The 115,343-nt window shown below is 66.5% G+C and carries 99 protein-coding genes, 3 tRNA genes and 1 pseudogene (1 of these 103 running past the window's edge); 51 read left to right on the top strand and 52 right to left on the bottom strand.

Annotated elements, in window-relative coordinates; genetic code table 11:
• The 5 genes in view from GUY23_RS00515 to eat are tightly spaced (at most 47 nt apart) and all read right to left on the bottom strand, a layout consistent with a single transcriptional unit that may run on beyond the window.
• On the bottom strand, positions 1 to 371 hold the beginning of the coding sequence (locus GUY23_RS00515) for a 3-oxoacyl-ACP reductase (RefSeq protein WP_166968723.1). 406 nt of this gene lie to the left of the window's left edge; 371 of the gene's 777 nt are visible here — the first part of the coding sequence; the start codon lies at positions 369 to 371; the stop codon falls past the left edge of the window.
• Positions 372 to 415: 44 nt separating this feature from the next.
• Positions 416 to 1,783, bottom strand: a complete 1,368-nt coding sequence (locus tag GUY23_RS00510) for an aldehyde dehydrogenase family protein (RefSeq protein WP_166968721.1) — start codon at positions 1,781 to 1,783, stop codon at positions 416 to 418.
• Complete coding sequence (locus GUY23_RS00505; protein WP_166968719.1) at positions 1,780 to 2,571, bottom strand: gamma-glutamyl-gamma-aminobutyrate hydrolase family protein; 792 nt, start codon at positions 2,569 to 2,571, stop codon at positions 1,780 to 1,782. The genes GUY23_RS00510 and GUY23_RS00505 overlap by 4 nt, the downstream gene beginning before the upstream one ends.
• A complete protein-coding gene (locus GUY23_RS00500; RefSeq protein ID WP_166968717.1) occupies positions 2,552 to 3,970 on the bottom strand; it encodes a glutamine synthetase family protein in 1,419 nt (472 codons plus the stop codon). The genes GUY23_RS00505 and GUY23_RS00500 overlap by 20 nt, the downstream gene beginning before the upstream one ends.
• Before the next feature lie 47 nt (positions 3,971 to 4,017).
• Complete coding sequence (gene eat, locus GUY23_RS00495) at positions 4,018 to 5,454, bottom strand: ethanolamine permease (protein ID WP_166968715.1); 1,437 nt, start codon at positions 5,452 to 5,454, stop codon at positions 4,018 to 4,020.
• 172 nt (positions 5,455 to 5,626) lie between these two features.
• Between eat and GUY23_RS00490 the strand changes: the two genes are divergently transcribed.
• A complete protein-coding gene (locus tag GUY23_RS00490) occupies positions 5,627 to 6,424 on the top strand; it encodes a FadR/GntR family transcriptional regulator (protein ID WP_228282613.1) in 798 nt (265 codons plus the stop codon).
• A gap of 52 nt (positions 6,425 to 6,476) precedes the next feature.
• A complete protein-coding gene (locus GUY23_RS00485) occupies positions 6,477 to 7,298 on the top strand; it encodes a MerR family transcriptional regulator (protein ID WP_166968713.1) in 822 nt (273 codons plus the stop codon).
• Between the two features lie 22 nt (positions 7,299 to 7,320).
• On the opposite strand, the gene GUY23_RS00480 is transcribed toward GUY23_RS00485, so the two are convergent.
• On the bottom strand, positions 7,321 to 7,788 hold the full coding sequence (locus tag GUY23_RS00480) for a DUF2871 domain-containing protein (protein ID WP_166968711.1): 468 nt from the start codon (positions 7,786 to 7,788) through the stop codon (positions 7,321 to 7,323).
• Positions 7,789 to 7,933: 145 nt separating this feature from the next.
• On the opposite strand from GUY23_RS00480, the gene GUY23_RS00475 reads away from it, so the two are divergent.
• Positions 7,934 to 8,419 carry a hypothetical protein gene (locus GUY23_RS00475; protein ID WP_166968709.1) on the top strand — a complete coding sequence of 162 codons (486 nt, stop codon included), beginning with the start codon at positions 7,934 to 7,936 and terminating at the stop codon, positions 8,417 to 8,419.
• Positions 8,420 to 8,460: 41 nt separating this feature from the next.
• Here GUY23_RS00475 and GUY23_RS00470 read toward each other — a convergent pair whose 3' ends face one another.
• Positions 8,461 to 9,882, bottom strand: a complete 1,422-nt coding sequence (locus GUY23_RS00470; protein WP_166968707.1) for an 8-oxoguanine deaminase — start codon at positions 9,880 to 9,882, stop codon at positions 8,461 to 8,463.
• 364 nt (positions 9,883 to 10,246) lie between these two features.
• On the opposite strand from GUY23_RS00470, the gene GUY23_RS00465 reads away from it, so the two are divergent.
• The gene (locus GUY23_RS00465; RefSeq protein WP_166968705.1) at positions 10,247 to 11,857 is read left to right on the top strand and encodes a nucleobase:cation symporter-2 family protein; all 1,611 of its coding nucleotides are present in this window, start codon (positions 10,247 to 10,249) and stop codon (positions 11,855 to 11,857) included.
• A gap of 67 nt (positions 11,858 to 11,924) precedes the next feature.
• Here GUY23_RS00465 and GUY23_RS00460 read toward each other — a convergent pair whose 3' ends face one another.
• From GUY23_RS00460 to GUY23_RS00445, 4 genes are all read right to left on the bottom strand, one after another.
• Positions 11,925 to 13,991 carry an HNH endonuclease signature motif containing protein gene (locus GUY23_RS00460; RefSeq protein ID WP_228282611.1) on the bottom strand — a complete coding sequence of 689 codons (2,067 nt, stop codon included), beginning with the start codon at positions 13,989 to 13,991 and terminating at the stop codon, positions 11,925 to 11,927.
• Positions 13,992 to 14,278: 287 nt separating this feature from the next.
• On the bottom strand, positions 14,279 to 14,956 hold the full coding sequence (locus tag GUY23_RS00455) for an HAD family hydrolase (RefSeq protein ID WP_166968703.1): 678 nt from the start codon (positions 14,954 to 14,956) through the stop codon (positions 14,279 to 14,281).
• Between the two features lie 62 nt (positions 14,957 to 15,018).
• Positions 15,019 to 15,768, bottom strand: a complete 750-nt coding sequence (locus tag GUY23_RS00450; RefSeq protein ID WP_166968702.1) for a M50 family metallopeptidase — start codon at positions 15,766 to 15,768, stop codon at positions 15,019 to 15,021.
• Between the two features lie 102 nt (positions 15,769 to 15,870).
• Positions 15,871 to 16,980 carry an ABC transporter ATP-binding protein gene (locus tag GUY23_RS00445; RefSeq protein ID WP_166968700.1) on the bottom strand — a complete coding sequence of 370 codons (1,110 nt, stop codon included), beginning with the start codon at positions 16,978 to 16,980 and terminating at the stop codon, positions 15,871 to 15,873.
• Between the two features lie 338 nt (positions 16,981 to 17,318).
• Between GUY23_RS00445 and GUY23_RS00440 the strand changes: the two genes are divergently transcribed.
• From GUY23_RS00440 to GUY23_RS00430, 3 genes are read left to right on the top strand one after another with little or no spacing between them, the layout of a single operon-like run.
• Positions 17,319 to 18,560, top strand: coding sequence for an extracellular solute-binding protein (locus GUY23_RS00440; RefSeq protein ID WP_166968698.1), 1,242 nt, complete (start codon positions 17,319 to 17,321; stop codon positions 18,558 to 18,560).
• Complete coding sequence (locus GUY23_RS00435) at positions 18,557 to 19,471, top strand: carbohydrate ABC transporter permease (protein WP_228282609.1); 915 nt, start codon at positions 18,557 to 18,559, stop codon at positions 19,469 to 19,471. Before GUY23_RS00440 ends, GUY23_RS00435 begins: the two co-directional genes overlap by 4 nt.
• A complete protein-coding gene (locus tag GUY23_RS00430; protein WP_208085420.1) occupies positions 19,471 to 20,394 on the top strand; it encodes a carbohydrate ABC transporter permease in 924 nt (307 codons plus the stop codon). The genes GUY23_RS00435 and GUY23_RS00430 overlap by 1 nt, the downstream gene beginning before the upstream one ends.
• Positions 20,395 to 20,433: 39 nt before the next feature.
• On the opposite strand, the gene GUY23_RS00425 is transcribed toward GUY23_RS00430, so the two are convergent.
• On the bottom strand, positions 20,434 to 21,534 hold the full coding sequence (locus tag GUY23_RS00425; protein ID WP_166968696.1) for a Gfo/Idh/MocA family protein: 1,101 nt from the start codon (positions 21,532 to 21,534) through the stop codon (positions 20,434 to 20,436).
• A 146-nt stretch (positions 21,535 to 21,680) separates the two neighbouring features.
• Here GUY23_RS00425 and GUY23_RS00420 point away from each other — a divergent pair, with 146 nt between their 5' ends.
• Genes GUY23_RS00420 through GUY23_RS00410 form a run of 3 tightly spaced genes read left to right on the top strand, consistent with a single transcriptional unit; the run spans position 21,681 to position 24,031 of the window.
• A complete protein-coding gene (locus GUY23_RS00420; RefSeq protein ID WP_208085419.1) occupies positions 21,681 to 22,589 on the top strand; it encodes a PhzF family phenazine biosynthesis protein in 909 nt (302 codons plus the stop codon).
• A complete protein-coding gene (locus GUY23_RS00415; RefSeq protein WP_166968692.1) occupies positions 22,586 to 23,554 on the top strand; it encodes a methyltransferase family protein in 969 nt (322 codons plus the stop codon). The genes GUY23_RS00420 and GUY23_RS00415 overlap by 4 nt, the downstream gene beginning before the upstream one ends.
• Positions 23,555 to 23,599: 45 nt before the next feature.
• Positions 23,600 to 24,031: a YdeI/OmpD-associated family protein gene (locus GUY23_RS00410; protein ID WP_166968690.1), complete on the top strand. Its 432-nt coding sequence runs from the start codon at positions 23,600 to 23,602 to the stop codon at positions 24,029 to 24,031.
• Positions 24,032 to 24,050: 19 nt separating this feature from the next.
• Here GUY23_RS00410 and GUY23_RS00405 read toward each other — a convergent pair.
• Positions 24,051 to 24,433, bottom strand: a pseudogene (locus GUY23_RS00405) (VOC family protein).
• 63 nt (positions 24,434 to 24,496) lie between these two features.
• Between GUY23_RS00405 and GUY23_RS00400 the strand changes: the two are divergent.
• Complete coding sequence (locus GUY23_RS00400; RefSeq protein WP_166968688.1) at positions 24,497 to 24,991, top strand: MarR family winged helix-turn-helix transcriptional regulator; 495 nt, start codon at positions 24,497 to 24,499, stop codon at positions 24,989 to 24,991.
• A 47-nt stretch (positions 24,992 to 25,038) separates the two neighbouring features.
• Here the strand turns inward: GUY23_RS00400 and GUY23_RS00395 are convergent, their stop codons facing one another.
• The 4 genes from GUY23_RS00395 to GUY23_RS00380 form a co-directional block, all read right to left on the bottom strand.
• Positions 25,039 to 25,512, bottom strand: coding sequence for a VanZ family protein (locus tag GUY23_RS00395; RefSeq protein ID WP_228282607.1), 474 nt, complete (start codon positions 25,510 to 25,512; stop codon positions 25,039 to 25,041).
• Positions 25,513 to 25,605: 93 nt separating this feature from the next.
• Positions 25,606 to 26,043 carry a VanZ family protein gene (locus GUY23_RS00390; RefSeq protein ID WP_228282605.1) on the bottom strand — a complete coding sequence of 146 codons (438 nt, stop codon included), beginning with the start codon at positions 26,041 to 26,043 and terminating at the stop codon, positions 25,606 to 25,608.
• 63 nt (positions 26,044 to 26,106) lie between these two features.
• Positions 26,107 to 27,183, bottom strand: coding sequence for an NAD(P)-dependent alcohol dehydrogenase (locus GUY23_RS00385; RefSeq protein ID WP_166968686.1), 1,077 nt, complete (start codon positions 27,181 to 27,183; stop codon positions 26,107 to 26,109).
• A 176-nt stretch (positions 27,184 to 27,359) separates the two neighbouring features.
• Positions 27,360 to 29,144: a bifunctional 3'-5' exonuclease/DNA polymerase gene (locus GUY23_RS00380; RefSeq protein WP_166968684.1), complete on the bottom strand. Its 1,785-nt coding sequence runs from the start codon at positions 29,142 to 29,144 to the stop codon at positions 27,360 to 27,362.
• 114 nt (positions 29,145 to 29,258) lie between these two features.
• On the opposite strand from GUY23_RS00380, the gene GUY23_RS00375 reads away from it, so the two are divergent.
• Positions 29,259 to 30,632: an FAD-binding oxidoreductase gene (locus GUY23_RS00375; protein WP_166968682.1), complete on the top strand. Its 1,374-nt coding sequence runs from the start codon at positions 29,259 to 29,261 to the stop codon at positions 30,630 to 30,632.
• Here GUY23_RS00375 and GUY23_RS00370 read toward each other — a convergent pair.
• The gene (locus GUY23_RS00370) at positions 30,614 to 31,924 is read right to left on the bottom strand and encodes an MFS transporter (protein ID WP_228282603.1); all 1,311 of its coding nucleotides are present in this window, start codon (positions 31,922 to 31,924) and stop codon (positions 30,614 to 30,616) included. The genes GUY23_RS00375 and GUY23_RS00370 overlap by 19 nt on opposite strands.
• Before the next feature lie 138 nt (positions 31,925 to 32,062).
• On the opposite strand from GUY23_RS00370, the gene GUY23_RS00365 reads away from it, so the two are divergent.
• The 12 genes from GUY23_RS00365 to GUY23_RS00310 all read left to right on the top strand — a co-directional run bounded on the left by GUY23_RS00365 (position 32,063) and on the right by GUY23_RS00310 (position 46,539).
• A complete protein-coding gene (locus GUY23_RS00365; RefSeq protein ID WP_166968680.1) occupies positions 32,063 to 32,653 on the top strand; it encodes a TetR/AcrR family transcriptional regulator in 591 nt (196 codons plus the stop codon).
• Positions 32,654 to 32,744: 91 nt separating this feature from the next.
• Complete coding sequence (locus tag GUY23_RS00360; protein ID WP_166968678.1) at positions 32,745 to 33,128, top strand: YciI family protein; 384 nt, start codon at positions 32,745 to 32,747, stop codon at positions 33,126 to 33,128.
• 14 nt (positions 33,129 to 33,142) lie between these two features.
• Positions 33,143 to 34,408 (top strand): RNA polymerase sigma factor, encoded by a 1,266-nt coding sequence (locus GUY23_RS00355; protein WP_166968676.1) that lies wholly within the window; start codon positions 33,143 to 33,145, stop codon positions 34,406 to 34,408.
• A gap of 123 nt (positions 34,409 to 34,531) precedes the next feature.
• Positions 34,532 to 35,266 (top strand): TetR/AcrR family transcriptional regulator, encoded by a 735-nt coding sequence (locus tag GUY23_RS00350; RefSeq protein WP_166968674.1) that lies wholly within the window; start codon positions 34,532 to 34,534, stop codon positions 35,264 to 35,266.
• Positions 35,266 to 37,905, top strand: coding sequence for an ABC transporter ATP-binding protein/permease (locus GUY23_RS00345; RefSeq protein ID WP_166968672.1), 2,640 nt, complete (start codon positions 35,266 to 35,268; stop codon positions 37,903 to 37,905). The genes GUY23_RS00350 and GUY23_RS00345 overlap by 1 nt, the downstream gene beginning before the upstream one ends.
• Positions 37,902 to 39,665 (top strand): ABC transporter ATP-binding protein, encoded by a 1,764-nt coding sequence (locus GUY23_RS00340; protein ID WP_166968670.1) that lies wholly within the window; start codon positions 37,902 to 37,904, stop codon positions 39,663 to 39,665. The genes GUY23_RS00345 and GUY23_RS00340 overlap by 4 nt, the downstream gene beginning before the upstream one ends.
• Positions 39,666 to 39,909: 244 nt before the next feature.
• Positions 39,910 to 40,926 (top strand): mevalonate kinase, encoded by a 1,017-nt coding sequence (gene mvk, locus GUY23_RS00335; RefSeq protein WP_166968668.1) that lies wholly within the window; start codon positions 39,910 to 39,912, stop codon positions 40,924 to 40,926.
• Positions 40,923 to 41,936 carry a diphosphomevalonate decarboxylase gene (mvaD, locus tag GUY23_RS00330; protein ID WP_166968666.1) on the top strand — a complete coding sequence of 338 codons (1,014 nt, stop codon included), beginning with the start codon at positions 40,923 to 40,925 and terminating at the stop codon, positions 41,934 to 41,936. Before mvk ends, mvaD begins: the two co-directional genes overlap by 4 nt.
• The gene (locus GUY23_RS00325) at positions 41,933 to 43,024 is read left to right on the top strand and encodes a phosphomevalonate kinase (RefSeq protein WP_166968663.1); all 1,092 of its coding nucleotides are present in this window, start codon (positions 41,933 to 41,935) and stop codon (positions 43,022 to 43,024) included. The genes mvaD and GUY23_RS00325 overlap by 4 nt, the downstream gene beginning before the upstream one ends.
• Complete coding sequence (fni, locus tag GUY23_RS00320; protein WP_166968661.1) at positions 43,014 to 44,237, top strand: type 2 isopentenyl-diphosphate Delta-isomerase; 1,224 nt, start codon at positions 43,014 to 43,016, stop codon at positions 44,235 to 44,237. Before GUY23_RS00325 ends, fni begins: the two co-directional genes overlap by 11 nt.
• Entirely contained in the window at positions 44,234 to 45,322 is a 1,089-nt protein-coding gene (locus tag GUY23_RS00315) for a hydroxymethylglutaryl-CoA reductase (RefSeq protein ID WP_166968659.1), read from the top strand. Before fni ends, GUY23_RS00315 begins: the two co-directional genes overlap by 4 nt.
• Complete coding sequence (locus tag GUY23_RS00310) at positions 45,319 to 46,539, top strand: hydroxymethylglutaryl-CoA synthase (protein ID WP_166968657.1); 1,221 nt, start codon at positions 45,319 to 45,321, stop codon at positions 46,537 to 46,539. The genes GUY23_RS00315 and GUY23_RS00310 overlap by 4 nt, the downstream gene beginning before the upstream one ends.
• A gap of 184 nt (positions 46,540 to 46,723) precedes the next feature.
• Here GUY23_RS00310 and GUY23_RS00305 read toward each other — a convergent pair whose 3' ends face one another.
• On the bottom strand, positions 46,724 to 47,665 hold the full coding sequence (locus GUY23_RS00305; protein ID WP_166968654.1) for an SDR family oxidoreductase: 942 nt from the start codon (positions 47,663 to 47,665) through the stop codon (positions 46,724 to 46,726).
• Positions 47,666 to 47,840: 175 nt separating this feature from the next.
• Here GUY23_RS00305 and GUY23_RS00300 point away from each other — a divergent pair, with 175 nt between their 5' ends.
• Positions 47,841 to 48,680, top strand: a complete 840-nt coding sequence (locus GUY23_RS00300; RefSeq protein WP_166968652.1) for a helix-turn-helix transcriptional regulator — start codon at positions 47,841 to 47,843, stop codon at positions 48,678 to 48,680.
• Between the two features lie 64 nt (positions 48,681 to 48,744).
• Here GUY23_RS00300 and GUY23_RS00295 read toward each other — a convergent pair.
• Positions 48,745 to 48,828, bottom strand: a tRNA-Leu gene (locus GUY23_RS00295).
• Between the two features lie 317 nt (positions 48,829 to 49,145).
• Between GUY23_RS00295 and GUY23_RS00290 the strand changes: the two genes are divergently transcribed.
• The 7 genes from GUY23_RS00290 to pknB all read left to right on the top strand — a co-directional run bounded on the left by GUY23_RS00290 (position 49,146) and on the right by pknB (position 58,870).
• Entirely contained in the window at positions 49,146 to 50,015 is an 870-nt protein-coding gene (locus GUY23_RS00290) for an FhaA domain-containing protein (protein WP_166968650.1), read from the top strand.
• Positions 50,012 to 50,530, top strand: coding sequence for an FHA domain-containing protein FhaB/FipA (locus GUY23_RS00285; RefSeq protein WP_166968648.1), 519 nt, complete (start codon positions 50,012 to 50,014; stop codon positions 50,528 to 50,530). The genes GUY23_RS00290 and GUY23_RS00285 overlap by 4 nt, the downstream gene beginning before the upstream one ends.
• On the top strand, positions 50,527 to 51,960 hold the full coding sequence (locus GUY23_RS00280; RefSeq protein WP_166968646.1) for a protein phosphatase 2C domain-containing protein: 1,434 nt from the start codon (positions 50,527 to 50,529) through the stop codon (positions 51,958 to 51,960). Before GUY23_RS00285 ends, GUY23_RS00280 begins: the two co-directional genes overlap by 4 nt.
• The gene (locus GUY23_RS00275; protein WP_166968644.1) at positions 51,960 to 53,546 is read left to right on the top strand and encodes an FtsW/RodA/SpoVE family cell cycle protein; all 1,587 of its coding nucleotides are present in this window, start codon (positions 51,960 to 51,962) and stop codon (positions 53,544 to 53,546) included. The genes GUY23_RS00280 and GUY23_RS00275 overlap by 1 nt, the downstream gene beginning before the upstream one ends.
• Positions 53,543 to 55,012, top strand: coding sequence for a peptidoglycan D,D-transpeptidase FtsI family protein (locus GUY23_RS00270; protein ID WP_166968642.1), 1,470 nt, complete (start codon positions 53,543 to 53,545; stop codon positions 55,010 to 55,012). Before GUY23_RS00275 ends, GUY23_RS00270 begins: the two co-directional genes overlap by 4 nt.
• On the top strand, positions 55,009 to 56,850 hold the full coding sequence (locus GUY23_RS00265) for a protein kinase domain-containing protein (RefSeq protein ID WP_166968640.1): 1,842 nt from the start codon (positions 55,009 to 55,011) through the stop codon (positions 56,848 to 56,850). The genes GUY23_RS00270 and GUY23_RS00265 overlap by 4 nt, the downstream gene beginning before the upstream one ends.
• A 121-nt stretch (positions 56,851 to 56,971) precedes the next feature.
• Positions 56,972 to 58,870, top strand: a complete 1,899-nt coding sequence (gene pknB, locus GUY23_RS00260; RefSeq protein ID WP_166968638.1) for a Stk1 family PASTA domain-containing Ser/Thr kinase — start codon at positions 56,972 to 56,974, stop codon at positions 58,868 to 58,870.
• A gap of 11 nt (positions 58,871 to 58,881) precedes the next feature.
• On the opposite strand, the gene GUY23_RS00255 is transcribed toward pknB, so the two are convergent.
• The 4 genes from GUY23_RS00255 to GUY23_RS00240 form a co-directional block, all read right to left on the bottom strand.
• A complete protein-coding gene (locus GUY23_RS00255) occupies positions 58,882 to 59,394 on the bottom strand; it encodes a GyrI-like domain-containing protein (RefSeq protein WP_166968636.1) in 513 nt (170 codons plus the stop codon).
• Positions 59,395 to 59,513: 119 nt separating this feature from the next.
• On the bottom strand, positions 59,514 to 60,158 hold the full coding sequence (locus GUY23_RS00250; protein ID WP_166968634.1) for an anthranilate synthase component II: 645 nt from the start codon (positions 60,156 to 60,158) through the stop codon (positions 59,514 to 59,516).
• A complete protein-coding gene (locus GUY23_RS00245; protein ID WP_166968632.1) occupies positions 60,155 to 60,322 on the bottom strand; it encodes a hypothetical protein in 168 nt (55 codons plus the stop codon). Before GUY23_RS00245 ends, GUY23_RS00250 begins: the two co-directional genes overlap by 4 nt.
• Before the next feature lies 1 nt (position 60,323).
• Positions 60,324 to 61,553, bottom strand: a complete 1,230-nt coding sequence (locus GUY23_RS00240; protein ID WP_228282601.1) for a class E sortase — start codon at positions 61,551 to 61,553, stop codon at positions 60,324 to 60,326.
• Between the two features lie 226 nt (positions 61,554 to 61,779).
• Here GUY23_RS00240 and GUY23_RS00235 point away from each other — a divergent pair, with 226 nt between their 5' ends.
• A complete protein-coding gene (locus GUY23_RS00235) occupies positions 61,780 to 62,541 on the top strand; it encodes a cell division protein CrgA (RefSeq protein ID WP_166968630.1) in 762 nt (253 codons plus the stop codon).
• A 365-nt stretch (positions 62,542 to 62,906) separates the two neighbouring features.
• Here GUY23_RS00235 and GUY23_RS00230 read toward each other — a convergent pair whose 3' ends face one another.
• Together GUY23_RS00230 and GUY23_RS00225 are read right to left on the bottom strand one after the other, a co-directional pair.
• Positions 62,907 to 63,602 (bottom strand): rhomboid family intramembrane serine protease, encoded by a 696-nt coding sequence (locus GUY23_RS00230; protein WP_166968628.1) that lies wholly within the window; start codon positions 63,600 to 63,602, stop codon positions 62,907 to 62,909.
• Positions 63,603 to 63,660: 58 nt separating this feature from the next.
• On the bottom strand, positions 63,661 to 64,203 hold the full coding sequence (locus tag GUY23_RS00225) for a peptidylprolyl isomerase (protein WP_166968626.1): 543 nt from the start codon (positions 64,201 to 64,203) through the stop codon (positions 63,661 to 63,663).
• A gap of 172 nt (positions 64,204 to 64,375) precedes the next feature.
• On the opposite strand from GUY23_RS00225, the gene GUY23_RS00220 reads away from it, so the two are divergent.
• On the top strand, positions 64,376 to 65,152 hold the full coding sequence (locus GUY23_RS00220) for a hypothetical protein (RefSeq protein ID WP_166968624.1): 777 nt from the start codon (positions 64,376 to 64,378) through the stop codon (positions 65,150 to 65,152).
• Positions 65,153 to 65,243: 91 nt separating this feature from the next.
• Here GUY23_RS00220 and GUY23_RS00215 read toward each other — a convergent pair whose 3' ends face one another.
• Entirely contained in the window at positions 65,244 to 66,527 is a 1,284-nt protein-coding gene (locus GUY23_RS00215; protein ID WP_323127142.1) for an MFS transporter, read from the bottom strand.
• Positions 66,524 to 68,263: an arginine--tRNA ligase gene (argS, locus tag GUY23_RS00210; RefSeq protein WP_166968622.1), complete on the bottom strand. Its 1,740-nt coding sequence runs from the start codon at positions 68,261 to 68,263 to the stop codon at positions 66,524 to 66,526. The genes GUY23_RS00215 and argS overlap by 4 nt, the downstream gene beginning before the upstream one ends.
• An 87-nt stretch (positions 68,264 to 68,350) precedes the next feature.
• On the opposite strand from argS, the gene GUY23_RS00205 reads away from it, so the two are divergent.
• On the top strand, positions 68,351 to 71,677 hold the full coding sequence (locus GUY23_RS00205; RefSeq protein ID WP_228282599.1) for a S41 family peptidase: 3,327 nt from the start codon (positions 68,351 to 68,353) through the stop codon (positions 71,675 to 71,677).
• Positions 71,678 to 71,836: 159 nt separating this feature from the next.
• Here GUY23_RS00205 and GUY23_RS00200 read toward each other — a convergent pair whose 3' ends face one another.
• Complete coding sequence (locus GUY23_RS00200; protein ID WP_228282597.1) at positions 71,837 to 72,517, bottom strand: hypothetical protein; 681 nt, start codon at positions 72,515 to 72,517, stop codon at positions 71,837 to 71,839.
• Positions 72,518 to 72,681: 164 nt separating this feature from the next.
• Between GUY23_RS00200 and GUY23_RS00195 the strand changes: the two genes are divergently transcribed.
• Genes GUY23_RS00195 through GUY23_RS00175 form a run of 5 tightly spaced genes read left to right on the top strand, consistent with a single transcriptional unit; the run spans position 72,682 to position 77,835 of the window.
• Complete coding sequence (locus GUY23_RS00195; protein WP_166968618.1) at positions 72,682 to 73,515, top strand: enoyl-CoA hydratase-related protein; 834 nt, start codon at positions 72,682 to 72,684, stop codon at positions 73,513 to 73,515.
• A 34-nt stretch (positions 73,516 to 73,549) separates the two neighbouring features.
• Positions 73,550 to 74,695 (top strand): acyl-CoA dehydrogenase family protein, encoded by a 1,146-nt coding sequence (locus GUY23_RS00190; protein ID WP_166968616.1) that lies wholly within the window; start codon positions 73,550 to 73,552, stop codon positions 74,693 to 74,695.
• A gap of 52 nt (positions 74,696 to 74,747) precedes the next feature.
• Entirely contained in the window at positions 74,748 to 75,515 is a 768-nt protein-coding gene (locus GUY23_RS00185; RefSeq protein WP_166968614.1) for an SDR family NAD(P)-dependent oxidoreductase, read from the top strand.
• Positions 75,516 to 75,542: 27 nt separating this feature from the next.
• Positions 75,543 to 77,207, top strand: a complete 1,665-nt coding sequence (locus GUY23_RS00180) for an AMP-binding protein (protein ID WP_166968612.1) — start codon at positions 75,543 to 75,545, stop codon at positions 77,205 to 77,207.
• Positions 77,197 to 77,835 (top strand): TetR/AcrR family transcriptional regulator, encoded by a 639-nt coding sequence (locus GUY23_RS00175; protein WP_166968610.1) that lies wholly within the window; start codon positions 77,197 to 77,199, stop codon positions 77,833 to 77,835. The genes GUY23_RS00180 and GUY23_RS00175 overlap by 11 nt, the downstream gene beginning before the upstream one ends.
• Before the next feature lie 229 nt (positions 77,836 to 78,064).
• Here GUY23_RS00175 and GUY23_RS00170 read toward each other — a convergent pair whose 3' ends face one another.
• The 3 genes from GUY23_RS00170 to GUY23_RS00160 all read right to left on the bottom strand — a co-directional run bounded on the left by GUY23_RS00170 (position 78,065) and on the right by GUY23_RS00160 (position 81,213).
• Positions 78,065 to 78,994: a hypothetical protein gene (locus GUY23_RS00170; protein ID WP_228282595.1), complete on the bottom strand. Its 930-nt coding sequence runs from the start codon at positions 78,992 to 78,994 to the stop codon at positions 78,065 to 78,067.
• Positions 78,995 to 79,192: 198 nt separating this feature from the next.
• Positions 79,193 to 79,993: a family 1 encapsulin nanocompartment shell protein gene (locus tag GUY23_RS00165; RefSeq protein WP_166968607.1), complete on the bottom strand. Its 801-nt coding sequence runs from the start codon at positions 79,991 to 79,993 to the stop codon at positions 79,193 to 79,195.
• Positions 79,990 to 81,213 (bottom strand): Dyp-type peroxidase, encoded by a 1,224-nt coding sequence (locus GUY23_RS00160; RefSeq protein WP_166968605.1) that lies wholly within the window; start codon positions 81,211 to 81,213, stop codon positions 79,990 to 79,992. Before GUY23_RS00160 ends, GUY23_RS00165 begins: the two co-directional genes overlap by 4 nt.
• 161 nt (positions 81,214 to 81,374) lie before the next feature.
• Here GUY23_RS00160 and GUY23_RS00155 point away from each other — a divergent pair, with 161 nt between their 5' ends.
• Entirely contained in the window at positions 81,375 to 81,755 is a 381-nt protein-coding gene (locus GUY23_RS00155; RefSeq protein WP_166968603.1) for a DUF488 domain-containing protein, read from the top strand.
• A 107-nt stretch (positions 81,756 to 81,862) separates the two neighbouring features.
• Here GUY23_RS00155 and GUY23_RS00150 read toward each other — a convergent pair whose 3' ends face one another.
• On the bottom strand, positions 81,863 to 82,576 hold the full coding sequence (locus GUY23_RS00150; protein WP_166968601.1) for a TetR/AcrR family transcriptional regulator: 714 nt from the start codon (positions 82,574 to 82,576) through the stop codon (positions 81,863 to 81,865).
• 63 nt (positions 82,577 to 82,639) lie between these two features.
• Here GUY23_RS00150 and GUY23_RS00145 point away from each other — a divergent pair, with 63 nt between their 5' ends.
• The 5 genes from GUY23_RS00145 to GUY23_RS00125 all read left to right on the top strand — a co-directional run bounded on the left by GUY23_RS00145 (position 82,640) and on the right by GUY23_RS00125 (position 86,207).
• Positions 82,640 to 83,395: an SDR family oxidoreductase gene (locus tag GUY23_RS00145; protein WP_166968600.1), complete on the top strand. Its 756-nt coding sequence runs from the start codon at positions 82,640 to 82,642 to the stop codon at positions 83,393 to 83,395.
• Between the two features lie 95 nt (positions 83,396 to 83,490).
• Positions 83,491 to 83,820: a nuclear transport factor 2 family protein gene (locus GUY23_RS00140; RefSeq protein WP_166968598.1), complete on the top strand. Its 330-nt coding sequence runs from the start codon at positions 83,491 to 83,493 to the stop codon at positions 83,818 to 83,820.
• Between the two features lie 29 nt (positions 83,821 to 83,849).
• Positions 83,850 to 84,194 (top strand): VOC family protein, encoded by a 345-nt coding sequence (locus GUY23_RS00135; RefSeq protein WP_166968596.1) that lies wholly within the window; start codon positions 83,850 to 83,852, stop codon positions 84,192 to 84,194.
• 97 nt (positions 84,195 to 84,291) lie between these two features.
• Positions 84,292 to 84,936, top strand: a complete 645-nt coding sequence (locus GUY23_RS00130; RefSeq protein ID WP_166968594.1) for a TetR/AcrR family transcriptional regulator — start codon at positions 84,292 to 84,294, stop codon at positions 84,934 to 84,936.
• Positions 84,933 to 86,207: a Cmx/CmrA family chloramphenicol efflux MFS transporter gene (locus GUY23_RS00125; protein WP_166968592.1), complete on the top strand. Its 1,275-nt coding sequence runs from the start codon at positions 84,933 to 84,935 to the stop codon at positions 86,205 to 86,207. Before GUY23_RS00130 ends, GUY23_RS00125 begins: the two co-directional genes overlap by 4 nt.
• On the opposite strand, the gene GUY23_RS00120 is transcribed toward GUY23_RS00125, so the two are convergent.
• Complete coding sequence (locus GUY23_RS00120; RefSeq protein WP_166968590.1) at positions 86,178 to 86,690, bottom strand: GbsR/MarR family transcriptional regulator; 513 nt, start codon at positions 86,688 to 86,690, stop codon at positions 86,178 to 86,180. The genes GUY23_RS00125 and GUY23_RS00120 overlap by 30 nt on opposite strands.
• Before the next feature lie 123 nt (positions 86,691 to 86,813).
• On the opposite strand from GUY23_RS00120, the gene GUY23_RS00115 reads away from it, so the two are divergent.
• Positions 86,814 to 88,376, top strand: coding sequence for a GMC family oxidoreductase (locus tag GUY23_RS00115; protein ID WP_166968588.1), 1,563 nt, complete (start codon positions 86,814 to 86,816; stop codon positions 88,374 to 88,376).
• An 8-nt stretch (positions 88,377 to 88,384) separates the two neighbouring features.
• Entirely contained in the window at positions 88,385 to 89,806 is a 1,422-nt protein-coding gene (locus GUY23_RS00110; RefSeq protein ID WP_166968586.1) for an aldehyde dehydrogenase family protein, read from the top strand.
• On the opposite strand, the gene GUY23_RS00105 is transcribed toward GUY23_RS00110, so the two are convergent.
• Positions 89,782 to 90,288, bottom strand: coding sequence for a winged helix-turn-helix transcriptional regulator (locus tag GUY23_RS00105; protein WP_166968584.1), 507 nt, complete (start codon positions 90,286 to 90,288; stop codon positions 89,782 to 89,784). The two genes, GUY23_RS00110 and GUY23_RS00105, sit on opposite strands and share 25 nt — an antisense overlap.
• Positions 90,289 to 90,364: 76 nt before the next feature.
• Here GUY23_RS00105 and GUY23_RS00100 point away from each other — a divergent pair, with 76 nt between their 5' ends.
• Complete coding sequence (locus tag GUY23_RS00100; protein WP_166968582.1) at positions 90,365 to 91,705, top strand: MFS transporter; 1,341 nt, start codon at positions 90,365 to 90,367, stop codon at positions 91,703 to 91,705.
• Positions 91,706 to 91,819: 114 nt separating this feature from the next.
• Positions 91,820 to 93,193: an aldehyde dehydrogenase family protein gene (locus tag GUY23_RS00095; protein WP_166968580.1), complete on the top strand. Its 1,374-nt coding sequence runs from the start codon at positions 91,820 to 91,822 to the stop codon at positions 93,191 to 93,193.
• Positions 93,194 to 93,260: 67 nt separating this feature from the next.
• On the opposite strand, the gene GUY23_RS00090 is transcribed toward GUY23_RS00095, so the two are convergent.
• From GUY23_RS00090 to GUY23_RS00055, 8 genes are all read right to left on the bottom strand, one after another.
• Complete coding sequence (locus GUY23_RS00090) at positions 93,261 to 93,998, bottom strand: DUF4097 family beta strand repeat-containing protein (protein ID WP_166968578.1); 738 nt, start codon at positions 93,996 to 93,998, stop codon at positions 93,261 to 93,263.
• Between the two features lie 55 nt (positions 93,999 to 94,053).
• Positions 94,054 to 94,689: a TetR/AcrR family transcriptional regulator gene (locus tag GUY23_RS00085; RefSeq protein WP_166968576.1), complete on the bottom strand. Its 636-nt coding sequence runs from the start codon at positions 94,687 to 94,689 to the stop codon at positions 94,054 to 94,056.
• A 177-nt stretch (positions 94,690 to 94,866) separates the two neighbouring features.
• Positions 94,867 to 95,538, bottom strand: coding sequence for a metal-dependent transcriptional regulator (locus GUY23_RS00080; RefSeq protein ID WP_166968574.1), 672 nt, complete (start codon positions 95,536 to 95,538; stop codon positions 94,867 to 94,869).
• Between the two features lie 10 nt (positions 95,539 to 95,548).
• Entirely contained in the window at positions 95,549 to 96,853 is a 1,305-nt protein-coding gene (locus GUY23_RS00075) for a sodium:proton exchanger (RefSeq protein ID WP_166968572.1), read from the bottom strand.
• Between the two features lie 140 nt (positions 96,854 to 96,993).
• Positions 96,994 to 99,621 (bottom strand): excinuclease ABC subunit UvrA, encoded by a 2,628-nt coding sequence (locus tag GUY23_RS00070; protein WP_166968570.1) that lies wholly within the window; start codon positions 99,619 to 99,621, stop codon positions 96,994 to 96,996.
• A gap of 114 nt (positions 99,622 to 99,735) precedes the next feature.
• Complete coding sequence (locus GUY23_RS00065; RefSeq protein WP_166968568.1) at positions 99,736 to 101,184, bottom strand: MDR family MFS transporter; 1,449 nt, start codon at positions 101,182 to 101,184, stop codon at positions 99,736 to 99,738.
• Positions 101,185 to 101,415: 231 nt separating this feature from the next.
• Entirely contained in the window at positions 101,416 to 102,384 is a 969-nt protein-coding gene (locus GUY23_RS00060) for an endo alpha-1,4 polygalactosaminidase (protein WP_228282591.1), read from the bottom strand.
• Entirely contained in the window at positions 102,366 to 102,854 is a 489-nt protein-coding gene (locus tag GUY23_RS00055; RefSeq protein ID WP_166968566.1) for a MarR family winged helix-turn-helix transcriptional regulator, read from the bottom strand. The genes GUY23_RS00060 and GUY23_RS00055 overlap by 19 nt, the downstream gene beginning before the upstream one ends.
• Before the next feature lie 96 nt (positions 102,855 to 102,950).
• On the opposite strand from GUY23_RS00055, the gene GUY23_RS00050 reads away from it, so the two are divergent.
• Positions 102,951 to 103,748, top strand: a complete 798-nt coding sequence (locus GUY23_RS00050; protein WP_228282589.1) for an SDR family NAD(P)-dependent oxidoreductase — start codon at positions 102,951 to 102,953, stop codon at positions 103,746 to 103,748.
• A gap of 98 nt (positions 103,749 to 103,846) precedes the next feature.
• Here GUY23_RS00050 and GUY23_RS00045 read toward each other — a convergent pair.
• The 9 genes from GUY23_RS00045 to dnaA all read right to left on the bottom strand — a co-directional run bounded on the left by GUY23_RS00045 (position 103,847) and on the right by dnaA (position 115,243).
• A tRNA-Ala gene (locus GUY23_RS00045) sits at positions 103,847 to 103,919 on the bottom strand.
• Positions 103,920 to 104,090: 171 nt separating this feature from the next.
• A tRNA-Ile gene (locus GUY23_RS00040) sits at positions 104,091 to 104,164 on the bottom strand.
• Positions 104,165 to 104,317: 153 nt separating this feature from the next.
• Positions 104,318 to 105,178 (bottom strand): DUF3566 domain-containing protein, encoded by an 861-nt coding sequence (locus tag GUY23_RS18510; RefSeq protein WP_228282587.1) that lies wholly within the window; start codon positions 105,176 to 105,178, stop codon positions 104,318 to 104,320.
• Entirely contained in the window at positions 105,175 to 107,781 is a 2,607-nt protein-coding gene (gene gyrA / locus GUY23_RS00030) for a DNA gyrase subunit A (RefSeq protein WP_166968564.1), read from the bottom strand. Before gyrA ends, GUY23_RS18510 begins: the two co-directional genes overlap by 4 nt.
• 138 nt (positions 107,782 to 107,919) lie before the next feature.
• On the bottom strand, positions 107,920 to 109,917 hold the full coding sequence (gene gyrB, locus GUY23_RS00025; protein WP_166968562.1) for a DNA topoisomerase (ATP-hydrolyzing) subunit B: 1,998 nt from the start codon (positions 109,915 to 109,917) through the stop codon (positions 107,920 to 107,922).
• A gap of 209 nt (positions 109,918 to 110,126) precedes the next feature.
• Positions 110,127 to 110,639, bottom strand: a complete 513-nt coding sequence (locus tag GUY23_RS00020; RefSeq protein ID WP_166968560.1) for a DUF721 domain-containing protein — start codon at positions 110,637 to 110,639, stop codon at positions 110,127 to 110,129.
• Complete coding sequence (gene recF, locus GUY23_RS00015; RefSeq protein ID WP_166968558.1) at positions 110,636 to 111,838, bottom strand: DNA replication/repair protein RecF; 1,203 nt, start codon at positions 111,836 to 111,838, stop codon at positions 110,636 to 110,638. The genes GUY23_RS00020 and recF overlap by 4 nt, the downstream gene beginning before the upstream one ends.
• A complete protein-coding gene (gene dnaN / locus GUY23_RS00010; RefSeq protein WP_208085418.1) occupies positions 111,839 to 112,978 on the bottom strand; it encodes a DNA polymerase III subunit beta in 1,140 nt (379 codons plus the stop codon).
• A 582-nt stretch (positions 112,979 to 113,560) separates the two neighbouring features.
• Positions 113,561 to 115,243 carry a chromosomal replication initiator protein DnaA gene (gene dnaA / locus GUY23_RS00005; RefSeq protein ID WP_166968556.1) on the bottom strand — a complete coding sequence of 561 codons (1,683 nt, stop codon included), beginning with the start codon at positions 115,241 to 115,243 and terminating at the stop codon, positions 113,561 to 113,563.
• Between the last annotated feature and the right edge of the window lie 100 nt (positions 115,244 to 115,343).

Genomic DNA, 115,343 nt, shown 5'->3' with positions numbered 1-115,343 from the left:
TTGCTGCACAGGTACACGGACGTGAGGTTGACAGTCTGCACCTTCGACCACGCGGCGATGTCGGTGGTGAGGATCGAATTGTCGTCGGTGGGATTGATGCCGGCGTTGTTGAAGGCGACGTCGACGCGGCCGTAGTGCTCGACGGTGCGTGCGAAGAGGTTCTTCACGTCCTCTTCGTCGGCGACGTTGACGCGCACGAAGAGGCCGCCGAGTTCATCGGCGACCTCGGGGCCGCGGACCTCGTCGAGGTCGGCGATGACGACCTTCGCACCTTCCTCGGTCAGCCGGCGGGCGCTGGCCAGCCCGATGCCGGAGGCTCCGCCGGTGATGACGCAGATCTTGTCTGTCAGTCGCGTTGCTGCAGTGGTCATGATTCTCCTGATGTTCGTGGTGGGACTGCTGGTCAGCGTGCCAGTCAGTGCGCTGGTCTGGTGGCGAAGAAGACGTTCTTGACCTCGGTGAATGCGGACACGGCATCGGGGCCGAGTTCACGGCCGAGGCCGGACTGCTTGAACCCGCCGAACGGCGTTGAGTAGCGGACCGAGGAGTGCGAGTTCACCGACAGGTTGCCGGCATCGACTCCGCGGGAGACCCGCAACGCCCGGTCGAGATCGTTCGTCCAGATCGATCCGGACAGCCCGTATTCGGTGTCGTTGGCGATGCGCAGGGCATCGGCCTCGGTGTCGAAGGGGACGACCGAGAGCACGGGGCCGAAGATCTCCTCGCGGAAGTCGGCGGCCCGGACATCCGGCGGGGTGATCACGGTCGGCGGGAACCAGAATCCTGGGCCCTCCGGCGCGGATCCGGTGAAGGCCACCTCGGCGTCGGCGACGTAGCCGGCGACCTTCTCCCGGTGTGCTGCGGTGACGAGCGGTCCCATGTCCGTGTCCTCCAGGCTCGGATCAGCACAGGCGAACGAGCCCACCGACGACTCGAGGGCGGCCATGAAGTCTTCGTAGATCCCACGTTGGACGAGCAGCCGGGACCGGGAGCAGCAGTCCTGGCCCGAGTTGTCGAAGACGCCTCCCGGGGCGGCGGCCGCGGCGGCTGCGACATCGGCGTCGTCGAAGACGATGTTCGCATTCTTCCCGCCGAGTTCGAGGGTGAGGTTCTTCACCTGCGCCGCGCAGCCGCTCATGATCGACTTGCCGACCTCGGTGGATCCGGTGAAGACGATCTTGCGCACGTCGGGGTGGGTGACGAAGCGCTCCCCGACGACGGATCCCTTGCCGGGGATGATCTGCAGCACGCCCTCGGGCAGGCCTGCTTCGAGGGCGAGTTCGCCGAGGCGGATCGCGGTCAGCGGGGTGATCTCTGCGGGTTTGAGGACGACGGTGTTCCCAGCGGCCAGTGCCGGGGCGAATCCCCAGCCGGCGATCGGCATCGGGAAGTTCCAGGGGACGATGACGCCGACGACGCCGAGCGGTTCCGCGAAGGTGATGTTGACGCCGCCGTCGACGGGGATCTGCCGGCCGAAGAGCCTCTCGGGCACCGCCGCAGAGTATTCGAGGACATCGCGGACATTGCCGGCCTCCCACCTGGCGTTGCCGATGGTGTGGCCGGCGTTGGCGACTTCGAGCTGTGCGAGCTCCTCGTTCGCCGCATCGACCCGATCGGCGAAGCGTCGCAGGATCCGGGCCCGATCGGCCGGTGCCACGGTCCGCCAGGACTCGTAGGCCCGCGCCGCCTTCGCAATCGCCCGGTCCGTCTCCTCGAGATCGGCGAGTTCGACGTCGGTGATCGGTTCTTCCGTCGCCGGGTTGATGACCGTGTAGATGCTCACTTCGATGCTCTCCTCGTTGCTCTGTCTGCCATGTGCCGTCGGGCCGCCTCGACGAGGGCGCGCACGACTCGATCGTCACCGGGGTCATGTTCGGGATGCCATTGGACGGCGAAGAGCCAACCCGCGTCGGGGGCCGCCTCGTCGGGGTCGGTATCCGGGGCTCGCTCGATGATTTCGATGAGACCTTCGGGACTGCGTCCCGTCACCCGCAGACCGGCGCCGAGGCGGTCGATCCCCTGATGGTGATAGCAGGGTGCCGTCGTCGCTTCGCCGAGGATCTCGCGGGCGAGCGACCCGGGCTCGGTGGTCACCGAGACCTCCCCGTAGACTCCGGGTGCGGGCTGGAAGTCCGAATGCCCGAGCGATTCCGGCAGGTGCTGGTCGAGCGTGCCGCCTGCCGCGACATTGATGACCTGGAGTCCCCGGCAGATGCCGAGCACGGGCAGGCCGCGCTCGTGCGCAGCGGCCAGCAGCATGGTCTCGCTCGCGTCGCGGAACGGGTGGGAGACGGTCGTCTCATGTGGAGTCTGACCGTACGCGGCGGCATCGACGTCGGCTCCGCCCGCGAGCAGGATTCCGTCGACGCGGTCGAGCACGGCCGAGGTCTGACCATGCGGCGGCAGCAGCACGGGGATCGCCCCGCAGGCGGCGACCATGCGCACATAGTCGGCCGGGATGAGGGCCGCCTCGGTGTCCCAGACTCCCCACTGCGCCCGCTGCAGATAGCAGCTGACGGCAATGACGGGTGTCCTCGGTTCGGCAGCAGGTTCAGAGTCGTTCGAAGCCACGGAGCCTCTCCCAGTCGGTCACGGTCGAATTGTAGGCGTCGAGTTCGATGTCGGCGGCGTGCACGTAGTGGCGGACGACGTAGTCGCCGAAGGCGTCCTCGGCGATCTGTGAGCCCTCCAATCGGTCGCGCGCTCCCTGGAGTGTGGTGGGCAGGCGGTCGGCACCGGCGGTGTAGGCGTTGCCTTCGGTGATCGCGGGCAGTTCGAGGCCGTTCTCGATCCCGTGGAGTCCCGCCGCGATGAGCGCCGAGGTGGCGAGGTACGGGTTGAGATCGGCCCCGCCGACCCGGCATTCCACGCGCAGCGAGGGTCCCGAACCGACGACGCGGAAGGCGCAGGTTCGATTGTCGAAGCCCCAGGCGACGGCGGTCGGGGCGAACGAGCCTTCGACGAAGCGTTTGTACGAGTTGATGTTCGGGGCGAAGAAGTACGTGAAATCCTCGATGCAGGCCAGCTGACCGGCGATGAACTGCTCCATGAGAGTGGAGAAACCGTGCTCGCGGTCTCCGACCATGACCATGTCGCCCTCATCCGAGCGGAAGCTCAGATGGATGTGGCACGAGGAGCCCTCTTTCTGGTCGTACTTGGCCATGAAGGTGATCGACTTGCCGTGCTGGGCGGCGATCTCCTTCGCGCCGTTCTTGTACACCGCGTGATCGTCACACGCCTTGAGTGCGGGCTGGTAGCGGAACGTGATCTCATGCTGACCGAAGTTGCATTCGCCCTTCGCTCCTTCGACGAAGAGTCCGGCCCCGGCCATCGAATTGCGGATGTCGCGCAGCAGCGGTTCGACGCGGGCGGTGCCGAGCAGGGAATAGTCGACGTTGTACTGGTTCGAGGGCGTGACCTCGGTGTATTTCGAGGCGAAGGCCTCTTCGTAGCTCGAATCGAAGGTGATGAATTCGAGTTCGGTGCCGACATGCGCGCTCAGTCCGTGCTCGGCGAGGCGGGCGAGCTGGCGCTTGAGGATCTGCCGCGGGGAGGGCGCCACCTCGGTGCCGGTGGTCGTCAGGAGGTCGCAGTTGACCATCGCACTGCCTGGCTGCCAGGGGAGGAGACGCAGGGTCGTAAGGTCGGGTTTCATGACCATGTCGCCGTAGCCGGTCTCCCACGACGAGACCTCGTAGCCGTCCACGGTGTCCATGTCGACATCGACGGCGAGCAGATAGTTGCAGCATTCGGAACCGTGGTCCATGACGTCTTCGAGGAAGAACTGGACGCCGAGTCTTTTGCCCTGCAGGCGGCCCATGTGATCAGTGATGGCGACGACCACGGTGTCGATCGTGCCCTCATCGGCGAGGCGGCGGAGCTCGTCGACGGTGAGCGGATCGGCTTGGATCGACCCTCGGGACGTCCTCTGCGGTGAGGTGGGCGAGGTGGGTATCGGAATCTCGGTCATACGTCGTTCCTTTGCTGTGCGGGGTGGTTGAAGGTGGGTCGTGCGGGCTATTTGAGGTCCTTCTCCGCGGCTTCGATCTGCGCGAACTCCTCTTCGGGTGCGCTCGCGACGAGGTGGTGGCGGGAGTAGAACCAGAAGTAGGCGAGCGCGATGAGGAAGACGCCCGCGGCGATGCCTGCGGCGAGGATGTCGACGAAGAAGGTGGCGATCACCGCCACCGAGGCGAGCACGAGCGCGATGGAGGTGGTCACGACGCCGCCGGGAGTGCGGTAGCCGCGGGGCAGATCGGGCTCCTTGAAACGCAGCCGGATGTGGGAGAGGTTGAGCAGGACGTAGGAGACCGTGGCACCGAAGACGGCGACGTTGAGGAGGACCCCGCCGTTGCCGTCGACGGCGATCGCGAGGATGAAGCCGATCGTGCCGGGAACGATGAGCGCGAGCACCGGGGTCTTGCGCTTGCCTGTCAGGGACAGCCACTTGGGCAGATAGCCGGCACGGGAGAGTGCGAAGAGCTGCCGGGAGTACGCGAAGATGATCGAGAAGAAGCTCGCGATGAGCCCGGCCAGGCCCGCCCAGTTGACGAAGGTCGCCAGGGCCGAGTTCTCACCGTAGATCGTGCGCAGCGCCTCGGGCAGCGGATTGTCGGAGACTCCCATCGCCGAGGCTCCAGCCAGACCGGGGACGAGAGTGAGCATGAGCGCGCCGAAGACGACGAGGATCGCCATGGCCGTGATGATGCCGCGCGGCATGTCCTTCTTCGGGTTCGCCGATTCCTCCGCAGCCAGCGGCACGCCTTCGACGGCGAGGAAGAACCAGATTCCGAAGACGAGGGAGGCGAGCAGACCGGAGACGCCCATCGGCATGAACGCGGATGAGCCGAACGAGCCGGTGGGTTCGATGTCGAAGAGGCTGCTCGCATCGAAGTGGCCGACGGCGGCGATGACGAAGACGATGAGGGCGATGACCGCGACTGCGGTGATGACGAACATCAGTCGCAGGGCTTCGCCGACGCCCCAGAGGTGGATGCCGATGAAGATCGCATAGGCGACGAGGTAGATCGTCCACGTCGGCACCGATTCGGGGAGGATGCCGAGCGCCTGGACGTAGCCGGCGATGAAGGTCGAGATCGCGGCCGGCGCCATCGTGTACTCGATGAGGATGGCCATGCCGGTGGCGAACCCGCCGAGCGGGCCGAGTGCGCGCCGGGCGAATCCGTAGCCGGCGCCGGCGGTCGGCAGTGTGGAGGAGAGTTCGGCGAGGCCGAAGACCATGCACACGTACATCAGCCCCATGAGGAGGAAGGCGATGAGCAGTCCGCCCCAGCCGCCTTCGGCCAGGCCGAGGTTCCAGCCGGAGAAGTCTCCGGAGATGACGTAGGCGACGCCGAGTCCCGCGAGGAGGATCCAGCCGGCGGCGCCCTTCTTCAGCTGCCGCTTCTCGAGGTAGTGCTCATCGACATTGCCGTATTCGATGTTCTTGCTCATGGCTGCCCCTCGGGGTTCTCGATGATCGGTGAGACGGTGGATGAGACGCTCAATGGATCAGGTTCATACCATTGACTGGGATCGAATGTAATCTGGACCACAATCGGCTGTCAAGGATTTTCTGCTTGGATGGCAGGAGACGAGCGGCAGAAAGCCAGCGAAGGAGGAGGCCGTGGATCACGCTGACAGCGGCGGTGACGAGGCGCCAGCGGCGAATGCCGAGGGGACGAGCCCTGCGGCTGAGCCCACTTCAGGGCTGGCTCCCGCCCACTCGCGCGGCGGCAACGTCTTCGAACACACGATCGCGGCACTCCTCCGCGCTATCCGCCTCGGCCAGTACCTCGTCGGCGACAAGCTTCCTGCGGAGCGCGATCTCGCCGCCCGGATCAAGGTCTCGCGGGCCACGCTCCGGCAGGCGCTGAGCGAACTCCAGACCGCCGGCATCGTCACGGTCCGGCGGGGCCGCTACGGCGGAACGTTCGTCACGAGGCTGCCCTCGGCAGGCGACGATGCGTCCGAAGGGAGCATCGATCCCGTCGAACTCGACGATGCTGTGCGGTTTCGACACGTGCTCGAAACAGCCGCCGCCCGGATCGTCGCCTCGAGGACTCTCGAGCACGCCGAGGTGGAGGCTCTCACCACGGCGGAGAGCGAGTGTCGGGAAGTGTTCGGGGCACCGGGCGAGAGCGCCGAGAAGTTCCGTGCCCTCGATGCTCGCTTCCATCTCAGCATCGCCGAACTCACGCGGATCCCCTCACTCGTGGCCGCCTCGGCGAGCACCCGTGACCGGATCAACGCCCTGCTCGATCGGATTCCGTTCATCGAGACCAATGTCGAGCACTCATGCGCCCAGCACCGTGAGATCCTCGATGCCGTCCTCGCCGGCGATCCCGACCTGGCCGCGGAACTCGCCGCTCAGCACGCGGAGGGAACCGAACAGCTCCTGCGCGGATTCCTCGAACAGCAGTGACGGCCGCGCTTACGCTGGAATGCGCTCTTGCACCTGACACTGTGGCAGGTGGGTGGATGGTATCGACGACGAAGGGATGGGGACGTTGAAGATCGGTGACTTCTCGCGGCTCGGGCAGGTGTCCGTGCGGATGCTGCGCCATTACGAGTCGCTCGGACTCCTCACCCCCGAGGCGGTCGATGAGTTCACCGGGCATCGACACTATGGTGCGGGTCAGCTGACACGGCTCAACCGCATCATGGCGCTCAACGCCCTCGGCATTCCGCTGCGATCGATCACCGGACTGCTCGACTCGGAGCTGAGTTCGGAGGCACTGGTCGAGATGCTCCACCGTCGTCGTCATCAGCTGCTGGCCGAACAATCGGCGGCAGTCGCTGCGTTGGCCGAAGTCGATTTTCGGCTGGCCCTCATCGAAAGGACGACCATGGACCACCCAGACAGCATCATCAAGGACCTGCCCCCGGAGAGGATCCTCGGACGCACAGTCCTCCTCGGCGAACCGCCGTTCGACACCTCCGAGATCGGTCCGCTGTTCGACTCTGCGGCAGACGCGATCACCGAGGCGGGAGGGGCGCCGACCATGGCAATCGGCATCTACAGTGAAACGGAGTCGGGAACCGAGGTCACCTGCGGATTCCGCACGAGCACTCCGACCGCGGACACCGGACCCGAGCTCGAGATCACCGAGCTGCCGTCGTGCACCGCGGCGACGCTCGTCCACAAAGGTCCGATGGCCCGGATCGGCGCCAGCTGGCAGCACCTGGCCGAATGGGCCCTCGCTCAGGGGTGGGAGCTCGTCGGCCCATGCCGCGAGGTCTACCTCGAGACCGGTCCTGACTGGGTCGTCGAGCTGCAACAGCCGGTCACCCGGTAGCGGAGGCTCTCCGCTCGCTCATTCAAGGCGAAGCGCACCCGTCGACCGGAGCACGGTTCGACAGAGGCGCTTCGCCTTGAGCGGCGTCGACGACCTTCTTGCGCAGGGCGAGGAAGAACAGGACGAGGCTGACGGACAGTGCGATGTGTCCGAGTCCGGCGATGCCGGCGATCATGGCGTCGGACTCTTCGCCGATGACGGTGAGCGAACCGTGCCAGACCATCATTCCCACTGTCAGGACGAGGCCTGCGTTGTAGAGCCAGAAGAACCACGAGAAGAGCTTCGACCCCGAGAGTCCGAACACCTTGTCGAGCACGAGGACGATGAGCATGACGATGAAGCCGAGCGTGAGCAGATGGGTGTGCACCACACCGAGCTGCGTGAACTCGCCTTCCGGGAAGTCGTTGGCCTTGGTGAACTCGCGGTAGAACAGGCCGGCGAGGACACCGATGATCATGTAGGCGAATGCTGCGTTGAATATCTTCTTCATGCTTCCACTTCAACAGGATCCGCACCCGCATTCCTGACCCGCAGGATTGAAGTCGGCCCCCAACTTTCGATTGATGTTCGGCCTCACACCCTCAGAAGCCCCGCTTTCGCGCGGTTCGACAGCGCTGCAGGGTTAGCCTGAAGACATGTCCATGGAGAAGCTGTTCTCGACAATCGACCGCATCGCCGGCGGCAGCAAGGCCGACATCATGGTCCCGGCCCAGAGCCTGTCGGATCCGAAGACGAAGCGGGCATTCGCCTGGATCACCTGGCTGCTCGTGTTCGAACTCGTCCTCGGCCTCGGGGCCGTGGTCTACGCGATCATCATCGCCGAGGCGGGTGAGCCCGTCCCGTTCGCCATGTGGATGCGCACGATCGTCGTCCTCGGCATGACGGCGAGCCTGTTCTACTTCTTCTGGCGCGCGACGAAGGGCCTCTACTGGGGCTACCAGCGTCTGCGCCTGTTCACGCAGATCTTCCCCGTCATCACACTCGTCATGGCCGCGATCCCTGGCCTCTACCCGGTGTGGATGATCACCGAGCAGATCGTGTTCAGCCTCGTGATGATCGGCGTCGGTGACTTCCTCACCAGCGATCACCTGCGCGAGGTGTTCAAGAAGCCCGAAAGCTGAGCGGCCGCCGGCCCTCCCCTCAACTGGCGCCGGCCCTCCCCTCACCCCGCAACGAGGCGGCGTGCCTCCTCCTGATGCGCCGCAATGAGCGCTTCCTTGTCGAGTTCGGCCCCATCCGCGCCGATCGCGCGGCCGTCGCGGACCCGCCACTGTCCGCCGACCATCACCCGGTCGGCCCTCTCCGCCCCGCAGAGCACGAGCGCGGGGATCGGATCGTGCGCACCGGAGAACTCCAGCCCGTCGAGGCGGAACATCGCCAGATCGGCCTGCTTGCCGACGTCGATCGTCCCGATATCGTCCCGACCGAGCGCCGCTGCCGATCCCTTCGTCGCCCAATCGAGGACGCGATCGCACGTGACCGCCTCGGCGCCGTAGCGCAGGCGTTGGATGTAGAGGGCCTGGCGGACCTCGCGGATGAGGTTCGAGGCATCGTTCGACGCCGAACCGTCGACGCCGAGGCCGACGCTCACTCCCGCGTCTTCGAGTTCGACGGCGCGGGCAATGCCCGAGGCCAGGCGCATATTCGAGGTCGGGCAGTGCGCGACGGAGGCACCAGCGGCACCGAGACGGCGGATCTCCTCGTCGTCGAAGTGGACACCGTGCGCTAGCCACGCGCGATCGCCCAACCAGCCGACGGATTCGAGGTAGTCGACGGTGCGCATGCCGAATCGCTCCCGGCAGAAGTCCTCTTCGTCGATGGTCTCGGCAAGATGCGTGTGGAGGCGGACGTCGAGTTCATCGGCGAGCACCGCGCTCTGCCGCATCAGCTCAGTGGTCACGGAGAACGGCGAGCACGGGGCGAAGGCGATCTGGATCTGCGCCCCGGGTCCACGTTCATGATGGGTTTCGACGAGGCGGCGGGAGTCGGTGAGGATCACCTCGGCGTTTTGCACGGTCTGCTGCGGAGGCAGGCCTCCGTCCTTCTCGCCCAGCGACATCGATCCGCGGGTGAGCATCGCCCGCATGCCGAGCGCGCGGACGACCTCGACCTCGATGTCGATGGCCTCGTCCATCCCTGTCGGGAACAGGTAGTGGTGGTCGGCTGCGGTCGTGCACCCGGATTCGAGGAGCTCCGCCATCGCCACGGTCGTCGCGAGCTCGAGAGCGCGTGGAGTCAGCCTCGCCCACACCGGATAGAGGTTCTGCAGCCACCCGAACAGCGGCAGGTCCGCGACCGGGGCCCAGGCGCGGGTGAGGGTCTGGTAGAAGTGATGGTGAGTGTTGATCAGGCCCGGTGTGATGACGTGCTCGGAGGCATCGACGATCTCGGAGACCGACTCCGCCCCACCTCGGGGTTCGCCTCCCGCCGGGATGAGTTCGACGATGGTCCCGCTGGTGCGATCGATGACGATCCCACGGGCGGCGATATCCGGATCGGCACCCGCGCCGAGGTGGACGGCCAGGGGATCTCGCAGCCACAGTCGCGCAACCGCCTCGTTGGATGGAATACCATTCTGGGTCATGTCATCGCTGGTCATTGTGTCGCCTTCCCGTTCTCGAACCGCACGTATCCGGTGAGTGGCGACAGGACTGGGGCCGACCGCCACCAGCTCAGGTTTTCCGGCGTCTGCTGCTCCGCCGTTCGATGACTCGAAGACCCGTCTCGGGCTCGATTGGCTACCCCAGGGTACGAGTCGCATCGACAGACGTGTACTCTAGCATGTGCGCCAGGTCACGAAAATGCCTTGCGGCGAGAATGGTATTCCTTTAGAGTTCTGCGATAAGGAAAATGCTTTTCACATATTGGAAACTTGAAATCAATTCCTCGGTCACCGCGATGCACCAGAGCACAACCATCACCCGAGGATGAGCTCATCGGAGAGATAGATGTCGGTATCCCAGCAGTCACCACAGGACGGGCGGGCGTCGTCGGCCGCGAAGAAGTCGCGCCGACCCGAGGACGAGCGGCTGCCCGTGGGCAGCTCGTTTGCCTACGGACTGCAGCACGTGCTCACGATGTACGGCGGCATCATCGCTGTGCCGCTCATCATCGGCAAGGCCGCCGACCTCGATGGCAACGGCATCAGCGTGCTCATTGCGTCGTGCCTGTTCATGGGTGGTCTGGCGACCATCCTGCAGTCGGTGGGAGTCCCGTTCTTCGGCTCGCAGCTGCCGCTCGTTCAGGGTGTCTCGTTCGCCGGAGTCGCCACGATGACGTCGATCCTGGCCGGCGGTGACGGTCTGCCAGCGGTCTTCGGTTCGGTGTTGGTCGCCTCGGTGATCGGGTTGATAGTGGCGCCGGCCTTTGCTCTCATCGTGAAGTTCTTTCCACCGGTGGTGACCGGCACGGTCATCACGACGATCGGCCTGTCACTCATGCCCGTCGCCGCAGGTTGGGCGATGGGCGGGGATGCGGAGGCCGCCGACTACGGAAGCATGCGCAATATCCTCATCGCTGTCGGCACGCTGGCCGTCGTGCTCATCCTCAGCCGGATCCCGGTCGCGATGGTCTCACGCCTGTCGATTCTGCTGGCCATCGTCATCGGCACGATCGGCTGCCTGGTGTTCGGTTGGGCCGATTTCTCGCATGTGCTCGATCGCGGTGTCTTCGCCTTCCCGCAGCCGTTCGCCTTCGGCATGCCGACGTTCTCGGCTGCGGCGATCATCTCGATGTTCATCGTCATCATCGTCACCTTCGCCGAGACGACTGCGGACATCATCGCCGTCGGCGAGATCGTGAAGACCAAGGTCGATTCGAAGCGCATCGCCTCGGGTCTGCGAGCCGACATGCTCTCATCGGCGGTCTCCCCCGTCTTCAACTCGTTCACGCAGTCGGCGTTCGCTCAGAACGTCGGTCTGGTCGCGATCACCGGTGTGAAGTCGCGCTTCGTCGTCACGGCCGGCGGTGCGATCCTCGTGATCCTCGGTCTGCTGCCGGTGATGGGCGGGGTCGTCGCAGCGGTGCCGTCCCCGGTGCTCGGCGGTGCGGGCATCGTCCTCTTCGGCACCGTCGCGGCCTCGGGCATCCGCACTCTCTCGAAGGTCGAATACGAGGGCAACCTCAACATGATCATCGTCGCGGTCTCGCTGGCATTCGGCATCATTCCGGTCGTCGAGCCCGACTTCTACAATTCGTTCCCGTCGTGGGTCGGCATCATCCTCCACTCGGGCATCTCCTCGGCCACTTTGATGGCCGTGCTGCTCAACCTGGTCTTCAACCACATCGGTGTGAAGGCCAAGGACCGTTCGGACCGTTCGGTCTTCGTCGCCGGCACCGGTCGAGTCATCCGCAAGGAAGAGCTGCAGAGGCTGATCGACAACGAAGCCATCCTCACCGAGGGCGACACCGTCAAGGACGGCAGGATCATCGACGGCAACGGCGAAGAGGTGCCGGTCGTCACCGACGAACAGCACGAGAAGGTCATCGAGGCGGCAAAGAAGGGCGAGGTCCGGAACCAAGACGACGTCCGCCGCCTGATCGAAGAAGACGAAGGGTAGCTGTCGGCCGGGCTGAGCGGTGCCGCGTAGGCAGGCCGGTGCCGGGCAGACAGACCGGTGCCACCACTCAGAATGGCGGTGGTTCGCCCCGATCCCATCGGGGGTCCCGATTCTCGTCGTCCGTTTCCCGCGGCCGCCGGGCCTGTCGCCCCTCGGGGGCCCCGACCGCGGTGCCCCCTTCTGCCGTAGGACCTACATCTGCCGCCGGGCCCACGTCGGCAACGGCATCATTGTCAGACCGCATTTCGGGTCCGCTCTCGTCGTCCGTCTCAAGCAGATTCGGCAGTTGGGCATAGTTCTCCACCTGTCGTGCATGCTCGGCGTTGATCGGGTTGTCCGGCGGGTACATCTTCGTCACGACACCATGGCGGAAGGCATACTCCACCGCTCCGTCGTCGGTCGACCTGACCGAGAACCTGCGGTCGGTCTTCCTCTGGTGGTCGGCTTTGCACAGCGGGTGCGTGTTGGTGAACGTCGTCTGCCCGCCCCGTGCCGGATCGTCGTGGTCGAAGGGGATGATGTGGTCGATTTCCGAGGTCTCGGCACGACGGGTGCACCCGGGAGCCGAGCACGACTGCCATTTCGCGGTCAGGGGCGCGCGCACGTCGGCCGGGATGTAGTAGCTCTTCGAGCGGGCGTCGATCGGAGTCCCCGTCGCCGGGTCCGTGAGGATCCGGTGCCAGGTCGGGCTCTGCGCGGCCAGTACTCGCACCGCTTCAGGCGGCACCGGGGCGCCGTCCGAGAACGTGCCCGGCAGCTCCGAGCGACCGATCGCCGTGAGATAGGGCACCGACACCATCATCTTCGCCTGCTCCCTCACCCACTGTCCGTGAGTGGGCATGACGAGCTTGATGATCGTCTTGACATCGTCGCCGGCGGCTGCCGCCGCCTCGGCTTCGCGCTGAGCTGTCCGTGCCGTGGAGTCGACCGCGTCCGCCGTGATGGGGTCGGTGGAGTCGGTCGTGTCGAAGGCGAACTCCTTGGTGGTGGTCTCGCCGGTGGTCGTATCGTGCGCGGTCACCGCGATGGCCATCTGCGGGGTCGCACGTGTGGCGATGTCGAACATCAGGGCAGCGATGCTGTCCTGGTCGTCCATCTCGAGGCCGCTGAGGTCCACGTCGGTGAATGCGGAGATCTGGCCGTTGCGGATCGCGCGGGCGAAGGCTTCGATGCGCAGGTAGAACGCTTTGAGCTCCACGGCCGGACCCATGAGGGTCACCGAGGCGGTGCCGTCAGGGTATGTGGTGATGTCGACGTGGCGACGCTTCGAGGCGAGCTCGGTGCGATCATCGACGGGCACGATCGCCGCGATCTTCAGGTTGAGCGACTTCCTGAAGGTTTCGAGCGTGATGTCCGCGCGACGCTCGGCCAGGTAGGCATCGAGGCGGGGAATGTATTCGAAGCTGACATCCTTGACGGCGCGAGTCGCAGAGAGCACGTGCTCGATGGTGAATTCGCCCTTGAGGCAGCGGTCGAGGAACTTCGGCAGCCCGAACACGAGCGTGATCGCGTTCGTGATCTCGTTGTAGGCGCCGTCGCTCGTTGCTCCGAGGACGGCGGCCAGCTCGGTGACTTCCTCTCGAGCGGTCAGCTCGTGGGCCCAGCTGTTGAAGGACTTGTGGAGCTGGAACTTCGGGAAGTTCGGAAGCGGCTTCGCCAGTGCTCCCTTCGTGGGCTCGATCCCAGCCGGATCGGTCGTTCCGTCCGTGCTTGCCTCACGCGATTCCGAATCGACGGAGTCGCTGTCGGTTGCGGCCCAGGGGTCGTCTTCGTCGAGCTTGTCCGTCCGGCCTCCGTCACGGACCGAAAGGAACCGCTCGGCAGTCTGGGTGAAGGTTGCGTGGTAGTAGATCTCGTTGGCGGGAGCGTAGCGCAAGCGGTCGATGACTTCGGCCAGGAACAGGCTCGCGACGGCCTGGTACTCGGCGATCTTGGCGCCTGAACTCAGGCGGGCGATGCTCGCGACCACCGCCATAGGCGAATCCGGATCGACATCGAGGCGGCGCGGCGAATCGGAGCCGACGATGGGCCGAGCGGAGGGCGAGACCGTAGTCTCGTCGGCCTCTCCGTCGTGGTCGGAGGCGGGGTTGAGATCGTCGTCATCCAGATTATGGGGGTCCTGCGAATCCTTCATCGGTCTCACCGCCTTTCACGTCGATGTGAATGTCTGAGATCAATTCTACCTCAGAACTGAAGAAATGAATGTCACAATTCGATTACCAATCGAACAGCTCATGTGTTCATTGCTGTGTACTGATTTTTGATGAAGCAGAACGATGAACGGATGCGAATCAGCAAACAATGCGAAGCATCAATCGATTCATATTTTGAGAGGTTTCGAAGTCGAATCAACACCCGTCGCCACCCCCAGCACCCGTCGCCGTTGCCAGCACCGGTCGGCAGCGCCATCACCGACGAGAACTAGTCGACCAACAGCCCTGGCAGCAGCTCCATCGATGGGAAGACTGCGTCGGCACCGGCCGCCAGCAGAGTTTCGGGGGTCTGATGAACGGGTGAGTCCGGGCAGAACCCGAGCACATGGGATCCTGCAGCGGCACCGGCGATGACGCCGGTCGGGGAATCCTCGATCACGGCCGCCTCGGCGGGATCGATGCCCAACGCCTCGGCCGCGGCCAGGTAGACGTCGGGGGCAGGTTTCGAACGTGGGAGCTCCATTCCGGAGAAGATCCGCCCGTCGAAGGCGTCGAAGAGGCCGACCTTCCGCAGCTGGAGTTCGATCTTCGGTCGGTCCGCGCTCGAGGCACAGGCGATCACGCCCGGATAGTCCTCCGCGATCCGCTGGACCGCGCCGACGACACCCGGAATGGCCTGGAGCGATGTGGCAAGCTCGGCGTTGCGTCGGCCGCGGAACTCATTCATCCAGGCGTCGTCGATGCGATAGCCCGTGTGCTCTTCGATGACGTCGACCTCATCGCGGAGCATCTTGCCGACGAAGCGTGCAATGCACTCCTCCGGCGTCAGCTGCCACCCGAGTTCGACGAGCATTCCGTGCAGGACTCCGTTGGTGATGCTCTCGGAATCGACGAGCACGCCGTCGCAGTCGAACAGAACGGCGGAGTATTTCGGGTAAGCGGCCATGCTCCGATTGTGCCATCCGCCTCTGACACAGGATCACGGCCGGCTGCGCAGGCCGCCCGCTCCTACACCCCGCCGACCGTGATCGCCTCGTACAGCACCCGCGCGGAGACAAGGGCGCAGACGACGATGACCAGCGCGAACAGCGACAACCAGCCGCCTGCCGGCAGGCTCGACCCCTGCGCGAGGATGAAGGCGTCCGACTGCTGCACATGGCGCCGGCGGGTGTGGACGCGGATGACCTTGACGAGATCCTTGAGCGAGCCGATCGCCAGTCCCGTGCCCAACGCCGCGACGAAGACCGAGATCCATTCGAGCGGCAGGAAGACGACGACGAGCTGGGCTGCCACCGCCGTGATCACCGCGATCACCGCGCCCGCGAGGTTGCGGATGAAGATGAGCGCCACGAGCAGGATGAGCGCTCCCACCGACAGCGCCAAAGGCGCCCAGCCGTAGACCGCCGAGGTGATGAGCACGAGCCCGAGCACGCCCGGTGCCGGATACCCCCAGAACCCCGCCCACGTGGCCGAGAACCCGACCTTTCCGAACGAGTTCATCTGCCCGGAATGGTCGAAGTTGAGCGAGATCCCCTTGACCACACGGCCCGTCATCAGCGCCGCGAAGGCGTGGCCGAGTTCGTGGACGAAGGTGACGAAGAGGCCGAAGAACCGCCAGATCCCCGGGGTCAGCGTCACGATCAGGGGGACGCCGATGACGATCACGAGCCGGAGAACATCGAGCTCGAGCCCGTCCTGCCGCCCGAAACCGGAGGTGATCGCATCCCACCACGTCGTCACTGCCTGGTTGAAGTCCATAGCGGTTCAGTGTACGAAGACACCCTGAACGACGTCCTCAGGCGATCGCCAGAATCACCTCAGGAGCGATCGCCTCACCTGCCCTGCTGCTGGCCGGCCGTATTACCTGACCAGCTGTTCGGTCTGGGCGTCGAAGACGTGGACGAGCCGGGGATCGACGCGGAAGGTCATCCGCTCCCCGCGCCGAGGTGCCCCGCCCTTGGTCAGGCGCGCGACGACCGGCTTCTCCCCGATCCGCAGGGGGTCCTGGTCAGGCGTGGTCCCGTACACGAAGGTGTCCGAGCCGAGCTCTTCGACCAGCGAGATCTCGATCTCGAGCAGGTTCTCCCCCGCCGAGGCGGCAGAGACATCATCGGCCACGACGAGATCCTCGGGACGGATTCCGAGGACGATGTCCTCTCCCGAGTCCGGGAGATCATCCGGCAGGGCCACCGAGATCCCGGCGCCGACGGCGGTCCCGTCGGGCCGCCTCGTCGCGGGGATGAGATTCATCGTCGGCGAGCCGATGAACGCGGCGACGAACAGCGTCGCCGGGGAATTGTAGAGCTCGCGCGGGGTGCCGACCTGTTCGACGCGTCCCTCGTTCATCACCACGACGCGATCGCCCATCGTCATCGCCTCGGTCTGGTCGTGAGTGACGTAGACGGTCGTCACGCCGAGCTTGCGCTGCAGCGCGGAGATCTGTGCGCGCGTCTGCACACGCAGCTTCGCATCGAGGTTCGACAGCGGTTCGTCCATGAGGAAGACCTGCGGGCGCCGGACGATCGCACGACCCATCGCCACCCGCTGCCGCTGCCCGCCGGACAGCGCCTTGGGTTTGCGATCGAGGAGGTCGTCGAGTTCGAGCATGGCGGCCGCCTCGGCGACGAGTTCACGGCGGCGGTCCTTGGCCACGCCCGTGTTCTTCAACGAGAACTCCATGTTCTCGGACACCGTCATATGCGGGTAGAGGGCATAGGACTGGAAGACCATCGCGACGTCGCGGACCTTCGCCGAGACGTCGGTGACGTCCTGACCGTCGAAGAGGATGCTGCCCTCGGTCGGGAACTCGAGTCCGGCGAGCATCCGCAGGGTCGTCGACTTCCCGCAGCCCGAGGGTCCGACGAGGACGAGGAACTCACCATCAGCGATCTCGAGGTCGACATCAGAGACAGCAGGGCGATCCGTGCCCGGATAGTTCAGCGCCACGTCCCGCAGAGACACATCAACCATGTTCGCCCTCGATCCTCTTCGTCATCCTCGACACCACTCACTCCTCGACACTGCGCCCTCCTCGACACCTGCAGACTACCGCAATTGAGCACAAGAATGATCGTGTAACCGATAAATACGGCAGTGTGATGATCGATTTTCGATCAATTACTGCATAAACACGATCTTACACTTGACCTTGTGACTGCCCTCACACCATACTTTCATTCATCACACAGTTCTGGTCAACGCGGACCTGCGAGACCGGCGGAACCCGGAACCCCGACATACCGAGCCGACACAGCCACCGATGACGGACGCAGAGCGATCCCAGAGAAGACGGGAACAGAGATCAGACCATGAGAAGAACACGCACCCTCGCTGCCATCGCCGCCACGGCAGCACTGACACTGACCGTCTCCGGCTGCGGATTCGGCGGATCCGGCTCCGACTCCGATTCCGGCAAGACCACCCTCGACTTCCTCGTCCCCACGTATTCGGATGCCACGAAGGGCCTGTGGCAGGACGTCATCGACGGCTTCGAGAAGGAGAACGAGGACATCTCGGTCAACCTCGAGGTCCAGTCCTGGGACAACCTCGAGAAGGTCGTGTCCACGAAGATCCAGGCCGGTGAGGCCCCCGACATCTACAACGGCGGCCCCTTCGCCGGCTTCGCCTCCGACGAACTGCTCTACAAGGCCGAGGACGTCACGAGTCCCGAGACCTACAAGAACTTCGACGAAGGCTTCCTCGACAACGAGACCCTCGACGGCACCGCCTATGCCCTGCCGCTCATCGCCTCGACGCGGGCCCTGTTCGTCAACAACGAACTCCTCGACAAGGCAGGAGTGAAAGAGGCCCCGAAGGACTGGGACGAACTCCTCGACGCCTCGAAGAAGGTCTCCGAACTCGGCGGCGGCGTCGCCGGCTACGGCATGCCCCTGGGCTCCGAAGAGGCACAGGCCGAAGCCGCGATCTGGCTGTGGGGCGCCGGAGGCAGCTTCGGCGACGAGAAGACGATCACGATCGACACTCCTGAGAACCTCGAGGGTGCGAAGCAGATCAAGAAGATGATCGACGAAGGCGCCACCCAGGACGATCCGGGCTCCTCCCAGCGCACCCCGCTGCTCGACATCTTCGTCCAGGGCAAGATCGGCATGCAGGTCGGCCTGCCCCCGACGGTCGGTCAGATCAAGGACTCGAACCCCGACCTCGACTACTCGGTCGTTCCGATCCCGACGAAGGACGGCGAACCGATGACCCTCGGCGTCGGTGACCAGCTCATGGCGTTCCAGAACGACGGCGACAAGGCCGAGGCGATCACGAAGTTCTTCGACTACTACTACGCCGACGACAACTACCTGCCCTGGGTCGAAGCCGAAGGCTTCCTGCCGGTGACGAAGTCCGGTGCGAAGGAACTCGCCGACAACGAAGATCTCAAGCCGTTCCTCGACACCATGCCCGACGCGCAGTTCTACCCGTCGACGAACTCGAAGTGGTCGGCCACCGACGGCGCGTTCAAGTCGACGTTCGGTCAGCTCGAGTCGAAGTCCGCCGAGGATGTGCTCAAGTCGATCCAGGACCAGGTCGACCAAGGGTGAGCCGACGAGGAAGCCGCGACCGCACCACGACCACGTGGCGCGACACGCTCAAGGCCCTGCCGTGGCTGGCCCCGGCACTCATCCTCATCGTCGGCGTCGTGTTCTTCCCCGCCGGGCTGATGATCTTCAACTCGACCCGGGACATCGCGATCTCCGGGCTCGACAAGGGCTCGGTCGGCTTCGCCAACTACGCCGAGCTCTTCGCCTTCGACCAGTTCTGGCCGATCATCGTGCGCACGATCGTCTGGGTCGTCGCCGTCGTCGGCCTCGCCGTCGTCATCTCCTTGGGACTCGCGCAGATACTCGACAAGGCCTTCCCCGGCCGGCAGCTCGTCCGGCTGGCCGTGATCATCCCGTGGGCCGCCTCGGTGGTGATGACGACGATGGTCTTCTACTACGGACTCGAACCCTACTTCGGCGTGGTGAATAAGTTCCTCGTCGATGTCGGACTCGTCGACAACCCGGCCGGCTACGGTTGGACGAAGAATCCGACGACGGGTTTCCTGTGGTCGATCGTCATCGCCGTCTTCGTGTCCCTGCCCTTCACCACCTACACCCTGCTCGCGGGCCTGGCCACGATCCCCAGGGAGACCATCGAGGCAGCACGGATGGACAGCGCCGGACCGTGGCGCACCTACTTCGCCGTCATCCTCCCGCAGCTGCGCGGAGCGCTGAGCGTGGCGGTGCTCATCAACATCATCAACGTGTTCAACTCGCTGCCGATCCTCAAGGTCATGACGGGGTCGATCCCCGGCTACGGCGCGGACACGATCATGACGATGATCTTCAAATACATCGAGATCCAACACAAGGTCGACGTCGCGAGCGCCCTGTCGGTGATCGGCTTCCTCATCGTCATCCTCGTCGTCATCGTCTACGTCAGAGTCGTCAAACCCATGCAGGAGGTCTGATGGCCACGGACACGACCCCGGCCCCGCACGCAGCCGCACGCCCGCACGGGAACGGTGCGCCGCCTCGGCGACGGAAGAGGTACACCGCTGACAAGGTGCCCTTGGGCACCGTGATCGGGCGGATGATCGTGGGACTCCTCGTCTTCGCGGTCTTCGTCCTGCCCTACCTCATCATGTTCTTCGGCTCCGTGAAGACGAAGTCACAGATCAGGTCCGTCGAACCGACGTACCTGCCGCAGGAATGGCACTGGGAGAACTTCGTCGACATGTGGTCGACGCCGGAGACCCCGCTGGTGCAGAACATGATCTCGACGGTGATCATCGCCGTGTGCGCGACCCTGCTCGTGCTCATCGTGGCCCTGCCCGCCGCCTACTACACGGCGCGGTTCAGGTTCCCGGGCCGGATGGTGTTCATGTTCCTGGTCATCGTGACCCAGATGCTGCAGCCCGCGGTGCTCACCTCCGGCCTGTTCCGCCAGTTCTCGCTGCTGGGGATGAACGACACGTGGGCGGCGATGATCTTCGTCAACGCCGCATTCAACCTCTCCTTCGCGACGTGGATCATGCACTCGTTCTTCGCCGGCATCCCCAAAGAGATCGACGAGGCGGCCCGGCTCGACGGGGCGTCCCAGCTGGCCGTCCTGTTCCGGATCAACCTCCCCCTCGTGTGGCCGGGGATCGTCACGGCGATCGTGTTCACGTTCGTCGCCTGCTGGAACGAGTTCGCCGCCTCGCTCGTCATCCTCTCCACGGCCGGCAATCAGCCGATCTCCGTGGCGCTGACGAAGTTCGTGGGCCAGTACGAGACGAGCTGGCAGTACGTCTTCGGAGTCTCGATCGTCGGCATCCTGCCCGTCGTCATCCTCTTCATGCTCATCGAGAAGCGCCTCGTCGGCGGGCTCACCGCGGGCAGCGTGAAGTAAAGACGGCGAGAAGCAGAGGCAGGGTAACGATCTCCCCGCTCACACCTCGTCGACGTCGACCCAGGATCGGGTCGCGGCGGATCGGAGCACCGCCTCGGTGACGAGCACCGCGCGGACTCCGTCGCGCAGGGTCGGCAGGCCTTCGGGCCGGTCGCCACAGAAGTGCGCATAGGAGTCGGCGACGAAGGAGTTGAAGGCGTCCTGGTAGCCCTGCGGGTGGCCGGCCGGCACCGCGCACAGTCGGGCGGCGTCGGCGGTGAGCGCATCGGGGTCCCGGACGAGGAGGCGGCTCTCGGCCCGACGGCCGAGCCACAGTCGCTCCGGCTGCTCCTGATCGAAGCGCATGCTCGCCTCGGTGCCGGCGATCTCCACGTTCAGGGAGTTCTTCCGGCCGGGAGCGGCCTGGGAGACCAGCAGCGAGCCGATGGCACCGCCGGAGAACTCGGCGGTGATGGCGACGGTGTCCTCTGTCGTCACGGTGGCCCCGCCTCGGCGAGGGTGGACGGTCCGCGTCGTCGCCACGAGCGAGGCGATGCGGTCGCCGATGATGAACTCGATGAGGTCGACGAGGTGGGAGCCGATGTCGGCGAAGGCGCGCGAGGGCCCGCCGCGGGCGGATTCGACCCGCCAGTTCTCGTCCTCGGCACTCACAAGCCAGTCCTGGAGGTATCCCGCGTCGACGGTGAGCAGCCAACCGGCCTCGCCTGCGCGGAAGCGGGCGCGGGCCTCCCGGACCATCGGATGATAGCGGTAGACGAAGGGGACGGTGCCCGTCACTCCGGTCTCCTCGGCGCGGGCGAGGACGGCGCGAGCAGATCGGGAATCGGTGGCCAGGGGCTTCTCGCAGATGAGCGCCGAACCGGCGTCGAGGACTCGCAGCGACTGTTCGGCATGGACGTCGTTGGGGGTGCACACGTGGACGACGTCGAGGCAGCGGTCGATGAGGTCATCCGCGGAGCCGGAGTGCGCGAATCCGAGTTCGGCCGCCGCCCGGGCGCTGCCCGAGGGTGAGGAGGTGGCCACGGAATCGAGGACGGCACCGGCCGAGCGCGCGGCCAGGCTGTGGACGCTGCCCATGAATCCGCCGCCGAGGACACCGATGCGCAGTGCGCGACCGTCTGCTGAGACTTCTCCGACCATGCCTCATTATGCAATCGCCGATCGCGGCGCGTCGACCCGACCATGAGGCAATCCACGGCCGTTCCCGCCTGGCCCTTTACACTGGATGACAGTGGTCGCGCAATCCCCCATTCGCAGCGCGTGCCACAACTCGCGAAGGAGTGTCATTGCCTCAACTACGACGATTCGCCCAGGTCGACGTCTTCTCCGCTGTTCCCTTCCGCGGCAACCCAGTCGCCGTCGTCCTCGAAGCCGACGGCCTGTCTGACGAGCAGATGGCCCGGATCGCGAACTGGACCAACCTGTCCGAGACCACTTTCGTCCTCTCCCCCACCGTTCCCGCCGCCGACTATCGCCTGCGGATCTTCACCCCGCGCCGCGAGCTGCCCTTCGCCGGCCACCCCACCCTCGGTTCGGCCGCGGCCTGGCTCGACGCCGGCGGCACCCCGGCCCAGGAGGGACGGATCGTCCAGGAATGCGGTGCCGGACTCGTCGACATTCGCCGAGGCGGTCCCGCCTCCCCGTCGACCGATTCCTCAGTGTCCCCGACTGGCGAAACGCCCGAGACTCTCGCCTTCGCCGCTCCGAAGCGGCTGCGCACCGGCGAACTCGACGACGCTTATGTGGGCGACATCGCGCGCGCCCTCGGCATCGATCGCAGCGAGATCCTCGACCACCAGTGGGTCGACAACGGTCCCGGCTGGGCCGCCGTCCGCCTGGCTACCGCCGAGCAGGTGCTCGCGCTCACGCCCGACTTCTCCGGAATCCCCGACGCCAAGCTCGGCGTCTTCGGCGCTCATCCGGAGGGCTCGGAGCACGAATACGAGATCCGCGCCTTCGTGCCCGGTGTCGGCGTGGGCGAGGACCCGGTCACCGGCAGCCTCAACGCCGCGGTCGCGCAGTGGCTCATCGGCGCAGGGCTCGCCCCGGATTCCTACACGACGACACAGGGCACGGCGCTCGGTCGGGCCGGGATCGTCTCGATCTCAAGTGAGGGTTCAGGCTCGACCGAGGACGACGAGATCTGGGTCGGCGGCGCCACGAGCGTCTGCATCCGTGGGACGGTGACCGCATGAGCCGCCATCTCACGAGTGTGAACAAGCCGAAGAAGCGACTGCGGATCTTCCACGGTCGCATGTACTTCGCCCTCCAGGCTCTCGCCGGTGCAGCATGGTGGCTGGGCACCGCGACGATTCCCGCGGTGCAGTCGGCGACGCTCGGCGGCATCGACCCGCTGTTGGTCGCCTTCGTCGATATCCCGCTCTTCGTCATCGCCTCGGCGCTGGCGGCGATGAACTTCCGGTGGGCCGTGTGGATCGCCGCAGGCTGGAGCGTGCTCGTCGCGCTCGGCATGGTCATCTATGCCACCGTCACCACCGAGGCGGGACTCGGTGCCGTGCTCATGATCCTCGCCGCACTCGGCAGCGTGATCGCGGGTGCGCTCATTCTGCTCGGGCGCGTCCCCTCGGACTGGCTGCTCAAGGGCCCGTTCGCCTTCCACAGTTCGCACACGCGGGTGCGTTCGCGCCTGCTCGTGCACACGACGATTCAGATCGTCGTGTTCTGGGGCGTGTTCCTCGTGATCATTCCGCTGATCATCAACTCCTTCGAGGACCGCTGGCAGCTGTCCTACAAGTTCCCGATCCTGCTCGCCGTCGCAGGCTTCGCCCTGCTCGCGTTCTCCAGCGTCATCGGCGTGTGGTCGGCACGGGCGATCGCGAACTTCGGTTCGGGCACCCCGCTGCCGTCGCAGATGGCCCACCATCTCGTCGCCCGCGGGCCCTACGCCTTCGTCCGCAATCCCATGGCCATTGCCGGCATCGCCCAGGGGGTGTCGATGGGCCTGCTCATCGGCTCATGGCTGGTCGTCGTCTACGCGCTCATCGGTTCGCTGCTGTGGAACTGGCTGATCCGCCCCCATGAGGAGGCCGATCTGTACGAGCGCTTCGGTGACGAGTACCGCGAATACGCCAGGCGTGTGGACTGCTGGTGGCCGCGGTTCTCCGGAACCTCCGGGTCGGCGCTTGCCGACGAGGAGTGATCGGCCTACGCTCGAGCGATACCGACCACTCACTGAGGAGCCTCCATGGTCACATTCACCACTGAACTGCTCAGTCAGGGCAACAACGTCGGCATCGAGGTCCCCGAGGAGGTCGTGCTCGGCTTCGGCGTCGGCAAACGGGTGCCGGTCATCGTCACGATCGAGGGCTATTCCTATCCGTCGACGACGGCGGTGATGGGCGGGAAGTACCTGCTCCCGCTGGCCAAGGAGCACCGCGAGAAGATCGGCGTGACCGGCGGGGAGACCCACGACGTCACCCTCACCCACGACACCTCGAACCGGGAGACGCCGGTTCCCGATTCCCTCGCCGAGGCTCTCGCCGCCGCCGGCGTGCGTGAAGCCTTCGATGCACTCGCTCCCTCGAAACGCAAGGAGCATGTGCGGCAGGTGACCTCGGCGAAGGCCGAGGAGACCCGCGATCGCCGGATCGCGAAGATCGTCGACTCGCTCAGCTGAGCGGCCACCGGGCTGACACTCACCCCGCGTCGTGCATGGTCACCGCATAGCCGTCGAGATCGGCGATTGTGAAGGTCAGACCGAAGGGGCTGGGAGCCGGCGCACGGAGGATCTCGACCTCCGCCTCGGCGAGGGAATTGTGCAGCGCCTGCGCATCATCGCACCTCAGCCACAATGCCACCCGTTTCCCGGGCGATCACCCGAGTCGAGAGCGACGCCGGGAAGCGGCTCGCGCACCGCGAAGGGGATCGGCGAGGTGGTGAAGACGACCGCTCCGGGAGGTGCGGCAGCAGCCCGAGTGAGCCCGAGCTTCGATTCGTAGAACCGCGCGGCCGCTTCCACATCACGCACCTGCAGGGCGATGAAATCCGGACCGCTGACAGTGCCGACTGACGTACTCATGATGTTCTCCTTCTCATATATGTCAGTATCCTGACATATATGAACGTATGTCAGAATACTTACATGAGTCAAGAGCAGAGCGGTCGGACGTCGAAGGGGACCGGGCCGGAGGGCACGGAGGCAGAGGACCTCGAGTCTCTCCTCGGATATCAGCTCAAGCACCTGCAGACGGCACTGCGATCGCGGATGGACGAGACGCTGCGCCCACTGGAGCTGACCACGCCGCAGTACAACTGTCTCGAGCAGCTGCGCAGGTCACCGGGAGCGTCGAATTCCGAACTCGCACGCGGCGCCTTCGTCACCCGGCAGACGATGAATACGCTGCTGCGCGGACTGCAGGAGCGGGAGCTGATCACGAGACCGGCGAAAGCCGAATCCGGGCGCATCTTGCCCACCCGTCTCACCCCGGCGGGCGAAGCACTGCTCGCTCAGGCAGTGTCCCGGGTCGAGGTGGTGACCACCCGCATGGTCTCACCGCTCGACGAGGAGACACGCACGCAGATCACCGAGGCGCTCGGACTGTGCATCGCCGCCCTCGAGGAGCCGGAGGACGGCTGAGGGGAGAACCGGAAGCGGAGTGCCACCCAGAACCGCCGGCAGGCCACCTAGACGGCCGCGAGCTCCCGCCGCGTGTCGTTCCGCGTCCTCCGCGGCGGCCACGCTGCCATGCAGCACAACCCGAGCAGGGCGCCGATGCCGGCGCCGAGCGTGTTCGTCACGAGGTCGCTGAGCGTAGCGAAGCGGGTCTGCGTGAGCACGGTGCCCTGGAAGATCTCGATGGCGGCGCTGAAGCTTGCGCCGAAGACGAACCCGAGCCACCAACGCCTCAGTCCGAAGTGGAGGGCGGCGAGGAATCCGAAGGGAATGAACATCGCCACATTGCCGAGCTTTTCGACCCTCTCGTACGTCAGCCAGGACGTCTCCCGGTGCGCGGCGAAGAGGTCGAGCGCGTGCCCGATGAGAGTGTCCGGGCCGGTCCCCAGCTGCTGCGGGGTCAGCGTGATGGCGGCGATGAAGAGGGTGTAGAGAACAAGAAGGGCCAGCGGCGCACCAGTCGTGCGCTGATCTCGATCTGTCATCACGACCAATCTACGTGCCCATCCTTGGCGCATCCTCAATCGCGGATGCGAATCCGATCCGCGATCGTCGCCGTGATCACGATCGCGAACCCGTCACCGAACCTCGTGGTCGATGGGAACGTCGTGCCGCCTCGGCGGCCAGATGATCATGCCGATGAGGGCAAGCACCGCACCGATGCCCGCGCCGAGGCTGTTCGTCACGAGATCGCTGACCGTGGCGAATCGTGTGGCTGAGAGCAGGGTGGCCTGCGTGCCCTCGATGAGGCACGTGAAGGCGATGCCCGTGACCCAGCCGAGCCACCAGCGGCGACGTCCGGCCTGAAGGGAGACGAGGAAGCCGAAGGGGACGAACATCCCCACATTCGCGAGCTCCTCGAGGATGTCGTAGTCGATCCACGCCGTGAGCCGGTGGGAGGCGAGGAAGTCGAGCAGCCCCGCGATGAACGAACCAGGGCTCGTGTCCAGCTGTTGGGGCGAGAGAGTGACGAGACCGATGAAGATCGTGTAGAGGATGAGCAGTGCCAAGGGCACCGTCCGCACACTCCTCTGCGCACCTGTCATCGGTCTCGTCACCTCTTCTCACACGGCCTCACCTCACACGGCTTCGACCTCATCGAAGCTCGCGGTGTCGATGACGACGCGGAACTGCACGTCTCCGGCCACGACTCGATCATAGGCGGCGTCCGCCTCGGTGACGGGGATCGTCTCGATCTGAGCGGCGATGCCGTGCTCGGCGCAGAAGTCGAGCATCTCCTGGGTCTCGGCGATGCCGCCGATGTTCGATCCGGCGATCGCCTTGGCCCCGCCGATGACCGAGCCGAAGGAGAACGGCTGCTTCTCGGGCGGCAGGCCGACGACGGCCATGACTCCGCGCGGCTTGAGCAGACGCAGGTACCGGTCGACGGGGATGTCGGCGCTGATCGTGTTGAGGATGAGGTCGAACTCGCCGCGGTGTTCGGAGAAGAAGTCCTCCTCGGTGGTCGCGAGCATCCGCGTTGCGCCGAGTCTCAGCGCTGCCTTCTCCTTCTTCAGGGTGCGGGAGAGCACGGTCACCTCGGCGCCCATGGCCGCAGCGATCTGCACGCCCATGTGGCCGAGTCCGCCGAGGCCGAGCACGGCGACCTTCTTCGGCGCTCCGTTCTTCTGCTCACCCGCACCCCAGCGGTTGAGCGGTGCGTAGGTGGTGATGCCCGCGCACAGCAGCGGGGCGGCGACGTCGAAGTCGAGGCCGTCGGGGATGCGGCAGACGAAGCGTTCGTTGACGACGACCTTCTGGGAGTAGCCGCCCTGGGTGATCGTGCCGTCGACGTCTTCGACGTTGTAGGTGCCGACGCTGCCGTTGAGGCAGTTCTGCTCCTGCCCGGCGAGGCATTCCTCGCATTCGCCGCACGAGTTGACCATGCAGCCGACTCCGACGCGGTCGCCGACCTTCCAGTCGGTGACGTTCTCACCGACGGCCTCGACGACGCCGGCGATCTCGTGGCCGACGGTGAGCGGGAAGTGGGCCTCGCCCCATTCGTTGCGGATGGTGTGGATGTCGCTGTGGCAGATGCCCGCCGCCTTGATGTCGATGACGACATCGTCGGGTCGCGGATCCCGACGTTCGATCGTGGCCACGCGGAACGGCTGGTCCGGTCCGGTCTTCTGCAGTGCCTTGACGCTGATGCTCATGTGATCTCCTTGGATTCCGATTCCGAGCTGGGCCACATCGTCCAGCGCTTGCGGCAGGCAGTCTATTCCATGCACATGCGTTTATTCTTCAGATCACATTCAGGTGTGCTGGGCCGGCCCCGTCCGCTCCCGGTCATCCACATTGTCATCCGCATTTCCTGACCGCTCGGTCGCGCTCACCCCTTGATCGCCCGTTCGCCGATGCTCAGGTCGAGGGGGAAGTCGACGGGGGCATCCCCGAAGAGCAATCGTCCCGCCGAGGCGGCCGCCGCCCTGATCGCGGCCGCCGCGTCCTCGGCCTGCTCAGCCGGGGCATGGACGATGACCTCGTCATGGAGGAAGAACACAAGGTGGGCACGGCGAGAGAACACCGACCCCGAGGCGGTCGCCGTTCGATCGACACCGTCGTGTCCATCGTCATCGATCGTAGGCAGTCGGGCCAGGCGCAGCCGCAGATCGGCCAGCCATACCAGGGCCCATTCGGCCGCGGTGCCCTGGACGACGAAGTTGCGGGTGAATCGTCCCTGGTCACCGGCAGCCCGGCGAGCTCGCTGCTCATCGGCACTGCTCGCGTCGAAGCGGTTCGCCGCCTGCTGCAGGCGCTGCCAGCCCTCACTCGGGGCCGGAGAGGTCCGCCCCAACCAGGTGGAGACGACCCCGCCACGGCGCCCCACCTCGGCGGCGGTGTCGACGAGATGCATGGCGGCGGGAAAATTCTGCCGCAGGCGGGGCACGAGTGCCCCCGCCTCACCGGTCGTCGAGCCGTACATCGCGCCGAGCACGGCGATCTTCGCCTCGGCCCGGGTCGCGACGACCCCGGCGTCGACGAGTCCTGAGTAGAGATCCCGACCCAGACCGGCCGCGGCCATCGCCCGATCCCCGGACATCGCGGCGAGCGCCCGAGGTTCGAGCTGGGCGACGTCGGCGGAGACGAGCCGCCAACCGTCATCGGCGCGCAGCGCCGGGCGCAGCTGCCGTGGGATCTGGAGGGCCCCTCCCCCGCTGGCCGCCCACCTGCCGGTGACGACACCACCCGGTACGTACACGGGGCGGTACCTGCCGTGATCGACCCATTCGTCGAGCCAGTGCCAGCCGTTGGCGCTCAGCAGTCGGGCCATCTTCTTGTACTCGAGCAGCGGTGCGATCGCCGGATGGTCGCTGCCGTCAAGCTCCCATTTCGATGTCGAGGCGACGTTGATGCCGGCATTGCGCAGGGAGGACAGCAGGCGGTTCGGGGAGTCGAGGTTCGCACGCGGGTCCTCGAGGGCCTCGCGCACCTGCTCGGCCAGCGCAAGCATCTTCGCCGGCTTCCCGTCGCGGATCGGGCGGGGTCCGAGGATGTCGGTGAGGATCCGGTCGTGTTCGATCTCGTCCCAGGGGACACCGGCCGCGCGCATCTCCACGGCAACGAGTCCGCCGGCCGATTCGGCAGCGAGCAGCAGCCGCAGCCGCCCCGGATCACTCGCGGACTCGAGCGCGGCATTCTGCCGGTCGTATTCGGCCAGTGCGGACTCGAGGCCGTGGGGCACCTGCCGAATATGACCGCGTCCGGCATCGACCTCGAAGAGAGCGGCCGCTTGGGCCTCGCCGTCTGAACCGGCGGGTGCGGCGTCCCAGTCCGTTGCGGCCCGGAGCGGGCCCGGGGCGGTGACGAGCTCGGAGCGGGCAAGGATCGCATGGGTCAGGCGCAGATCATGGCAGCGTTCGATTCCCACTCCCGCGGCCAGCAGCTGTGGGTACCACTTCGGGGTGTCACTGAGGATCCACCTCGGCGGGGCGCCGCTCCCCTGGGCCGCGCCCTCCCGGTCGCGGACGAATTCGGGCAGGGCCGCCTCGGCGAGATCGATCCGATCGAACTGCGCACCCGCGCGATCGAGCGCGACCACGCCCACCTGCCCGCCGTCGCCGCGCGGACCGGGAACGGTCCCGAGCACGTAGGCGGCGGGCGGCACATCGGTCATGACCCCACAGTACTGTGCGGCACTGACCCGGATTCTCGGCACCAGTGCCGAGGTTCGCTCCGCACCGTGGACCGGGGCCTCATCCGCGAATGTGACCCTGGTAACGTCGAGCGCATGGACGTTGTCTCCTCACTCACCTCTGCTCTGCCGGATGCGGCGGTCATCACCGATCCCGATTCGATGGACGCCTACCGCTGGGACCGCGCGAACGACCCGGATGCCGGGGTGCCTGCCGCGGTCGTCCGCGTCACCTCCACCGAGGAGGTGCAGACGGTCGTGCGGATCGCCGCCGAAGCGAAGGTCCCGATCGTGCCCCGCGGGGCCGGCTCGGGGCTGTCGGGCGGCAGCTCGGCGATCAACGGCGGCATCGTGCTCTCACTCGACCGGATGCGCGAGATCACCATCGACCCCATCACCCGTATGGCCACCGTCCAGCCGGGCGCCTTCAACGCCGAGGTCAAGGCCGCGGCGGCCGAACACGGCCTGTGGTACCCGCCTGACCCGTCGTCCTTCGAGTTCTGCTCGATCGGCGGCAACATCGCCACGAACGCCGGCGGCCTGTGCTGCGTGAAATACGGTGTGACCACGGACTATGTGCTCGGTATGACCGTCGTCCTCGCCGACGGCCGGGCCGTGAAGCTCGGCGGACCGAGGCTCAAGGACGTCGCCGGACTGCCCCTGACGAAGCTCTTCGTCGGCTCCGAGGGGACACTGGGCGTCATCACCGAGGTGACCCTGCGCCTCATCCCCGCCCAGCTGCCCCCGACGACTGTGGTCGCGATGTTCCCGAAACTCGCCGATGCCACGCAGGCCGTCCTCGACATCGCGAAGGCCATGCGACCATCGATGCTCGAGTTCATGGACAAGCCCTCGATCAACGCCGTCGAGGACGAGCTGAAGATGGGACTCGACCGTGAGGCCGAGGGCATGCTCGTCATCCAGTCCGACGAACCCGGTGAGCATTCGGGCGTGCAGGCGGCCGTGATCGAGGAGATCTGTACGCTCAATGCCGCCTCGGAGTGCTATCTCACCACCGACCCCGAGGAGGGCGAAGCCTTCGTCACCGCCCGACGGATCGCGATCCCCGCCGTGGAGAAGAAGGGCGCGCTGCTGCTCGAGGACGTCGGAGTGCCGCTGCCGAAGCTCGGGGACCTGGTGCTCGGCATCGAGAAGATCTCCGCCGACCGCGGTGTGACGATCGCGGTCATCGCTCACGCCGGTGACGGCAATACCCACCCGCTGCTCGTCCTCGATCCGAAGGATGAGGAGCAGCAGAAGCGCGCGCAGATCGCCTACGGCGAGGTGATGGATCTGGCCACCGGGCTCGGCGGGACGATCACCGGCGAGCACGGGGTCGGCCGGCTCAAGGCACCGTGGCTGGCGCCCTACCTCGGCGAGGACGTCATGGAACTCAACCACCGGATCAAGCGGGCACTCGACCCGGACAACATCTTCAACCCGGGAGCTGTCTACACCGGCCTGGTGTGAGGGTCGCGTTTCCGGCCTCGTCCTTGCCGGCGCAGCAGCGGGGCGATGATGAGGACGGGGATGATCATGGCCATCGGGATGAGCAGAGCGGCCCGCAGGCCCCAGTGCTCGCCGACGAGCCCGAGGGAGGGCGGACCGACGAGGAAGGCAAGGTAGCCGATTGTCGAGACCGTAGCCACTCGGGCCGCCGGGTTCGGGCCCGAGTCTCCGGCCTCGGACAGCGCCACGGGGAAGCCGAGCGAGGTTCCGAGTCCCCACAGCAGTACGGCGATCGCCGCGACGAACTGCGAGTCGACGAGTGAGACGAGGCCGATGCCGACCAGCCCGAACGCCGCGCTGACCGCGAGCACGGTAGGTCGGCCGAATCGGGCGACGATCGGTCCGCCGATGAACCGACCGAGCGTCATCGCGGCCGCGAAGATCGCGTAGACGCTCGAGCCGAGCGCGGCCGCGAAGCCGTGTCCGTCGACCATGACCAGGGGCAGCCAGTCGTTCGCGGTGCCTTCGGCCAGCGCCATTCCGAGGACGATGACGCCGATGGCGATGAGCCCGGGATCGCGCCATACGGGGGTCGATGGTGACTGCGGGACCGCCTCGGCGGGGATGGTCTCTCGCGAACGCGGCACCTGCCCCGTCCCCACGGGGACGTGGCGCATTGCGGGGACGAACACGATCATGCCGAGGAGGCCGACTGCCAGCAGATGGACGAGGACCGAGAAGTCGGCGGCGGTGGCGAGGATGCCGAGCACCGCGCCGATGACGGTGCCGAGGCTGAAGAAACCGTGGAGGAGCGGCAGGAACGGCCGGTCGAGGTGCTTTTCGAGTTCGGCGCCCTCGACGTTCATCGCGACCTCGCCCGTGCCCATGCCGAGCCCGAAGACGACGAGGCCCGCGGCCACGACGAACGGCTCGGCCACAGCGGCACCGAGGCCGACGATCGGCATGCTCGCGATGATTCCGATCGTTCCGGCGAGGACGACGGGCCTGGCTCCCCACCGGCTGACGAGCGGTCCGGACCCGAGGATGCCGATCATCGATCCGACGGAGAGACCGAAGAGGACGAACCCCATTTCCGCGGTCGAAGCGCCGAGGGCGTCACGGATCGACGGTGTCCGGGTCACCCACGACGAGATCGTGATCCCGGGCAGGAAGAAGAGCGCGAGAAGTGCGATGCGGCGAGCGCCGAGCGACGTCGACGCGGCCATCAGCCACGGCCCCGCCGTCGGACGCGATCGACGCACTCCCGAGCGGGCGGCAAGGGCGGCATCGTCACGGGGTCCTGAACCGCGCATCGAATCATCTCCTTCACGGTCGGTCGGGGTCAGTCACGAAAGGATTAGTACGTTCGTACACACTCTCCGAACGTGTACAAATGTACACTCTGTGGAGTCGGAGGCGCCAGAGCCCGGACGCGAGAGAAGGAGAATCCGATGAGCGCACGCAGCGGGGTGCCCAACGACCCCGACCGGCGCCAGCGGATCATCATTGCGGCTCTTGAGCTCATCCTCGACGACGGCACGGCGAAGGTCTCCCATCGTGCGGTCGCTGCCCGCGCCGGTGTGCCGCTGGGCTCGATGACCTACCACTTCGGCGGCATCGACGAGGTCATCACCGAGGCGTTCACCCTGCTCGTCAGCCGACTCTCGGCGCGGTATCGGGAGGGGCTGGCCGCTGCGACCACCCTCGCCGAGGCGCGCGAGGCCGTCGTCGAGATCATCTGCGGGGACACCTTCGCCTCCCCACGGGAGATGGCCGCGATCTTCGAGCTCTACTCGTACGGCCGGAACTCGCCGGGCTCGGCGAAGCTCGCCGCCTCGTGGATGGGCATCAGCGAGGACGCGCTCACCGAACACTTCTCCCTCGATGCCGCCCGCGCCGTCGACGCGCTCATCGAAGGGTGGACCATCCACTGCCACCTCGACGGCCATCCACCCGACCGCGACCTCGTCCGCACCGCCGTCGCCGCACTCACCCGGATCGACACGGAGAATTCCACCCCGCGCAGCGATCATCGGGAATAATCTGTGCCACGGTGTCGAATCGACGAGGATTCGATCGTCTTCCCTGTGAGCGACCGAAATCCGGCCGCCGCAGACTGAACGGAGCACAGCGATGCGCTACTCACTGATCTTCCACGCCCCCGAACCCGGTGCCGACGGCCCGGCCCCGACCGAGGAGGACATCCAGGAGATGATGCGTCTCATGGACGACTTCGGTCAGGCGCTGACCTCGGCCGGAGTCTTCATCGCCTGGGAGATGCTCACCCCGGCCCAGACCGCGACGACCGTGACCCGCAAGACCGGAGAGGTCGTCATCGAGGACGGTCCCTTCGCCGCTGCGAAGGAGACCTTGGCCGGGGTCGTCGTCATCGACGTCGCCGACAAGGAGGCCGCTCTGGCCTGGGCTGAGAAGTTCCCCGGCACGGCCTACGGCACCATCGAGGTCCGCCCCGCGGCCACCTCGTTCGTCGACGGCCAGTGGACCCGCCCGCAATGACCGACCCTGCCGGAATGACCGATCCTGCCGAGCGGGCGATGATCCTGTCCCGGGACGGCTGGGGCAGGATCATCGCGCTCATTGCGGCCGCCGACGGGGACATCTGCGGCGCCGAGGATGCGCTGGCCACCGCGCTCGAACGCGCCGTCACCGCGTGGCGGGCTGACGGACCGCCCGGCAATCCCGAGGGCTGGCTCTACCGGGTGGCGCTCAATGCCCGTCGAGACGCGTGGAAGTCGGCGGCGACACGGTCGTCGACCGCGCTCGACGACGAGGTCCTCGAACGACTCGGAGGCCGCCTCGGTGCCGATCCTGCCGATCACGACCCCGATGCCCTGCCGGACCGTCGCCTCGAACTCCTCGCCGTGTGCGCGCACCCGGACATCGATCCGCCCGCGCGGCCGCTGCTCATGCTCTCGGCGGTGATGGGGATGACCGGCAAGCAGATCGCCTCGGCCATGGCACTGCCGGCCGCCACCGTCTCGGCACGTCTGACCAGGGCGAAGAAGCGGGTCGCTGCGCTCGGCGTGGGCTTCGGCCACCCCGATCGGCTCGATCTCGAGTCCCGCTTATCAGATGTGCAGGAGGCCATCTATGGGGCCTTCGCGATCGCATGGGCGCATGCGGCGCCCACCCCGCGTGCCGGGATGGTCGGCGAGGCCGTCTACCTCGCCGGACTGCTCGCACGCCTGTGCCCCGGCGACGGCGAATCGCACGGATTGGCAGCCCTCATCCACCTCTCGGCCGCCCGCTTCCCCGCCCGCCGAGGTGGGGCCGGAGAATTCGTGCCCCTGACCGACCAGGACCCAGCGCAGTGGGACCGAATGCTGGCCGAATCCGGCGAACATCACCTCAAGGAGGTCTACCGCTGCGGCCACGTCGGTCGCTTCGGTCTCGAAGCGGCGATCCAGCTCCTTCATATGGCCGGGGTCCGGACCGGGACGACTGACTGGCCGATGCTGCTGCGCCTCCACGACGACCTCGAATCGCTCGCGCCGAGCCTCGGCGGATCGGTGTCCCGGGCGGCCGTCCTCGCCGAGGTGGACGGTCCCGAAACCGGACTCGCCGCCCTCGATACGCTGAGCCTCGGCACGCCAGGCATCGGCACCGACGACAAAGACTCCAAGCGCATCAGCGCCTTCCAGCCGGCCTGGGTCCTCCGGGCGCATCTGCTCGACAGACTCGGCCGGACGGGCGACGCCGCCGAGGCGTACCGGCGTGCGATCGAGCTCACGACCGACCCTGCCGAGCGGGAGTATCTCGAGCGCCGACTCCGCTGAGGCGAGCGCCGGGCCGAAAGCGCCTCCGACCGTCCGTGACCGCACCCATTGCCGAATCGCTGCGCTTAGCCTACCCTTAGTTATTGGCATCAACTTTGATGCTCACCACGAACAGGAGGACCCATGCGCATCGGCGGCAGACCGCGGCAGATCGAGCTGACCGACATCGTCGCCGCCGGACGTGAGATCGGGCTGCGCGAGCTCAGCCTCGGGGCCGTCGCGTCCCGCCTCGGCGTGAGCTCCACGGCGCTGTACCGCCATGTCGAGAACCGGTGGGGGCTCGAGCGCGCCGTCGGTGAGAGTCTGCTCGCCGACCTCGATCTCCCCGACGATCCCGCTCACGACGTCCCCACTCAGCTGCTGGCTTTCGGCATCGCTCTCTACGACTTCGTCGTCGGCCACCCCGGACTCGTCACCTACGTCCAGACCCTCTTCCCCCGCGGCGAAGGCGGACGCGCACTCCTGTCCGCAGAGACCGCCGCTCTGGAGTCACGCGGCTATTCGACCGACGCCGCGATCGTCCTCGCCAGCGCCGTCGCCACCCAGGCGATCGGCCACGCCGCCGCCGAGGACGCCCAACGAGCCAGGTCGGCCGGCTGGGATGCCCAGAGGGAAGAGGCGATCGACGGAATGCGCGCCGACGAACGCCTGTGGGAGGCCCACCATCGTCTGCCGCAGCTGGAGACCTCCCACTACTCCCGACTCATGCTCGCGGTCACCGTCCGCAGCATCGTCGACCTCCTCCCGCCCGACCGGAACGTCGCCGAGGTGATCGCCGAGCTCGACTCGGCCGTTCAGGCGGCGAGCGCTCCCACCCTCGCCACAGCATCCCCAACCACGACAGCTCAGGACCGCTGATGGCCAAACGCGGTGTCAACGGCGCGATCATGTCCGCCTTCGGTCTGCGCGACCACGAGGCGGAGGTCATCGAGGTCGAACGCCTCGCACCGAAGTTCGTCCGCGTGCGAATGACCTCGCCGACGATCTTCACCGACGCCGAACTCGGACCCACCGCGTGGCTGCGCTTCTGGTTCCCCGACCCCGCCGACCCCGACTTCGAACACCAGCGCGGGTACACGATCACCGAGGCCGACCCTGAGGCCGGCACCTTCGCCGTCGACTTCGTCCTCCACGAACCCGCGGGCCCCGCCTCGGCGTGGGCGGAATCCGTGACCGTGGGCACCCGGGTCGAGGTCGCCTCGATGGGCTCGACCGTGTTCACCATCCCCGATGAGCTGCCCGCCGGCTACCTCCTCATCGGCGACTCCGCGTCGATCCCCGCGATCAATTCCATCCTTGAGACGATCCCCGCCGAGGTGCCCGTCGAGGTCTGCCTCGAAGAGCACGAAGCCACCGACCGGCTCATCCCGCTCAGCGACCATCCCCGTGCGACCGTCCGCTGGGTCCCCCGCCGAGGCGATTCCTCCCTGGCCGCGGCCATCGAGTCCCGAGATTGGTCCGATTGGCGGGTCTGGACCGCCCCCGAGTCCGGATCGCTCAAGGCCATCCGCGCCCGCCTCAAGGGCGATTTCGGCTTCCCGAAGTCCGAGATCACCGCCCGCGCATACTGGTACGAAGGCCGGGCCTTCGGCAAGATGCGCGGAGAGAAGAAGGACGACACCCCCGCCGAGGTGGCCGCTGAGTCGACGACAGGTGCGGAGCCCAGCCCCACCTCGGCGAGGGCAGAAGCGCCAGCCGCATCCAAGGGCTCGTGGCGGGCGAATGCGGGCGGGCGGCTCATCGCCCCGCTCAAGGCCACCCTGTGGATCGCCGGCATCCTCCAGGCGATCGTCACCGTCGTCGAACTCGCCCCCTACGTCCTCCTCGTCGAGCTCTCCCGGCAGCTGCTCACGGACGCCGATTCGGCGACCCTGTGGGCGACGGGGATCTGGGCGGTCGCGCTCATGGGCTCCGGTGTCGTGCTTTCGGCGGCGCTGCTGTTCTGGCTCCACCTCGTCGACGCCCGCTTCGAACGCGATCTGCGCCGACGTCTGCTCACGACGATGGCCAGGCTGCCGCTCGGCTGGTTCGTCGACCGCGGATCCGGCCGGATCAAGCAGCTGGTCCAGGACGACACCCTGGCCCTGCACTACCTCGTCACGCATGCCGTGTCGGATGCCGTGCAGGCCGTCGTCGCTCCGGTCGCGGTCCTCGTCTACCTCGTCGTCGTCGACTGGCGGATCGCGCTCGCGCTCCTCGTGCCGGTCCTCGTCTACATCGTGACGATGTCCATCATGATCATCCAGTCCGGGACGAAGCCGAAACAGGCGCTGACCTGGGCCGAGCAGATGAACGTCGAGGCCGGAAACTACCTCGCCGGTCAGCCCGTCATCCGCGTCTTCGGCGGGGCCTCGGCCTCACGCTTCCGCTCCCGGATCGACGAGTACGTCCGCTTCCTCACCGACTGGCAGCGGCCCTTCACCACGTTCAAGACGGTCATGGACCTCGTCAACCGTCCGGCGACCTATCTGCTCATCATCGCAGCCCTCGGCACCTGGCTGACCGTGGCCGGTTCCATCGACCCGATCGACCTGCTGCCCTTCCTCTTCCTCGGCACGACCTTCGGCGCGAGGCTGCTCGGCATCGGCTACGGCCTGTCCGGGCTGAGCACGGGACTGCTCGCCGCCCGCCGGATCCAGAACACCCTCGACGAGGAGCAGCTGGAGGTGGCGCAGGTGGACGATTCTGACCCGGCCTCCTCGGAGCGGGAAGCCTCCCCGACGACTGCCACTGCCCCCGGTCTCGTCGAATTCGACGGTGTCGGCTTCGCCTACCGCCCTGGTGTGCCCGTCATCGCCGGCGTCTCCCTGCGCCTCGAACCCGGCACGGTGACCGCACTCGTCGGGCCCTCCGGTTCGGGCAAGTCCACGCTCGCAGCCCTGCTCGCCCGGTTCCACGACGTCACCGAGGGTGCCGTGCGCATCGGCGGCCGCGACCTCCGGACTCTGCCCGGCGACGAGCTCTACACACAGGTCGGCTTCGTCTTCCAGGACATCCAGCTCGTCCACGGCACCGTGGCCGAGAACATCGCCCTCGCCGTGCCCGAGGCCAGCGAGGACGCGATCATTCACGCGGCCCGGCAGGCACAGATCCACGACCGGATCCTGCGCCTGCCCGACGGCTATGACACCGTCATCGGCGCCGAGGCGACCCTGTCCGGCGGCGAGCGCCAACGGCTCGCGATCGCCCGGGCCATCCTCGCCGACACCCCGGTCCTCGTCCTCGACGAGGCGACAGCCTTCGCCGATCCCGAGTCCGAACACCTCGTTCAGCAGGCGCTCGGCCGGCTCGCGGCCGGGCGCACCGTCCTCGTCATCGCCCACCGGCTGCACACGATCACCGACGTCGATCGCATCGTCGTCCTCGACCACGGACGAGTCGCCGAGTCCGGCACGCACTCCGAACTCATCGCCGCAGGCGGCCGCTATCGCAGGCTCTGGGACGCCCGCGAAACCAGCCCGGCGAACGCCTCGCGCACCCAAGGAGCCACCCGATGATCCGCACGTTCTTGGCGATCCTGCCGACCGAACGACACCGTGGGATGTACCTCCACCTCACGCTCACTCTCATCAGCGTCGTCCTCCGTGCGCTCGGCACGGTCGCCCTCGTCCCCCTCATCGCCGCGCTCTTCGGCCCGGAACCGGCCGGAGCCTGGCCGTGGCTGGGGCTCCTCGCCGCAGCCACGGCGGCCGGGTGGGCGATCGACGCGGTGATCTCACGCATCGGCATGGATCTCGGCTTCGCCCTCCTCGATTCCACCCAGCACGCGGTCACCGACCGCCTCTCCCGGATCCGCCTGAGCTGGTTCACGCCCGCGAACACGGCGACGGCCCGGCAGGCGATCGCAGCGACCGGGCCCGACCTCGTCGGCATCGTCGTCTACCTGCTCACCCCGCTACTCTCGGGCATCCTCCTGCCCATCGCGATCGCGATCGCGCTCATCCCTATCTCCGGTCCGCTCGCACTCGCCGCGCTCATCGGGGTCCCGACCCTGCTCGCCGCGTTCGTCGGCGGGGCGCGGATCGGTCGGCGCGCCGACCGTGTGGCGGCGGAGACGAACTCCGCCCTGACCGAACGCGTCGTCGAGTTCGCCCGCACCCAGCAGGCCCTGCGCGCCTCCCGTCGCACGGAGAGCGAGCGCAGCCTCGTCGGCACCGCCCTGAGCCGCCAGCACGGGGCCGCCATCCGCGTGCTCCTCCTCCAGATCCCCAGCCAGGTCCTCTTCGGCCTCGCCTCCCAGCTCGCGCTCCTCGTCCTCGCCGGCACCACCGCCTACCTCACGGTGACCGGGACGATCACCGTGCCCGAGGCGATCGCGCTCATCGTCGTCATCATCCGCTACCTCGAACCCTTCACCTCGCTCGCCGGCCTGTCCGCCGCGATCGAGTCGACGACCGGGGTGCTGCGCAACATCCGCACCGTCCTCGACGCTCCCCTCGTCGGGGCCGGCTCCCCCACCAACACCTCCAGTACGCAGGGTCAGGCCGCCTCGGCGCCGGGGATCACCCTCGCCGAGGTGGCCTTCCGGTACGCTCCCGACTCCCCTGAGGTCGTCGTCGGCCTCGACCTCGAGTTCGCACCCGGCACGACGACGGCGATCGTCGGACCGTCGGGGTCGGGGAAGTCGACGATCCTCTCGCTCATCGCCGGCCTGCAGGAGCCCAGCGCCGGGCATGTGCTCGTCGACGGCGTCGACATCGCCGCCCTCGATGCGACGGCCCGGCATGCGTTGGCCGGGGTCGTCTTCCAGCACCCGTACCTCGTCGACGGGTCGCTGCGGGCCAATGTGCTCACCGGACATCCGGCGGCGACCGAACAGCGCATCGCCGAGGTGGCCCGGCTCGCCCGCCTCGACGAGCTCCTCGACCGGATCCCCGGCGGCTGGGACGCCGAGGTCGGCGAGGGCGGCACCGCCCTGTCCGGAGGCGAGCGCCAGCGCGTCTCGATCGCCCGGGCGCTGCTCAAACCCGCGCCGATCCTCCTCGTGGACGAGGCCACGAGCGCCCTGGACGCGGAGAACGAAGCGGCGATCGTCGCGGCGCTCACCGCCGATCCGACCCCGCGGACCCGCATCGTCGTCGCCCACCGGCTCGGCAGCATCCGCACCGCCGACCGGGTGATCTTCCTCGACGAGGGTCGGGTCGTCGAGGACGGCACCGTCGATGAGCTGCTCGCCGCCGGCGGCCGCTTCGCCCGCTTCTGGCGCGATCAGGATGCTGCGGCCGGATGGACCTTGGGACGGACTCGCCAGACCTGAGGACGTACTCAGAAGACTCTGGGACGTACTCGTCAGTAGGTGTCGCACGGCACAGCCACCTCGGCGCTATCAGTGGCGTTGGCAACACTGACCCACCTGGGATGCCCCTCGTCTTCGGCGGTGACGGGGGTTCGGCATATGATGGGACGGTCATGACCGAAACGCAGAACCGCACCCGATTCCCGGCTGCGTCGAATCTAGGCGGCCTCACCCACGCCGTACCCCGACCCCGGAACTCATCTGCATGCCGAATCCTCCACTGACCGAACCCGGCCCTGCCGACGGCCCCACGACGCAGACTCAGCCGATCGTCACGATCCCCGATGCGCAGGGACACTCGCACGCAAAAGCTATCCTCTTCGGTGAGCATGCCGTCGTCTACGGGGCCCCGGCGCTCGCGGTTCCGCTCCACGGCCTCGGCGTCCAGGCTGATCTCTTCGAGATCTCCGGACCCGAATCGCGCATCGAATCCCAGCTGTTCTCCGGCACCGTCTCGACCGCTCCGGCCGGCATGGGCCCGGTCGTCGCCGCCCTCGAGGCGGCTGTCAACGCCACTGCCGACGCACACGCCGAGGCGCACCCGGTCGTCGAGCTGCGCATCCGCAGCGGCATTCCCCACAGCCGAGGCTTGGGCTCCTCGGCCGCCGTGGCCACCGCCATCGCACGTGCCGTCGCGGATCTGCGCGGGGTCGAACTCGATGCCGCCGCGCTCCACGGAATCGTCCAGACCGCCGAGACCGTCGCCCACGGGCGGCCCAGCGGCATCGATGCCTGGGCGGTGGCCGCCGATTGGCCGATCCGGTTCCAGAACCACTCCGCCCGTCCCATCGAGGTCGGCTCACCGCTCGTCTTCGTCCTCGCCGATTCCGGTCGCCCCGGTTCGACCGCGCAGGCCGTGGGCGGGGTCCGGGCCCGACACGACGCCGATCCGGTGCGCGTCGGTGCGATGATCGACCGGCTCGCCGCGCTCAGCGAGGCCGCCGTCGACGACATCCGCGCCGGTGATCGGGTGACGATCGGCCGTCATATGCTCGAGGCGCACGAGCTGCTCGGCCACCTCGGCGTCTCGACCCCGACGCTCGACTCCCTCGTCGACGCCGCCACCGCGGCCGGAGCCAGGGGCGCCAAACTCACCGGCGGCGGACTCGGCGGCTGCGTGCTGGCTCTGGCCGACGGCGACGAAGCAGCCGAGGAGCTTGCGGACGCGATGCGCGCCGCGGGAGCACCACGCACCTGGACGACGGAGGTCGGACCGACATGAGAGCGACGACGGCGCGGGCCTACCCGAACATCGCCCTGGTCAAGTATTGGGGCAAAGCCGATGAGGACCTCATTCTGCCCGCCGCGGGCAGCCTCTCGCTGACCCTCGACCACTTCGAGACCACGACGACGGTCACGCCCGCCCCCGACGCCGAGACTGATGTCCTCGAACTCGACGGTGCGCTGGCCGATGAGGGTCAGACCTCGCGCATCTCCGTCTTCCTCGATCACGTCCGCGCACTCGCCGGACGCGAGGACCGCGTCCTCGTCCGCTCCCGGAACTCCGTGCCCACGGGTGCGGGCCTGGCCTCCTCGGCTTCGGGGTTCGCAGCTCTGGCGACTGCGGCCGCCGCTGCCTTCGACCTCGATCTCGACTCCAGAGACCTCAGTCGCCTGGCCCGCCGGGGTTCGGGTTCGGCGTGCCGGTCGGTGGCCGAAGGCATGGCCGTGTGGCACGCCGGCGACGACGATTCTTCCTTCGCCGAATCGATCGCGGCACCGGACATGCGGATGATCATCGTCACCGTGAATCGGGCCCGAAAGGCCGTGTCCTCCCGCGAGGCGATGCGTCTGACCGCCGCGACCTCCCCGTTCTACTCCGGCTGGGTGTCCTCGACGGAGGACTATCTCACGCAGATGATCGCCGCCTGCGCCGCCGGGGACTTCACCCGCATCGGCGAGATCACCGAATCCCACGCCCTGCGCATGCACGGGCTCATCCAGTCCACCGTTCCCCCGATCCGGTTCCTCAACCCGACCAGCCACGCGATCTTCGATGCCGTGGCCGAGGCCCGTGAGTCCGGGATCGAGGCCTATTCGACCGCCGACGCCGGTCCGAATGTGGCCGTCATCGTCCGGCCCCATGAGTCCGAGGCGCTGGCCGGGCAGCTCGCTGCGTTCGGTGATGTGCGGGTCGTCGGCCCCGGCCCCGGCGCCCACCTGCTTGACGATGCCGAGGCGGTTCCTGCCGCGGGTGGGAGCCCTGCCGCGGGCGAAGGCAGCCCGGCATGATCGAGACTCGGGCGCCCGGAAAGCTCTACATCGCCGGTGAGTACGCTGTCGTCACGCCCGGCCAGCCGGCGGTCCTCGTGGCCGTCGACCGATGCATCACGGTGCGCCTGACCGAGAGCGAAGGCGCCGGACGGATCCACTCGAGCGAATACGGGCAGGCCCCGCTGGTGTGGCGACGGAAGGAGAACGGCGAGGCCATCGTCCTCGAGCACCGTCCCGCCGACTATGTGCTCTCCGCGATCGCCGCCGTCGAGGAGCTCCGGGCCGCCCGCGGTGCGGCCCCACGCTACTTCGATCTCAACATCTCCAGCGAACTCGACGATGCCGACGGCCGCAAGTTCGGCCTCGGCTCCTCGGGAGCGGTGACGGTGGCGACGATCGCCGCCCTCAACGAGTTCTACGCACTGGGCCTTCGCCCGACCGAACGCTTCAAACTCGCCCTGCTCGCGACCATCGCGATCTCCCCGAAAGCCTCGGGGGGAGACCTCGCCGCAAGCACCTTCGGCGGGTGGATCCGCTACTCCTCCCCCGACCGGGCGTCGCTGCGGCAGCATCGAGAGGAGCACGGAGTCGTCTCCGCCCTCGAGTGCTCGGACTGGGCCGGTTTCTCAGCGCGTCGGATCACTCCGCCGAGCTCGCTCGACCTCCTCGTCGGGTGGACGGGATCGCCGGCCTCGACCGAACACCTCGTCACACGCGTCCACACTCCGAAGGATGAGAGGCCGCGCCCCTTCGCCTCTTTCACCGCCGAATCGCACACGCTCGTCGACGACCTCGTCACCGCCTGCGACGACGACGATGCCGAACAGGCACTGCAGACCATCGGCAAGGCCAGGACCCTGCTGCAGCGCCTCGGCTTCACCTCGGGAAGCCTCATCGAGACCGAGACTCTGCGTCGACTCTGCGAGATCGCTGAGGACCATGGTGCCGCCGCGAAGCCCTCGGGTGCCGGCGGCGGAGACTGCGGCATCGCCCTGGCCCCCAACCACACCGATGCGCTGGCGATCCTGGCCGGCTGGGAGGCCGAGGGCATCCGTCCGCTGCACCTCGGAACGCACCGAGAGGAAGGCGAGATCGATGAGTTCTGAAACCCCGAACGCTGAGTCCCCTGCCGCTGAGTCCCCTGCCGCTGAGTCCCCTGCCGCTGAGTCCCCCGCGACAAAGGCCTCCCGCGCGTCCCGCAAGGACGATCACGTCCGCCTCGCCTCGGCGCAGCAGACCGAGGGTCCGCGCCGGACCGACTTCGACGACCTCGAGTTCGTCCACCACGCCCTGTCGGGCACGAGCCCGGAGCGCGTGGACCTGACCGTGAACTTAAGCGACTGGACCTGGCCGACCCCCTTCTATGTCAACGGCATGACCGGCGGCACCGAGACCACGGCGAAGATCAACCGGGATCTCGCCATCGCCGCCGCCGAGACCGGCCTGCCCATGGCCTGCGGATCGATGAGCGTGGCGCTTGACGACACCGAAGCGGCGAAGGGCTTCACCGTCATCCGCGAGGAGAACCCGGACGGCTTCGTCATGGGCAACCTCGGTGCCGGGCGCAGCGCCGACGACGCCCGCCGCGCCGTCGAACTGCTCGGTGCCGATGCCCTGCAGCTGCACATCAATCCCGTGCAGGAGACAGCGATGCCCGAGGGCACCCGCGACTTCTCCACCTGGCTGTCAGGACTCGAGCAGATCGTCGCCGCCTGCCCCGTCCCCGTCGTCGTCAAGGAGGTCGGGTTCGGGCTGAGCCGACGCACCCTGACCCAGCTCGCCGAGATCGGCGTGCGCTTCGCCGATGTCTCCGGCGCCGGCGGCACGGACTTCCTGCGGATCGAGAACGACCGCTCCTCGGCCGGCGACTTCTCCATGCTCACCGGCTTCGGCCAGTCCGCACTGGCCTGCCTGCTCGACGCCCCACCCGAATGGGCCGGCGAGTCCGCACACGCGAGCGACAGCGTCTCGTCCCGCGTGCTGCTGGCCTCCGGCGGGGTCCGCAACCCCTATGATGTCGTCAAGGCATTGGCCTGCGGGGCTCGCGCCGTCGGCGTCGCCGGCACCTTCCTGCAGACCGTGCTCGACCACGGTCCGGACGGGCTCGTCGAACTCGTGCGCACATGGCAGACTCAGACACGGGCGCTGTTCGCCCTGCTCGGAGCCGTTCGGTCTGCGGATCTGATGGGCACGGACGTGCTCACGCGGGGCCGCCTCGGCGAGTTCTGCCAACTGCGCGGAATCGACGTCACCGCGCTGTCGCACCGCTCCGATGCCCGCACGAACGCCGATGACCATTCGAGGAGGAATCAGCTGTGAATCAGCAGATCACGACCACCGGGATCCCGACCAGCTGGGTCGGTCCCCTGCGGGTCAGCGGCGAAGCGCTGGCCCCGGCCGGCACCCACACCGAGGTGGCTGTGCCCCTGGCGACGTACGAAACCCCGCTGTGGCCCTCCGTCGGCCGCGGGGCCTCGATCTCACGCGAGATCGACGGCGGGATCCGCACCGTCATCGTCGATGAGCGGATGACCCGGTCGGTCCTCTTCGTCGCGGAATCCGCGATCGGCGCCGAGGCGGCCGCGCAGGCCATCCGCCACCGCAGGCCCGAACTCGAGGACGTCGTCGCCGCCGGATCCGACCACTGCCGGCTCATCGAGATCCACCCGGAGATCGTCGGCAACCTCCTCTTCGTCCGCTTCGCCTTCCGCACCAATGATGCCTCGGGCCACAATATGGTCACGCAGGCCTCGGACACGCTCATGGAGCGCATCCTGTCGTGGCGGCTCGGGCTCGACTACGGCTCGGTGTCCGGCAACTACTGCTCGGACAAGAAGGCCACCGCCGTCAACGGGATCCTCGGCCGCGGCCGCAATGTCGTCGCCGAGATCCTTCTGCCCCACGAGGTCGTCGAGCGTCGGCTGCGCTCGAGCGCGGAGACGATGACGGAGCTCGTCATCCGCAAGAACCTCGTCGGCTCGACGATCGCCGGTGCGCTGCGCTCGGCGAACGCGCATTACGCGAACATGCTGCTCGCGTTCTACCTGGCCACAGGTCAGGATGCGGCGAACATCGTCGAGGGTTCGCAGGGGATCACGTATGCGGAGGCCCGTGCCGAGGGCCTGTACTTCTCGACGACGCTGCCCCACCTCATCGTCGGCACCGTCGGCAACGGCAAGGATCTGCCGCACGTGGACGAGGCGCTCGAGCGACTCGGCTGCCGCGAGGATCGCGAGCCCGGCGCGAACTCGCGCCGCCTGGCTGCGCTCATGGCCGCGACCGTGCTCTGCGGGGAGCTGTCCCTGCTGGCCGCGCAGACGAACCCGGGTGAGCTCATGTCCACCCACTTGGATATGGAACGCAAGGCTGACATGGAACGAGGAGAGGAAGGCGAAGCCGCATGAGACCGATCGGCATCGACGACATCGAACTGGCCACCGCGCATCACGTGGTCGACCTCTCCGCCCTCGCCGAGGCGGCCGGAACCGATCCGAACAAGTTCCGTCTCGGACTCGGCCAGGATCAGTTCAGCTTCCCCGCCCCCGACGAGGATGCCGTGACGATGGGTGCGGCCGCGGCCGCCCCGATCATCGAGAGGTGCGGCACCGAAGGCATCCGCACTCTCCTCTTCGCCACGGAGTCGGGAATCGACCAGTCGAAGGCCGCGGGCATCTCCGTGCACAAGCTGCTCGGCCTGCCCTCGCAGGTCCGGATCACCGAGTTCAAGGAAGCCTGCTTCGCGGGAACCGCCGCGCTGCAGGCGGCGATCGGCATCGTCAGCCGCAACCCGGGCGAGCGCGTGCTCGTCATCGCCTCCGACGTCGCCCGCTACGAGCTCGACTCCCCCGGTGAGCCGACCCAGGGCGCCGGTGCGGTGGCGATGCTCGTCTCCGCCGATCCGAGGCTGATCGAGATCGAGCAGGTCTCGGGTCTCTTCGCCGCCGACGTCGACGACTTCTGGCGGCCCAACGATTCGACGACGGCGATCGTCGACGGCGGGCTCTCGGTCACGGCGTATCTCGATGCCCTCTCCGGGGCGTGGGACGACCTGCAGGCTCAGGGAGGACCGGCGCTGGCCGAGATCGACCGGATCCTCTACCACCAGCCGTTCACGAAGATGGCGAAGAAGGCCCAGCTCCACCTCGCGCAGCATGCGGGCGAGGAACTCAGCGGTGACCTCCCGGAAATCGGTGCTGACGGGATCGCACGGGTGGCCGCACAGGCGTCCGATGCGCCCCGCGACACGGGCCTGGCGACGAGCACGCTGTACAACCGTCGCCTCGGCAACACCTACACCGCCTCGGTGTTCGCAGCGCTTGCCGCACTGCTCGATCACGATGAGGACCTCGAGGGGCGCCGGATCGGGTTCTTCAGCTACGGTTCGGGCAGTGCGAGCGAGTTCTTCACCGGTCGGGTCCTGCCCGGCTATGCCGCGCGCTCACGCCGCGATGACGTCGCAGCAGCTCTCGACGGCCGAGTCCCCTTGGACGTCGACGCCTACCGTGAGCTGCATTCCACGGTGCTCGGAAGCGCCGAGGATGTCGAGACCCCGCGGGTCACCTCGGCGCCGTTCCGCTTCGCCGGGGTCAAGGGCCGCGCCCGCGTCTACGAACGCAGCTGAACGCAGCGCCGGCCCCAGCCCCCGCCTCACGCCCGATCTCCCTCGTTCAAGGCGCAGCGCACCTTTCGACCCGTGCGCCTCTCGACAGGTGCGCTCCCGCTTGAACGACGTTTCCGTGCTGCGCTCCGCTTCGATCAACGCGCTCCGCCTTGAACGAGCACCCTCACGGACCCATTCGCCCGGCTTATGCCGGGAACTGCACTCCGGTGAGCTCCTCGGAGAGCTGCCAGATCCGTCGCGCCTGATCGGGGTGCCGCAGGCGCGAGTAGAGGGGCTGTTCCCCGGGTCGGCCGCCCAAGTGGCCGATCCCACTCGGCCCGTAGAGTCGGCGTCCGCCGGCCTCAGGTGAGACTGCCGCGTGGAGCGCGGGCAGGCCCGCGGACTCCGGCGTGCCGAAGACGATCCCCCGCCGGGAGAGTGCGCCGATGACCCGACGGCCCAGTGTCTCCTGCGTGCGACCGATTTCGGTGCGGGCCGCGAGCAGGCTCGTCGGGGCGACGCCTGGGTGGGAGAGATTGCTTGTGACCCCCCAGCCCGCGGCCTCGCTGCGTCGGTCGAGTTCGAGTCCGACCAGGCCGAACGCGATCTTCGACTGGCTGTAGGCGGCCATCCCGTCGTAGTCGCGTTCCCAGCCGAGGTCGTCCCAGTTGATTCCCCCGCGGTTGGCCGCGATGCTGATCTGCGACGTCACACGGGCCCGTCCTGCTCGCAGCAGCGGCAGCAGGTGCGCGATGAGGGCGAAGTGACCGAGATGATTGGACCCGAATTGGAGTTCGAATCCGTCGGCGGTCTCCTGACGTCGAGGCGGGGTCATCACCCCCGCATTGAGAATGAGGATGTCGATCGGCGCGGCTTCGCCGAGGAGCTCGCCGCCGAGGTGGCCGACAGATTCGAGCGAGGAGAGGTCGAGGTCGCGCAGGCTCACTTCCCCGGGGACCTTGTCCGCGCGGATTCCGGCGATCGCCGCCTGACCCTTCGCGCGGTTGCGGACGGGCAGGATCACCTCGGCGCCGGCTCTCGCAAGTCTGCGGGCGATGCCCAAGCCGATCCCGTCGCTGCCTCCGGTGATGACGGCGCGCCGTCCGCTGAGGTCGGGGACGGTGATGTCAGGGGTGGTGCGAGACATGGTTCCTCCGTGTGTGTCGATGGCCTGTCGCCTCCATCGTCACCGAACGGCGAGCACGGCGGCAAGGACTTCTGAGCCGGGGATCGACGATCCGTGGATCAGGTTCGCCAAGGGTGGAAGAATCGGGGACACGCGGGCACGAGGAACGGATCCGCGGGGAGAAGGGGACACCGGGATGGACATCGATCGGGCGGGGCTCGCAGAGTTCCTGCGCCTGCGCAGGGAAGCTCTGCAGCCGGAGGACGTCGGTCTGCCGCGCAGCCTGCGCAGGCGCACCGCCGGGCTGAGACGGGAGGAGGTCGCTGTGCTCAGCCACATGTCGACCGACTACTACACACGGCTCGAACAGCAGCGCGGGCCGCATCCCTCACCGGAGATGCTCGCCGCGATCGCCCACGGTCTCCATCTCTCCCGCGCCGAGCGCGACCACCTGTTCCGGCTCGGCGGGCACCGGCCCACGGAGCGCGGCGCCTCGGACGATCACGTCAGCCCCGGCCTCCTGCGCATCATCGACCGACTTGAGGACACTCCCGCGGAGATCGTCACCGAGCTCGGTGAGACTCTGCGGCAGTCCCGCCTCGGTGTCGCTCTCACCGGCGATCTCACCCGATTCCGGGGCTTCTCCCGTTCGATCGGGTACCGCTGGTTCACCGATCCGCAGACGCGCGAACTCTACGCGCGAAGCGACCGCGACCATCTCTCCCGGCTCTGGGTCTCGGGTCTGCGCAGTGTCGCGACTCGCCGCGGCCGGGGTTCGAAGGCCGCGGCCATGGCAGCCGAGCTGCGGGAGTCGAGCCCAGAGTTCCGCACTCTCTGGGCCACTCACGAGATCGGTGTCCGCCCGCAGGAGATCAAGCACTTCGTCCACCCGGAGGTCGGAACGCTCGAGCTGAGGTGCCAACAGCTCGTCGACCCCGAGCAGTCACACGCCCTGCTCGTGTACACGGCCGATCCGGGTACCGAGAGCTACGAGAGGCTGGCCCTTCTCGGCGTCGTCGGTGCCGCAGGAGTCTGAGAATCACGACAAAGCCCCTCACCGAACCCGTTGCGGGTCCCGATGAGGGGCTTCTCGTTCGCTGTGCGCGAGGGGGGACTTGAACCCCCACGACCTTGCGGCCACTGGCACCTGAAGCCAGCGCGTCTACCAATTCCGCCACTCGCGCGAACAAGAGAAAACTCTAGCATCGAGCGCGCCGAAACAGGAAACCGAGGCGACCGAATGGACGAAAACGTGTCCACCTTCACATTTCGACGGACGCCGCCGCGGTACCGGCCCCTCATTCCTGCCTGGACGCGCGCCGGGAATCCCAGCACATTGTGGCCCCGAGATCATGCGCGACGTGAGTTGAGAGCCTCACCGCGTTAGGATTGGGTGTTGATGTGCCCAGACTGTGCTCGGCCGGGAGTTCCTGGTCAGGGACCACAGACTTACGTGGCGAAGAGTTCGTCTACGAACGGCAACACCTGATGAGGAGGTGCCATGGGGATACTCGATCGCTTCGAGAAGGGGCTGGAGAACGTCGTCAACGGCGCCTTCGCCAAGGCCTTCCGATCACAGGTCGAGCCCGTCGAACTCGCCGGAGCCCTGCGCCGCGAAGCCGACAATAAGGCAGCCGTGGTCTCCCGCGGGCGGACCCTGACGGCCAACCACTACACTATCGAGCTCTCGCCGACCGATTTCGACCGCCTCTCCGGTCTCGAGTCCGAGCTGCGCTCCGACCTCCGACAGGTCATCGGCGATCACGCCGTCGAACAGGCCTACAGCTTCGTCGGCCCCGTATCCGTCGACTTCTCCTTGGCCGATGACCTCGACACCGGCATGTACCGTGTGGTGTCCTCGACCGAACGCCCCGACGGCTCCCCGGCGGCTCAGCCGGCCAACCGCGGCGGCTACGATCCGGTCTCGCGTGCCAACCCGGTCGTCGGTGAGGCCCCGAACTCCGGGTCCCGCTCTGTGACCCCGCGCCGCACCCCGGAACCCGCTCGATCCGCACAGGCGCCGGCACGCCCGACCCCCGCGGCCCGTCCGACGCCGGCACCGGCCCGCACCCGCGCCATCGAGGCGAGCGTGACCATCGACGGCCGCTCCCAGACGCTGCGCCAGGGCACGAACACCTTCGGCCGCTCCTCGTCGAGTTCGGACTTCGTCATCGACGATCCCGGCGTCTCCCGCCGGCACTTCGAGATCATCGTCGAAGGCGACCATGCCACCGCCAACGACCTCGGCTCGACGAACGGCACGCTCCTGCACGGACGGAAGCTGACCTCGGCGAACCTGACCGATGGCGATGTCCTCATCGCCGGTGAGGCCGAGGTCCACTATCACGAGAGCGAGCGGGACGCCCAGTGAGCGAATTCACCGTCACCGTCTTCCGGTTGGCCTTCTTCGTCATCCTCTGGCTCTTCGTCTTGGGCGTCGCCGGAGTGCTGCGCCGCGACATCTTCGGACCCAGGCGCGGTGGTGCGAAGCGCGGCGGCAGGAAATCTCGCCGAGGCGGCTCCACGTCCGCACCGACACCGCCGCCGACTCCGGCTCCCGCATCCCGGCGGGCTGCCGCACCAGCCGCGCATGCGCACCCGGGCACCATCCGCGTCACCGACGGTCCGCTGGCCGGTCAGTCCCTCATGCTCTCGGGGGCACCTGTGACCTTCGGTCGCGCCCCCGACAATACGATCGTCATCAACGACGACTTCGCGTCCAGCCACCATGCCCGCATCTCCGCGAAGAACGGCGCCTGGATGCTCGAGGACCTCGGTTCGACGAACGGCACCATCGTCGACGGTTCGCGGATGACCGGACCCATCCAGCTGCGCATCGGCACCCGGATCACCATCGGACATACGACCCTGGAGACCCAATCGTGACGACCGGCGGTACCATCACCCTCCGTTCCGCAGCCCGGTCGCACACCGGGCTCGTGCGTAAGAACAACCAGGACTCCGGCTACGCGGGTCCGAACTTCCTCCTCATCGCCGACGGGATGGGCGGGCACGCCGGCGGCGATGTCGCTTCGGCGATCACGGTGGCCCGACTGGCCGAACTCGATGAGGAACCCGGCGGCGAGGACGCCCTGGAGGTCCTGCGGACCTCGATCCTCGACGCGAACGACCGCATCGTCCGCGGCGTCGGCGAACAGCCCGAGCTCGCCGGTATGGGCACCACCGTCACCGCAGTGCTGCGCGCCCCGGGCAACCGTTTCGCCCTCGCCCATATCGGCGACTCCCGCGGCTATGTGCTCCGCGATGACAAGCTCCAGCCGATCACGCACGACCACACCTTCGTGCAGATGCTCGTCGACGAGGGCCGGATCACCGCCGAGGAGGCCGAGACCCACCCGCAGCGCTCCGTGGTGATGAAGGTCCTCGGTGACGTCGGCGCCTCCCCCGATCTCGATCTGTCCCTGCGTGAGGCCCAGGTCGGCGACCGCTGGCTGCTCTGCTCCGATGGTCTCACTGGGTTCGCCGACCTCGACGACATCACCCGAGTCCTCACCGAGGTGGCCGAACCCGACGAGGCGTGCCGCCAGCTCATCGACCTCGCCCTGGCAGGCGGCGGTGCCGACAATGTCACCGTCGTCGTCGGCGACGTGCTCGAAGGGGAAGTCGAGACCTCCACCGGAGTCTCCGTCGGATCGGTCCACCTCAATCCCCGCTATGCCGCGATCGGTGCCGACACCGAGGCGGAGGCACCCGCCGAAACCCACCCGAACTACGGCGACGGGGACATTCCCACCGACACCGTGCCGCTGCAGGCAGTGACCGGTGACGAGGACGACGAGGCCCGCGACGGCACGACTCAGCCGCTGCGTTCCGGTTCCGCTGACACAGCCGCAGAAGATGAGGAGGACGACCTCGATGACGAGGTCGAGAAAAGGTCCTACCTCGGCTGGATCATCACGGGAATCGTCATCATCGCCCTCGCCGTCGGCGGATTCTTCGCCTACAACTATGTGAGCAACCAGTACTACGTCGCTGATGACGACGGCAAAGTCTCCCTCTACCGCGGCCTCGACACGACGCTGGGGCCCATCGAGCTCAGTCGTCTCGAGGACACCACGGACATCGAGGTCGGCAGCCTCAACACGTACTCGCAGGACCGTCTGCGCGGCTCCATCCCCGCGAATTCCCGGGATGAGGCGAACCGCATCATCGACAATCTGCGTAAGGAGGCCGAGCGCTCCAACGGAGTCTCCGGCAACGTCGAGGACTCCACGAGTCCCACGGATCCGGCCCCTTCACCGCCGAACTCGAAGTCCGCAGACCCCAGTGATGCCATCACCCGGGAGTCGCAGTGATGTCTCAGGCCCCCGCACAGGCCGCGCGCCCCAGGCCCTATCGCCTGGCCGAGCTCGGTCTGCTCATCCTGGCCATCGGCATCGCCACCGTCGCCTATGCGCTCGTCGGACTCGGCGTCGAGGGCACGATCCCGGCCAATGTCTACGGCTACGCCGGGTGGTTGGCCGCGCTCGGACTCACCATCCACATCGTCGTCTGGATCAAGGCGAAGTACGCCGATCCCGTGCTCGTGCCGATCGCGGTGCTGCTCAACGGACTCGGCCTGGCGATGATCTACCGCGTCGACCTCGGACGTAAGGAATACCTCGGCTCGGGTATGACCCAGCTCATCTGGATGACGCTCGGCGTGGGCCTGGCCGTCGCCGTGATCTTCATCGTCCGCGACCACCGCTGGCTGCGGCGCTATACCTATGTGTCGGGCTTCGCCGCTCTAGTCTTCCTGCTGCTGCCGCTCATCCCCGGTCTCGGCAAAACGATCAACGGTGCCCGCATCTGGATCGGCGTCGGCGCGATGTCCTTCCAGCCGGGCGAGATCGCGAAGATCCTGCTCGCGATCTTCTTCGCCGGTTACCTCGTCAGCTACAAGGACCAGCTCGTCGCCGCCGGACCGAAGATCCTCGGCATCCGGTTCCCCCGGCTGCGCGACTTCGGCCCCATCGTGATCGCCTGGGTCGCCAGCGTCGGCATCCTCGTCTTCGAACGCGACCTCGGCACCTCGCTGCTGTTCTTCGGCCTCTTCGTGGCGATGCTCTACGTCGCCACGTCCAAGGTCTCGTGGATCATCCTCGGCCTCGGCTTCTTCGCCGTCGGCGCAGTGGCCGCGAACTTCCTCTTCTCCCACGTGGGACAGCGTGTGTCCGGTTGGCTCAATGCGCTGACCCCCGAGGAGTACAACAAGGAGTTCGGCGGCTCCTATCAGCTCGTCCAGGGCCTGTTCGGCATGTCCAACGGCGGACTAGTGGGCACCGGCTTCGGCGAGGGCCGACCGAACATGGTCCCCTACGCCGAATCCGACTTCATCTACGCGAGCTTCGGCGAGGAGATCGGCCTGGCCGGCCTCTTCGTCATCCTGCTCTGCTACCTCTTCATCTTCCAGCGCGGCATCCGCACCGCCCAGCAGCTGCGCGACGGCTTCGGCACCCTGTTGGCCACGGGCCTGTCATTCACGATCGCCCTGCAGGTCTTCGTCGTCGTCGGTGGCGTCACCCGCCTCATCCCGCTGACGGGTCTGACCACGCCGTTCCTCGCCCAGGGCGGCTCCTCGCTGATCGCGAACTGGATGATCATCGGCCTGCTGCTGCGGATCTCCGACAACGCCCGGCGGCCCGTCGAGGACTTCCACACCGGTGTCCTCAGGATCACCGAGGATGCCGAGCCGGCGAAGAAGAGCACACCGGCCGCGGTCGGAACCGGGACCACGGACGGATCGGCCGCCTCGGCGAGGGCCATCGACGAGGACGCACCCACGACGAACCTCAGCCGCGCCGGCAGCGAAGCGCCGACGACCAACCTCGCCCCTGCGGACGACTACGACTCAGCCGACCCGAACCCCACTGACCGACGAGACAACGGAGGTGAACGATGAAGAAGCCATTGACGCATATCGCCGTCGTCGGATTCGTCATGTTCGCGCTCCTGTTCGGATCGACGAGTTGGGTCCAGTACGTCACCGCGGATTCGCTGAACAACAATCCGCTGAACAATCGTCGGATCCTCGATCAGCTCGCCCGCGACCGCGGCCCGATCCTCGTCGACGGCACACCGATCGCCTATTCGGAGCCCGTCGACGACAAGTACAAGTACCAGCGCAAATATGGATCCGAAGGTCTCGACCCCTCGGCCTATGCCGCCATCACCGGGTACTACTCGGTCGTGTCCGGGGCCTCGGGCATGGAACGGGCCACCGGCGACTACCTCTCCGGTGACTCCGACGCCCTGTTCTACGACAAGGTCGGCAGCTTCTTCACCGGCGAGCAGCCTCGCGGCGCCGCAGTGGAGCTGACGATCGACCCGAAGGTCCAGAAGGCCGCGGTGGACGGACTCGGCAACCAGAACGGCGCGGCCGTGGCAATCGACCCGAAGACCGGGAAGATCCTCGCCCTGGCGTCGACACCCGGCTGGGACCCCAACGCGCTGGCCAATCACGACACTACTGAGGCCGCCCAGGCGTTCAAGAACCTCGAAGCCGCCGACGGCAAGCCCGCGTACAACCGCGCCATCGGCGGCAACCTCTACCCGCCCGGCTCGACCTTCAAGGTTCTTGTGGCCGCCGCCGCCCTCGAATCAGGTGACTATGAGCCGGATTCGACCCTCAACGGTCCCGCGAGCCTCGATCTGCCGCAGACCACGGCCACCATCGGCAACTCGCATCCGGGGGCCTGCCGCAATGGGGGCAAACCGACCCTGGCAGACTCGCTCGCGGAATCCTGCAACACCTCGTTCGCCTCCCTGGGCATGGACCTCGGTGAGGACGCGATCAAGGAACAGGCGGAGAAATTCGGTTTCGGTGAGGACCTCGAGATCCCGCTCAACGTCACTCCCTCGTCGTTCCCGTCCGACCTCAACCCGCCGCAGCTGGCACAGTCCTCGCTCGGCCAGTTCGAGGTCCGATCGACCCCGATGCAGATGGCGATGATGACCGCCGGCATCGCCAACGGCGGGAAGATGATGAAGCCCCAGCTCGTCGACCGGGTGCTCAACGCGAACACGCTCGAGCCGATCTCAGAGACCCGCCCGAAGCAGCAGTCCCGGCCGATCTCCGGTGACACCGCTGACCAGCTGACCGAGATGATGGAGGGCGTCGTCACCGACGGCACCGCCTCGGTGGCGAAGATGGGCGATACGAGGGTCGCCGCGAAGACCGGCACCGCCCAGCATGCCTCGGGAGCGGCACCCCACGCCTGGTTCATCTCCTTCGCCCCGGCCGACGATCCCAAGATCGCCGTCGCGGTGGTCGTCGAGAACGGCGGAAACGCGGGCAATGAAGCTTATGGAGCGACGGTCGCCGGACCGATCGCCAAGAACATGATGGAAGCGGTGGTCGAGAAATGAGACCCGTTGAAGGCACCCTGTTGGGCAACCGATACAAGCTCACCTCCCGAATCGCCGTCGGCGGCATGGGCGAGGTCTGGAAGGGCGTGGACTCCGTGCTCGGCCGTGAGGTCGCCGCGAAGATCCTCAAGGACGAATACCTCTCCGAATCGACGTTCCTCGCCCGCTTCCGCGCCGAGGCGCAGAACATGGGCCGCGTCTCCGACCCCGGCATCGCCGGCGTCTACGACTACGGCGACGAGCAGGGTTCGCCCTACCTCGTCATGGAGTACGTTCCCGGTGAGGCGCTGTCGGCCATCATCGAACGCAGCGCACCCCTGTCCGAGACCGATACCCTGAGCATCGTCTCCCAGGCCGCGCAGGCGCTCGGCGCCGCACACAAGGTCGGGGTCATCCACCGCGACATCAAACCCGGCAACATCCTCATGACCCCGGACTTCCGCGTCAAGATCACCGACTTCGGGATCGCCCGTGTCACGGATCAGGCTCCGCTGACGAAGACGGGCCAGGTCATGGGCACCGCCCAGTACCTCGCTCCCGAACAGGCCACCGGCAAGGGTTCGGGCCCCGGATCCGATCTCTATGCGCTCGGCATCATCGCCTACGAGGCACTCGCCGGTCAGCGTCCCTTCACCGGGGATTCGCAGGTCGCCATCGCGATCGCCCAGGTCAATCAGCAGCATCCGCCGCTGCCGGACACGGTCTCCGAACCGCTGCGCCGCTTCGTCGACTGCCTGTTGGAGAAGAAGCCCGACCGCAGGCCCGCCGACGCCATGAAGGTCGCGCAGGCCGCTCAGGCGCTCTCGGCCGGCGACGTCGCCGGGGCCGAAGAGCTCGTCCCGCAGATGCGACACGGCAATGCCGCCTCCGAGGCGCTCACCCAGGTCTTCAACAACCCTGAGCCGGTGCCGACGACCAAGGCGATGCCCGTCACGGCGGCCAACGACGCCACCCAGGTCTACCCGAACAACCAGGCCGCCGGTTTCGCCGGGGCGGGAGCGGCAGGCGCCGCCGGGGCGGGGGAACTCGACCCGAACGACCCGCAGAACACGGATTCGCTGGGCACGGACCCGGACAAGGACAAGCAGTCGAACAAAGGCCGCGTCCTCATCTGGATCCTCGCGATCATCGCACTCATCGCCGTCGGCTCCCTCCTGTGGTTCTTCCTCGGTGGGAACAACGCCGAACCCGAACCGGATCCGTCCACCTCGGCGCCGACCTCGGAAGCCCCGAAGACCATTGAGATCGACAAGAACGACTACATCGGACTGAGCGAATCCTCGGCGACGCAGAACCTCGAGAAGAAGGGCCTCGAGGTCGAGACGACGGAGATCGACTCGAATCGGGCCGCCGGAACGGTCGCCGACGTCGGCGAAGGAGACAACGGCTACACCTTCGAAGAGGGCGACACCGTGACCCTCTATGTCTCCGCCGGTCCTGCCCAAGCGCCGGAACCGACCACCGACACCGGATCGGATCCGGGTCTGGGCAACGATTCGGAGTCGAGCTCCGATTCGGACTCCTCGAGCTCGTCGAGCTCCTCGAACGGCAGCGACTCGAACTCCGATGAGAACGGATCGGACACGGATCAGGACTCCTCGAGCTCGTCGGACACCTCGGATTCGGGCAACGACAACGGCGATGACTCCGGGTCGGACAACGACAACGGCTCGGACGAGTCCGCGAACTCGAGTTCGAACTCCAACAGCAACTCCAACAGCAACTCCAACAGCAACTCGAACTCGAACAGCGGTTCGGACAACGGATCGTCCAGCAACTCGAACTCGGACAACGGAAGCTCGAGCAATGGAAACAACGGAGACAGCGGCGATGAGTAGATCCTGGCGTTGAACAGGCCCTGAACGCACAAGAGAAGCGAAGAGTTTGAAATACTGAGAGCTCAACCCGGTTCGGGTGAGAATGAACCCACCGAACGGGTGAGATTAGCGGAGGACATCAATGACTGAACCCAAGGTGCTGTCGGGGCGTTACGAGATTCGTGCGCTCCTCGGCCGTGGGGGCATGGCGGAAGTGCACGAGGGCGTCGACAACCGACTCGGTCGTCGCGTCGCGATCAAACTTCTGCGGTCCGATCTCGCCCGCGATCCCTCGTTCCACACCCGCCTGAAACGCGAAGCGCAGTCCGCCGCCGGTCTCAACCATCCCGGCATCGTCTCCGTCTACGACTCCGGTGAGGAGGAGTTCGTCGAATCCGGCGGCTCATCCGTGTCCGTGCCCTTCATCGTCATGGAATACGTCGAGGGCCAGACCCTGCGCGAGGTGCTCAACGAGCACGGCACTCTCACCGTCGACGAGGCGCTCAACGTCATCGCCGGCGTCCTCGCCCCGCTCGAGTACTCACACCGCAACGGCATCGTCCACCGCGACATCAAACCCGCGAACGTCATGCTCACGCCCGAGGGCGACATCAAGGTCATGGACTTCGGCATCGCGCGAGCGCTGAAAGACAATTCGGGTCTGACGCAGACCCAGTCCGTGGTCGGCACCGCGCAGTACCTCTCCCCCGAGCAGGCCCGCGGCGAGGTCGTCGACGCCCGCTCCGACCTCTATTCGACCGCATGCCTGCTCTACGAGCTGCTGGCCGGTCGACCCCCGTTCGTCGGCGATTCGCAGCTGGCCGTGGCCTATCAGCACGTCGGGGAGACCCCGCAGCCGCCGAGCTTCTACAACCCGAACATCCCGCCGGCCGTCGACCGGCTCGTCCTCCATGCCCTGCTCAAGGACCGCGACGCCCGCTACCAGGACGCCTACACGTTCCGAGAGGACGTGCTCGCCGCCCGCGACGGCCGCCCCATGAGCTTCGAAGACGACGCGGACGCTACCCAGGCCTACCCGATGATGGCCCCGCCGATGACCGGGCAGATGGCGCACGCCGAAGCCGAGCCGGCCCCCGAGACCGGCCCCGTGTCCGCGATCATGACCGACCAGGAAGAGCGCCCGCCGCAGAAGCGGTCGAAGGCGTGGGTGTGGATCGGCAGCATCTTCGTCCTCCTCGCCCTGGCCGCCGTGGCCCTGTGGGTCTATGAGATCAACAAGCCTGAGCCGATCCCTCAGGTCCAGGTCACGGATGTGGCCAATATGGATGCCGACGAGGCGGAGGCCGCGCTCATCCAACAGGGTCTGCGGGTCGACACCGACGAGAAGTACAGCTCGGAAGTCGATGAGGGCAAGGCCATCGAAACCGATCCTCCGAGTGGTCAGACCGTCGACAAGGACAGCATCGTCAAGCTCATCGTCTCCTCGGGTCCTGAATCCGTGAAGGTCCCGGATGTCTCCGGCAAGACCGAGGAAGAGGCGCGGAAGATCATCAACGATGCGAAGCTCCAGGCGGGCACCCACATCTCACAGAACTCACCGGATGTGGAGCAGGGCGTGGTCATCGAGACCAAACCCGGAGACGGGCAGGAGGTCGATGTCGACTCGAACGTCGATCTCGTCGTGTCCTCCGGCATGGTCGAGGTTCCCGACGTCACCGGCAAGTCCGCCGATGACGCCTGCAAGATCCTCGAGGGTGATGACTACCAGCTGAAGTGCAAGACCGAAGAGGTCGAGACCGACGAGCACGATGAGAAGAAGGTCTTCGAGCAGTCCGCCACCAGCGGCAGCGAGGTCAAGCAGGGCTCCGAGGTCACGGTGAAGGTGGCCAAGAAGCCGCCGGAGCCCTCACCGTCGATGCCTTCGATCCCCGGCGGTATCCCGACAGCGCCGTCCGATGACGGCGACAGCGACGGCGGAGACGACAATGGAGACAATGGGGACGACGGCGAGAAGGACACCGATTCGATGGGTGACCCGGGAGGCTTCTTCGACGGGTGGTCCGACGCCTCCGGCCGCTGAGGCCGCCCGCCTCACTCGAGGCTGAGGAAGAGGTCCGTGCGCATGCTCGCGGGGTCCGCCTCGGGGCTGGGTTCGGTGACGTAGAGTTCGATGAACGGCAGGCCCGGATGATGGCCGGCCTCCACCGCATCCCCCAGCAGCTGCGCCCACGCCTCGCCGATGCCGTCGTACCCGCCGAGGTGGCTGCTCACGGCCATGGAGCCGGCCGGCAGTTCGGAGGGGATGACGATGTGTCCGCCGGGGATCGGCTGCGCATTCGTCAGTCCCGCCGAAGTGGGGATCCCCACCTGCAGATCCACTGTTTCGCTCGGCTGCTTCGTGTACAGAGCGAAGGCCGGCCCTGCGGGTTCGAGCCCCGCCTCGGACAGTGCCGGGAAGAGTCCGGAGAACGTCTCGTCGAACAGGGCGGGCAGGTCGGCCAACGCCACGTCTCTGCCCTCGACGACGGCGGTCGGGACCGCCGGCACCTCGATGATGGTGAGTTCGGTGAACGGCTCTTCATGCAGATAGCTCGGTTCTGACATCGTCGCTGCCTCCTGATCGCTGCGCACGGGGCCTGCCGTACACAAGGATTGCTGTGCACACGATCCTAACGAGGAGCCACCTCGGCGAACACCCCGAAAGAGGAGGTCGGCGGGAATTCTCAGGCGATTGCAGTCGCCAAGGGCGACATTCCGGCCGCCGCTTCGGCGGCACCGGCCAGCCCGCACACCTCGAGCCAGTTGCCGAGCATGAGGTACCCGCATTCGGTGAGCACGGACTCGGGATGGAACTGAACGCCGAACAGCGGCTTCTGCCGGTGTTCGATGGCCATGACGATACCGTCCTCGGTGCGGGCGGTGACGGTGAACCGCTCGAGGTCGAGGGTCTCGTCGACGATCGCCAGCGAATGGTACCGGGTCACGGTCAGGGGGCTCGGGCAGCCGAAGAAGATGCCCTCGCCGTCGTGGGTGATCACGGACGTCTTGCCGTGCATGAGGACGGGCGAATGGGTCACCTCGGCGCCGAACACCTCGCCGAGGGCCTGGTGGCCCAGGCACACGCCGAACACGGGCATGCCCGCACCCTCGGCCCAGGACAGCAGCGACGGGCAGACGCCGGACTCGGCGGGGACCCCGGGCCCGGGTGAGAGGAGGACACCGTCGTAGGCGCCGACCCTGTCCGGGACCGCCTCGGCGGGGATGTCGTCATTGCGGACGACGTCGACGTCCGCGCCGAGCTCACGCAGATAGGACACGAGCGTGTAGACGAAGCTGTCGTAGTTGTCGATGACGAGGATCTTGGTCATTGGCCACCATCTGTCACGGTTGCATTGTTGAAGGGCATGTAGGGGGCGATGACGGGGAAGACGTACTGCATGAGCAGGAGGACGACTGCCGCGATGAGGATGAGGGCGAAGATGAGCTTGACGAACCAGTTGCCGGGAAGCAGTCGCCAGATGAATGCGTACATGTCAGGCACCACCGTTCTTGCTGACCTTGTCGTAGGCTTTGGAGTCCTTGATGTTGTCCGGGGCGCCGTCGCTCGCCGGCGTCCAGTCGGTGAGTTCGGCGTAGGCGACGTAGCGTTCTCGGGCCGAGAACATCGGGTTGCACGCCGTCATCGTCAGGATCCGGTCCTTGCCCTTGTAGTCGGGTTCGGCGGGCACGGGTGAGAGGACTTCGACGGCGTCGGGGAGGATGATGTCGAAGTTGCGGAAGGTGTAGGTGTAGAAGCCGTCCTTCGTCTGGACGATGATCTCATCGCCCGGACGGAGATTCGCGATCTTATTGAACGGCTTGCCGTAGGTCACGCGATGGCCGGCCACGGAGAAGTTCCCGACCTCTCCGGGCATCGCCGAGTTCGGGTAGCGGCCGACGCCCATCCGGTTGAGCACGGGTTCGAGGTCGACGCCTTCGGCCACGGTGCGGTAGTAGTCGTCGCCGAAGCGCGGGATGTAGAAGATCCCGAAGGCTTGGTTCTTGTCCACCGGGTCGGCGACGACGGGTTCGTCCGGGTCGTCGGGCAGTTTGTTCGGGTCCTGGTTCGCCCAGTCCTCGGTGAGCTGGTCGGCGAGGTTCTCATTGTCGCGGTTGGCCTCGATGTCGGTCCACCACAGCTGCCAGACCACGAAGAGGATGAGAACGAGACCGGCGGTGATGCACAGTTCGCCGAAGGTGCGCACGGTGCCGCGGACGGGGCCGAGCGGTTCCCGCTCGACCGGTTGGCGGCTGCGACGTGTCGCGGCCTGTTCCCGTCGGCTCGGCGGTGGTCCCTGTCGGCCGGGCGGCGGTCCCTGTCGGCCGGGGCCCGATGCGGATCCCGCGCCGAGGTGGCCCCCGACTGCCGCGGGCATCGCCTGGGTCGCCTGCCCGGATTCGCCGCCTGAGTAACTGGGGTCCGCGTGCATGGGGTCCGCGTACATGTCCGGGGCATCGGAGTAGTGGGCGGTCGGCTGGCCCTGGGCCGCGGCGGCCTCTGCCTCGCGGCGGCGCAGTTCTCGGCGGCTGGGCAAGGGCTGGTCACCGGAGGCAGCGGAGTCAACCGGGCGGGGGTAGGCGGAGTGGTCGGAGGGCTGCCCGGGGGAGTGGTCGGCTGAGTAGCCGGGCTGGACGGTGGGGTGCTGTCTCTGCGCAGGACGGATAGTGGGTCGCGAGGGCGGATTTGCGCCCGGCTCGTTACCCGAGGAGGAACTATTCACCACTTCTGCTCCGTGACTGTCACTGCGTTGTCGGGACTTGTCCGAGGGACAAGTGGGGACACCCCTTGCACCTTATCCTATGAGAATCGCCGTTCGGGGCGCTCTCGGGGCGCTTTCAGGGTAGTCGGAGTTTTTCGCAGTGACCCACGTCCCGAGTAGACTGGTCAGCGATTGTCCCCAACCATTCACTCGGCGACCCCAACAGCGGTCGGCCGTCAAAGGAGTACTCGTGGCCAAGTCCAAAGGACGGACCCAGCGCCCCCAGCGCACTTCGCGCACGCCGTCGGCGGCCAAGAGCAGACAGGCCGAGACCATCGACGAGGTCGAGGCAACAGAGACCGAGGCAGTCGAGGTCGATTCCACGGACGCCGCGACCGAGGCATCGGTCGACGAGACCGCAGCGGAGACGACCGCGGACGAGACACCTGCCGACGTGACGGGCGAGACCGACGCCGTGACAGCTGACGACAGCACTGACGCTGCAGACAGCACTGACGACGCAGCTGACGATGTGCAGGATGCCAAGAAGTCCGAGGACACCACGGCCGCGGGCAAGAAGTCCTCGTCGAAGTCGGCCAAGAGCAGCAACGCGAAGAAAACGGACTCCAAGGACGGTGATTCCGAGGCCGACTCCGAGGATGCCGTCTCGAAGAAGTCCGCCGCGAAGAAGACGGACTCCACGAAGTCCAAGAGCTCGTCGGCCAAGGGCTCATCGTCTAAGCGCACCTCGCGCTCGGGCAACCCGGCCAAGCGGCCGCAGGGACGCAAGACCGCAAGCTACACCTCGACCTCCGGTCAGCAGACGATCAAGCCGAACCCGAGTTGGTTCCTTCCCGTCCTCATCGGCCTCCTCCTCATCGGCCTCATCTGGCTCGTCACCTTCTACGTCTCCCAGGGTGCCTTCCCGGTCGAAGCGTGGGGCAACTGGAACATCCTCATCGGCTTCGCGTTCTTCGTCGCGGGCCTGATCATGTCCACCCGCTGGCGATAGCCGGACCTCGCCGCAGACTCCCCTATTGTTTGGTCGTTCCACCGTGATTCTGGCGTCAGAATCACGGTGGAACGACCAAACAATCTGCATTCACCGGGTCTCCCGCGCCCAAGCTGCCGTACCGCCCGACGCCGCTGCCCCACCGCTCGCCATCCACAATCCACAAGCGACGAGTTATACCCAAGCCGGGAGCGTCACTTGTGGATAACTTATTTTGAGCCTCTGACCTGGGTAAATACATGCGTGTAAGTTATCCACCATGTGGATATCTCCTGTGGACAACAATTTTTCCACTGCCGAGTGCACACAAATCGCCCTTTTTCTGGTAGAAGTCTGGCACTCGATCAGGCCCCGCAACCCATGCTCTAGAACCCCACGCCGAACAACCTCCAGGCACCGGCCACCACCATGAGGACGACGAGGCCGACGGCGGTCAGCGCAAACACCGTGTTCCGGGCCCGTGACGGAACGAGCAGGGCGGCGCATCCGAGCACGAAGCCGGTGAGCAGACCTCCGAGGTGGGCCTGCCAGGAGACTCCCTCGACGAGCAGTCCGTACCCGAAGTTCAGCGCCACGAACACTACGACGCCGGTGAGATTCCGGTCCAGGCGCCGAGTGGGTGCGAGCAGTACGCCGACGATGGCGAACACCGCCCCCGAGGCGCCGATGTGGTTGGTCACCCAGTCGCTGCTGAAGGGGTCGGCGAGGACGAGCACCATGGCCGATCCGCCCACTGTGCCGACGAGGTAGACGACGAGGAACCGCCAGTGGCCCAGGGCCCGTTCGACGAAGCTCCCGAAGAAGAACAGGCCGATCATGTTGGCAAACAAGTGGAACGGCGAGGGCTCCTCGTGGACGAGGGCGACCGTGAGGGCCCGCCACGGCTGGTCGAGCGTGAGCGCTGGAACGAAGCTGAGACGGTGGAGGAGGCTGAGGCCGGGCACCAGCTCGGCGAGGAACGCGATCACGGTGACGATGAGGATCGTACGGGTCACCACGGGTGGGGACAGAGAGAGGGCCCGGCCGGTTTCCCGTGCCGAGCCCTCTTCCGGTGTGTCCATCACACCATGGTACCCACTGTCGGTTCTCAGACCGCGCGGATACTCACGGCCTATCAGCTCACTTCTCGGTGATGCCGACCTTCTCGAGGACGACCGGCTCGACCGGCTTGTCCATCGCAGCGGTGCGCACGCCTTCGATCTCGTCGACGACCCGCTGCGAGGCCTCGTCGGCGACCTCGCCGAAGATGGTGTGCTTGCCGTTGAGCCACGGGGTCTCGGCGGTGGTGATGAAGAACTGCGAACCGTTGGTTCCGCGGCCCATCTGCTTGCCGGCGTTGGCCATGGCCAGCAGGTACTTGCGGTCGAACTGCAGCTCCGGGTGGATCTCGTCATCGAAGGTGTAGCCGGGGCCGCCGGTGCCGGTGCCCAGCGGGCAGCCGCCCTGGATCATGAAGTTCGAGATGATGCGGTGGAAGCTGAGCCCGTCGTAGAAGGGACGCTTGGTCGGCTCGCCGGTCGAAGGATCGGTGAACTCACGCTCTCCCTTGGCCAGTTCGACGAAGTTGGCCACGGTCTTCGGGGCGTGGTTGCCGAAGAGGTTGATGGTGATGTCACCGTGGTTGGTGTGCAGGACTGCTGTGTGCGTTGAGACTGTAGTCATGACCTCATTCTTCCACGCCGTGGTCTCGAATGCAGTCTCACACCGGGGCATCGACAAGTCTGTCAGCCGATCTGCAGAGAATTCGATGACGCCGCTGACCATGGGCTTGCACGTAGGCCGTAGACTGGGCGGTGAACACTTGACCACCGACATCTAAGGATTGGGAAGTTTTATGTCGAAGAAGCCAACTCGAGATCAGCTCACTTCGAAGCTCGATTCCGCGAAGCAGACGTCGCTCCGAGTCCTCGCCGATGCCAGCGAGACCGCGGCCCCGAAACTGCGCGAGGCGGCCGACAAGGCACGCCCGCAGGTCGAAGCCCTGGCCGAACGAGCCGAAGAGTTCGCTGAGAAGGCACGTCCCCAGGTCGAGGCACTGGCCGATAAGGCCAATGATCAGGTTCACGCCTGGGCCGACAAGCTCGAATCCTACCGCCCCGAGGCCACCGAACGCGCCGGCAAGTTCGCCTCGAACGCCGCGAACTCCCTCGCCGCCGCCGAGACCCCGAAGCTCGTCGATGATCTGGCCGTGCGCCTGACCGGCGACAAGAAGGCCATGAAGAAGGCTCGCAAGGCCCTCGGCAAGGCCGGCAAGCGGATCCAGAAGGACACTGCGCGCAAGTCCGGCGGCGGAAAGGCCGCCCTCGTGTGGACGCTCGTCATCGGTTCGGCCGCCGGAATCGGCTACTACGTGTGGAAGAAGGCGCAGCCGGTCGAGGACCCCTGGTCGACCCCGCTGCCGAACAACCGTCCCGCCGACGCCCGTCCGGTCGGTTCGACCCCGGCTTCGCGTCAGGCCACCAGCGCTCAGGTCTCGCAGACCGCTGTGCCGTCGACCAAGGCCGAGTCCGCGACCGATGAGAAGGACGCGGTCCCGGCGCCGAAGCCCGCCGTCAAGCCCGCCGAGGCCCAGGCCGCAGCGGCGAACGAGGACAACAACGCCAAGCACTGAGCCAGCAGATTCCATCGCCGAGGCGGCCCATCGTGACGATGGGCCGCCTCGGCGTTTCTGTGGCTGACTTCCTGTGCCCTATCCCGGGCGTTCAGTCGTCGCCGAGGACCTCGCGTCCGGCGCCGCCGCGCGGGATGCGGCCGGCTCGGCGGGCGGCGAGCAGACCCGTGGTCGTGAACGCCAGAGTGGCGGCGAGGATGAGCATCAGCGGTGCCGTCCAGCCCCCGGTGACGGTGTTGAGCCACCCTGCGAACGGCGGTGCCAGGGTCGCGGCGAGGTAGCCGCCGCCCTGCACCCGCGCCGAGGCCGAAGCGGTCTGGGCGTCGCTGCCGGCGGTGCGGGCGATGATCGAGAAGATCGCGGTGAAGCCGCCTCCCTGGGCGATGCCGCCGGTGATCGCCCACAGACCGTAGGCGCCGGGTGCCAGCAGCAGACCGATCGGCAAGGACAGCCAGAGGGCGGCCACGATCGCCACGGGTGCCCAGGGCTTCGACTTCGCGGCCAACAGCGGGACGCCGAAGGCACCGAGGATCGCTGCGATCTGGAACAGGGAGGCCGTGCTGCCGGCCGTGGCCGGGGCGAGTCCGATGGTGTCGGCGAGGTAGCTCGGCAGCCAGGTCGTCGTCGTGTAATAGGCGATCGACTGGCCGGAGAACGTGATGATGAGCAGGGCGGTGATGCCGCGGAAGGCGGCGGGCGCCTGACTCCACGGCACCTTCGCGGTGGGGGCGGCCGCCTCGGCGACGGTCGATTCCTCAGCGGCCTCGGCCGCCCGCCGGGCCGCACCCTCGCGGCGCACCCGGGTGCGGATGAGCAGCATCCAGAAGCCGAGACCGATGAGGGCGAGCACGCCCCATGCGGCCAGCGCCCACCGCCAGCCGAAGGCGGCGGCCATCGGCCCGGTGCCGATGAGGGTGGCCATCGAGCCGATGTTCATCATCGCCGAGTACAGCCCGGTGACCATCCCCACCTGCTCCCACGGAACCTCGCGGCGGATGATGACGGGCACGACGATATTGCCCAGCGTAATCGCCAGGCCGATGATGCCTGTGCCGACGAGCACCAGCCAGCCGGGGCCGACGGAGCGCAGTACGGTGCCGGTGAGCACTCCCGTCAGGCAGGAGAGGACCGTGGCCTCGGCACCGAGACGGGTGATGAGTCGGCCCGCCAGTGGGGTGGCGAGCGCGAAGAGGAGGACCGGCAGGCCGGTGAGCATGCCCAGTCCGGCCGTGCTGAAGCCCGTGCCCTCCTGGATCTTCGGCAGGATCGCCGTCGGAGCGATGATCGGGGTGCGCAGATTGAGGGCGAGGATGACGATGCCCAGAACGATCCAGGGCAGCATCCGCTTCGGCGAGGTGCGGGGCGGCGTGCTCACATGCGCTCGGGCACGCGGATGCCGAGCACCCCGAGGCCGGCGATGAGGACCTCGAGGACGATCGCCGAGAGACGCAGGCGGGAGGCCCGCAGCTCAGGCGTGTCCGCGATGAGCACGGGACACTGCTCGTAGAACGAGGTGAAGGCCTGGGCGAGATCGAAGAGGTACGTGCACAGTCGATGGGGCTGGGAGCCGGCGGCCGCCTCGGCGATGACATCGGCGAAGCCGAGGATGGACAGCGCCAGCTCACGTTCGGCCGGCTGCTCGAGGCTGATCGCCGCGTTCGCGATCTCGGCGGCGTCGACGCCTTCGGCCTCGGCCTTGCGCCCGATCGAGCGGATGCGGGCGCCGGCGTACTGCAGGTACGGGGCGGTGTTGCCGATGGGGGCGAGCATCCGGTCGAGGTCGAAGGTGTACGAGGTGTCGTGGGCGACGGAGAGGTCGGCGTACTTCACCGCGCCGATGCCGACGATGCGGGCGACCTCCTCGGCCTCCTCGGCGGTGAAGTCGACGGTCGACTCGGCCACCGTCGCCTTCGCCCGGGACACGGCCTCCTCGAGGAGTTCGGCCAGACGCAGCGGGGCACCGGAGCGGGTGCGCAGGATCTTGCCGTCGGAGCCGAGCACATTGCCGATCTTCACGTGTTCGGCGCTGACCGTCTCGGGCAGCCAGCCGGCCTCGCGGGCGACGGTGAAGACCATCTCGAAGTGCATGGCCTGCGGGGTTCCGACGACGTAGAGGGCCCGATCGACGCCGAGGTTGATCGCGCGGTTGCGGATGGCCGCGAGGTCGGTCGTGGCGTAGCCGTAGCCGCCGTCGGACTTGCGGATGATGAGAGGAAGAGGTTCGCCCTCCCGGCCGGTGAAGCCGGCGGGGAACACGCACAGCGCACCGTCGGAGATCGTCGCCAAGCCTTTGGCCTCGAGTTCCTCGCAGACCTCGGCGAGGACGTCGTTGTAGGTGGACTCGCCGGCCAGGTCGTCATCACGCAGGGTGACGTCGAGGAGGGAGTAGATGCGGTTGAAGTAGTCGCGGGAGTAGCCGACGAGCGTCGTCCACAGCCCGAGCGTCTCCTCGTCACCGCCCTGGAGCTTGACGACGCGGGCCCGGGAGCGGGTGGCGAAGGCTTCATCGGCGTCGAACTTCGCGCGGGCGGCCTGGTAGAAGGCGTTCGGGTTCTCCGACACCTCGGCGGCGGCCACCGAGTCGACGCCGACGTCGAGGAGGTGCTCGATGAGCATGCCGAAGGGGGTCCCCCAGTCGCCGATGTGATTCTGGCGGATGACCGTGTTGCCGAGGAATTCGTGGGTCCGGGCCAGGGCATCGCCGACGACGGTGGTGCGCAGATGCCCGACGTGCATCTCCTTGGCGACGTTCGGTGCCGAGTAGTCGATGGCGATCCGCTGCGGTTCGGGGTTCTCCGGTGCCGCTGCCAGCCCACCGGCCTCGAGCGTGCGGGCGAGGAATTCGGAGGTGAAGGTGAGGTTGATGAACCCGGGTCCGGAGATCTCCGGAGTCTCGCAGATGTCACCGAGGTCGAGGTTGTCGACGATCGTCGTCGCGATGTCACGCGGCTTCGCCTTCAGCTCCTTGGCCAGGGGCAGGGCCACATTGGCCTGGAAGTCCGCGAACTGGCTGCTGCGGATGACCGGATCGCGATGTGCGAAGTCCTCGCCGAAGGCGGCGGTGAGGGCAGCGGCGAAACGATCGGTGAGCACAGAAGTCAGAGATGGCATACGGCCATTCTATTGCCGGGTGCAAGTTGCCTGGGCATCGGTCTCGGGCCCGGAGACGCCGGCACGCGAGCTTGTAATGTGGGTCACGTGACTTATCTTCGCTATCCCCACATCCATGCCGACCTCATCACCTTCACCGCCGACGACGATGTCTGGCTCGTCGGAGCCGCGGGCGGTCGCGCCTGGCGGCTGACCTCGGACCGCGCCCGGGTCCGTTCGCCGCGGATCTCCCCGGACGGCGCGCACGTCGCGTTCGTGTCGTTCGCCACCGGCCAGCCCGAACTCATGGTCGCCGAGGTGGCCACCGGCGCCCTGCGTCGGCTGACGTGGCTGGGGTCGTCGGCGATGACGATGCTCGGCTGGGCTGATGAGACGCATGTCCTCGTCGGCGCGAACGCCGGGGAGTTCGAGGTCCGCAACCATGTCGTGCGCTCCGTCGGCCTCGACGGATCCGTCGCGCGCCTCCGGCTCGGCCGAGCCTCGGGCCTGGCCCGCCACCACTCGGGGGTCACAGCATTGTCGACGCCGTTCTCCCGTCCCCCGGCCCATTGGAAGCGCTACCGCGGAGGCACGGCGCCGAGGCTGTGGCTCGATCGGGCCGGTGACGCCGAGGGCACCGGGGCGAAGTGGCAGCGACTGCTGCGTGAGGATGCCGCCTCGCTGACGGATCCGCTGTGGGTCGGCGATTCCCTCGTCTTCACCTCCGACCGGGCCGCGACGTTCCCCCACCATGCCACGGAGCAGGCGAACCTGTGGATCATCGACGGCCTGGCCACGGCTGCCTCGGCGAAGGCAGACGGAGACGGCGGTCAGGGCACCGGCGGGGCCGACGAACCCCGCCAGCTCACTCACCAGACCGAGGCCGAGGGCTACGTCCGCGACGCCACCACCGACGGCACCCGCATCGTGTGGCACAGCCGGGGTGAGATCAAGATCCTCGACAGCCTCGACGCGCAGGTCCGCACCCTGTCGGTGACCCTGCCGGGCACCCAGGTGCAGCCGCTGCGCCTCGACCCGAACACCGGGATCAACCGCATCAGCCCCGATCAGGCCGGCAACGCCTCGGTGGTCGAATGGCGCGGGAAGACCTTCTGGCTGGCTCATCGCGAGGGACCGGCCCGGGCGCTGTGCGCGGACTCGTCGATCCGCATCCGTGAGCCCGTCGTCCTCGACGCCACCGGCCTGGCCGCGTTCGTCACCGATGCCGACGGGGAGGACGCGATCGAGGTCGCGTCCGTGACCGGGGAGAAGCCGCCTCGGCGCATCGGAGCCGGTGCTCTAGGTCGGGTCCTCGATCTGCGCGCGGATCCGGCAGGGAGGATGCTCGCCACGATCTCCCACGACGGGTCGATCCGGCTCATCGAGGTCGGCAACGGCCGCACTCGACTGGTCGGGCATTCGGGCTTCGGTGAGGCGAGGACGCCGAGGTTCTCCCCCGACGGGAAGTACCTCGTGTGGTCGCAGCCGACGCAGGGCGAGGAGCAGCTGGCTCAGCTGATGATCGTCGAGGTGAAGTCGGACAAGGAGGCGCAGCCGCTGACCAGCGGCAAGTTCAATGACGCCTCGCCGGCGTTCACCCGGGACGGGAAGTATGTCGCGTTCCTGAGCGACCGCACCTTCGACCCGGCGTATAACCAGCATGCGTTCGATCTGTCCTTCAATGGCGTCACCCGACCCTGGCTGCTGCCGTTGGCCGCCGACGAACCGGCTCCGTTCGGTCCGAGCGCGAGCGGATGGGCCGTCGGTGAGGTCGCCGAGGAGTCGAAGTCCGAGCGCAGCCGCGGCGAGAAGCCGGCGACCACCGCCGAGGTCGAGCTCGAGGGGGCGGAGGAGCGGATCCTGCCGTTCCCTGTGGCCTCGGGGGTGTTCGAGCATCTCGAAGCGGCCGACGGTGGGCTGCTGTGGATGCGCACCGGGGATGCCGAGGACGGCGAGCTCGGCACGAAGCGGTCCGGCGATGCCGGTGAGAAGCCGAAGCAGGCCGTCCAGTTCTTCGATTTCGCGAAGCGGAAGCTGCTCACCGTCGTCGACACGGCCGATGAGTACGAGGTGACCGGGGACGGCAAGCTCATCGTCGTGCGCACCGAGGGCGACATCTCCGTGGTCCCTGCGAACCGGAAGGTCGAGGCCGATGACGACGCATTCGTCTCCGTCGACACCTCTCGGCTGCGCTTCGAACTCGATCGGCGGGCCGAGTGGCTGCAGATGTTCGAGGAGAATGCCCGGATCATGCGCGACCACTATTGGCGTGAGGACATGAATGGGGTCGACTGGGAGTCGGTGACCCTGCGCTGGCGGGCCGTGGCCGCGAAGGCGCTGACGCATGACGACCTCGTCGACATCCTGTGGGAGACCGTGGGCGAGCTCAACACCTCGCACGCCTATGTCACCCCGCCTTCGGGTTCGGGCTATGGATCGGATGATCGCTCGCAGAGGCTCGGCTTCCTCGGCGCGGATCTCGAAAGGACCCCCGCCGGGTGGACGATCACTCGTATCCTGCCCGGTGAGAGCAGTGAACCCGCTGCCAGGTCGCCGCTGCGGCAGGCCGGGGTGGCAGCTCAGGTCGGTGACGTCATCGTCGCCGTGAATGGTCAGCCGGTCGACGAGGTGACCGGTCCGGCCGCTCATCTGCAGGGGGCCGCGGATTCGATCGTCGAGCTCACGCTGCGGCGGGGACGTCGCAAGGATCGGGTCGTCGCGGTCATCCCACTGGCCGATGAGGAGAAGCTGCGGTATCAGGACTGGGTGCGGTCCCGCCGGGAGTACGTGGCGGAGAAGTCGCAGGGGCGCGTCGGCTATGTCCACGTGCCCGACATGATGTCGAACGGGTGGGCGCAGCTCCACCGTGATCTGCGGCAGGCCATGGGATGTGAGGGAGTCATCGCCGATGTCCGGTTCAACCGGGGCGGCCATACGAGTGCGCTGGTGGCCGAACGCTTCGCCGACCGGGTCATCGCATGGAACGCCGCCCGGAACTACGATGCGATGGTTCCCGATCCCGAGGATGCCCGCAGGGGGCCGGTGGCCTTCGTGGCGAACGAGTTCTCCGGCTCCGACGGGGACATCATCAATGCCCGCGTCCAGGCCAAGGGCATCGGCCCGGTCATCGGCGTGCGCACGTGGGGCGGGGTCGTCGGCATCGACGGACGCTACGACCTCGTCGACGGCACCGGGGTGACCCAGCCGCGCTATGCCTTCTGGCTCGAGGGCAAGGAGTGGAGCGTGGAGAACCACGGCGTGGACCCCGATATCGAGGTCGAACACGATCCGGGACAGCTCTTCGCCGACGACGACCCGCAGCTCGATCGCGCGATCGCCGAGGTGCTCGCCGGCCTGGATACTCATCCTGCAGCCGCGCCGCCGGAGTTCCCGCCCCCGCGTGTGCAGTCACCGAAGAAGGACGGCCCGAAATAGACACGCTTAGGTGGGCGAAATGGTCAGGGAAATCCGCCTGGGGCCCGACCATTTCGCCCACCTATGACTCCCGTACGAGCGTGGTTGCGGACTCCGTTGCCCGTGCCGCCGACGACGCTCCTGCCGGCGCTGTCGCGGGCATAGCTGCCGGCCCGGAACTCACTTCTCGACCGGCACCAGGGCCCACATCGCGAACGCGAGCAGTACGAACCCTGAGATGACCCCGCTGATGACGGGGATGAAAGCGGGCGCGGCCGCGAAGAAGGCGATGAACCCGCCGATTCCGCAGAGGGTGACGACGGTCGCGAGCACATGGAAGCGGTCGAGTCCGAAGACCTTTCCGAGGGCGAAGAAGTGGGTGCCGACGACCACGGCCACCCAGGCCACGCCGAGTTCCGGGTGGCCGAGGCTCGTCAACAGGCGTGCCCCCGCGAACAGAGCGATCGCCTCGATGAGGACGATGATCCAATAGGCGCGGCCGAACGGCGGTTCCCGGCGCTGCCTCCTGCCCTGCGGGTCGGCACTGTGCCGGGCGCTGTGTCGGGCACCGTCCTCCTGAGGCCCTGCGCCCCGGCCCCGCACGAGCCCCCGCACAGCGAAGACGAGGATGCCCGAGAACACGACGGTCCCGAGGGCGATGACCAAGGTGCGGCCCAGCGAGGAGAACTGCGCGCTGTTGATGATGAGGAACAGCAGTCCGAATGCCCCTCCGATGAGCGCTCCGATATCCGCCCCCGCCGCCGGCGTGCGGCCCTGCGTAGGCTGACCAGGGTCCTGCCGGTCCGCAGCGCCTCGGCCGGGAGTCGAAGGGGTGGTCGGGTCCGGTGAGTCCGAGGTCATCGTCGTCCATTCGTCGGTGAACTCCGTCCACTTTCGGAGGAGTTCTACGGGTTCATTCTTGCACCATCACGGCCGCATGAGGCGTTTCTGACCTCTTGACCTTGTCGATGAACTGATGTTCACTGGATATGAACCTAGATTCATTTCTCATCGAGGAGGCAACGATGCCGACAGATACCACCGCGACTCGACAGGATGCGACCACCGAATTCTCGGACATCCTCTACGAGGTCGAAGAGACCTTCGCGACCATCACGATCAACCGTCCGGATTCCTTCAACTCGTTCCGTTCGCAGACCGTCGACGAACTCATCGAGGCCTTCACCCTGGCCTGGGGCGACAACCGCGTGCGCTCGATCATCCTCACCGGCTCCGGGCAGAAGTCCTTCTGCGCCGGCGGCGACGTCAAGCAGAAGGCCGAGACCGGCGACTACGGCCCCAGCCGCTACGGCATGTTCCGCATCTCCGAGCTGCACAAGGTCATCCGCTCGGTGCCCAAACCCGTCATCTCCGCGGTCAACGGCGTCGCCGTCGGCGGCGGCAACGTGCTCTCCACCATCTGCGACATCACGATCGCCGCCTCCCATGCGCGCTTCGGCCAGGCCGGCCCCAAGGTCGGCTCCTTCGACGCCGGCTACGGCTCGGCGTTCCTCGCCCGCGTCATCGGCGAGAAGCGAGCCCGAGAGATGTGGTACTTCTGCGAACTCATCGACGCACGCAAGGCCGAATCGTGGGGGCTGGCCAACGAGGTCGTCGAGGCCGACGAGCTCATCCCCCGCGCCAAGGAGCGCGCCCGGGCACTGGGACTCAAGGCTCCGACGGCGCTGCGCTTCCTCAAGCAGTCCTTCAACGCCGACTCCGAGATGCAGACAGGGTTCACGAACCTCGCCATGAGCGCCCTCGACCTCTACGCCCATTCACCCGAGTCGCACGAAGGCGCGGCCGCCTTCGCCGAGAAGCGCGACCCCGACTTCAGCCGCTTCGACGGCGCCTACTGAGACCCGACGACCGGACAACCGCAGAAGGATCACCGTGGACGTTTCACTCTCCCCCGCAGCCGAGGCCCTCCTCGAGGCGGCGGCCGGATTCGAAGACAGGCTCATCGCCGAGGCACGTGATCGTGAGGCCGCCGGCCGCATCGGTGCCGATATCACCCGGGAGATGGGTCGGGCCGGGCTCATCGCCCCCGAACTGCCCGACCACCTCGGCGGGCAGGGCCTGGGCAAGGTCACGGCTGGACTCGTCACCGAGGCCATCGCCCGGGGAGACCTCCCCGTCGCCTACATCCAGGTCGTCGGGTCCCTCATCGGGCAGGTCATCGCCCGCAATGCCGACGCCGAGGTGGCCGACCACTACTGCCGCCAGATCACTTCCGGCGACGCGACGGTCGCCATCGGACTCTCCGAGCCCGATGCCGGTTCGGACGCGGGCAACCCGTCGACCACCGCCCGCAGGGCCGGTGAGGACTGGATCGTCAACGGCACGAAGTCGATGTCGCTGGCGATGACCTCGACCGCCACGGTGATCTTCGCCCGCACGGATCCCGATGCGAAGCGCGGCAAGGGCATCTCGGCCTTCCTCGTCGATCTCGACGCCCCCGGGGTGACGCGGACGCCGATCGTCGATATGGGCCAGGCAGCGGTCGCGCGCGGCAGCGTGGAATTCGTCGACGTCCGTGTGCCGGCCGACCACCTCCTCGGCGAGGTCGGAGGAGCGTTCACCCAGGTCATGCAGGGCTTCGATTTCTCCCGCGCGCTCATCGGACTGCAGTGCACGGGCACCGCGTCACGAGCGATCGAGGACGCCTGGGCGTATGTGAAGGATCGGCAGGCCTTCGACCAGCCCCTGTCGACGTTCCAGGGCGTGTCCTTCCCGCTGGCCGAGGCCGAGACGAAGATCGCCGCCGCCCGGCTGCTGTGCCTCGACACGCTCCGCCTCGGCGATGAGGATCTGCCGCACACCTCTCAGGCGGCCATGTGCAAATGGTGGGCTCCGCTCGAGGCCTATCACGCACTTCACCAGTGCCTGCTGCTCCACGGTCAGAACGGGTACAAGCAGGACCGTGACGTCGAGAAGCGGCTGCGCGATGTGCTCGGCATGCAGATCGGCGACGGCACTGCGCAGATCATGAAACTCATCATCGCCCGGGAATCCGCCGGCCGCGAGTTCGCTCCCTGAACCACGCTGCAAACACCCCGCCACCACACCATTGACAAGGAAGGACACCACCATGTCAGCGAACATCTCCGAAACAGCACCCCTGACCGACCGCATCGTCATCGTCACCGGAGCCGCCTCGGGCATCGGCAAGGGCATCGCCGGCCGTCTCGCCGCCGACGGTGCCACCGTCGTCGTCGCCGACCTCGACGCACAGAAGGCCGGGGACACCGCCTCGGCGCTGGGAAATGATTCGATCGGCCTGGCCGTCGACGTCACCGATCGGGCGGCCGTGGACGCCATGACCGCCGAGGTGATCGAGCGCTTCGGTCGCATCGATGTCCTCGTCAACAACGCCGGGTGGGACAAGGTCGAACCGTTCATGGATTCGACGCCGGCGACCTGGCAGAAGGTCATCGCGATCAACCTCCTCGGCACACTCAACTGCACGCAGTCCGCGGCCGCGCACATGATCGACGCCGAATCCGGGGCCGTCATCAGCATCGGATCCGATGCCGGTCGTGTCGGGTCGAGCGGCGAGGCGGTGTACTCGGCGGCAAAGGGCGGGATCATCTCGTTCACGAAGACCTTCGCCCGCGAGGTCGCCCGGCATGGGATCACGGCCAACTGCGTGTGCCCGGGACCTGCCGACACCCCGCTGTTCGCCGAGATCTCGGCCGACAATCCGAAGCTGCGCACCGCACTGGAGAAGGCCATCCCGATGCGCCGACTCGCCCGGCCCGAGGACCTCGCCAACGCCGTGGCGTTCTTCGCACGCCCGGATTCCGCCTACGTCACGGGTCAGACCCTGTCCGTCTCCGGCGGACTGACCATGGCCTGAGCAACACCAGAGCAAAGGAGCCCTGATATGCCCACACGATTCGAGACCACCCTCACCGACGCCCTCATCGACAAGCACACCGCGGCAGGTGACTGGAAGAACCAGACGCTGCTCGACCACCTCGAGCACTGGACCAGACAGAGCCCGGATGCCGTCGTCACCCGTGACCCCTATGGGACGCACACCTATGCGCAGCTCTCGGCGGACGTCGACACCTGTGCGAGGTCGCTCGCCGACATCGGGATCACTCCGGGCGATGTCGTCGGCATCCACCTGCCGAACTGGTACGAATGGCTGGTCATCCACCTCGGTGCCATCAAGGCCGGGGCCGCGACGAACGGCCTCATTCCGATCTATCGCGACCGCGAGATCGGCTACATGGCGAAGAAGGCCGGAGTCTCCGTCCTCTTCGTGCCGAACAGGTTCCGCAAGTTCGACTACCCGGACATGGTCGACCGGCTCCGGGAGAATCTGCCCGAGCTCACACACACGATCGTGCTCGACGCCCCTGGTGAATCTCTGTTCGCTGCACGGGACGGCTTCGAACGGTGGCAGGATTTCCTCGATCGCGGCACGACCACCTCGGCGCTGGAATCCAACGATTGGGCCGACCGGCGCCCCGATCCGAACGATGTCGGACTCATCCTGTTCACCTCGGGCACCACGGGCGACCCGAAAGGCGTGATGCACACGCACAACTCCGTGCTCGCGGCGGCGCTGCCCTGGCCGGACCACCTTGGTCTGGGCCAGGGGTCGGTCATCCACATGGCTTCGACGTTCGGCCACCTCACCGGGTACATGTACGGGGTGTGTCTGCCGCTGCTCATCGGTGGAGCCGGAGTGTTCCAGGATGTGTGGAACGGTGAGGACTTCGCCCGTCTCGTCGCCGAGTACGGGATCGAGCACACCTCCGGGGCGACGCCGTTCCTTCACGACCTCATCGAAGCCGCGAAGACCACCGAGCACGATCTGTCCTCGCTCAAGCACTTCTGCTGCATGGGTGCCCCGATTCCACGTGTGATGGTCGATGAGGCGCGCGAACTCCTGCCGAAGCTCAGCGTGTTCGGCGGCTGGGGCCAGACCGAATGCGGTCTGGTCACGATGACCGCTCCGGGCGATTCGGAGGAGAAGGTCACGGGCACCGACGGTCGGGCGCTCGGGTCCATGGAGGTGCGTGTGGTCGACCCGCTGGGTGAACCGACGCCTGCCGGAGAAGAGGGAAAGGTGCAGGTCAAGGGCCCGTTCCTGTTCGTCGGCTACCTCAAGGAACCCGGACTGACGTCCGAGGCGTTCGACGGCGACTGGCTCGATACAGGCGACCTGGCGGAGATGGACGAGGAGGGCTTCATTCGGATCGCCGGTCGGTCGAAGGACATCATCATCCGCGGCGGTGAGAACATTCCGGTCGCCTACGTCGAGAACGTCCTCTACGAACATCCGGCGGTGTCTCAGGTCGCGGTCGTTGCGGTGCCGCATCCGCGGCTGCAGGAGGTCGCGTGTGCGGTCGTCACCTTGGTGCAGGGGCAGAGTCTGGAGATGGATAGTCTGCGTGAGTTCTTCGAATCGAAGGGAGTGGCCAAGCAGTATTGGCCCGAGGTTCTGCAGGTCCTCGACGAGTTCCCGCGGACTCCGAGCGGTAAGATTCAGAAGTTCAAGCTCAGAGAGGAAGTCGCCGCCGACCATGTCAGCTGAATCCGCAGATCTCAACGCCATCGTCCGTGGGGCCCGGGCGGAGTTCCGGGAACGGCAGATCGTCGATGCCGCGGTCCGCCTGATGCAGGAGAAGGGCACTCATTCGGTGTCGATGCAGGCGATCGCGAAGTCCGGCGGGGTCAGCGTCGGGCTGCTCTACAAGTACTTCTCCGATAAGGAGCAGATCGTGCTCGCCGCGATCACCAGGGTGCTCGAAGAATTCCGGCTGCGCGTTCCGTCTGCCATCGCCGAGGCGGCCGACCCGGTGGACAAGGTCATCGCCGCGTTCTCCGAGTTCTGCCGGATCGTCGGCGAACAGCGCCACGCCGTCGTGCTCACCTATCAGGCCTCGCGGTCGCTGTCGAAGGATGGGCTGAGTTCGATCCAGGAACAGGAGCTGGAGACCCTGCAGCCGCTCATCGATGTCGTCGCCGGCGCGGTGGAGACCGGTCATCTGCGTGATGTCGATGCGCAGGCACTGGGGCACGACCTCATGTCGATCGCACACATGTGGGCACTCAAGCACTGGTATTTCCAGAAGATCGGGCTCGACCTCGACACCTACATCGACCGGCAGGTGCGCACCCTCATCCTCAGCAACCTCGGCCCGGAGACCACCCCGAGCTAGCCACCCACGGTTCGGACGGATCGATGCCCTCAGAACGGATCGGTGCCCTCAGAAGAGCGGGGCTCGCATGCGTTCCAGTTGATGTTCGCGGTTGCTCCTGAGGTTGCTCCAGGCACTCCCTCGCATCACCGCTGCTAGGTGGGCGAAATGGTCGGAAAATTTAGCGGTCGGAGTGGACCATTTCGCCCTCCTAAACCCGCAGGTTCCGGGCACAGCCGGCGGCGAGCGCTCACTGCAACCCCAACTTTCGCCGGATCTTCGCTTCCAATAGTCTGTAGTCGGTCTTACGTGTCACCTTCAACACGGTCCAGCCGGCATCGACCAGCGCTTCATCACGCTCAATGTCGCGTGTCCACTGTTTCGCCGACTCGCGATGCAGGTCACCCTCGTACTCGAGGGCGAGTTTTGCTTCCTCATATCCCAGATCCGGCTCGATGATTCCCCTCGCAGTGTAGGTTTCGATCTGAGGATGAACCGTCGGCTCGGGCAGTCCTACTTGAATGGTCCAGAGCCGAAGACCGGTCTCCTGAGGCGAATCCACGCCAGGACGGATCAACCGAAGAGCGTCGAGCAGCTTCTGCCTCCCTTTCACCCGAATATGCCGTTGCAGAGCCGCGGTCAGTTCGCCGACAGTCATCTGCGGCGGTCCATGCCAGTTGCCGATTCCCGCGTCCCCGGCCTTGACAAGGTCGTTCAAATCGAGGTGTGCTGCAAGCCGAATGAGGACTTCCGGCGGACTGAGAACAGGCAGGTCGAGCCAGCCGGCGGGCATGAAGTGCTGCGTACGGCGCAAAGACACCTTCGGCACCCGGATCTTGAGGTTTCTGTCAGTGGTACATAGGTACAGGTGGTCGTTCATCCATCTCAACGGCAACGGCCAACCGAAGATCCGGGCGGCAGTGGCACCGTCGGCAAAGACGTTAGGAAATTTGAGGACGGCCGCGCGCAGTCTCAGAGAGTCCCAGATCCATTTGTCATCGGCCCATTTCGGGGTGCGAAGAGACTCTGGGGAATTGTGATCCATTCGGACACCGGGCATGACGACTGGGCACCGCTTCTCATTCAGCATGTGATGCCGTGAGATGCCCATCGCTTCGGCTTCCCCTACTCGAAACAGGCGCGGATAGTCACGCTTCTCCCACGTTCGACTGTTGTACATGCGTGCAATGCTGACGCACTCTCAGTGAGAAAGGGAGACCCAGAAATCTGCCTGTGGACAGGGTTTCGTCATCCACAGGAAAAGGCGTTCGAGTCAGAGCAGAGGAGGCCGTCCTTGGGTGGGCGAAATGGTCGGAAAATCCCGCGGCAGCCCCGACCATTTCGCCCACTTAGGGCCGACGCGCTGGCAGCAGGTCTATCAGGAATGCAGCGGCACGCTGGACTCGTCGGTCAGTGCGAGGAATCCGAACGTCTCCTGCAGGTAGAGGTCGACGGTCTCACGGTCGTGGCCGAGGTAGCCGATGGACAGGTCCTGGCCGAGGTGGAGTTCGTAGTCACCGCCGCGGGTGGACACGAGCAGGGCACCTTCGAGGGCCGGAGCCCAGACGATCTCGCCGGCGCCGAGCTGGCGGGAGAGGTGATCGCGGATCGGGAATCCGTGGTCGGTCGATTCGGAGACCTTCGTGTACTCATCCGAGGACAGCAGCAGGCTGTAGGGCCCGTCGACTCCGGCCGTGCGCAGGCTCGAGAGGGCTTGGGCCACCGCGTCCGCGTAGTCCTCGACGGCGTCGGGGAGCGCGACGGCGGCGTTCGAAGAGTTCGGGACGATGCCGCCGATGCCCGCCGAATCGAGACCGTGGAGGATCGCCCGGTCCTCGGCCAGGGCGATGGTCGTGGCCGCGTCCTTGACCGGCTGCCAGTCCGAATCACCCGAGCCGCGGGCGACATCGTCGATGGCCTGGCGTGTCACCGTGAATGGGGCTCGCAGCTCGACGAACTCCTGGACGATGCGCTGCCGGATGTTCAGCCCCGAGGAGTGGGACTGGACGTCGCGGATGTGTCCGGTCGTCACCGAGGAGGTCTCGAAGCCCGTCGGCCCCTCGACATCGACGACGCGACGACCGGCGATATTGCGCTTGAAGGTGCGCCTGGCCTCCTCCTCGATCTCCGCCCAGGCAGGGCCGGTGATGGGAGCGAGGTCGCGATAGAGGTTGTTCACTGTCTTCTCCTTCTCAGGCTGCCGATTCCAAGGCTGCCATCGTCCGCTTGTCGTTCGTCAGTGCTTGGCTCGTCCCCCGCCGCGGCTGCCTCCCCCGCCGAGGCTGCCTCCCCCGCCGAGGCTGTCCCTCCAACCGGATCGCCACCGTCCCCGGCACCCCTGTCGGGATCGTCGTCAAGATCGACCGCTGCCGGCCCGCCCGGTGCGGCGACGCCCGCAACTTCGGGACCGGCATCGCCGGTCACGGCTGCATCCGCCGCAGTCACTTGGCCGTCGGGATCATCGAGGAAGTCCTGAGTCGGGACGAAGAACAGGCCTCCGGTCTCCGCTGTGGAGAAGTCGAGGATCCGGTCGTGGGTCCCCCGCGGTTTGCCGATGAACATGTTCTCGAGCATCTGCTCGGTCACCGAGACGTCAGCCGCGTACCCGATGAAATAGGTGCCGAACTCGCCGGACTCGACGGAGCCGAAGACCATATTGTCCCGCACGATCTTGTGTTCCGTGCCGTCGGGGCTCTCCACGGAGTTGAGCGTGAGATGCGAATTCGGAGCCTTGTCCTCGTCGGGGAACTCCATGTCGGAGAGTTTGTGCCGACCGAAGGCGGCCTCCTGCTCCTCGACGGGCAGAGCCTCCCATGCGGACAGATCATGCGTGTACTTCTGGACGATGACGTAGGTGCTGCCCTCGAACTCCTCGCCCTCGGGGCCGAGGAAGACCGAGTCCACGGCCTCCTGGTCCTCGGGGTTCTCGGTGCCGTCGACGAAGCCCATGATGTCGCGCTCGTCGAAGTACCGGAATCCGTGCACCTCGTCGACGACGGCGACCGCGTCGCCCAAGGAGGCGATGAGCTGTCTGGCGAGTTCGAAGCACAGGTCCTGCCGCCGGGCACGGATGTGGAACAGCAGATCACCGGGGGTCGATGGGGCGATGTGCACGTCTCCGCGCTGTTCGATGAAGGGGTGGAGCTGCGCCGGTCGAGGGGCGTGGAACATCCGATCCCAGAGTTCGGCGCCGATGCCGGTCACACAGCTGAGGTGGTCCTCCCGTGCCCGGAATCCGACCGACCGGACGATCCCTGCGATATCGCCGAGGAAGTCCTTCGCCGTCTCCTCCGCACCGGGACGAACCGTAAGGACGAGGAAGATCGCCGAGGGGGCCGGCGGACCGAGCACATGCTGGGGGTTCGCACCGTTGGGAAACGCCTCGCTCTGGACAGTCACTGCATCATCTCCTCGAGTTGCAGATTCGCCTTCGGCCCACCGCAGACCGCGTCATCGTGCTTGGGATGCCCACTATACGCTCGGGGTGTGACGCGAAGGCAAGGAGCGACTCCGCCCCGCGTCCTACACTGGGAACAAGCGAGCGGAGGGAGTGAACGACCATGACCACCTCGGACTATCCACGGATCCGGGTGCGCCGCGTCTACGATGACCGCGAAGCATCAGACGGCACCCGCGTGCTCGTCGATCGGGTCTGGCCACGGGGAGTGAGCAAGGAGCACGCCCACCTCGACGAGTGGCTCAAGGACGTGGCGCCTTCGACCGAGCTGCGCCGGTGGTACGGGCACGACCCCGAAAGGTACGACGAGTTCGCCCGGCGCTACCGCGAAGAGCTCAAGGACGACACCCGCACCGAGGCGCTCGACCGACTCAAGGACATCGCCGAGAAGGGCACGCTCACCCTGCTCACGGCCTCGAAGCGCGACGACATCAGCCAAGCGGCGGTCCTCAAGAAGACCCTCGACAGCGGGAGGCACGGATGAGCCAGCGGGAGGCACGGATGAGCCGGGTCGAACCCGACACGAAGGACTGGGCCGAAGTCCACCACCACCTCGGCGATGTCACGGGCTGAGAGACCGAATTCTGCGGCCTAGCGGGTGGTCCTGTCTGATCCTTCGGCATGCTCGCTGAGGCGTCGGGTCCACTGAACGAGCAGCTGGGTCTCCGCGGCTCCGAGGACCTCGGGGTGGGCGACCGCATATTCGATGACCGAATGGCCGAGCCTCTCCTCCTTCGACTCCCCCACCGAGGTACCTGTGATCGAGGCGAGCACGCCCTCACGGATCTCGGCCGAGAGCTCCTGATCGTCATGGCCGAGGACGATCAGACGGAGCGTGAGTCCCACATTCGTCGCGAGGATGTGGGCTGCGGCCTGTCGTGAGTCGACGACCAATCGTCCCTGAGCGGCCGCCTCGGCAGTGAGAGCCCTGAGGATCTCGCTCGGGCGAGACTGATCGGCAGGAGAGTGCCCTGGTCGGACCTTGCCGTACATCAGAGTGTAGAAGCCGGGGTTACGCAGTCCGAATTCCACGTGGGCATCCCAGCCTCTGCGGAGGTCATGGATCGGATCCTCGCTCGATTCCATGGCTGATTTCTCACCGAGATACATATCGAATCCGCGGGTGATCACCGCATCGATGAGACCCTGCTTGCTGCCGAAGAAATGGTAGAGAGTCGGCATCTTCACCCCGACGAGATCACACACCGCACGCAGCGAGAAATCCTCCCCCGGAGACTCTGCGATGAGGTCGGCTGCCGCGTTGAGCAGCCGAGTCCGTGTATCAACGGTCGGGGATTCTGTCATACCGCTATATTATCGTGTACTGTTGCTATACGTACATATAGCAACGATACGTAAGGAGCGATCATGACCGAACGCACACTCCGAGGCAAGAACGTCCTCATCGCCGGCGGCGGAAAGAACCTCGGCGGGCTCATCGCTGTCCAATCCGCCGAAGCCGGAGCGAATGTCGCCATCCACTACAACTCCGAATCGTCCCGCCCGGATGCCGAGGCCACCCTCGCCGCAGTCGAGGACCAGGGTGTCAACGGCGTCCTGCTCAGTGGAGATCTCACCCGGGCGGCCGCGGTCGAACAGCTCTTCACCGACGCCGAGGCGGCTCTGGGACCGATCGACATCGCAGTGAACACGGTAGGGAAGGTGCTGCGCAAGCCGATCGTCGACACCAGCGAGGCCGAGTACGATTCGATGTTCGACATCAACTCGAAGGCCGCCTACTTCTTCATCAAGGAAGCCGGCAGGCACCTGAGCGACAGCGGCAAGATCATCACCATCGTCACCGCACTGCTCGCCGCCTTCACCGACGGCTATTCGACCTACGCCGGAGGCAAGAGCCCCGTCGAACACTTCACCCGCGCTGCAGCCAAGGAATTCGGCGAGCGCGGCATCTCGGTCACCGCCATCGCACCAGGACCGATGGATACACCGTTCTTCTACGGCCAGGAGACCCCGGAGCGCGTGGAGTACCACAAGTCTCAGGCGCTGGGCAACCAGCTCACTCAGATCGAAGACATCGCACCGATCGTCCGCTTCCTCGCCACCGAGGGGTGGTGGATCACCGGTCAGACGATCTTCGCCAACGGTGGATACACCACCCGCTGAGACCTTCCGGCCGAAAGGCGCCGCGATTCGCGCAGACGCCGGGCACGAAATCCGGGCACGGAATCCGCATCCGACACAGAGAATCAGGAGTCATCATGACAGAACCGCAGATACCGACGACCATCGCGACCTTCATCGACATCGTCAACGCCCATGACGAGCAGGGCTTCCTCGACTCCTTCGCACCCGAGGGCGTCGTCGACGACTGGGGCCGCGAATTCGTCGGTCGCGACGCCATCAAGAGCTGGAGTGACGTGGAGTTCATCGGCGCGACCGGCACCATCTCTCCGGAAGAGGTGACCATTGAGGACGATCACATCACAGTGATCGGCGATTGGGCTTCGACTCATGCCAATGGCCGCTCCTCGTTCGCCTTCGACCTCGACGGTGACCAGATCACCAGGATGACCATTCGCGAGGGCTGAGTCAGGCCACCCTGGCCTACGCTGACTACATGTCACTGACTTGGGAACAGATCGTCATCGATTCGCCCGATCCCTTCACGCTCGGCCGCTGGTGGGCCGGGGCCCTCGGCTGGATCATCGTCGACGAGAACGAGACGGAGATCGAGATCCGTCAGTCGCCCGATCGACTGCCGGGCATCATCGTCGGCATCGATCGGGAGGAGAAGGTCGTGAAGAATCGTCTCCACCTCGATCTCCGTCCCGATGATCAGGCCGCCGAGGTGGCCCGCCTCCTCGATCTCGGAGCTCGTCGTGTCGATGTGGGTCAGACCGGTGACGAACCGTGGGTCGTCCTCGCGGACCCCGAAGGCAACGAATTCTGCATCCTCGGCTGAGGCGCAGGCACTATTCCACCCGGTCCACTACGCGACGACGGCCTCGGCCATATCCCAATACTGGACAGAACTGTCCAAAATAATCTAGGCTCACACCATGGGCAGGAAGAAGAGCTTCGACGAGCAGGCGGTGATCGACGCCGCGATCGCCGTGTTCAGCGAGCACGGCTATGCCGGGACAGACGTCGGACTCGTCTGCGAACGCGCCGGCATCGGACGCTCGAGCTTCTACAACACCTTCGAGAGCCTCGATGCCGTCTTCCTCCGCGCCCTGCACGACTACACGGCCACCGGCATCCCGGTGCGCACCGAACTCGACAGCAGCGAAGAGCCGGCGCCCGTCCTCCTCTACCACCGCCTCGGCGGACAGCTGGCGATGCAGTGCGAGGACGAGAAGCGCACAGGGTGCCTCTCGGCGAACACCGCGGCCGAACTCGGCCGCGAGGTCGACGCCGTGTGCACGATCCTCGATCCCGACCGGGAAGCCTGGCTGACCACGTATCGGAGGCTGCTCGAACGGGGTCAGCGCTCCGGACACATCCGGTCCGAACTCGACCCGCTGGTGCACGCACGCCTCATCTACAGCGTGCTCGCCGGACTGCGGATCGCCGCCCGCGTCATGCCCGAAGACGAGGTCCTCTCTCAGGCCCGGGCCTTCGTCGCGTGTCTGTGCACCCCGCAGGGTACGGCGACCCTGCCCGAACAACCGACGCGGCCCACGGAAGGCAGCATCCCCTCATGAGCGCGAACGCCTCGAGCACCACGACCGCGTCCCCTCCTCGAGTCCCGGCCCAGGTCTACCTCCTGGCCGCCGTGGTCTTCTGCCTCGGCACCAGTGAGTTCATGATCGCCGGCATCCTCGAGCCGATCAGCACGGATCTGGCCATCACCATCCCGCAGGCCGGCCTGCTCATCACCGGCTTCGCCGTCGGCATGATCGTCGGTGCCCCCGCGATGGCCCTGCTCACGCTCACGCTCCCCCGCCGGGCGACGATGATCATCACGATCGTCGCGTTCTCCGCCCTCCACATCCTCGCCGCCCTCGCCCCGAGCTATTCGATCCTCATGATCAGCCGTGTCCTCTCGGCCATCGCATGCGGCGGATTCTGGGCCGTCGCGGCCGTGCACACGACCCGAATCGCTCCCGTCGAGGTGCATGGCCGCGCATTGGCCAGCCTCGTCGGCGGCCTCACCGTCGCCAACCTCGTGGGCGTGCCGATGGGCACGTGGATCGGCACTCAGTTCGGCTGGCGGGCCACCTTCTGGGCGATCGCGGTCGTCACCGCGCTGGCCTCAGTCCTCATCGCCGTGACGACTCGGACGACGAACGACGAACACGCCGAGGCGGCCCCGCACCTCCCGACGCTCCTGCGGGCCGAAATCGCCGCCTTCACAGGCCCGAGGATCTGGCTGGCGCTGACGACGACGGCACTGTTCCAGGCCGCGGTCTTCGCGTCGTTCTCCTACTTCTCGCCCCTGCTCACGCAGGTGGCAGGTCTGCCTCAGGAGCTCGTGCCGGGGGTGCTCGCCGGCTTCGGCGTCGGCGCCCTCATCGGAGTCATCGGCGGCGGACGGCTCGCAGACAGGAACATCTTCGGCAACATCGTCGGCAGCCTCGTCGCCTTAGCGCTCTGCCTCGCAGCACTGTGGGCCGTCGCGGGTTCCGGATGGGCGGCGGTCATCGTCATCGTCCTCGTCGGCGCGAGCGGATTCTCGATCGCCGGCGCCCTGAACGCACGCGTCTTCCAGATCGCGACGAAGGCCCCGACCCTGGCTGCGAGCGTGAATACCTCGGCGTTCAATGTCGGCAATGCGGTCGGGCCGGCACTGGGCGGATGGGTCATCGCCGCGGGATTCGGCTTCCGGGCCCCCGTTCTCGTCGCCATCGCGCTGACCGTCGCCGCACTGCTCGTCGCCGCGACCGCGATTCGCGTCGAACGCTCACCGCGGGATCGGGCGAACGCCTCGGTACAGGAGCGCCCGCTACCGTCGACCGAGGCCGGATGCCGCTGATCGCGAATACTCCGCGAGCAGTCCGTCGAGGCGGTCGGCCATAAAGCGGTAGTACTCGTTCATCTGCTCGAGGCGCTCCCGCTGCACCGGGGGAAGTCCCCGGCCTGCGCGGCCGGCCGACTCCGCGAAGTCGAGCAGCTGCGCCGTCGTCTGCCGCTGGTGTTCGAGACAGCCCACCCAGGCGTCGGCTCGCCAGCGGTAGACGAACTGCCTCCGACCAGGCTCTTTGAACCTCTCGATGACTCCGTTGTCGATGAGCAGTCGCGTGGTCTCCGAAACCGAGCCCTTGCTGGCGGCGAGCCGCTCCTGCAGTTCCGCCATGGTCAGCGGTGTCTCGCTGAGCATGAGGACCCCGGCGGCCCGACCGGCCATCGGGGGCCAGCCCATCGCCTCGCCGACACGTCGGCCGAAGCTCTCGACCAGCGATTCCTCCACGTCTCGGCTGCCTTCCGGCACGGATGCCGTCACATCGATCCCCTTCATAACAATTCAGTCTTTGCTGAACATTCACTATTGACTGAACTTTGTGATGTCAGTCATTCTAGGTGCTGAGCGGAGCTGTCCGCCACTGGCTCCCAAACTACTCGTTCTCAAGGAAGATGTGACGTGAAAGAAGACAACTGGGACATCATCGTCGTCGGAGCCGGCTCAGCCGGCGCAGCGTTCGCCGTGCGTTCGGCACAGCAGGGCAGACGCGTGCTCCTCCTCGAGGCCGGCCGCGACTATCGGTCGGCGCAGATGCACGAGGCCTGGAGATCGCCGAATCCCGCGGTCGCGATCATGGACCCCGCTGCCATCGACGGAATGATGTGGACCGATCTCGAGGCCACCCGCACCGAAGCACAGCCGCCGGCACCGTATTGGCGCGGACGGGGCGTGGGCGGAAGCTCCTCGATCAACGGGCAGATCGCCATCCGTCCTCCGCTCGAGGATTTCGACGAATGGGCACAGGCCGGGTGCGAGGGCTGGTCGGGCTCCGAGGTGCTACCCGCCTTCGTCGCCCTCGAGGACGATGAGGAGTTCGGTGCCGCCGACTATCACGGAGACTCCGGGCCCACCCCCATCTACCGCGCGCCTCGCGAGAAGTGGGGAGCAGTCGACGTCGCCCTGGCCGATTCGGCACTGGCCGCCGGATTCCCCTGGGCCGCCGACGTCAACGCACCGCAGGCCACCGGGGTCTCCCCCTATCCGATCAACTCACGCAATTCGCGCCGGGTCAGCGTCAACGACGCCTACCTCGAAGGGGCACGCGATCTGCCGACGCTGACCATCCTCGGCGAGGCCACCGTCGACCGTGTCATCGTCGAGGACGGGAGGGCCGTCGGTGTCCGAGTCCTCGTCGACGGGATTCCCGAGGATCGGCACGCCACGACGATTGTGCTCAGTGCCGGCGTCGTCCATTCCCCGGCGATCCTCATGCGCTCGGGCATCGGCCCCAGTGAGCATCTGAGGTCCCTCGGCATCGACTGTCGGGCCGATCTGCCCGTCGGGCAGGGTCTGCAGGATCACGCGATGGCGTCGATCACGCTGCCGCTCACCGCCTCGGCGGGGGTCTCGACGCCGAATGATCGGCACACGAATGTCTGCGTACGATGGTCGAGCGGCGACGGGAGATTCAACGATCTCATGTTCGTGTCGATGAACCAGAGCGTGATCTCCATGGCGACGGCGAACACTGGCGCCGAATACGGCGCCCTCGGGGTCTGGCTCAACCAGGCGGACTCCCGCGGCAGCGTCACCCTGGCTTCGGCCGACCCTCTCGACCAGCCCCTCGTCGCCGAGCGGATGCTCTCCGATCCCGATGATCGTGCGCGGCTGCGGGTGGGGATCCGACGCCTTGTGGGACTGCTCGACGAGGACGCGGTCCGAGCCGTCCTCGGCGGCTCCGTCGAGGAGTGCAATCCTGAGCTCTTTGCCGCACTCGACGACGACGAAGCACTCGATGCCCACCTGCTCGCCGCTGTCGCCGATGCGCAGCACGGCACGAGCACATGCCGGATGGGCCGAGCGGATGACCCGACCACCGTCGTCGACGCGGACTGTCGGGTGCACGGAATCGAGGGCCTCCGCGTCGTCGACGCCTCCGTCTTCCCAGCGGTGCCGAGAGCCAACACCAACCTGGCAGCCATCATGGTCGGCGAACTCATGGCCGATCGCATCAAGGAGTGAGAAGAACAGTGTTGACCCTGCAGAACCACATCGACGGCACCTGGACCGATTCACACGATGAGCATCGTCTCAGGGTGGTCAATCCCGCCTCCGAGGTCACCGAGGCCGAATTCGGTCGCGGATGCCCGGCCGATATCGACGCGGCCGTCGACGCAGCCAGACGAGCTCAACCGGCCTGGGCCGCGACCACGCTCGAGGACCGAGTCGACCTCCTCCGCGACTGGGCCGATCGCATCGAAGAGCACACCGATGAACTCGCCGAACTCGAATGCCGGGAGATGGGCAAGCCGATCGGCATCGGCCGCGGCTTCATCGCCGCTGGCGTCGCCGGTCTCCGCGCAGCGGCCGCGGAGGCGCTCGACTACCCGTTCACGACCAGAACTGAGGATCCGGACGGCGGGCACACCCTCATCGTCCGGCACCCGGTGGGAGTGGCGGCGGTCGTCACTCCGTGGAACTTCCCTGTCGCCATGGTCCTCGGCGCACTGGGCCCGCTGCTGACGGCGGGCAACACCCTGGTGGTCAAGCCCTCGGAACGCTCGCCGCTGTCGACGGTGAGACTCGTCGAACTGCTCGGCCTGCCCGCCGGAGTGCTCAATCTCGTACTCGGCGACGCCCACGCCGGCGAACCGCTGGTCGCCCACGACGACGTCGACCTCGTCCACTTCACGGGGTCGGTCGCCGCAGGGCGTGCGGTCGGAGCCGCCTCAGGGCATGCCCTGCACCGTGCGGTACTCGAGCTGGGCGGCAAGGATCCCGTCATCGTCGACGAGGATGTCGATGTCGCCGCCACAGCGCAGGCCGTCGCGTTCGGATCCTTCGTCAACACCGGCCAGATCTGCACGTCGATGGAGCGCATCTACGTCCACGAGAAGATCGCCGAGGAGTTCGTAAAGCAGCTGGTCTCGGCCGCCGAGGGCTTCGCCTGCGGTGACGGTCTCGATCCGAGTGTGATGATGGGACCACTCGTCGATGATCGACAGCGCCGATCGGTGCATGCCCAGGTCGTCGACGCCGTCGCCAAGGGTGCCACGGTGCTCACCGGCGGCGGAGTGCCCGAGGGAACCGGATTCTTCTATCCGGCTACGGTCGTCACCGACGTCGACGAATCGATGTCGCTCATGACCGAGGAGACCTTCGGTCCCGTCGCGCCGATCAGCGTCGTCTCGTCCTTCGCCGAGGGCGTCGAACTCGCGTCCCAGTCCTCGTTCGGTCTCGCGGCCACCGTGTACTCGCACGACCCTGACCACCTCGACGAGGCTTCGCGCATTCCCGCGGGAGTCATCTGGATCAACGGCTGGCAGGGCGGTGGCGGAACCCGCACATACGAACCGGCGCGGGCCAGCGGGATGGGAGCCACGGGAACGACTGCGGCGTTCGATGCCGCGACCCGTCCCACGACCATTCACAGCGCTGCGGACGTGGACTGAGCCGCCCCCTGCAGCCGTTCCCGCGTTCCCTTCCAGGGTTTGTCCCAGGACATCTGGTCAGGCACGAGAGGCTCACCGCAGGCGCTGCACACCGCGGCCTGGGTCGTCTCGGCTCCGCATGACTCGTGGATGAGCGCCATGTGTCCGCCGCCGGCAGGGGTGGCCGTGTGCTTCTCGGCCCAGAGGGCGAGCTGCTGCAGGATCGGCAGGAGGTCGGCCGCGGCCTCGGTGGCGGCATAGGCCTGCCGGGTCCGCGGTCCGTCGGAATAGTCGACCTTGGTCAGCAGCCCGGCTTCGCGCATCGCCTGGAGTCGGCGGCTGAGCACGGCTTCGGAGATCCCGAGTCCGGCGTGCAGCTCATCGAAGCGCCCTCGCCCGTGGAGGACGTCTCGGACGATGAGCAGCACCCACGGATCGCCGAGCACGTCAAGCGACCGTCCGATAGGACAGAGTGCCTCGGACCAATCCGAACGCAGCGCCATCACGGCTTCCTTTCTTCAGCGAAGTCTGCTTATACTTCCCCTAGTATAGCTTCCTTGAAGAAAGTCTGAGTGATCGATGCCGACCACCCGCCGACGCATCCACCCCGCCTGGCCCGTGGCGGCCGTCGCGTTCATCGCGCTGCTCGCCGCCGCCGGATTCCGCGCCGCCCCCGGGGCGCTCATGGTTCCGCTGCACGCGGACTTCGGGTGGTCGATGAGCAGCATGTCCTTAGCCGTGAGCGTCAATCTGCTGCTCTACGGTCTCACCGCGCCCTTCGCCGCAGCGCTCATGGACCGTTTCGGTATCCGTCAGGTCGTCGCCGCGGCCTTGGCCCTCGTCGCCCTCGGCGCCGGCGGCAGCGTGGTCATGACTGCGTCATGGCAGCTGCTCATCTTCTGGGGTGTGCTCATCGGCCTGGGCACCGGGTCGATGGCCCTCGTCTTCGCCGCGACCATCGCCGACCGCTGGTTCGTCGCCCGCCGTGGACTCATCATGGGCGTCCTCACCGCAGGTTCGGCCACGGGTCAGCTGATCTTCCTGCCCCCGGTCGCCACGATCGCCGAATCCACCGGCTGGCGTCCGGCCTCGCTGCTCATCGGCATCGCAGCTCTGGCGGCTGTGCCGTTGGTGTGGTTCGTCCTCCGCGACCATCCGTCCGACCGTGGTGTCCTTCCCTATGGCGCGACCCAGGAGGACGTGGCTCCGGCTGCCGAAACAAGTGCCACCACCGCCGAGGCCGACTCCGAATTCGCCGGCGCGCGCGCCCCGCGCGGCGGAGGTGCTGCCCGGCGCGCGTTGACCGGCCTCCTCTCCGCAGCTCGGCACCGTTCGTTCTGGGCGCTGGCGATCGCCTTCGCGATCTGCGGTGCCACGACGAACGGCCTCATCGGCATCCACTTCATCCCCTCGGCTCACGATCACGGGATGCCTGCGGCCACGGCGGCCGGCCTGCTCGCGGTCGTCGGGATCTTCGACATCGTGGGCACGATCTTCTCCGGCTGGCTGACCGACAAGTTCGACCCCCGGATCCTCCTCGTCGCCTACTACACCTTTCGCGGCCTCGGTCTGCTTCTGCTGCCCTGGCTGCTTTCGGATTCGGTGCATCCGAGCATGGTCCTCTTCGTCGTCATCTACGGCCTCGACTGGGTCGCGACGGTCCCGCCGACGGCCGCGCTGTGCCGGGAGATCTTCGGCGAGAACGGAACCATCGTCTTCGGCTGGGTCTTCGCCGCCCATCAGATCGGTGCCGCAGTGGCGGCCTTCGCGGCCGGAGTCGTCCGCGACGCCTTCGGTGAGTACACATACGCATGGTGGGGAGGCGCGGCCATGTGCGTGATCGCTGCGGTCCTGTCCTTCGCCGTCCGACGTCGACCGAACGACACCGCCACCGCGACCCCCGCCGAGGTGGCCCCCTAGTCCCAGCCGAACCGGCCGATGCCCGTGCCCGGCCGTGGACTCGAGTGTCGCGGAATTGCGCGAGACTGTAGTTTGTTACAGGGCACAGATCGTCAACCCGTGAAAGGACGTTCCATGAGCAAGTTCGCTGTCACCAATGCCAACACCGGCGAAGTCGAGGAGGAGTTCGCCTCCGTCCCGAAAGAAGAGATTCCCGGGTACATCGATCGTGCCCACGAGGCGCATCTGTCCTGGAAGGAGACGCCGCTGCACGAGCGCGCGGCGATCCTCCACACGTTCGCCGATCTCGTCGACGCCAACGCCGATGAGATGACCGACATCATCGGTCGCGAGATGGGCAAGATCAAGAAGCAGGGCTTCGGCGAGGTCGACAAGGTCGCCCGCACCGCCCGCTGGATGGCCGACAATGCGTCCACCTACCTCGCACCGACACATCTGGCCGCCGCGGGAGCCGCGAGCAGCTATGTCGAGCACCAGCCGCTGGGCGTGCTGCTGGGCATCATGCCGTGGAACTTCCCGTACAACCAGATCGCCCGCTTCGTGCTGCCGAACCTCATGGTCGGCAACGCGATCATCATGAAGCAGGCGTCGATCTGCCCGAAGTCCTCGCAGTACTTCGAGGATCTCCTCGTCGAGGCGGGACTTCCCAAGGGTGTGTACCAGAACATCTACCTCGACTCCTCCCACGCCGAGGAGGTGCTCAAGGACTTCCGCGTCAAGGGCTTCTCGCTGACCGGCTCCGAGGGTGCCGGTGCGTCCGTGGCCGCGATCGCCGCGAAGTACTTCAAGCGCGCCGTGCTCGAGCTCGGCGGCAACGACCCGGCCGTCGTCCTCGACTCGAAGGACGTCGCCTCCGTGGCCCAGAAGCTCGTCGGACTGCGCCTGGCGAACGCCGGCCAGGTCTGCACCTCGCCCAAGCGCATGATCGTCGTCGATGACCTCTACGACGAGTTCGTCGCCGAGGCCGTCAAGGCCGCCGAGGCGACGAAGGTCTCCGACTTCGATGACCCCGAGGTCGGCATGGGTCCGGTGTCCTCCGAAGGCGCCCGCGATGAGATCATCGAGGCGATCGAGAAGGGGGTGGCCGCGGGTGCGACCCTGCACACCGGCGGCAAGAAGCTCGACCGTCCCGGCTGGTTCATGTCCCCGGCCGTGCTCACCGACATCGACCCGAAGTCGGACCTCGGCTGCAACGAGCTCTTCGGACCGGCCGTGATGATCTACCGCGCCAAGGACGAAGAGGATGCTCTGCGTCTGGCCAATGACACCGAGTACGGTCTCATGTCCTCGGTGTGGACCGACGACCTCGAGAAGGGTCAGGAGTTCGCCAAGAAGATCAACGCCGGCATGACTCTGATCAACGCACACATGGAATCCGGCCCCGAGTACCCGTTCGGCGGCATCAACCGCTCCGGCTACGGCCGTGAGAACGCTCAGTGGGCGTTCCAGGCGTTCACCAACGAGCACCTCATCCGCGTCCACGTCTGATCAGGTGTGAGACCTCAGGTTCACTCCTGAGAACTCAACCACCGAGGTGACCGGCAACGGGGACATCTCACTCGAGTGAGATGTCCCCGTTGCCGGTGGTGACCTCGACAGAATGCGGGCTGTCGGGATCAACAGAGAGCGAGTTCGACTCCGCGCCGTTGTCAGTTCTCAAGGACACGGCGTAGGTCGTGCGCGGCAATGAGGCGCTCACGGCACCATTGTCGGTCGTCACCCTCAGACTCGACGGTGCTTCGTCGAACGTCAGATCGACTGCCCCGTTCTCGGCCTGTGCCGAGACATTGTCTGAGCTCAGACTCTCGACGTGCTGGTCACCGTTCGTGCTCCTCAGCGTCAGATCGCCGACAATGTCCGTCGCCGAGATCCCGCCGTTCTCCGTCGCGATCGACACCGACTTGTCGAAATCCTTCACAGACACCTCTGCATTCTCCGCTTGCAGTGACACCGCCGCAGACGGTGGGATGACCACCTGATAGCGCACCTCGCACGAGGAGAGGAATCCGCAGTCCGTGGACAAGGTGAGCTCGTCGTCAGCCATCGTCCACGTCGCCTGGTCCGCGTCCCCAGTGAACCACCTCGTCACTTCGACTGAGTCGACATCGCCCGGCTGCAGGGCGATGTCGCCTCCGGAATCCATGACGATGCCCAGCTCATCCCCGCTGATCCGAAACGAGTGCCTCTCGGGATCGACTGCGTCGAGGGACGGTCCGCAGGAGCTCAGCCCGATCATGCCGAGGATCCCCACACTCGACAGAGCAGACACCTTTGACCATCTGAGAACACTCATTCCAACTCTCCTCTCGCCATTTGTCCTGCTACCCGGCGAACCGACACCTTCGTCGTCATCTCTGCCGTTCGGGCTCGGCGTGTGTGATCGACTCGATCAGGGCGACAATGGCTTGTTCGATCGCCGCCGAGTCAACCTGCTCAGGATCCGCCAGATGCTCCATCGACAGTCCGTTCGTCAGACAGTGCAGGATCAGAGCCGCCACACCGGGATCGATTGAGAGTTCCAGACCGCTCTGTGCGGAGACCTCTCGGATTGCGCGCTCGGCGACCTCTCGCTGTGTTCGCCGCAACGGCCCCCACGCCTGTCTCGCTGCGGGATCCCGTGCGGCTCGTGCCGCGAATTCGAGGCCGAGACGACCCCGTTGCTCGTCCTCCGTGATGCTCTCTGCGACGACACCGGCCACGAACGTCGCGACTTCGTCGGCCGGTCTCGTCGGAGCCTGGAGCAGTCGGTCTCGTTCGCTTGCGGACCGTTCCTCGAGGACGGCGGCGAAAAGACCCTGCTTGCTTCTGAAATTCGAGTAGACGGCGCCCTTGGTGAATCCGGCGCGCAGCGCGATGTCGTCTACTGTCGCCGCGCCGTAGCCGTGCTCGGTGAATTCCTCCGCGGCAGCCGCGATGAGACGTCGTCGGATCTGAGAACGCGGTACACGTCGTGAGACTTCACGGCTGTTGTCCTCTGTCGGCATGACCAGATCATACAGTACTTTCGGTATTCAATACTAGAAGTATTGAAATCGGCAGAAAGGAGCAATCGCGATTGCGCGTTCTCTGGATGGTCGTCCCGCGCATCGACAGATGCGCCGATCACATTCGCAGCTTCCCGGACCGTCGTCGAACGGGGATCGTCGGCTGCTCCGAGCGCCTCAGGCTCCGGGTTCGACCCGGATGGCTTCGGCGGCCTCGAGGGCGAGCTCGACGTCATCGTCGCCGATGCTCACCGCGATCGCCGAAGCGGCCGAACTGATCGATCTCACCTGCAGCTTCGTGCCGATGACGATTCCCCGTTCGGTGAGGTAGCGCAGCAGCTCGGGCGAGCGGTCGGAGACGCGGACGACCTCGACCTCGATGCCCGGCGCGGTCTCGCGCAGGCGCCTGCTGGGGAATTCCGCGGTGTGCCCGTCGGCGTCGGGGATAGGATCCCCGTGCGGGTCCCGCTGCGGATGTCCCATTGCGGCGTTCATCCGTTCGAGCACGAGATCGGAGACCGCATGTTCGAGCCGGTCCGCTTCGTCGTGGACCTGATCCCAGGTCAGCCCCAGCGCCTCGACGAGGTAGGACTCGACGATCCGATGGCGCCGGACGATCTCGACGGCGATCTGCCGGCCGGCGTCGGTGAGCACGATCTGCCCGTAGGGTTCGTAGTCGATGTAGCCGTCGCGGGCGAGCTTCTTGAGGTTCGCCGACACCGTCGAGGCGGTCACTCCCAGCTGCTCGGCCATCTCTGTGGTGGCCGGGCGACCGCCGGGCCATTCGTAGGCCTTCCAGATGAGGGTGACATAGTCCTCGACCATGCGGGTGACAGCGGGGCGCGGCATGATCGTCATTCTACGCGCGGGTCCCCGCCGCATTCGGATCGGAGGACAGACCGACGGTCGATTCGTGCCTCGGTTCGGTAGCCTCGGCGGGTTCCGTGTCCTCCGTTTCGACCTGCGGCCGGCGGAAGGGAGCGGCGAGCGTGGGGAGGATTTCGCTCCGGTGGAGGATGAGGAAGATGATCGCGAGCACCGCCTGGATCGCGGAGAGGATGTAGCGTCCGGATGTGTCCGTGACGAAGAACTGCAGCCCGAAGAGCGCGGCGAGTCCCAGCGCGGGTGCCCAGTGGAAGCGCAGGGCGAGGATGATGGCGACGCCGAGGATGGTCTGCGTGGCCGTGAGCGTGAACTCCTCGATCTGCCGCCCGTCCAGCGGCAGCCAGGTGCCGCCGCCGGCGAGGTGGGCGATCGGCAGGGAGCCCACGAGCAGGCTCCACTGGTTGACCTTCGAGGCGATGAGCGTGCCGATCGCGGCACCGCCCATGCCGCGCAGGGCGAACATCGCGGCGATGATGAACTCGGGTGCTTCCGAGGCCAGCGGGGCCAGCCACTGGACGAGGAAGTAGGAGTCGATGCCGAGCGCGGAACCGGAGTCCACGAGGGCCTCCGCGAAGGGCTCGGCCGAGGCGAGGATGATGGTCGCGGACACGACGAACATCGTGATCACGGTGGCTCGGCGGGCCTTCGTCGGCATGGCGACGATGAGTGCGGCGGCACCGAGGAACTCCTCCTCGTCATCTCCGGCGGCCTGACCGGCGCGCCACAGGTAGGCGGCGAAGATGAGGACGAGGCCGATGCCGAACCAGATGGGGATGCTGCCGAGCAGAGGGATGGCGAAGGCGAGCACGCCGAGGATGACGAGGAAGCCGATGTCCATGCGGCTGCCCGAATCCAGACGCAGAGAGGTCTGGATCGGTGATTTCGTGCGTTTCGCAAAACGGCGGGCGACGAGGAGGGCGATGATGACGACGAGCGGCCACCCGAAGCCGAGCAGCAGTCGGTTCGAACCGGTCATGTTCGCCGCCGCGAAGTGCAGATAGTCCGGATCCGAGCCGGAGCGGAATGCGTAGTAGAGGTCCACGGCGTATTCCGGGAGGACCGCGATGAGTGCCAGCAGGGCGATCGCCAGGGCCCCCGAGATGTCCTTCTGCGCCGCCTCGGCGGCCCACGCCAGCAGGAACGCGGCCGCGACGATGGCAGCTCCGAAGGTGAGCAGTTCGAGGACCGGGGCGAGTTCGCTGCCGGTGATGCGCAGCACCACGGCGGGTGCGGCGATGAGCAGGCAGAACGCGATGCGGCGAAGGATTGCGGCGGGCATGTCTCCAGACTTCCGCCCGCGAATCGGGTGTGTCTACGCACAACTGAGACTTAGACGTCTCCAACAATTTCGGCAGGTCCCGGCATCCGCGGGTTCCAGGGGTTCACGCGGGTGGGGAGCAGCGCGGCATGTGCCCGAGATCACCGTGCGGAGTCGGAGGGCTGTGGGTGCAGTGCCTGCAGCGCTGCGGCCAGGTACGCCGTCGACGGGGTGTCTCCCGTTGCGGCGATCTGTGCCGGGGTGCCGACGGCGATGACCGTTCCGCCGTCGTCACCGGCGCCGGGACCGAGTTCGATGACGTGGTCGGCGGCAGTGATGATCCGCATGTCGAGCTCGACCATGATGACCGTGTTTCCGGCATCGACGAGGGTCTGCAGGTGGGTGATGAGCCGGTCGGCATCCGCGCAGTGCAGCCCCGAGGTGGGTTCGTCGAGGACGTAGAGGGTGTCTCCGCGCTGGGAGCGCTGCAGTTCGCTGGCGAGCTTGACCCGCTGAGCCTCGCCGCCGGAGAGTTCGGTCGCCGGTTGGCCGAGGCGCAGGTAGCCGAGGCCGACGTCGATGAGCGCGGTGAGAGAGCGCATGATGTCGAACTCCTCGGTGAAGAAGTCGTGCGCTTCCTCCACGCTCATCGCCAGCACCTCGGCGATGGTGTGCCCGTGCCAGAGGATCTCAAGGGTGCTCGACTGGTACCGGGTGCCGTGGCAGTCCGGGCACTCGGTGTAGACCGACGGGAGGAAGAGCAGCTCGACCATCACCGAGCCTTCGCCCTCACAGGTCGGGCAGCGACCGCCTGCGACGTTGAAGGAGAACCGGCCGGGCTTATAACCGCGTTCCTTGGCTTCCGGGGTCTCGGCGAAGCGGCGGCGCACGTGGTCGAACAGGCCGGTGTAGGTCGCGACGTTCGACCGCGGAGTGCGGCCGATGGGCTTCTGATCGATGCTCACGACGCGGCGGATGCCGGTGAGTTCGCCTGCCACCGCACCCTCGAGCTCTTCGGGTTCGTCGGTGAGCAGCAGCTCATCGCCTTCCGGTTCGGGTTCGTCGTTCTGGGTCGGTCGACCGAGGTGCTCGCCGACGAGCACCGGCAGCACCTGGCTGACCAGGCTGGACTTGCCGGAACCGGACACCCCGGTGACTGCGGTCAGCGCACCCAACGGAAGTTCGACGCTGACATCGCGGAGGTTGTTCCGCCGGATGTCCTCGACCCGGAACCATGCGTGCGGCCGGCGAGGTGCGTGAGGTTCGAGGCCGCGTCCGCCGAAGACATAGCCGCGGGTGATCGACTCCTCGATCTCGGCCAGACCTTCGGTGGGGCCGCTGTAGAGGACCCGTCCGCCGCGTTCGCCGGCGCCCGGTCCGATGTCGACGAGCCAGTCGGCGTGCCGCATGAGATCGACCGAGTGCTCGACCACGAAGAGGCTGTTGCCGCGGGACTTGAGCCCGTCGAGGATGTCCATCAGGGCGGTGACGTCCTGCGGATGGAGTCCGGCGGAGGGTTCGTCGAGGACGTAGACGACGCCGAAGAGTTCCGAGGTCAGCTGGGTGGCCAGACGCAGTCGCTGCAGCTCGCCGCCGGACAGAGTCGGTGTCGTCCGTCCCAGGGACAGATACCCCAGGCCGAGGTCGACGATTGGCCGGAGACGATCGATGAGACCCTCGCCGAGGCGGACGGTCGTAGCGAGCTTCTCCGCGGAGACGTGTTCGATGTCGGCCTCGTCCTGCTCATCGGCGGCGTCGGCATGGTCGGATGCGTCCAGGGAGGCGCGAGCGTCCGCGACGGTGTCCTTCAGCAGGCTCACCAGTTCACGCAGGGGCAGGGAGGAGAACTCGGCGATGTCGAGCCCGGCGATGCTCACCGTCAGGGCCTCTGGCTTGAGCCGTTTGCCGTGGCAGACGGGGCACGGTGCGACAGAGAGGAACCCGGCGACGCGGCGCTTCATTCCAGCACTCTTTGTGTTCGCGAAAGTGTCGAGGATGTATTTCCGGGCACCGACGAAAGTGCCCGAGTAGGTCGGTTCGACCCCGGCATCGGCGGCCTCGCGCGCCTCGGCCAGCGTCAGCCGCGAGTGGACGGGAAGGTGCGGCGTCTCCTCGGTGTAGAGGAGCCAGTCGCGGTCGGACTGCGGCAGATCCTTCCAGGGGACGTCGACGTCGAAGCCGAGGGCCACCGCGGTATCGCGCAGCTGGTGACCGTGCCAGGCGGTCGGCCAGGAGGCGATCGCCCGCTCCCGGATCGTCAGCGTCGGATCGGGGACCATCGAGTCCTCGGGCACCTCGTAGACGCGGCCGATGCCGTGGCATTCGGGGCAGGCACCTTCGACGGTGTTCGTCGAGAAGTCTTCGGCCAAGAGCATCAGCTGGCCCTCGGGATAGCGACCGGCTCGGGAGTACAGCATCCGGACGAGGCTGGACACGGTCGTGATGCTGCCGACCGAGGATCGGGCGCTGCTCCCGCCGCGCTGCTGCTGCAGGGCCACGGCCGGCGGCATCCCGGTGATCGAATCGACGTTCGGGACACCGGCCTGGTCGATGAGTCTCCGGGCGTAGGGGGCCACGGATTCGAGGTAGCGGCGTTGGGATTCGGCGAAGAGGGTGCCGAAGGCCAGGGACGACTTGCCCGAGCCGGAGACTCCGGTGAAGACCACCATGGCATCACGGGGAACGGTCAGATCGATGTTGCGCAGATTGTGCTCGCGCGCACCGACGACCCGCACATCCGGTTGGATCTCGCGTGACTGTGGCCGGTGCGTCCGCGCAGAGGAGGTCATAGCGTCACGGTACCAATGCCGACCGACACCCGCCGAGGAGGCTCACCTCGGTCACGTACAGACCGTCCCGCAGACAGAGCGACCGCCCCCTGAGGGACGGTCGCTCGGGGGCGCTCAGTCGGCGGGCGCGCCCGCGGACGGTTCGACCACCTCGGCGGGGTAGTCCTCCTGGTCCTCGGGCTTGCGGATGAAGAACGCGAGGACGACGGGGACGAGCGCGATGATCGTCGCCAGCAGGAACGCCGAGTGCCCACCCGGGCCACCGGCCTCGGGAATCGACCGGCCCGCAGCCTGACCGGAGTGCAGGGCCGCGGAGTAGATGGAGATGAGCAGCGCCGTGCCTGCCGCACCCGCCACCTGCTGAAGGGTGTTGAGCGCGGCCGAACCGTGCGAGTACAGGTGCCGGTCCAGGGAACCGAGAGAGGCGGAGAACAGCGGCGTGAACGACCCGGCGAGGCCGAGGGACATGAAGATCTGGATGATGACGAGCAGCCAGATCGGAGTGCCGATCCCGGCGTTCGAGTACGCGAACATCGCCGCGGCGATCATGATCGTGCCCGGCACCAGCAGGGTCTTCGGTCCGCGGGCGTCGTAGATGCGGCCCATCACCGGTCCGAGCAGACCCATGAGCACCGAACCCGGCAGGAGCACGAGGCCCGACTGGGTCGCGTTGAGGCCGACCACGCTCTGCAGGTAGAGCGGGAGGAGCGAGAAGGTGCCGAACATCGACAGCGCGACCACGGCCATGATGATCACGGACAGCACGTAGTTGCGTGAGTTGAACACGCGCAGGTCGAGCAGGGCCCGATCACCGCGTTGGAGCGTCAGCTGGCGCCACACGAAGAGCCCGAGGACAACGACGCCGCCGGCGATCGTCGCCCATGCCAGGCCCGATGAGGAACCGCCGCCGGCCTCGCCGCCGTGGCCGCCGCCGAACTGGCTGAGCCCATAGACGATGCCGCCGAAGGCGAACACGGAGAGCACGATGGAGACGACATCGATGGGAGCGTGCGTCGATTCGCCGAGGTTGGTCATCCATTTCGCACCGAGGCCGAGTGCGACGAGGGCGATGGGCAGGATGATGCCGAAGAGCCAGCGCCAACCCAGCGAGTCGAGCACGATCCCCGACATCGTCGGTCCGATCGCCGGTGCCAGCGAGATGACGAGACCGACGCGGCCCATCATCCGGCCGCGCGAATGCGCGGGTACGACGTTCATCATCGTCGTCATCAGCAGCGGCATCATGATTCCGGTGCCAGCCGCCTGGACGACTCGGCCGACGAGGAGGAGGAGGAAGCCCGGGGACACGAGACAGATGAGTGTGCCCGACGAGAAGAGGATCATCGCGGCGAGGAAGATCTGCCGCGTCGTGAACCGTTGGATGAGGAAGCCGGTCGTCGGGATGACGACGGCCATGGTGAGCATGAACGCGCTGGTCAGCCACTGGCCGAGCTCGGGTGGGATGCCAAGGGTCTGGTTGAGATCGGGGATGGCGATGGCCATCGTCGTCTCATTGAGGATTGCGACGAAGGCGGCTACGAGGAGCAGCCAGATGACCCTCATGCCGGCAGGGTCGATGGACTCGGGCTGAGCGGGCTGTGAGTGCGAGTGTGTGCTGTCGCTGGACAAGGAGGTGCTCCGATCGAAAAAGTTCTGTCATCGCCCCGGCGCGGGCGGAATCCTGCACGCAGCAGCCGACACTGCGTTCAGACAAAGAGATCAACGGGAATCTACGCTAGTCTATTCCACACTCATGGCAACAGGGGGAGAACCCCACCTCGGCGATCGACTTCGTCACATTCCGCGGGTGGGTCGGCCGCGGTCCGGACTGGGGCACGCCTCATAGCGGTGGCCGCTCTCTCCGGCGGCGACGAGCTCGCGGTCACGCAGGATCGCCAGCGGGGCCCGATCGCTGAGGTCGCAGACCTCGGAGAAGTCCAGCCCCGCCTCGGCGAGGGAGTCGGGGTACTCGATCCCAAGGACATGGTCACCGTAGACCTCGGTGTACACATCGCATTCGGCGAAGGCCGCGCATTCCTCGGTGACGGCGAAGTCGAAGCCCAGTTCATGATGTGCGGTGCGGGTGATCTCGGCGGAGTTCTTCTGCGCGATCGCCAACCCTGCCTGATGGGCGCGTTCGACGTAGGACCTGGCCAGAGCGTTGACACCGTCACTGTCGATGGCGTCGAAACGCTGCGCGATGTCGAGGTTGTCGATCTCGACGGCGGCGTATCCGCGGTCTGCGCAGCCGTCGATGACCTCGCCGAGGCGGTCGAGGATGATCGTGCGCGCGTGTTTCGTGCTCGGGTCGAAGATGTGTTCATCGGGCCAGTCAGGGTCGACGACGAGGTTGCCGTCGCCGTCGTGGAGGAGGACGTCCTCGTCGTCTGCCCAGTCCTCGGCTTCATCGGGTTGGGTCTGGAAGCCGTTGACGTAGCAGACCGAGTAGGCGCCGGGCAGGGGGTCGACATGCCCGTCGCGGACGACGACGTCGATTCGGGTTCCCGCGGTGGTTGTGGACTGCCCGGAATCAACAGGAAGTTCGTCGTAGGCCCCGCCCAGCTGATAGTCGAAGACCCCGGAGGTCGGCGGAAGTGTGATCGCTTCCGTCGAACCGCCATTCGATCGCGCCGTCTCCCGGGCATGCGCAGCCGAAGTATCAGTCTCGGCGGGCCCACTGCACCCCGCGACCACGAGGGTGCTGATCAGGGACAGCGCCACAGCTGCTGACCGCGTATTCGCGATCATCGCCCTGGTCGCCATCCACCCTCGTCGCTGATCGCCGCGGCGATGCTGCGGCTGATCTCGCGCAGCGTCGTCGCCTGTTCGGCACTCAGGGAGTCGAAGACGAGGCGGCGGACGAGGTCGGCGTGGGCGGGAGCGGCGGAGGCGACCACCTCGGCGCCGGAGTCGGTGAGCCCGGCGATCGTCACCCGGCGATCGGCTGGATCGGTCGAACGGCGCACCCACTCGCGCTTCTCCAGGCGGACGACCGCGCGAGAGAGTCGGGAGAGTGTGCTGTTGGCGAAGCCGGCGAGAGTGCTCATGGGCAGGCTTCGTCCTTCGGCCGTGGAGAGGGCGTAGAGGATGCCGAACTCGAAATGTGTGAGGTCCCAACCGTCCTGAAGCTGCAGGTCGAGCACGGGCGGAAGCCACTCGAGCACGGTCGCCAGGGCCGACCATGTCTCGAGCTCTTCGCCGTCGAGGGGCGCTGATTCGGACGGAGAGGTCATGGATCCATCCTAACGCACTACTTGACTGAGCAAGTTTTACCTGTGATGATCACTTGCTCAGGAAACTATTTGAGTGAGACCACGAGGAGCACAGCCGTGAGTGAAGAGAGAGCAGGAGAATTCGGGCGATCGAGAGTGTTCGTCTCGGGGTCGACGCAGGGGATCGGGTTCGCCTCGGCGCGGGCGTGCGCAGCGGACGGCGCATCCGTCGTTCTCAACGGGAGGACCGAGTCTGCCGTCGCCGAGGCGGTCGACCGGCTCCGCGCCGAGGTGCCGGGAGCCGATGTCAGCGGGATCGCGGCCGACCTCGGCGACGCAGTGGAGACAGCGGAGCTGCTCGAGAGCCTCGGCGAGGTGGATGTGCTCATCAGCAATATCGGCATCTTCGATGTCGCCGCCTTCGGGGAGATTTCAGATGAGGAGTGGGAGCGGTATTTCGCGCTCAATGTCATGGCCGGTGTCCGGCTGGCCCGAGGGCTGCTGCCGGGGATGCTTGAGCGGGGGCGTGGGCGGATCGTGTTCATCGGCACTGAATCGGCGGTCGATGTCCCGGCCGACATGATCCACTACGGGGCGACGAAGGCGGCGTCCCTGGCGGTGGCCAATGGACTTGCGAAGCTCACTAGGGGCACCGCGGTGACAATGAACACCGTGCTCGGCGGGCCGACGTACTCCAATGGGGTGGCGACCACGGTGAAGCAGATCGCCGCAGCGCAGTCACTTGAGGTCGAGGACCTGAAGTCACAGCTCGTGCGGGAGACCTCACTCATCGGCAGGTTCATCGAGCCGAGCGAGATCGCCGATCTCGTCGCATTCCTCGCGGGCCCGAAGTCGTCGGCGATCAACGGTGCCGCCCTGCGTGCGGAGGGCGGAGTACTGCCGACTCTGCTGTGAACACCCCTGAGCACGGGCGCACCTGGGAACGACGAAGGCTCCGAACCACTTTGGTTCGGAGCCTTCGTGTTACGAGTGCTGTCTCAAAACTACTCGAGTGGAGGTAAGGGGACTCGAACCCCTAACCCTCTGCTTGCAAAGCAGATGCGCTACCAATTGCGCCATACCCCCGTGTCGGGTTCTCACCCTCACACCGAATCGGTGTGTTCGGACCATTCGGCCTGAGCAGATTGATTCTGCTTCCGCCACCGGAAGAACACTCCCAGCCCCACAAGCGTGAGACCGCTGAGAATCCATCTTTTCATGATCCTCCTCGAAAGGGAATCCCCGAAGACGGGGACGTGGGCCTACCTGGACTTGAACCAGGGACCTCTTCGTTATCAGCGAAGCGCTCTAACCGCCTGAGCTATAGGCCCTTATCGGGGTGAACCCGAAGTAAAACGATACCCAACCGGAGCAGACAAACACAAATCGCCTCCCGGTGACTCCCCTCACACCCATTTGCTACCTGACGGCGGCCCAGCAACCCCGCGCGGGGTTGCTGGGCCGCCGTCAGGTAGTAAGAGGGGTCAGTCGTCGGTGAGGGTGAGGCTGAAGCCGCCGGCGATGAGGGACCCGATGTTGTAGATGAAGGCTGCCAGCGTCGACAGCGCCGTCATCAGCACGATGTTGATGACCGCGATGATGAAGCCTGCTGCGACGACTCGACCGAAGCCGAAGATGCCGATGATCCGCTCGGCCGACTCAGCGCCGGCGAGCTCGCTCATCGTCGATTCGAGGCCGCTCATCACACCCGTCGCCTGGAGCACGATCCACAGCACGATGAATGCGACGATCGTGGCGATGCCGATGGCCACGGACATGAGGAAGGACATCTTCATGACCGACCACGGGTCGACCGCAGACACCGTGAGGCGGACGGTGCGGGGGCCTTTCTTCTTCTTGCCGCTGCCGGAGTCGACCATGTTCTTCACGCCCATCTTCACGCCGCCGGAGCTGGCGCGGATGGTGTTGGCCGCATTTCCCATCACCGAGGTGGCCCCGCGGTTGCCCGAGGACTGACCTCCCGTGGATCCCTGGGAACCGGTCGGCTGCGATCCCGCACCCGAACCCTGTGACCCGGCTGCGCCGGATCCCTGTGAGGTGGAGCGGGCCGTCGGTGCCGATCCCGTCGAGGGTGCACGATTGGGCTTCGGCGAGGCCTTCGGAGCCGGAGGCGCGACGACCGTGGCCTTCTCGGTCTGGGGCGTGCCCTGATTCGCGTTCTGCGAGGAGCCCGAACGCTGTCCGGACGAACCCTGCCCGGAACCGCGTCCTGAACCGGACCCTGCGGACTTCGCGTCGTTCTTCGACGATCCCGCCGTCAGACGCGTCGAACCGCTCGACGTACGTATGATCTTCCCTGAGCCTGGCTTGCTGCTATCGCTCACTCTTCCACATCCTCGCTGCCGGACTGAGGTGCGTCGACCTCACCCTCGGGAACTTCACCTTCCGGAACGCCGCCTTCGGGAACTCCACCTTCAGGAACTCCGGCATCGTCTTCGTCTTCGTCTTCGACCTCGGCTTCGGGTCCACGTGTCACTGCGATAATACGATCATTCCTGCCCGGTTTCGCGAACACCACACCCATGGTGTTGCGTCCCTTCGCCGGAACTTCGTCGATTCCCGACCGAACGATCTTACCCTTCTCCATGACGACGAGGACTTCCTCACCGTCTTCGACGATGAGTCCGCCTACCAAGTCTCCGCGCTGTTCGGTGATTTTGGCAACCCGGATTCCCAGACCGCCGCGGCCCTGCAGCCGGTATTCGTCGACGGGGGTGCGCTTGGCGTATCCGCCTTCGGTGACGACGAAGACGTAGGTGTCGGGCTGGACGACGTCCATGGTCAGCAGCTCGTCGTCGTCCTTGAACTTCATGCCGGTGACACCTCCGGTGACACGACCCAGCGGGCGGATCGACTCATCGTCGGCGGCGAAGCGGATCGACATCCCCTTGCGCGAGATCATCAGCAGATGGTCGTCGGAACCGACGATGCGGGCCGAGACCAACTCATCGGGCTCGCCCTTGTATTCCCGCAGGTTGATGGCGATGACGCCGCCGGTGCGGTTCGAGTCGTATTCGCTCAGCCGGGTCTTCTTCACCACGCCGGACTTCGTGGCGAGGATGAGGAATTCGGCCTCTTCGTAGTCGCGGATGGACAGGACCTTCGCGATCGTCTCACCGGGCTGCAGCGCGAGCAGGTTCGCCACATGCTGGCCCTTGGCATCACGCGAGCCCTCGGGCAGTTCATAGGCCTTCGCCCGGTAGACGCGACCGGTGTTCGTGAAGAACAGCAGCCAGTTGTGCGTGGAGGTGACGAAGAACTGTTCGACGACGTCGTCACCGCGCAGTGCCGCGCCCTTGATGCCCTTGCCGCCGCGGTGCTGGGCGCGGTAGAGGTTCGTCTGGGTCCGCTTGGCATAGCCGCCGCGGGTGATCGTGACGACGACCTCTTCCTCGGGGATGAGGTCCTCCATCGACACGTCTCCGTCGAAGCCGGCGAGGATCTTCGTCCGACGCTCGTCGCCGTAGCGTTCGACGATCTCGTCGAGCTCTTCGGACACGATCTCGCGCTGGCGAGCCGGTGTCTCGAGGATGTGCTTGTATTCGGCGATGAGGGCCTCGATCTTCTCGGCCTCCTCCTGGATCTTCAAACGCTCCAGAGCGGCGAGTCGTCGCAGCTGGAGGTCGAGGATCGCGTTCGCCTGGAGTTCGTCGACCTCGAGCAGCTCCATCAGTCCGGTCCGGGCCTCGTCCGAGGACGGCGAGCGGCGGATCAGGGCGATGACCTCGTCGAGGGCGTCGAGGGCTTTGAGGTAGCCGCGCAGGATGTGGGCGCGCTCCTCGGCCTTGCGCAGCCGGAACTGGGTGCGCCGGACGATGACCTCGATCTGGTGCTTGACCCACAGGCGCAGGAACGAGTCGATGCTCAGGGTGCGCGGCACGCTGTCGACGAGGGCGAGCATGTTCGCGGAGAAGTTCTCCTGCAGCGAGGTGTGCTTGTAGAGGTTGTTGAGCACGACCTTGGCCACGGCATCGCGCTTGAGCACGATGACCAGGCGCTGGCCGGTGCGGCCCGAGGACTCATCGCGCAGGTCAGCGATGCCCGCGACCTTGCCGTCCTTGACGTAGGAGGCGATCTTCGCGGCCAGGGTGTCGGGGTTGACCATATAGGGCAGTTGGGTGACGACGAGGCAGGTGCGTCCCTGGATCTCCTCGACCTCGACGACGGCGCGCTGGGTGATCGATCCGCGACCGGTGCGGTAGGTGTCCTCGATGCCCTTGCGGCCGAGGATCGTCGCACCCATCGGGAAGTCCGGCCCCTTGATGATGCCGAGCAGCGCCTCGAGAGCCTCTTCCTTGCTCGCCTCGGGGTGGGAGAGCAGCCATTGTGCTCCGGCAGCGACCTCGCCGAGGTTGTGCGGCGGAATGTTGGTCGCCATTCCGACCGCGATGCCCGCTGAGCCGTTGACGAGCAGGTTCGGGAACCGTGAGGGCAGAACCATCGGTTCCTGATTGCGTCCGTCGTAGTTGTCCTGGAAGTCGACGGTGCCTTCTTCGATGTCGCGGACCATCTCCATGGCCAGCGGCGCCATCTTGCACTCGGTGTAACGGGGTGCGGCCGCACCGTCGTCACCGGGAGAGCCGAAGTTGCCCTGTCCGGCGACCAGGGGGTAGCGCATCGTCCACGGCTGCACGAGGCGGACCATGGCGTCGTAGATCGCCGTGTCACCGTGCGGGTGGTACTGGCCCATGACGTCACCGACGACGCGTGAGCACTTCGAGAAGTTGCGGTCGGGGCGGTAGCCGCCGTCGAACATCGCGTAGAGCACGCGGCGGTGGACGGGCTTGAGCCCGTCGCGGACATCCGGCAGGGCGCGACCGACGATCACGCTCATCGCGTAATCGAGGTACGACCTCTGCATCTCGAGGTTGAGATCAACCTGCTCGATGCGGTTGATTTCTGTTCCGATATCGTTCTCGTCGGCCAATGTGGGCTCTTCCCTTGTGTCTTAACCGTCCGGCTGGGTCTCAGCCGTGTGCGGCAGCGTATGAGTTCAAAGAGTGGGGGTCGGTGCGGCACCGATCATCCACCGGCACCGAGGCTGTGCCTCGGTGCCGGTGAACGTTCAGATGTCGAGGAAGCGGACGTCCTTCGCGTTCTCCTGGATGAAGCGGCGACGCGAGTCGACATCGTCGCCCATGAGGACGGTGAAGATCTCGTCGGCGACGATCGCATCGTCAAGCGAGACCTGCTTGAGCAGACGATGGTCGGGATCCATCGTCGTCTCCCACAGCTCCTCGTAGTTCATCTCGCCCAGACCCTTGTACCGCTGGATCGCGAGGTCCTTGGGCAGGCGCTTGCCCGCGGCCCGACCGGTCTCGAGCAGACCGTCGCGCTCCTTGTCCGTGTAGGCGAACTGGTGCGGTGCGTTCGACCACTTGATGCGGTAGAGCGGCGGGGTCGCCAAGTAGACGTAGCCATGCTCGATGAGCGGCTTCATGTACCGGAAGATCAGGGTCAGCAGCAGAGTGGTGATGTGCTGACCGTCGACGTCGGCGTCGGCCATGAGGACGATCTTGTGATACCGCAGCTTCTCGAGGTCGAACTCCTCGCCGATGCCGGTGCCGAAGGCCGTGATCATGGCCTGGACCTCGTTGTTGCCCAGCGCCCTGTCCAGACGTGCCTTCTCGACGTTGAGGATCTTGCCGCGCAGCGGCAGGATCGCCTGCGTATTCGGATTGCGGCCCTGCGTGGCCGAGCCGCCGGCCGAGTCGCCCTCGACGATGAACACCTCGGATACATAAGGGTCCTTCGACTGGCAGTCCTTGAGCTTGCCGGGCATGCCGGAGGATTCGAGCAGGCCTTTGCGACGTGTGGCCTCACGTGCCTTGCGGGCCGCCATGCGTGCCTGGGAGGCCTGCAGCGCCTTGCGCACGACGTCCTTGGCCTGGGCCGGATTGGATTCGAACCAGTGTCCGAGCTCATCGCGGACCACGCGCTGGACGAAGCCCTTGACCTCGGAGTTGCCGAGCTTCGTCTTCGTCTGTCCCTCGAACTGCGGATCGCCGAGCTTGACCGAGATGACCGCGGTCAGACCTTCACGGATATCGTCGCCGGTGAGGTTCGGATCCTTGTCCCGCAGCAGCTTCTGTTCCTTCGCATACGCGTTGACCAGGGAGGTCAGTGCAGTGCGGAAGCCCTCTTCGTGCGTGCCGCCCTCGTGGGTGTTGATGACGTTGGCATAGGTGTGCACGGATTCGCTGTAGGCCGTCGTCCACTGCATCGCGATCTCGAGCGAGAGGGTCTGTTCGCCCTCCTCGGCTTCGAAGACGATGACATCGGGGTGGACGAGATCGGCCTTCTTCGTCGCATTGAGGTATTCGACGTAGTCGAGCAGGCCGTGCTCGTAGTTGTAGGTGACGGTCCGCGGCTTCCACTCTGTGGCCTCGTTCTCGTCGATCTGCACCTCGTCGCCGTCGACCTCGTTGTGTCGTTCGTCGGTGAGGCTGATCTTCAGGCCCTTGTTGAGGAAGGCCATCTGCTGGAAGCGTGCGCGCAGGTACTCGTACGAGAAGTCCGTGGTCTCGAAGATCGTCCCATCCGGCCAGAAGGTCACGGTCGTGCCGGTCTCATCCGTGGCCTCACCCTGCTGCAGCTCGCCGGTGGGCACACCCTGGACGAAGTCCATGTTCCACGTGTAACCGTCGCGCTTGACCTCGACCTCGAGTCGTTCGGACAGGGCATTGACGACGGTCGAACCGACGCCGTGCAGACCGCCGGCCACGGCGTATCCGCCGCCGCCGAACTTGCCGCCGGCGTGGAGGACCGTGAGGATCACCTCGACGGTGGGCTTGCCTTCGGTCGGGTGCATGGCCACCGGCATTCCGCGCCCGTCGTCGGCCACGCGCACGCCTCCGTCGGCGAGGATGGTGACTTCGATGTGCGAACAGTAGCCGGCCATCGCCTCGTCGACGGAGTTGTCGACGATCTCCTGGACGAGGTGGTGGAGACCGCGTTCCGAGGTCGAACCGATGTACATGCCGGGTCGTTTGCGGACTGCCTCGAGACCCTCGAGTACCGTGATGTCGCCGGCATCATAATGAGGCTGATCCTCGGTCGTCATGTGACTCCTTGTTCGGATGGTCGCTATCAGCTCCCCATTCTACCGCGACGGAGCCTGAAATGCCCGTAAGCGGCCCGTGAAGGCGGATTTCCCGAATTTTCAGACCGCAGATATACCCCCGGGCACAGACGGGAGCGGCTATGGCCGTTTAAGGCCCTCTGAGTTCTTCGCAGAGTTGCCCCCGAAAATTCGCCGAGGCAGCCGCTCCGTCACCCGAATGTGTCCCTGGGTCCGCGGCCGGGGACCGACCGTCGTCCCCGTTTGAAGCTGCGACCCTGGGGTCCCTTGATCTCGATCTCCGTGATCGTGGCGGAGCCGAGCCCCTCTTCGAGCCGACGCAGAATCGTCGGTCTGAGAACCCGCAGCTGGGTCGCCCACGTCGTCGAGTCGGCAGCGATGACGAGCAGCGGGGGCGAGAAGTCGACAGGGGTCGCATGCTGGGCGACCTGGGCGCCGACGAGCTCGGGCCAGCGCCCGAGCACCTTGCCGATGTCGATCGACGACGACCATCCGCGATCGGAGATGAGCGAACCGAGGACGGAGGACACTGACTTCGGATCGCGGCCGTCCTTGCCTGCACCTGAATAGACGACTTCTCCGCGCAGACGTGAGCGTCGTCGACTGCGGACGAATTTCGCCTCCGTGGCCTCCATCCGTCGCACCCGGTCGAGGGCTTCGAGAGAGGCGACCGGAGTGGAGAAGTCGCGGTCGATCCCGCTCATGTGGCGGTCCCTGTCTCGCGTGCGCCGTCAGCTACTGTGCCGGCATCGGCCATGCCATCTGCACCGGCGCCCGCGCCTGCCAGCAGCGTGGACTGATCGATCCGCTTTCCCTCGAGACCGGCGGGCAGGTCCGCGTCGACGGCGGCGGTGATGAAGACCTGTTCGGCCTCCGTCACTCGTGAGGCCAGGCGGCTGCGCCTGCCGGTGTCGAGTTCGGCGAAGACGTCGTCGAGGACGAGGATCGGCTGTTCGGCATCCGAACCGGCATCGGCTGAGAGCAGATCCCAGCCGGCCAGCTGCATCGCCAGCGCGAGCGACCAGGTCTCTCCGTGGGAGGCATAGCCCTTCGCCGGATGCGAACCGATCTTCAGCGACAGATCGTCCCGGCCCGGCCCGTGCAGAGTCAGGCCGCGCTCGATCTCCGTTGTCCTCCGCCGGTCCAGGGCGGTAAGCAGCAGCTCCCGGCACTCTGCTGCGGATTCGGCCTGCGAGTAATCGATGCGGGAGTCGTAGGCGATGTGGGCGCCCTGCCGCTCGAGCCGGGCATCTGCGGCGATAAAGGCGAAGTTCTCCTGCAGCGGAGTGACGATGTCGGCGAGAATCCGACGGCGGCCGAAGACGAGTTCGGCGGCTGAGTCCGCATAGGCCATGTTCCAGATGTCGAGGGTGGCCTCGAGTCCCGGATCGCGGTCCTCTCGCAGCCGTTTGAGCAGGGCGTTGCGCTGTTTCAGCGCCCGCTCGAAGTCGGTGATGATCGAGGAGAAGCGCGGATTGCGGGCGACGACGAGGGTGTCGATCCAGGACCGGCGTTCGGCCGGTTCACCACGTACGAGACTGAGGTCCTCGGGGGCGAAGACGACGCAGGAGACGAGACCGAGGATGTCCTTGAGCCGGACCGCACTCCGATTCACCCGGGCCCGGTTCGCACCCTTGGACTGGATCGTCACCTCGACAGCGGCATGCCTCTGATCCCGATTGACCAGAGCCGACACGGTGGCCGCCGTCGTGCCTTCGCGCACGAGTGGGGCATCGAAGGCCACCCTGTGTGAACGCTGCTGGGCGAGGTACCCGATCGCCTCGACGATATTGGTCTTCCCGGTCCCGTTGTCGGCCACGAAGGTGGTGACCCCGGGTGAGAACTCGAGGTCGAGTTCGGGATACGACCGGAAGTCACGCAGAGAGAGCCGGGATATCCACATTCAGATGCGCGTGGGCATGAGCAGGTAGCGATACGATTCGTCGGCCGATCCCTCGAGGTCCTTCTGCCCAGCGATGATGACCGGTTTCATCGGCTGGGTGAACGAGAAGTTCACGTATGGGCTCTCGACCGCGGCGAGCCCCTCGGCGATGTAGTGCGGGTTGAAGCCGACGGTGATCTCCTCACCCTGGAGGGTCGCTTCGACGGCTTCGGAGGCCTGGGCGTCGTCGCCGGTTCCCGCGTGGAGGGTGAGCATCCCGTCGGTGACCTCGAAGCGCAGCGGGGTGTTGCGTTCGGCAACGAGCGAGACGCGGCGGACGGCTTCGCGCAGCACTGCGGTCTCGACGATTGCGTGGATGGGCACCGAGTCGGGGAACAGCGACCTGACCTTCGGGTACTCGCCCTCGACGAGCAGCGAGGTGGTGACTCGGCCGGCGGAGGTGAACGAGATGAGGTCCTTGCCGGCATCGGTGCTCAGACCGATGGTGACGTCTCCGCCGAGTGACTTCGACACATCGGAGAGCGTGCGTCCGCGCAGCAGAGCCACGGCCGAGACATCCGGGCGACCGGGGTTCCAGGTGAATTCGCGGACGGCCAGTCGGTAGCGGTCGGTCGCGAGCAGCGTGACCTTCTCGCCTTCGATCTCGACGCGGACACTCGTGAGGATCGGCAGAGTGTCGTCCTTCGACGTGGCGATCGTGACCTGGGAGACGGCGTTCTGGAACTCTCCGGCGGAGACGGTGCCGGAGTCTTCGGGCACCTGAGGCAGGGCCGGGTATTCGGCCACAGGCATGGTCATGAGCGAGAACCGCGAGGAACCGCAGGTGACGTCGACCTTGGCGTCGATCTGTTCGAGAGTGACGTCTTGGTTCGGCAGCGCCTTGGAGATGTCGGCGAGCAGCCGACCGGAGACGAGAACGGTGCCGGCGGAGGTGACATCCGCAGCGATCTCGACGCGGGAGGACACCTCGTAGTCGAAGACTGCCAGGCGGACGGTGCCTCCGGCTTCGGCCGTGATGAGGATTCCGGTGAGCACCGGGGCGGAAGGACGGTTGGGCAGAGTCTTGGTCGCCCAGGTCACCGCGTCGGCGAGAACGTCGCGATTGACTTTGAACTTCAAGGGGGATGCTTCCGCGTTCACTTTACTCCTTCGGGGTGGCTACCCGACCTGCTCAAGGCATCTGGCACAAGACTCCGGGTTGCGAGGCGCTGGCTCGATACTGCTCGGAAAACTTTACACAGCCTATCGGATGATTGCCCACCCCAGCAGGGTCGGTCGGAACTGCTCCGGCGATCAGTGGTTCGGCAGCGACGAAGGAGGGTCGCGCTACGAGGAATCTCGGATTCGAGAATCGCCCGAGATCCTGTGTTCGAATATCTGCCGAGCTGTTCCGGGATCCCGGTGCACAGCTTCGGGATCTTCCCGAGCCGAGGCCCGCAGTCGGTGGCGGTCGCCCTCTGAAGAGTTGAATTCACTTGGTAGAAGTATCAGCGCCTGTGGAGACTGTGGACAGGTTCCCTCTACCCCTGAGTAATCAAGGGATTCACCACTCTATAGGCTTGTGGATGCCATGTGCACCGCGACGGGAGGGTCGGTGGGCGCCTGGGTAAGCACAAGCATGTAGTTCACATCTTTCCACCCGCACTGCGGTTCTGTCCACCGTTTCGTCCCCAGGTGTGAGCGATTGTCCCCAGGGTTATCCACAGATGTGTACGGCGCGATCTATAGGCGATGCTGTTGTTTAATGCGGTTTGTGAGTTCGGTGACCTGCGTGTAGACGGCCCGTCGCTCGGCCATCTGAGTTCGAATCTTCTTGTTCGCGTGCATCACGGTCGTATGATCGCGCCCGCCGAAGGCCTGGCCGATCTTCGGCAGGGACAGATCGGTGAGCTCACGGCACAGATACATCGCGATCTGGCGGGCCGTCGTCAGCGTCCGTGACCGGGAGGTCCCGCACAGGTCGTCGAGGGTGAGGCTGAAGTACGCAGCGGTCTGTCCCATGATGTCGGCAGCGGTGACGGCAGGGGTGTCGTCCTGGGTGATGAAGTCCTTGAGCACCGTCTCGGCCAGGGAGACATCGATCTGCTGATCGTTGAGGTTCGCGAACGCGGTGACTCGGATGAGGGCGCCTTCGAGCTCGCGGATGTTCGAGGACACCCGCGAGGCGATGTATTCGAGCACATCGTCGGGGACGTCGAGCTGTTCTGCAGCGGCCTTGCGGCGCAGAATCGCGAAACGGGTCTCCATATCCGGCGGCTGCACATCGGTGAGCAGGCCCCACTCGAAACGGGACCGCAGCCGCTCCTCGAATCCTTTGAGCATCTTCGGCGGCTGATCCGAGGTGATGACGACCTGCTTGGCCTCATTGTGCAGGGCGTTGAATGTGTGGAAGAACTCCTCGACAGTGGCGTCCTTGCCCTGCAGGAACTGGATGTCGTCGATCATGAGGATGTCGACTTCGCGGTAGCGGCGCTGGAAGGCCGGACGCAGCGCATTCGAGGTCTTCGACGAACCGATCGTATTGATGAAGTCGTTGACGAACTCTTCGCTCGAGACGTATTTCACGCGGATCTCGGGGAACAGTTGGGTGGCGTAGTAGCCGATCGCGTGGAGCAGGTGGGTCTTTCCCAGTCCTGAGTCCCCGTAGATGAACAGCGGGTTGTAGGCCTTGGCCGGGGCCTCGGCGACGGCGAAGGCGGCGGCGTGGGCGAAGCGGTTCGACGCTCCGATGACGAAGGTGTCGAAGGTGTACTTCGGGTTGAGCTGGGCGACACCGGGAGCATCGACGGGCGGAACCATCGGGGCGGCGGTCGCCTCGGCGATCTTGAGCTCGCGTTCGCTCATCTGGGATTCGGCGGGCGTGGACGGCGACTGGGCGGGAGCCGGCGCTTCCGGCTGTCTTCCGTGAGCAGTGCGATCGAATCCGGGTGGAGTCCGGTCGACGTCGGTCGACTCTGCCGATGCGGCCGCCTCGGCGGGGGTGTGGCCGTTGTCAGAGTCGTGCCGGCCGAGCGTGTGCGGCTCCTGTGGCGCTGCCGGAGCCCCCGTCGCCGAGGTGGACGTGACGGGATCGATGGGCACCTGCGGTCCCGGCGTCGGCTCCCCGATGAGATCTTCGAAGCGGATGGGGACGTCGAGTTCGGGGTCGACGACGAATCCGAAGGTCACATCGAAGCCGAGGACCTTCGAGAACTCCCTGGTCAGGGGCCCAAGCAGCCGAGTCTCGATCGTTCGTCTGGTGTGTTCGTCGCGGACGGCGAGGAGGACGAGGGCGTTGTCGACGAGCGCCTTGGGCACGGCCAGGGAGAGGAATCCCTTCTGATGAGCCGTGAGTTCCGGGTCCTGATCCAGGGTTGAGACCACCGTGCGCCAGCGGCTGATGAGCTCATTCTTGGAATTCGACACCGTCACTCTTCCTCAGCTTTCAATAGATTCGTTCGCGGCGTGATCCACACCTGTGCATGACTTCCACATAGTTTTCCACAGTTTGTGGATTCGTGGCGAC

The organism is Brevibacterium atlanticum (assembly GCF_011617245.1).
Lineage (GTDB): Bacteria > Actinomycetota > Actinomycetes > Actinomycetales > Brevibacteriaceae > Brevibacterium > Brevibacterium atlanticum.
This window is presented reverse-complemented; position numbering and strand designations above follow the sequence as displayed.

What these genes read in the sequence shown, in the direction of transcription:
- GUY23_RS00500 (WP_166968717.1), bottom strand. Translation starts at nt 3,970, where the DNA reads ATGACCGAGATTCCGATACCCACCTCGCCCACCTCACCGCAGAGGACG.
- eat (WP_166968715.1), bottom strand. Translation starts at nt 5,454, where the DNA reads ATGAGCAAGAACATCGAATACGGCAATGTCGATGAGCACTACCTCGAG.
- GUY23_RS00480 (WP_166968711.1), bottom strand. Translation starts at nt 7,788, where the DNA reads ATGAAGAAGATATTCAACGCAGCATTCGCCTACATGATCATCGGTGTC.
- GUY23_RS00475 (WP_166968709.1), top strand. Translation starts at nt 7,934, where the DNA reads ATGTCCATGGAGAAGCTGTTCTCGACAATCGACCGCATCGCCGGCGGC.
- GUY23_RS00470 (WP_166968707.1), bottom strand. Translation starts at nt 9,882, where the DNA reads ATGACCCAGAATGGTATTCCATCCAACGAGGCGGTTGCGCGACTGTGG.
- GUY23_RS00465 (WP_166968705.1), top strand. Translation starts at nt 10,247, where the DNA reads ATGTCGGTATCCCAGCAGTCACCACAGGACGGGCGGGCGTCGTCGGCC.
- GUY23_RS00460 (WP_228282611.1), bottom strand. Translation starts at nt 13,991, where the DNA reads ATGAAGGATTCGCAGGACCCCCATAATCTGGATGACGACGATCTCAAC.
- GUY23_RS00455 (WP_166968703.1), bottom strand. Translation starts at nt 14,956, where the DNA reads ATGGCCGCTTACCCGAAATACTCCGCCGTTCTGTTCGACTGCGACGGC.
- GUY23_RS00450 (WP_166968702.1), bottom strand. Translation starts at nt 15,768, where the DNA reads ATGGACTTCAACCAGGCAGTGACGACGTGGTGGGATGCGATCACCTCC.
- GUY23_RS00445 (WP_166968700.1), bottom strand. Translation starts at nt 16,980, where the DNA reads ATGGTTGATGTGTCTCTGCGGGACGTGGCGCTGAACTATCCGGGCACG.
- GUY23_RS00440 (WP_166968698.1), top strand. Translation starts at nt 17,319, where the DNA reads ATGAGAAGAACACGCACCCTCGCTGCCATCGCCGCCACGGCAGCACTG.
- GUY23_RS00430 (WP_208085420.1), top strand. Translation starts at nt 19,471, where the DNA reads ATGGCCACGGACACGACCCCGGCCCCGCACGCAGCCGCACGCCCGCAC.
- GUY23_RS00425 (WP_166968696.1), bottom strand. Translation starts at nt 21,534, where the DNA reads ATGGTCGGAGAAGTCTCAGCAGACGGTCGCGCACTGCGCATCGGTGTC.
- GUY23_RS00415 (WP_166968692.1), top strand. Translation starts at nt 22,586, where the DNA reads ATGAGCCGCCATCTCACGAGTGTGAACAAGCCGAAGAAGCGACTGCGG.
- GUY23_RS00410 (WP_166968690.1), top strand. Translation starts at nt 23,600, where the DNA reads ATGGTCACATTCACCACTGAACTGCTCAGTCAGGGCAACAACGTCGGC.
- GUY23_RS00400 (WP_166968688.1), top strand. Translation starts at nt 24,497, where the DNA reads ATGAGTCAAGAGCAGAGCGGTCGGACGTCGAAGGGGACCGGGCCGGAG.
- GUY23_RS00395 (WP_228282607.1), bottom strand. Translation starts at nt 25,512, where the DNA reads ATGACAGATCGAGATCAGCGCACGACTGGTGCGCCGCTGGCCCTTCTT.
- GUY23_RS00385 (WP_166968686.1), bottom strand. Translation starts at nt 27,183, where the DNA reads ATGAGCATCAGCGTCAAGGCACTGCAGAAGACCGGACCGGACCAGCCG.
- GUY23_RS00380 (WP_166968684.1), bottom strand. Translation starts at nt 29,144, where the DNA reads ATGACCGATGTGCCGCCCGCCGCCTACGTGCTCGGGACCGTTCCCGGT.
- GUY23_RS00375 (WP_166968682.1), top strand. Translation starts at nt 29,259, where the DNA reads ATGGACGTTGTCTCCTCACTCACCTCTGCTCTGCCGGATGCGGCGGTC.
- GUY23_RS00370 (WP_228282603.1), bottom strand. Translation starts at nt 31,924, where the DNA reads ATGCGCGGTTCAGGACCCCGTGACGATGCCGCCCTTGCCGCCCGCTCG.
- GUY23_RS00365 (WP_166968680.1), top strand. Translation starts at nt 32,063, where the DNA reads ATGAGCGCACGCAGCGGGGTGCCCAACGACCCCGACCGGCGCCAGCGG.
- GUY23_RS00360 (WP_166968678.1), top strand. Translation starts at nt 32,745, where the DNA reads ATGCGCTACTCACTGATCTTCCACGCCCCCGAACCCGGTGCCGACGGC.
- GUY23_RS00355 (WP_166968676.1), top strand. Translation starts at nt 33,143, where the DNA reads ATGACCGATCCTGCCGAGCGGGCGATGATCCTGTCCCGGGACGGCTGG.
- GUY23_RS00350 (WP_166968674.1), top strand. Translation starts at nt 34,532, where the DNA reads ATGCGCATCGGCGGCAGACCGCGGCAGATCGAGCTGACCGACATCGTC.
- GUY23_RS00345 (WP_166968672.1), top strand. Translation starts at nt 35,266, where the DNA reads ATGGCCAAACGCGGTGTCAACGGCGCGATCATGTCCGCCTTCGGTCTG.
- GUY23_RS00340 (WP_166968670.1), top strand. Translation starts at nt 37,902, where the DNA reads ATGATCCGCACGTTCTTGGCGATCCTGCCGACCGAACGACACCGTGGG.
- mvk (WP_166968668.1), top strand. Translation starts at nt 39,910, where the DNA reads ATGCCGAATCCTCCACTGACCGAACCCGGCCCTGCCGACGGCCCCACG.
- mvaD (WP_166968666.1), top strand. Translation starts at nt 40,923, where the DNA reads ATGAGAGCGACGACGGCGCGGGCCTACCCGAACATCGCCCTGGTCAAG.
- GUY23_RS00325 (WP_166968663.1), top strand. Translation starts at nt 41,933, where the DNA reads ATGATCGAGACTCGGGCGCCCGGAAAGCTCTACATCGCCGGTGAGTAC.
- fni (WP_166968661.1), top strand. Translation starts at nt 43,014, where the DNA reads ATGAGTTCTGAAACCCCGAACGCTGAGTCCCCTGCCGCTGAGTCCCCT.
- GUY23_RS00310 (WP_166968657.1), top strand. Translation starts at nt 45,319, where the DNA reads ATGAGACCGATCGGCATCGACGACATCGAACTGGCCACCGCGCATCAC.
- GUY23_RS00305 (WP_166968654.1), bottom strand. Translation starts at nt 47,665, where the DNA reads ATGTCTCGCACCACCCCTGACATCACCGTCCCCGACCTCAGCGGACGG.
- GUY23_RS00300 (WP_166968652.1), top strand. Translation starts at nt 47,841, where the DNA reads ATGGACATCGATCGGGCGGGGCTCGCAGAGTTCCTGCGCCTGCGCAGG.
- GUY23_RS00290 (WP_166968650.1), top strand. Translation starts at nt 49,146, where the DNA reads ATGGGGATACTCGATCGCTTCGAGAAGGGGCTGGAGAACGTCGTCAAC.
- GUY23_RS00275 (WP_166968644.1), top strand. Translation starts at nt 51,960, where the DNA reads ATGTCTCAGGCCCCCGCACAGGCCGCGCGCCCCAGGCCCTATCGCCTG.
- GUY23_RS00270 (WP_166968642.1), top strand. Translation starts at nt 53,543, where the DNA reads ATGAAGAAGCCATTGACGCATATCGCCGTCGTCGGATTCGTCATGTTC.
- GUY23_RS00265 (WP_166968640.1), top strand. Translation starts at nt 55,009, where the DNA reads ATGAGACCCGTTGAAGGCACCCTGTTGGGCAACCGATACAAGCTCACC.
- pknB (WP_166968638.1), top strand. Translation starts at nt 56,972, where the DNA reads ATGACTGAACCCAAGGTGCTGTCGGGGCGTTACGAGATTCGTGCGCTC.
- GUY23_RS00255 (WP_166968636.1), bottom strand. Translation starts at nt 59,394, where the DNA reads ATGTCAGAACCGAGCTATCTGCATGAAGAGCCGTTCACCGAACTCACC.
- GUY23_RS00250 (WP_166968634.1), bottom strand. Translation starts at nt 60,158, where the DNA reads ATGACCAAGATCCTCGTCATCGACAACTACGACAGCTTCGTCTACACG.
- GUY23_RS00245 (WP_166968632.1), bottom strand. Translation starts at nt 60,322, where the DNA reads ATGTACGCATTCATCTGGCGACTGCTTCCCGGCAACTGGTTCGTCAAG.
- GUY23_RS00230 (WP_166968628.1), bottom strand. Translation starts at nt 63,602, where the DNA reads ATGGACACACCGGAAGAGGGCTCGGCACGGGAAACCGGCCGGGCCCTC.
- GUY23_RS00225 (WP_166968626.1), bottom strand. Translation starts at nt 64,203, where the DNA reads ATGACTACAGTCTCAACGCACACAGCAGTCCTGCACACCAACCACGGT.
- GUY23_RS00220 (WP_166968624.1), top strand. Translation starts at nt 64,376, where the DNA reads ATGTCGAAGAAGCCAACTCGAGATCAGCTCACTTCGAAGCTCGATTCC.
- argS (WP_166968622.1), bottom strand. Translation starts at nt 68,263, where the DNA reads ATGCCATCTCTGACTTCTGTGCTCACCGATCGTTTCGCCGCTGCCCTC.
- GUY23_RS00200 (WP_228282597.1), bottom strand. Translation starts at nt 72,517, where the DNA reads ATGACCTCGGACTCACCGGACCCGACCACCCCTTCGACTCCCGGCCGA.
- GUY23_RS00195 (WP_166968618.1), top strand. Translation starts at nt 72,682, where the DNA reads ATGCCGACAGATACCACCGCGACTCGACAGGATGCGACCACCGAATTC.
- GUY23_RS00185 (WP_166968614.1), top strand. Translation starts at nt 74,748, where the DNA reads ATGTCAGCGAACATCTCCGAAACAGCACCCCTGACCGACCGCATCGTC.
- GUY23_RS00180 (WP_166968612.1), top strand. Translation starts at nt 75,543, where the DNA reads ATGCCCACACGATTCGAGACCACCCTCACCGACGCCCTCATCGACAAG.
- GUY23_RS00175 (WP_166968610.1), top strand. Translation starts at nt 77,197, where the DNA reads ATGTCAGCTGAATCCGCAGATCTCAACGCCATCGTCCGTGGGGCCCGG.
- GUY23_RS00170 (WP_228282595.1), bottom strand. Translation starts at nt 78,994, where the DNA reads ATGTACAACAGTCGAACGTGGGAGAAGCGTGACTATCCGCGCCTGTTT.
- GUY23_RS00155 (WP_166968603.1), top strand. Translation starts at nt 81,375, where the DNA reads ATGACCACCTCGGACTATCCACGGATCCGGGTGCGCCGCGTCTACGAT.
- GUY23_RS00150 (WP_166968601.1), bottom strand. Translation starts at nt 82,576, where the DNA reads ATGACAGAATCCCCGACCGTTGATACACGGACTCGGCTGCTCAACGCG.
- GUY23_RS00145 (WP_166968600.1), top strand. Translation starts at nt 82,640, where the DNA reads ATGACCGAACGCACACTCCGAGGCAAGAACGTCCTCATCGCCGGCGGC.
- GUY23_RS00140 (WP_166968598.1), top strand. Translation starts at nt 83,491, where the DNA reads ATGACAGAACCGCAGATACCGACGACCATCGCGACCTTCATCGACATC.
- GUY23_RS00135 (WP_166968596.1), top strand. Translation starts at nt 83,850, where the DNA reads ATGTCACTGACTTGGGAACAGATCGTCATCGATTCGCCCGATCCCTTC.
- GUY23_RS00130 (WP_166968594.1), top strand. Translation starts at nt 84,292, where the DNA reads ATGGGCAGGAAGAAGAGCTTCGACGAGCAGGCGGTGATCGACGCCGCG.
- GUY23_RS00125 (WP_166968592.1), top strand. Translation starts at nt 84,933, where the DNA reads ATGAGCGCGAACGCCTCGAGCACCACGACCGCGTCCCCTCCTCGAGTC.
- GUY23_RS00120 (WP_166968590.1), bottom strand. Translation starts at nt 86,690, where the DNA reads ATGAAGGGGATCGATGTGACGGCATCCGTGCCGGAAGGCAGCCGAGAC.
- GUY23_RS00105 (WP_166968584.1), bottom strand. Translation starts at nt 90,288, where the DNA reads ATGGCGCTGCGTTCGGATTGGTCCGAGGCACTCTGTCCTATCGGACGG.
- GUY23_RS00100 (WP_166968582.1), top strand. Translation starts at nt 90,365, where the DNA reads ATGCCGACCACCCGCCGACGCATCCACCCCGCCTGGCCCGTGGCGGCC.
- GUY23_RS00095 (WP_166968580.1), top strand. Translation starts at nt 91,820, where the DNA reads ATGAGCAAGTTCGCTGTCACCAATGCCAACACCGGCGAAGTCGAGGAG.
- GUY23_RS00090 (WP_166968578.1), bottom strand. Translation starts at nt 93,998, where the DNA reads ATGAGTGTTCTCAGATGGTCAAAGGTGTCTGCTCTGTCGAGTGTGGGG.
- GUY23_RS00085 (WP_166968576.1), bottom strand. Translation starts at nt 94,689, where the DNA reads ATGCCGACAGAGGACAACAGCCGTGAAGTCTCACGACGTGTACCGCGT.
- GUY23_RS00080 (WP_166968574.1), bottom strand. Translation starts at nt 95,538, where the DNA reads ATGCCGCGCCCCGCTGTCACCCGCATGGTCGAGGACTATGTCACCCTC.
- GUY23_RS00075 (WP_166968572.1), bottom strand. Translation starts at nt 96,853, where the DNA reads ATGCCCGCCGCAATCCTTCGCCGCATCGCGTTCTGCCTGCTCATCGCC.
- GUY23_RS00070 (WP_166968570.1), bottom strand. Translation starts at nt 99,621, where the DNA reads ATGACCTCCTCTGCGCGGACGCACCGGCCACAGTCACGCGAGATCCAA.
- GUY23_RS00065 (WP_166968568.1), bottom strand. Translation starts at nt 101,184, where the DNA reads ATGAGGGTCATCTGGCTGCTCCTCGTAGCCGCCTTCGTCGCAATCCTC.
- GUY23_RS00060 (WP_228282591.1), bottom strand. Translation starts at nt 102,384, where the DNA reads ATGGCGACCAGGGCGATGATCGCGAATACGCGGTCAGCAGCTGTGGCG.
- GUY23_RS00055 (WP_166968566.1), bottom strand. Translation starts at nt 102,854, where the DNA reads ATGACCTCTCCGTCCGAATCAGCGCCCCTCGACGGCGAAGAGCTCGAG.
- gyrB (WP_166968562.1), bottom strand. Translation starts at nt 109,917, where the DNA reads ATGACGACCGAGGATCAGCCTCATTATGATGCCGGCGACATCACGGTA.
- GUY23_RS00020 (WP_166968560.1), bottom strand. Translation starts at nt 110,639, where the DNA reads ATGAGCGGGATCGACCGCGACTTCTCCACTCCGGTCGCCTCTCTCGAA.
- recF (WP_166968558.1), bottom strand. Translation starts at nt 111,838, where the DNA reads ATGTGGATATCCCGGCTCTCTCTGCGTGACTTCCGGTCGTATCCCGAA.